Origin of the sequence: Chiayiivirga flava (assembly GCF_014202825.1) — a bacterium.
Lineage (GTDB): Bacteria > Pseudomonadota > Gammaproteobacteria > Xanthomonadales > Xanthomonadaceae > Chiayiivirga > Chiayiivirga flava.
This window is the reverse complement of record NZ_JACHHP010000005.1, coordinates 171,934-287,276: the sequence shown is the minus strand read 5'-3', so window position 1 is coordinate 287,276 and position 115,343 is coordinate 171,934. Positions and strand designations below refer to the sequence as shown.

The 115,343-nt window shown below is 68.5% G+C and carries 84 protein-coding genes, 1 tRNA gene and 5 pseudogenes (1 of these 90 running past the window's edge); 51 read left to right on the top strand and 39 right to left on the bottom strand.

What is annotated here, in order from left to right:
- Window positions 1-2,328: the 5' portion of a penicillin-binding protein 1A gene (locus HNQ52_RS14305; RefSeq protein ID WP_183961847.1), read on the bottom strand. It extends 141 nt beyond the left edge of the window; only the first 2,328 of its 2,469 coding nucleotides appear in the window; it begins with the start codon at window positions 2,326-2,328; its stop codon lies off the left edge, out of view.
- A 232-nt stretch (window positions 2,329-2,560) separates the two neighbouring features.
- On the opposite strand from HNQ52_RS14305, the gene HNQ52_RS14300 reads away from it, so the two are divergent.
- The 13 genes and pseudogenes from HNQ52_RS14300 (at window position 2,561) to HNQ52_RS14240 (ending at window position 19,112) form a co-directional block, all read left to right on the top strand.
- A complete protein-coding gene (locus HNQ52_RS14300; RefSeq protein WP_183961846.1) occupies window positions 2,561-3,619 on the top strand; it encodes a type IV pilus assembly protein PilM in 1,059 nt (352 codons plus the stop codon).
- Window positions 3,619-4,323: pseudogene (locus tag HNQ52_RS14295) on the top strand (PilN domain-containing protein). The gene HNQ52_RS14300 and the pseudogene HNQ52_RS14295 overlap by 1 nt, the downstream one beginning before the upstream one ends.
- Window positions 4,242-4,901: a type IV pilus inner membrane component PilO gene (locus HNQ52_RS14290; protein ID WP_221282107.1), complete on the top strand. Its 660-nt coding sequence runs from the start codon at window positions 4,242-4,244 to the stop codon at window positions 4,899-4,901. Before HNQ52_RS14295 ends, HNQ52_RS14290 begins: the two are co-directional and overlap by 82 nt.
- A 1-nt stretch (window position 4,902) precedes the next feature.
- Window positions 4,903-5,451, top strand: a complete 549-nt coding sequence (locus HNQ52_RS14285; RefSeq protein WP_246387852.1) for a pilus assembly protein PilP — start codon at window positions 4,903-4,905, stop codon at window positions 5,449-5,451.
- Window positions 5,452-5,470: 19 nt separating this feature from the next.
- On the top strand, window positions 5,471-7,732 hold the full coding sequence (locus HNQ52_RS14280) for a type IV pilus secretin PilQ (RefSeq protein ID WP_221282098.1): 2,262 nt from the start codon (window positions 5,471-5,473) through the stop codon (window positions 7,730-7,732).
- Window positions 7,733-7,802: 70 nt separating this feature from the next.
- Window positions 7,803-10,784, top strand: coding sequence for a hypothetical protein (locus HNQ52_RS14275; protein ID WP_183961842.1), 2,982 nt, complete (start codon window positions 7,803-7,805; stop codon window positions 10,782-10,784).
- Window positions 10,785-10,889: 105 nt separating this feature from the next.
- The gene (locus HNQ52_RS14270; RefSeq protein WP_183961841.1) at window positions 10,890-12,056 is read left to right on the top strand and encodes an EAL domain-containing protein; all 1,167 of its coding nucleotides are present in this window, start codon (window positions 10,890-10,892) and stop codon (window positions 12,054-12,056) included.
- A gap of 112 nt (window positions 12,057-12,168) precedes the next feature.
- A complete protein-coding gene (locus HNQ52_RS14265) occupies window positions 12,169-13,164 on the top strand; it encodes an AAA family ATPase (RefSeq protein WP_183961840.1) in 996 nt (331 codons plus the stop codon).
- 37 nt (window positions 13,165-13,201) lie between these two features.
- A complete protein-coding gene (locus HNQ52_RS14260; protein ID WP_183961839.1) occupies window positions 13,202-14,137 on the top strand; it encodes a DUF58 domain-containing protein in 936 nt (311 codons plus the stop codon).
- Window positions 14,134-14,607 (top strand): DUF4381 domain-containing protein, encoded by a 474-nt coding sequence (locus tag HNQ52_RS14255; protein WP_183961838.1) that lies wholly within the window; start codon window positions 14,134-14,136, stop codon window positions 14,605-14,607. Before HNQ52_RS14260 ends, HNQ52_RS14255 begins: the two co-directional genes overlap by 4 nt.
- The gene (locus HNQ52_RS14250) at window positions 14,546-15,601 is read left to right on the top strand and encodes a vWA domain-containing protein (protein ID WP_425486505.1); all 1,056 of its coding nucleotides are present in this window, start codon (window positions 14,546-14,548) and stop codon (window positions 15,599-15,601) included. The genes HNQ52_RS14255 and HNQ52_RS14250 overlap by 62 nt, the downstream gene beginning before the upstream one ends.
- A complete protein-coding gene (locus tag HNQ52_RS14245; protein ID WP_183961836.1) occupies window positions 15,598-17,418 on the top strand; it encodes a VWA domain-containing protein in 1,821 nt (606 codons plus the stop codon). Before HNQ52_RS14250 ends, HNQ52_RS14245 begins: the two co-directional genes overlap by 4 nt.
- On the top strand, window positions 17,415-19,112 hold the full coding sequence (locus HNQ52_RS14240) for a BatD family protein (RefSeq protein WP_183961835.1): 1,698 nt from the start codon (window positions 17,415-17,417) through the stop codon (window positions 19,110-19,112). The genes HNQ52_RS14245 and HNQ52_RS14240 overlap by 4 nt, the downstream gene beginning before the upstream one ends.
- Window positions 19,113-19,328: 216 nt before the next feature.
- On the opposite strand, the gene HNQ52_RS14235 is transcribed toward HNQ52_RS14240, so the two are convergent.
- Window positions 19,329-20,765, bottom strand: a complete 1,437-nt coding sequence (locus HNQ52_RS14235) for an amino acid permease (RefSeq protein ID WP_183961834.1) — start codon at window positions 20,763-20,765, stop codon at window positions 19,329-19,331.
- A gap of 578 nt (window positions 20,766-21,343) precedes the next feature.
- Here HNQ52_RS14235 and HNQ52_RS14230 point away from each other — a divergent pair.
- From HNQ52_RS14230 to HNQ52_RS14200, 7 genes are all read left to right on the top strand, one after another.
- Window positions 21,344-22,675, top strand: a complete 1,332-nt coding sequence (locus HNQ52_RS14230; RefSeq protein WP_183961833.1) for a dicarboxylate/amino acid:cation symporter — start codon at window positions 21,344-21,346, stop codon at window positions 22,673-22,675.
- 7 nt (window positions 22,676-22,682) lie between these two features.
- Window positions 22,683-23,246 carry an ECF-type sigma factor gene (locus HNQ52_RS14225; protein ID WP_183961832.1) on the top strand — a complete coding sequence of 188 codons (564 nt, stop codon included), beginning with the start codon at window positions 22,683-22,685 and terminating at the stop codon, window positions 23,244-23,246.
- The gene (locus tag HNQ52_RS14220; RefSeq protein WP_183961831.1) at window positions 23,243-26,005 is read left to right on the top strand and encodes a serine/threonine-protein kinase; all 2,763 of its coding nucleotides are present in this window, start codon (window positions 23,243-23,245) and stop codon (window positions 26,003-26,005) included. Before HNQ52_RS14225 ends, HNQ52_RS14220 begins: the two co-directional genes overlap by 4 nt.
- 342 nt (window positions 26,006-26,347) lie before the next feature.
- Window positions 26,348-28,348 carry a transketolase gene (gene tkt, locus HNQ52_RS14215; protein ID WP_183961830.1) on the top strand — a complete coding sequence of 667 codons (2,001 nt, stop codon included), beginning with the start codon at window positions 26,348-26,350 and terminating at the stop codon, window positions 28,346-28,348.
- Between the two features lie 340 nt (window positions 28,349-28,688).
- Window positions 28,689-29,393, top strand: a complete 705-nt coding sequence (locus tag HNQ52_RS14210; protein ID WP_183961829.1) for a TetR/AcrR family transcriptional regulator — start codon at window positions 28,689-28,691, stop codon at window positions 29,391-29,393.
- Window positions 29,390-30,625: an MFS transporter gene (locus HNQ52_RS14205; protein WP_183961828.1), complete on the top strand. Its 1,236-nt coding sequence runs from the start codon at window positions 29,390-29,392 to the stop codon at window positions 30,623-30,625. Before HNQ52_RS14210 ends, HNQ52_RS14205 begins: the two co-directional genes overlap by 4 nt.
- A 252-nt stretch (window positions 30,626-30,877) precedes the next feature.
- A complete protein-coding gene (locus HNQ52_RS14200; protein ID WP_183961827.1) occupies window positions 30,878-32,269 on the top strand; it encodes a hypothetical protein in 1,392 nt (463 codons plus the stop codon).
- A gap of 12 nt (window positions 32,270-32,281) precedes the next feature.
- Here the strand turns inward: HNQ52_RS14200 and HNQ52_RS14195 are convergent, their stop codons facing one another.
- Complete coding sequence (locus tag HNQ52_RS14195) at window positions 32,282-34,273, bottom strand: acetyl-CoA hydrolase/transferase C-terminal domain-containing protein (RefSeq protein WP_183961826.1); 1,992 nt, start codon at window positions 34,271-34,273, stop codon at window positions 32,282-32,284.
- Between the two features lie 115 nt (window positions 34,274-34,388).
- Here HNQ52_RS14195 and HNQ52_RS14190 point away from each other — a divergent pair, with 115 nt between their 5' ends.
- Both HNQ52_RS14190 and HNQ52_RS14185 read left to right on the top strand, forming a co-directional pair.
- The gene (locus tag HNQ52_RS14190; RefSeq protein WP_183961825.1) at window positions 34,389-34,757 is read left to right on the top strand and encodes a BlaI/MecI/CopY family transcriptional regulator; all 369 of its coding nucleotides are present in this window, start codon (window positions 34,389-34,391) and stop codon (window positions 34,755-34,757) included.
- Window positions 34,747-36,363 carry a M56 family metallopeptidase gene (locus tag HNQ52_RS14185; protein WP_183961824.1) on the top strand — a complete coding sequence of 539 codons (1,617 nt, stop codon included), beginning with the start codon at window positions 34,747-34,749 and terminating at the stop codon, window positions 36,361-36,363. The genes HNQ52_RS14190 and HNQ52_RS14185 overlap by 11 nt, the downstream gene beginning before the upstream one ends.
- Window positions 36,364-36,512: 149 nt before the next feature.
- Here HNQ52_RS14185 and HNQ52_RS14180 read toward each other — a convergent pair whose 3' ends face one another.
- From HNQ52_RS14180 to ilvD, 16 genes and pseudogenes are all read right to left on the bottom strand, one after another.
- Entirely contained in the window at window positions 36,513-37,307 is a 795-nt protein-coding gene (locus tag HNQ52_RS14180) for a nucleotidyltransferase domain-containing protein (RefSeq protein WP_183961823.1), read from the bottom strand.
- Between the two features lie 41 nt (window positions 37,308-37,348).
- On the bottom strand, window positions 37,349-37,981 hold the full coding sequence (gene modC / locus HNQ52_RS14175) for a molybdenum ABC transporter ATP-binding protein (protein ID WP_183961888.1): 633 nt from the start codon (window positions 37,979-37,981) through the stop codon (window positions 37,349-37,351).
- A 5-nt stretch (window positions 37,982-37,986) separates the two neighbouring features.
- Window positions 37,987-38,676 (bottom strand): molybdate ABC transporter permease subunit, encoded by a 690-nt coding sequence (gene modB / locus HNQ52_RS14170; RefSeq protein ID WP_183961822.1) that lies wholly within the window; start codon window positions 38,674-38,676, stop codon window positions 37,987-37,989.
- A complete protein-coding gene (modA, locus tag HNQ52_RS14165) occupies window positions 38,673-39,467 on the bottom strand; it encodes a molybdate ABC transporter substrate-binding protein (RefSeq protein ID WP_183961821.1) in 795 nt (264 codons plus the stop codon). The genes modB and modA overlap by 4 nt, the downstream gene beginning before the upstream one ends.
- Window positions 39,468-39,701: 234 nt before the next feature.
- A complete protein-coding gene (locus HNQ52_RS14160) occupies window positions 39,702-40,508 on the bottom strand; it encodes a S1/P1 nuclease (protein WP_183961820.1) in 807 nt (268 codons plus the stop codon).
- 468 nt (window positions 40,509-40,976) lie between these two features.
- Entirely contained in the window at window positions 40,977-42,542 is a 1,566-nt protein-coding gene (gene ilvA, locus HNQ52_RS14155; protein WP_183961819.1) for a threonine ammonia-lyase, biosynthetic, read from the bottom strand.
- A 252-nt stretch (window positions 42,543-42,794) separates the two neighbouring features.
- Window positions 42,795-43,853 (bottom strand): 3-isopropylmalate dehydrogenase, encoded by a 1,059-nt coding sequence (leuB, locus tag HNQ52_RS14150; RefSeq protein ID WP_183961818.1) that lies wholly within the window; start codon window positions 43,851-43,853, stop codon window positions 42,795-42,797.
- Window positions 43,854-43,905: 52 nt separating this feature from the next.
- Window positions 43,906-44,499, bottom strand: coding sequence for a 3-isopropylmalate dehydratase small subunit (gene leuD, locus HNQ52_RS14145; protein WP_183961817.1), 594 nt, complete (start codon window positions 44,497-44,499; stop codon window positions 43,906-43,908).
- Entirely contained in the window at window positions 44,499-45,932 is a 1,434-nt protein-coding gene (gene leuC / locus HNQ52_RS14140; RefSeq protein WP_183961816.1) for a 3-isopropylmalate dehydratase large subunit, read from the bottom strand. Before leuC ends, leuD begins: the two co-directional genes overlap by 1 nt.
- A 278-nt stretch (window positions 45,933-46,210) precedes the next feature.
- On the bottom strand, window positions 46,211-47,182 hold the full coding sequence (locus HNQ52_RS14135) for a branched-chain amino acid transaminase (RefSeq protein ID WP_183961815.1): 972 nt from the start codon (window positions 47,180-47,182) through the stop codon (window positions 46,211-46,213).
- Window positions 47,183-47,432: 250 nt separating this feature from the next.
- Window positions 47,433-48,992, bottom strand: coding sequence for a 2-isopropylmalate synthase (locus HNQ52_RS14130; protein WP_183961814.1), 1,560 nt, complete (start codon window positions 48,990-48,992; stop codon window positions 47,433-47,435).
- Window positions 48,989-49,309 (bottom strand): ACT domain-containing protein, encoded by a 321-nt coding sequence (locus HNQ52_RS14125; RefSeq protein ID WP_183961813.1) that lies wholly within the window; start codon window positions 49,307-49,309, stop codon window positions 48,989-48,991. Before HNQ52_RS14125 ends, HNQ52_RS14130 begins: the two co-directional genes overlap by 4 nt.
- A pseudogene (locus HNQ52_RS17270) lies at window positions 49,302-50,444 on the bottom strand (thiamine pyrophosphate-dependent enzyme); the annotation flags it as partial. The pseudogene HNQ52_RS17270 and the gene HNQ52_RS14125, both read right to left, overlap by 8 nt.
- A gap of 165 nt (window positions 50,445-50,609) precedes the next feature.
- Window positions 50,610-51,191, bottom strand: a pseudogene (locus tag HNQ52_RS17585) (thiamine pyrophosphate-binding protein); the annotation flags it as partial.
- Window positions 51,192-51,484: 293 nt separating this feature from the next.
- A complete protein-coding gene (gene ilvC / locus HNQ52_RS14115; RefSeq protein ID WP_183961812.1) occupies window positions 51,485-52,525 on the bottom strand; it encodes a ketol-acid reductoisomerase in 1,041 nt (346 codons plus the stop codon).
- A 109-nt stretch (window positions 52,526-52,634) separates the two neighbouring features.
- Window positions 52,635-54,296: a dihydroxy-acid dehydratase gene (gene ilvD / locus HNQ52_RS14110; protein ID WP_183961811.1), complete on the bottom strand. Its 1,662-nt coding sequence runs from the start codon at window positions 54,294-54,296 to the stop codon at window positions 52,635-52,637.
- 548 nt (window positions 54,297-54,844) lie between these two features.
- Between ilvD and HNQ52_RS14105 the strand changes: the two genes are divergently transcribed.
- From HNQ52_RS14105 to HNQ52_RS14075, 8 genes are all read left to right on the top strand, one after another.
- Complete coding sequence (locus HNQ52_RS14105) at window positions 54,845-55,291, top strand: DoxX family protein (protein ID WP_183961810.1); 447 nt, start codon at window positions 54,845-54,847, stop codon at window positions 55,289-55,291.
- Window positions 55,292-55,419: 128 nt separating this feature from the next.
- On the top strand, window positions 55,420-57,231 hold the full coding sequence (locus tag HNQ52_RS17265) for an amidohydrolase (RefSeq protein WP_246387850.1): 1,812 nt from the start codon (window positions 55,420-55,422) through the stop codon (window positions 57,229-57,231).
- Between the two features lie 4 nt (window positions 57,232-57,235).
- A complete protein-coding gene (locus HNQ52_RS14100; RefSeq protein WP_343059374.1) occupies window positions 57,236-58,861 on the top strand; it encodes an MFS transporter in 1,626 nt (541 codons plus the stop codon).
- 92 nt (window positions 58,862-58,953) lie between these two features.
- Entirely contained in the window at window positions 58,954-59,649 is a 696-nt protein-coding gene (locus HNQ52_RS14095) for a hydrolase (RefSeq protein ID WP_183961808.1), read from the top strand.
- Window positions 59,650-59,723: 74 nt separating this feature from the next.
- On the top strand, window positions 59,724-59,981 hold the full coding sequence (locus tag HNQ52_RS14090) for a DUF1427 family protein (RefSeq protein ID WP_183961807.1): 258 nt from the start codon (window positions 59,724-59,726) through the stop codon (window positions 59,979-59,981).
- Between the two features lie 953 nt (window positions 59,982-60,934).
- Window positions 60,935-65,272, top strand: coding sequence for an RHS repeat domain-containing protein (locus HNQ52_RS14085; protein ID WP_425486504.1), 4,338 nt, complete (start codon window positions 60,935-60,937; stop codon window positions 65,270-65,272).
- Window positions 65,269-65,796, top strand: coding sequence for an OmpA family protein (locus HNQ52_RS14080; protein WP_183961805.1), 528 nt, complete (start codon window positions 65,269-65,271; stop codon window positions 65,794-65,796). The genes HNQ52_RS14085 and HNQ52_RS14080 overlap by 4 nt, the downstream gene beginning before the upstream one ends.
- Window positions 65,797-66,009: 213 nt before the next feature.
- Window positions 66,010-66,744: a hypothetical protein gene (locus HNQ52_RS14075; RefSeq protein WP_183961804.1), complete on the top strand. Its 735-nt coding sequence runs from the start codon at window positions 66,010-66,012 to the stop codon at window positions 66,742-66,744.
- A 294-nt stretch (window positions 66,745-67,038) separates the two neighbouring features.
- On the opposite strand, the gene HNQ52_RS14070 is transcribed toward HNQ52_RS14075, so the two are convergent.
- From HNQ52_RS14070 to HNQ52_RS14055, 4 genes and pseudogenes are all read right to left on the bottom strand, one after another.
- Window positions 67,039-68,418 (bottom strand): SdrD B-like domain-containing protein, encoded by a 1,380-nt coding sequence (locus HNQ52_RS14070; protein ID WP_246387865.1) that lies wholly within the window; start codon window positions 68,416-68,418, stop codon window positions 67,039-67,041.
- A gap of 310 nt (window positions 68,419-68,728) precedes the next feature.
- Window positions 68,729-69,108 (bottom strand): annotated as a pseudogene (locus tag HNQ52_RS17260) (transposase); the annotation flags it as partial.
- The gene (locus HNQ52_RS17255) at window positions 69,098-70,414 is read right to left on the bottom strand and encodes an ATP-binding protein (protein ID WP_246387864.1); all 1,317 of its coding nucleotides are present in this window, start codon (window positions 70,412-70,414) and stop codon (window positions 69,098-69,100) included. The pseudogene HNQ52_RS17260 and the gene HNQ52_RS17255, both read right to left, overlap by 11 nt.
- A 1,754-nt stretch (window positions 70,415-72,168) precedes the next feature.
- Window positions 72,169-72,774 (bottom strand): response regulator transcription factor, encoded by a 606-nt coding sequence (locus HNQ52_RS14055; protein WP_343059375.1) that lies wholly within the window; start codon window positions 72,772-72,774, stop codon window positions 72,169-72,171.
- Between the two features lie 213 nt (window positions 72,775-72,987).
- On the opposite strand from HNQ52_RS14055, the gene HNQ52_RS14050 reads away from it, so the two are divergent.
- From HNQ52_RS14050 to HNQ52_RS14025, 6 genes are all read left to right on the top strand, one after another.
- The gene (locus HNQ52_RS14050; protein ID WP_183961799.1) at window positions 72,988-73,557 is read left to right on the top strand and encodes an AraC family transcriptional regulator; all 570 of its coding nucleotides are present in this window, start codon (window positions 72,988-72,990) and stop codon (window positions 73,555-73,557) included.
- A 102-nt stretch (window positions 73,558-73,659) separates the two neighbouring features.
- Window positions 73,660-74,235: a fasciclin domain-containing protein gene (locus tag HNQ52_RS14045; protein ID WP_221282096.1), complete on the top strand. Its 576-nt coding sequence runs from the start codon at window positions 73,660-73,662 to the stop codon at window positions 74,233-74,235.
- A 541-nt stretch (window positions 74,236-74,776) separates the two neighbouring features.
- Window positions 74,777-74,852, top strand: a tRNA-Ile gene (locus HNQ52_RS14040).
- Window positions 74,853-75,215: 363 nt separating this feature from the next.
- Window positions 75,216-75,494 carry a type II toxin-antitoxin system RelE/ParE family toxin gene (locus tag HNQ52_RS14035; RefSeq protein ID WP_183961798.1) on the top strand — a complete coding sequence of 93 codons (279 nt, stop codon included), beginning with the start codon at window positions 75,216-75,218 and terminating at the stop codon, window positions 75,492-75,494.
- The gene (locus HNQ52_RS14030) at window positions 75,494-75,787 is read left to right on the top strand and encodes a HigA family addiction module antitoxin (RefSeq protein WP_183961797.1); all 294 of its coding nucleotides are present in this window, start codon (window positions 75,494-75,496) and stop codon (window positions 75,785-75,787) included. Before HNQ52_RS14035 ends, HNQ52_RS14030 begins: the two co-directional genes overlap by 1 nt.
- 487 nt (window positions 75,788-76,274) lie before the next feature.
- On the top strand, window positions 76,275-76,883 hold the full coding sequence (locus HNQ52_RS14025; RefSeq protein WP_183961796.1) for a helix-turn-helix domain-containing protein: 609 nt from the start codon (window positions 76,275-76,277) through the stop codon (window positions 76,881-76,883).
- 283 nt (window positions 76,884-77,166) lie between these two features.
- Here the strand turns inward: HNQ52_RS14025 and HNQ52_RS14020 are convergent, their stop codons facing one another.
- From HNQ52_RS14020 to HNQ52_RS14010, 3 genes are all read right to left on the bottom strand, one after another.
- Window positions 77,167-77,835, bottom strand: a complete 669-nt coding sequence (locus HNQ52_RS14020) for a hypothetical protein (protein WP_183961795.1) — start codon at window positions 77,833-77,835, stop codon at window positions 77,167-77,169.
- Window positions 77,813-84,037 (bottom strand): hypothetical protein, encoded by a 6,225-nt coding sequence (locus HNQ52_RS14015; protein WP_183961794.1) that lies wholly within the window; start codon window positions 84,035-84,037, stop codon window positions 77,813-77,815. The genes HNQ52_RS14020 and HNQ52_RS14015 overlap by 23 nt, the downstream gene beginning before the upstream one ends.
- A 764-nt stretch (window positions 84,038-84,801) precedes the next feature.
- Window positions 84,802-85,479, bottom strand: coding sequence for a hypothetical protein (locus HNQ52_RS14010; protein WP_183961793.1), 678 nt, complete (start codon window positions 85,477-85,479; stop codon window positions 84,802-84,804).
- A 269-nt stretch (window positions 85,480-85,748) separates the two neighbouring features.
- Between HNQ52_RS14010 and HNQ52_RS14005 the strand changes: the two genes are divergently transcribed.
- Window positions 85,749-87,338, top strand: a complete 1,590-nt coding sequence (locus tag HNQ52_RS14005) for a choice-of-anchor Q domain-containing protein (protein WP_183961792.1) — start codon at window positions 85,749-85,751, stop codon at window positions 87,336-87,338.
- A gap of 67 nt (window positions 87,339-87,405) precedes the next feature.
- On the opposite strand, the gene HNQ52_RS14000 is transcribed toward HNQ52_RS14005, so the two are convergent.
- Complete coding sequence (locus tag HNQ52_RS14000; RefSeq protein ID WP_183961791.1) at window positions 87,406-88,695, bottom strand: sensor histidine kinase; 1,290 nt, start codon at window positions 88,693-88,695, stop codon at window positions 87,406-87,408.
- A gap of 34 nt (window positions 88,696-88,729) precedes the next feature.
- Complete coding sequence (locus tag HNQ52_RS13995; protein ID WP_183961885.1) at window positions 88,730-89,410, bottom strand: response regulator; 681 nt, start codon at window positions 89,408-89,410, stop codon at window positions 88,730-88,732.
- Window positions 89,411-89,676: 266 nt separating this feature from the next.
- Between HNQ52_RS13995 and HNQ52_RS13990 the strand changes: the two genes are divergently transcribed.
- The 3 genes and pseudogenes from HNQ52_RS13990 to HNQ52_RS13980 all read left to right on the top strand — a co-directional run.
- Window positions 89,677-91,212 carry a glycosyltransferase family 39 protein gene (locus HNQ52_RS13990; RefSeq protein WP_183961790.1) on the top strand — a complete coding sequence of 512 codons (1,536 nt, stop codon included), beginning with the start codon at window positions 89,677-89,679 and terminating at the stop codon, window positions 91,210-91,212.
- A gap of 282 nt (window positions 91,213-91,494) precedes the next feature.
- Window positions 91,495-92,295 carry a DODA-type extradiol aromatic ring-opening family dioxygenase gene (locus HNQ52_RS13985; protein WP_183961789.1) on the top strand — a complete coding sequence of 267 codons (801 nt, stop codon included), beginning with the start codon at window positions 91,495-91,497 and terminating at the stop codon, window positions 92,293-92,295.
- A 31-nt stretch (window positions 92,296-92,326) separates the two neighbouring features.
- Window positions 92,327-92,706 (top strand): annotated as a pseudogene (locus HNQ52_RS13980) (catalase/peroxidase HPI); the annotation flags it as partial.
- A gap of 54 nt (window positions 92,707-92,760) precedes the next feature.
- On the opposite strand, the gene HNQ52_RS13975 reads toward HNQ52_RS13980, so the two are convergent.
- Complete coding sequence (locus HNQ52_RS13975) at window positions 92,761-93,684, bottom strand: M14 family metallopeptidase (protein ID WP_183961788.1); 924 nt, start codon at window positions 93,682-93,684, stop codon at window positions 92,761-92,763.
- A gap of 119 nt (window positions 93,685-93,803) precedes the next feature.
- Here HNQ52_RS13975 and HNQ52_RS13970 point away from each other — a divergent pair, with 119 nt between their 5' ends.
- On the top strand, window positions 93,804-94,523 hold the full coding sequence (locus HNQ52_RS13970; protein ID WP_183961787.1) for a class I SAM-dependent methyltransferase: 720 nt from the start codon (window positions 93,804-93,806) through the stop codon (window positions 94,521-94,523).
- A gap of 18 nt (window positions 94,524-94,541) precedes the next feature.
- Here HNQ52_RS13970 and fabR read toward each other — a convergent pair whose 3' ends face one another.
- Window positions 94,542-95,171, bottom strand: a complete 630-nt coding sequence (gene fabR / locus HNQ52_RS13965) for an HTH-type transcriptional repressor FabR (RefSeq protein WP_183961786.1) — start codon at window positions 95,169-95,171, stop codon at window positions 94,542-94,544.
- 86 nt (window positions 95,172-95,257) lie between these two features.
- Between fabR and HNQ52_RS13960 the strand changes: the two genes are divergently transcribed.
- The 3 genes from HNQ52_RS13960 to HNQ52_RS13950 all read left to right on the top strand — a co-directional run bounded on the left by HNQ52_RS13960 (window position 95,258) and on the right by HNQ52_RS13950 (window position 97,978).
- Complete coding sequence (locus tag HNQ52_RS13960) at window positions 95,258-96,370, top strand: ferredoxin reductase (RefSeq protein WP_183961785.1); 1,113 nt, start codon at window positions 95,258-95,260, stop codon at window positions 96,368-96,370.
- A gap of 8 nt (window positions 96,371-96,378) precedes the next feature.
- Window positions 96,379-97,500, top strand: a complete 1,122-nt coding sequence (locus HNQ52_RS13955) for a fatty acid desaturase family protein (RefSeq protein ID WP_183961784.1) — start codon at window positions 96,379-96,381, stop codon at window positions 97,498-97,500.
- A 91-nt stretch (window positions 97,501-97,591) separates the two neighbouring features.
- Entirely contained in the window at window positions 97,592-97,978 is a 387-nt protein-coding gene (locus HNQ52_RS13950; RefSeq protein WP_183961783.1) for a lysozyme inhibitor LprI family protein, read from the top strand.
- 32 nt (window positions 97,979-98,010) lie between these two features.
- Here HNQ52_RS13950 and HNQ52_RS13945 read toward each other — a convergent pair whose 3' ends face one another.
- On the bottom strand, window positions 98,011-100,104 hold the full coding sequence (locus HNQ52_RS13945; protein WP_183961782.1) for a ferritin-like domain-containing protein: 2,094 nt from the start codon (window positions 100,102-100,104) through the stop codon (window positions 98,011-98,013).
- Window positions 100,105-100,202: 98 nt separating this feature from the next.
- Window positions 100,203-100,835: a YrbL family protein gene (locus tag HNQ52_RS13940; RefSeq protein WP_183961781.1), complete on the bottom strand. Its 633-nt coding sequence runs from the start codon at window positions 100,833-100,835 to the stop codon at window positions 100,203-100,205.
- Window positions 100,836-100,915: 80 nt separating this feature from the next.
- On the opposite strand from HNQ52_RS13940, the gene HNQ52_RS13935 reads away from it, so the two are divergent.
- Window positions 100,916-101,920, top strand: a complete 1,005-nt coding sequence (locus HNQ52_RS13935) for a hypothetical protein (protein WP_183961780.1) — start codon at window positions 100,916-100,918, stop codon at window positions 101,918-101,920.
- A gap of 40 nt (window positions 101,921-101,960) precedes the next feature.
- Here the strand turns inward: HNQ52_RS13935 and HNQ52_RS13930 are convergent, their stop codons facing one another.
- On the bottom strand, window positions 101,961-103,382 hold the full coding sequence (locus tag HNQ52_RS13930; RefSeq protein ID WP_183961779.1) for a hypothetical protein: 1,422 nt from the start codon (window positions 103,380-103,382) through the stop codon (window positions 101,961-101,963).
- Between the two features lie 186 nt (window positions 103,383-103,568).
- Between HNQ52_RS13930 and HNQ52_RS13925 the strand changes: the two genes are divergently transcribed.
- The 3 genes from HNQ52_RS13925 to HNQ52_RS13915 are packed head-to-tail and all read left to right on the top strand — an operon-like array spanning window position 103,569 to window position 106,317.
- The gene (locus HNQ52_RS13925; protein ID WP_183961778.1) at window positions 103,569-104,474 is read left to right on the top strand and encodes a DMT family transporter; all 906 of its coding nucleotides are present in this window, start codon (window positions 103,569-103,571) and stop codon (window positions 104,472-104,474) included.
- Window positions 104,475-104,510: 36 nt separating this feature from the next.
- Entirely contained in the window at window positions 104,511-105,569 is a 1,059-nt protein-coding gene (locus HNQ52_RS13920; protein WP_183961777.1) for a class I SAM-dependent methyltransferase, read from the top strand.
- A 55-nt stretch (window positions 105,570-105,624) separates the two neighbouring features.
- Window positions 105,625-106,317 (top strand): pseudouridine synthase, encoded by a 693-nt coding sequence (locus HNQ52_RS13915; protein ID WP_183961776.1) that lies wholly within the window; start codon window positions 105,625-105,627, stop codon window positions 106,315-106,317.
- A 144-nt stretch (window positions 106,318-106,461) separates the two neighbouring features.
- On the opposite strand, the gene HNQ52_RS13910 is transcribed toward HNQ52_RS13915, so the two are convergent.
- From HNQ52_RS13910 to HNQ52_RS13900, 3 genes are all read right to left on the bottom strand, one after another.
- The gene (locus tag HNQ52_RS13910; protein ID WP_183961775.1) at window positions 106,462-107,940 is read right to left on the bottom strand and encodes an NHL repeat-containing protein; all 1,479 of its coding nucleotides are present in this window, start codon (window positions 107,938-107,940) and stop codon (window positions 106,462-106,464) included.
- A 154-nt stretch (window positions 107,941-108,094) separates the two neighbouring features.
- The gene (locus HNQ52_RS13905; protein ID WP_183961774.1) at window positions 108,095-109,054 is read right to left on the bottom strand and encodes a 2-hydroxyacid dehydrogenase; all 960 of its coding nucleotides are present in this window, start codon (window positions 109,052-109,054) and stop codon (window positions 108,095-108,097) included.
- Window positions 109,051-110,229, bottom strand: coding sequence for a PQQ-dependent sugar dehydrogenase (locus tag HNQ52_RS13900; protein ID WP_183961773.1), 1,179 nt, complete (start codon window positions 110,227-110,229; stop codon window positions 109,051-109,053). Before HNQ52_RS13900 ends, HNQ52_RS13905 begins: the two co-directional genes overlap by 4 nt.
- Window positions 110,230-110,442: 213 nt before the next feature.
- On the opposite strand from HNQ52_RS13900, the gene HNQ52_RS17250 reads away from it, so the two are divergent.
- From HNQ52_RS17250 to HNQ52_RS13885, 3 genes are all read left to right on the top strand, one after another.
- Window positions 110,443-110,631: a CPXCG motif-containing cysteine-rich protein gene (locus HNQ52_RS17250; RefSeq protein WP_343059373.1), complete on the top strand. Its 189-nt coding sequence runs from the start codon at window positions 110,443-110,445 to the stop codon at window positions 110,629-110,631.
- 88 nt (window positions 110,632-110,719) lie between these two features.
- On the top strand, window positions 110,720-112,084 hold the full coding sequence (locus tag HNQ52_RS13890) for a glutamate--cysteine ligase (RefSeq protein ID WP_183961771.1): 1,365 nt from the start codon (window positions 110,720-110,722) through the stop codon (window positions 112,082-112,084).
- Window positions 112,085-112,088: 4 nt separating this feature from the next.
- Window positions 112,089-112,943 carry a UPF0149 family protein gene (locus HNQ52_RS13885; RefSeq protein WP_183961770.1) on the top strand — a complete coding sequence of 285 codons (855 nt, stop codon included), beginning with the start codon at window positions 112,089-112,091 and terminating at the stop codon, window positions 112,941-112,943.
- A gap of 51 nt (window positions 112,944-112,994) precedes the next feature.
- Here HNQ52_RS13885 and HNQ52_RS13880 read toward each other — a convergent pair whose 3' ends face one another.
- The 3 genes from HNQ52_RS13880 to HNQ52_RS13870 form a co-directional block, all read right to left on the bottom strand.
- On the bottom strand, window positions 112,995-113,303 hold the full coding sequence (locus HNQ52_RS13880) for a hypothetical protein (RefSeq protein ID WP_183961769.1): 309 nt from the start codon (window positions 113,301-113,303) through the stop codon (window positions 112,995-112,997).
- A gap of 262 nt (window positions 113,304-113,565) precedes the next feature.
- Entirely contained in the window at window positions 113,566-114,495 is a 930-nt protein-coding gene (grxD, locus tag HNQ52_RS13875) for a Grx4 family monothiol glutaredoxin (protein ID WP_183961768.1), read from the bottom strand.
- A 78-nt stretch (window positions 114,496-114,573) separates the two neighbouring features.
- The gene (locus tag HNQ52_RS13870) at window positions 114,574-115,215 is read right to left on the bottom strand and encodes an SGNH/GDSL hydrolase family protein (RefSeq protein WP_183961884.1); all 642 of its coding nucleotides are present in this window, start codon (window positions 115,213-115,215) and stop codon (window positions 114,574-114,576) included.
- Window positions 115,216-115,343 lie beyond the last annotated feature (128 nt).

Genomic DNA, 115,343 nt, shown 5'->3' with positions numbered 1-115,343 from the left:
CGGATGGATCAGCGCGGTCACGATGCCGTTGGGCATGTCGATCGCCGGCTCCGGCACGCCCTCGAGCGCCACCCGCATGAAGTCCACCCACATCGGCAAGGCCGCCTTGCCGCCGAACTCGCCGTTGCCGAGCGTGCTGAAGTCGTCCATGCCGACCCAGGCACTCACGGTGAGGTTGCCGCCGAAGCCCGAGAACCAGGCGTCGCGGTGATCGTTGGTACTGCCGGTCTTGCCGCCGAGATCGCCGCGTTCGAGCACCAGCGCGCCGCGGCCGGTGCCGCGCTTGACCACGTCGCGCAGCAGCGATTCGATCAGGAACGTGGTGCGTTCGTCGACGGCGCGCGGGGCGAGGAATACGTCGGACGGCCCCATCTCGTCGCTGTGGCGGGGCGCGGTGCCGCCACCGGAGCTCAGGTCGAATCCGCCGGACGAGGCGATGTTGCTCGCGGCTTCGCGCACCAGGCGTTCGGGGCAGTGGCGGCACGCGCGCAGCGGGTGCTCCTGCATCACGACCACGCCGTTGCGATCGACGATGCGCGCGATGAAATACGGATCGACGAGAAAGCCGCCGTTCGAGAACACCGTGTAGCCGCGCGCGAGCGCCAGCGGCGGAATCGAACTGGTGCCCAGCGCCAGCGACAGGTTCTCCGGCAGGCTCTCGGGCGTGAATCCGAAGCCCTGGATGTAGCGCCGTGCATAGCTCACCCCGATGGCATCGAGGATGCGCACCGAAACGAGGTTGCGCGAGGTGACCATGGCCTCGCGCAGCCGCATCGGGCCGATGAAGGTGTCGTTGTCGTTCGACGGACGCCACGACTTGCCGGTGCTGCGGTCGTGGAACACCACCGGGGCATCGAGCACGATCGACGCCGGATTGAAGCCGCGCTCGAACGCCGCCGCATAGACGAACGGCTTGAAGCTCGACCCCGGCTGGCGCAGCGACTGGGTGGCGCGGTTGAACTTGTTGAGCCCGAAGCTGAAGCCGCCGGCGAGCGCGACCAGTGCGCCGTCCTCGGGCGAAAGCGCGACCAGTGCGCCCTGCGCCTGCGGGATCTGCGCCAGCGTCCACTCGCCCTCGGCATCGCGCGTCAGGCGCACGATGTCGCCGGTCTTGAGCACGTCGGACACCTTGCGCGGCGCGGCGCCGCGACGATCCGCGCTGACGTACGCCGCGGCCCACTTCATGTGATCGAGCGTCTGCGTGGCGCTCTGGCCGTCGGCGAGGAACAGCGTCGCGGCGTCGTCGCCGACCTCGGTGACGAGGGCCGGCTGCAGCCCGGCGAGGGCGCGGTAGTCGCGCAGCGCCTGCTGCCAGTCGGCCGGCGTGGCGCCCTGCGCGAGATCGACGTGACCTTCGGCGCCGCGCCAGCCGTGGCGGCGGTCGTAGGCGAGCAGGGCGCCGCGGATCGCGCCGTTCGCGCCTTCCTGCGCGCGGCTGTCGAGCGTGGTGGTGACGCGGTAGCCGCCGGTCAGCGCGTCGGCGCCGTAGCGGTCGACGGCGGCCTGGCGCACCATCTCGGCGACGTAGCTCGCCTCCAGCTCCACCGGCGGCTCGTGCGGGAAGGCATGGTTGGGTTCGGCCTGCGCCGTGCGCAACGCGTCGGCGGGAATGAAGCCCACCTCCTGCATGCGCTGCAACACGTAGTTGCGCCGCACCAGGGCGCGCTCGGGATTGATGATGGGGTTGCCGCTGGACGGGAACTTCGGAATCGACGCCAGCATCGCCGCCTCGGCCAGGCTCAGTTCCTCCAGCGACTTGCCGTAGTAGAACTCCGCCGCCGCCACCACGCCGTAGGCGCGGTTGCCGAAAAAACTCTTGTTGAGGTAGAGCTCGAGGATCTCGTCCTTCGACAGCTCCCGCTCCATCTTCAGCGCCAGCAGCATCTCCGAGAACTTGCGCGAGTAGCTGTACTCGGAGCTCAGGAAGAACATCCGCGCCACCTGCTGGGTGATCGTCGAGCCGCCCGGCACGCGCCGGTCGCTGGTGGTGGCCAGCAGCCAGAAGGCACGCAGCACGCCGCGGTAGTCGACGCCCGGATGGTCGTAGAAGCGTGCGTCCTCGATCGCGATGAAGGCCTGCTTCACCGGCAGCGGCACGTCCTCGATGTCCACCGGGGTGCGACGCGTCTCGCCGAACTGCGCAATCAGCTTGCCATCGGCCGCGTACACACTGAGCGGCAGCTGGAACTGGACGTCGCGCAGCGACTGGACCGAGGGCAGGGACGGGGCGACCAGCCAGTACAGCACCCCGAGCGCGCCCGCAGCGAGCACAAACGCAAGGACACACAGCACCACGGCCAGTCTCAGGAGACGGCGGATCCGGGACATTTTCGGGGGAATCCCAAGGGTTTGCAGAAGTTGTTAAAGAGGAGTATAGAATGTTGCGACCGCCGGTGACAGGGAACGTCGGTCCATGGGGATGGATAGTGGCGCGGGAACATGGCGTTTTTCGGGCGTTCGGCGCGGCGGTTGAACCGCCTGTTGCCAAAACGTTAAAAATCGTTATTTAATGTGCCGGCGCAGTAAGTGCTCGTAAGAGCCTGTGGGAAGGGGAGAAACCGTGGGGCTGTTCGCTACCAACAACGCACCGGTGATCGGCGTGGACATCAGTTCCACGGCCGTCAAGCTGCTGCAGCTGAGCCACGCCGGCGGCAAGTACCGCGTCGAGCACTACGCGGTCGAGCCGCTGCCGCCCAATGCCGTGGTCGAAAAGAACATCGTCGAGGTCGAGGCGGTCGGGGAAGCCATCAAGCGCGCGCTGTCGCGCTCGGGCTCCCGCGTCCGGCAGGCGTCGGCGGCCGTCGCCGGCAGCGCGGTGATCACCAAGGTGATCCCCATGCAGGCCAACCTCACCGACGACGACATGGAAGACCAGATCCAGGTCGAGGCCGCGCAGTACATCCCGTATCCGATCGAGGAAGTCTCGCTCGATTTCGAGGTGCTCGGCCCGGTCAAGGACAATCCGGAAATGGTGCAGGTGCTGCTCGCCGCGTCGCGCAGCGAGAACGTCGAGGTGCGCCAGTCCGCGCTCGAACTCGGCGGCCTGCAGGCGAAGGTGATGGACGTCGAGGCCTTCGCGATGGAGAACGCCTTCCGCCTCATCGCCGACCAGCTGTCGGTGCCGAAGGATGCCCTCGTCGCGCTCGTCGACGTCGGCGCCACCATGACCACGCTCAACGTGCTGCGCAGCCAGCGCAGCATCTACACCCGCGAGCAGGTTTTCGGCGGCAAGCAGCTGACCGACGAAGTCATGCGCCGCTACGGGCTCTCGTACGAGGAAGCCGGTCTGGCCAAGCGCCAGGGCGGGCTGCCCGAAAGCTACGAGATCGAGGTGCTGGAGCCGTTCAAGGAAGCGATGGTCCAGCAGGTCAGCCGTCTGCTGCAGTTTTTCTACGCGGGCTCGGAATTCAACCGCGTCGACCAGATCGTGCTGGCCGGCGGTTGCGCATCGATCCCGGGCATCGCGGAAATGGTGGAGGAGCAGATCGGCGTGCTGACCATCGTCGCCAACCCGCTCGCCAACATGTCGTTGTCCTCGCGCGTGCAGGCCCAGGCGCTGGCGCAGGATGCCCCCGCGCTGATGATCGCGTGCGGTCTGGCGCTCCGGAGTTTCGACTGATGGCAAAGATCAATCTATTGCCGTGGCGCCTGGAGCGCCGCAAGCAGCGCCAGAAAGAGTTCTACACGATGCTCGGCGCCACCGCGTTCGCGGCGCTGCTCATCGCGTTCGGCGTGGTCAAGTACTTCGACTCGCTGATCGAGAACCAGAACGGCCGCAACAACTACCTCAAGAACGAGATCACCCAGCTCGATACCAAGATCAAGGAAATCGAGGAGCTCGATCGCAAGAAGGCCGCGCTGCTGTCGCGCAAGGCCGTGATCGAGCAACTGCAGGCGAGCCGTTCGCTGATGGTGCACCTGTTCGACGAGCTGGTGCGCACCATCCCTGACGGCGTGCGCCTGGCGTCGATCAAGCAGAACGGCGACGTGCTCACGCTCGAAGGCGTGACGCAGTCCAATGCACGCGTCTCCTCGTACATGCGCGCGCTGGAAGGGTCCGGATGGATGCGGTCGCCGGATCTTTCCATCATCGAGGCCAAGGGCACGGAAAAGGCGATGCCGTACGCGTTCACGCTCAGGGTCACCCTGATCCGTCCCAAGGGCGAGGGTGAAACCGAAGAGGGCGTCGAAGGCACCGATGCCGTGAGCCAGGCCGGAGGTGCGCCGTGAGCAAGTTCGATCTGCGCAATCTCGACACCAGCAATCCGGGCGGTTGGCCGGGCTCGGTCAAGGCCTTCTTCTGCGCGCTGCTCGCCATCGTGATTCTGTTCCTTGCGTGGTGGTTCTTCGTCAAGGACCAGCAGGACACGCTGGAGACCGCCAAGCGCACCGAGGCCACGCTCAAGGCCGACTTCGAACAGAAGCAGCAGCGCGCGGTGAACCTGGAGCCGCTCAAGCAGCAGCTCGCGGAAATGGAACTGATGCTGCAGCAGATGCTGCGCCAGCTGCCGAGCAAGACCGAGATGCCCGACCTCATCGTCGACATCTCGCAGACGGCACTCGCCAGCGGCATCGCGAACGAGCTGTTCCAGCCGCAGCCGGAAATCAAGAAGGAGTTCTACGCCGAGAAGCCGATCTCGCTGCGCATGGTGGGCACCTACCACCAGTTCGGCGCCTTCGTCAGCGGCGTGGCTTCGCTGCCGCGCGTGGTGATCATGACGATGCACGACATCTCGCTCAAACCGCGCCAGCAGGGCACGGGCGCCGACGCGGCCATCGTGCCGAACGGCGCGCTGGTGCTCGAAGGCACGGTCAAGACGTATCGCTACCTCGACGAGGAAGAGCAGGCCGCCGCCGCGGCCGCCGCCGAAGCGGCCGCCAAACCGGCAGGGAGGCGCTGACATGTCGGGCTCGGTGAAGCAGGAATCGACACGCGTGAAGACCCCCATGCGCAGCATCGCCACCGTTCTCGCGCTGCTGGTGCTCGCCGGATGCTCGTCCGGGCGCGCCGACCTCGAGCGCTGGGTGGCGGACAAGAAGGCCGAGCCGCCGTTGCCGCTCGAGCCGCTGCCGGTGATGAAGCAGTTCGAAACGTTCGAGTACGCCGCGCAGGACCTGCGCGACCCGTTCAGCATGCCGACGGAAGAGCAGGAAACGCAGGCCGGTTCGTCGCTGCGTCCGGACCCCGAGCGCCGCAAGGAACCGCTCGAAGCCTTCCCGCTCGACGGCCTGGACATGGTCGGCACGCTCGGCGAGGGCGACAGCCTGCTGGCGCTGGTGATGGATCCGGATCGCGTGATCCACCGCGTCACGGTCGGCAACTACATGGGGCAGAGCGATGGTCGGGTGACCGGCGTGTTCGAGGACCGGATCGAGCTCGTGGAGCTCGAATCGGACGGCGCAAGCGGATGGATCGAGCGCAGGGCCACCGTGGCCCTGGGCGATGAATAGGATTTTGGGGGATAGCACGATGACCTCGATGAAAGCCAAGTTGCCCACGTTCGGGCAGGGCCTGAAACGCCGCATGACCCGCGCGATCGGCCTGTTCGCCCTGGCGGTGTCGCTGCCGGCGGCGGCGCAGAACGTGCTGGAGGAGATCAGCTACGCGCCCGGCGCCGACGGCAGCGTGCAGATCACGCTGCACATGGCGCAGCCGGTGCAGGGCGCGCAGGCGTTCACCACGGACGAGCCGCCGCGCATCGCGATCGATCTTCCGGGCACCACCAACCGCGTCAGCGAGCGCCGCATCGCGATCGGCAACGGCGCCACCAGCGCGGTGAGCGCGGTGGAGGCCTCGGGCCGCACGCGCGTCATCGTCGACCTGTTCCGCAGTGCGTCGTACGAGACGCGCGGCGAAGGCAGCAACTTCATCATCACCGTGGCGCCGGGCGCGGGCATGGCGGCGCAGACCGGCGTGACGCCCGGTCTCGCGGCCGATCCGGCCAAGCGCATCGGCGGGGGGGCGGCGATTTCCAACGTCGATTTCCGCCGCACGGCCGAAGGCGCCGGGCGCGTGGTGCTCACCTTCGACGGCGAAGGTGCCGTCGCCGACATGCGCACCGAAGGCCAGGCCGTGGTGGTCGACCTGCCCGGCGTGCGCCTGCCCGAGTCGCTGCGCCAGAAGCTCGACGTGATCGACTTCGCGACGCCGGTGCAGACGGTGGAGTCGAACGTGCGCGGCGTCGACACACGCGTCACGTTGATGAACAGCGGCGCGTTCGAGACGCTTGCCTACCAGACCGGCAACGAATACGTCGTCGAAGTCTCGCCGATCGCCCCGGAAGACGCCGCGGTCGCGGGCAGCCTGACCGGAGACATCGAGAAAGGCTACGTCGGCAAGCCGGTGACCTTCAACTTCCAGGACATTCCGGTCCGCACCGTGCTGCAGCTGATCGCGGAAGAGTCCGAACTCAACATCGTCGCGGCCGACAGCGTGACCGGCAACGTGACGCTGCGCCTGATCAACGTGCCGTGGGACCAAGCGCTCGACATCGTGCTGCGCGCCAAGAGCCTGGACCAGCGCCGCGACGGCAGCGTGATCTGGATCGCGCCGCAGGCCGAGATTGCCGCGTACGAGCAGGCCAAGGCCGACGCACGCATCGCGAACGAGGAACGCGCGGAGCTCGTCGCCGAGTACATCGCGATCAACTACGGCAGCGCCGAGGACATCGCGAAGCTGCTGACCGACGAAAGCAAGACTGCCCAGCAGGGTGGCGGTGGCGGACAGGGCGGGACCGGGCAGCAAAGCCGCGGCTTCCTGTCGCCGCGCGGCAGCGTCAGCTTCGATCGCCGCACCAACACCCTGCTGGTCAACGACTCGATCGAGAAGATCAACGAAATCAAGGCGCTCATCGCATTGCTCGACCGCCCGGTCGACCAGGTGCTGATCGAGTCGCGCATCGTCATCGCCACCGAGGATTTCGCGCGCGAGCTCGGCGCCCAGTTCGGCATCAGCGGTGGCTACGAGGACAGCAACGGCAACATCATCACCACCGGCGGCGGGCTCAACGCCAACAATACGATGATCAACTCGGCACTGGTGAACCGCTTCAATGGTTCCAGCACCGGCTTGCCCGTCGGCCGTCCCGGTCCGGTCGGCGGCGGCGTGCTCGTGCCGTCGCTGACCGATCGCCTCAATGTCAGCATGCCCGTCGTCAACCCGGCCGGCCGTCTCGGCTTCGCGGTGCTCGGCGCCGACTATCTGCTCGACCTCGAACTGTCCGCGCTCGAGACCGAGGGCCGCGGCGAGGTGGTCTCCAGCCCGCGCGTCATCACCGCCAACCAGCGCGAAGCGGTCATCAGCCAGGGCGACGAAATCGGCTACATCACGGTCACGCCGAGCGCCGGTGCCACGCCGATCCCGACCGTGCAGTTCAAGGAAGCGCTGCTCGAACTGAAAGTCACGCCGACGATCACGCAGGACGGCCGCGTCTTCCTCGCGATGAACGTCAAGAAGGACGAAGTCTCGGGCATCCTGCAGAGCGAACTGGGCGACATCCCGACGCTCGCCAAGCGCCAGATCAGCACCGCGGTGCTGGTGGAGAACGGTCAGACGGTCGTCATCGGCGGCGTGTACGAGTTCACCAGCCGCGAGGACCTGCGCAAGGTGCCGTTCCTCGCCGACGTGCCGATCCTCGGCAACCTGTTCCGCAACAAGCAGCGCGAATCCTCCAAGGCCGAACTGCTGATCTTCGTCACCCCGAAAGTGCTGCCCGTGGCCGGTCGTCGCTGATACGCCCGCGCCGCACGCAACAACCCCCACACGTCATCGCAGGAAGCGACCTGGTTCGCGGAGAGACAGAATGAAATTTGCAGCTTCCCTCAAATCCCTTGTACTGCTCGCGGCGACCGCAGCGCTCGCCGCGTGCGGCGGCGGCGGCGGCAGCGACAGCGACTCCGGCTTCACGCCCCAGGGTCTGTCGCTGACGACATCCTCGTCCACGGTCTCGCTCAATCCGCGCAGCCTTACCACCATCACCGCTACGCTGCGGCAGGCAAGCGGCACGCCCGTTGCAGACGGCGCCACGATCACCGCGACGGTGAACGGCGCGGGGCTCGGCAATCTGTCCACCGGCAACGGCACGAATGGCGGAACGGCGACGGCGACCACCGTCGGCGGTGTCGCCAACTTCTACTTCCAGTCCGGTCCGAACCCGGGCACCGGCAGCATCACCTTCTCGGCGCAGGACACCACCACGCCGGGCCGCACCGTCACCCGCACCGTCAACGTGACCGTCGGCAACGGGCCGGGCAACGATCCGCGCATCTCGTTCCAACCCACCAAGACCGACATCGCGGTGAATACCGACGGCGTCCCGTTCTTCCTCGGCTCCCCGTACATCTCCGAGGTGATCGTCAACGTCCGCAGCGCGAGCGGGCAGGCCATCAACGATGACGGCGACGGCGATCAGGCCATCCAGTTCTCGGTCACGCCGGTCGAAAACGGCGCGGTCTCGGTGCCGGACGATCCGGACACCGACGACGTCAACGAAATGACGACCCCGTTCGTCTCCATCTTCACCGGCGTATCGGCCGGCGTGAGCCGTGCCTTCGTTTGGTCGGCCGAAAACGCGGGCACGATCCGCCTGCATGCCGCGTTCACCGATCCGGACACCGGACAGCGCGTCGAAGGCGTCTACGATTTCAACATCGTCACCAACGTGCCGCCGCTTCCCGGTGCCGTCGTCGTGCGCGCGCCGACCAGCCCGATCTACGCCAGCGACTCGGGCGGCACCTCGTCCGGCACGGTCTCGATCAGCGTGACCGACGGCGCCGGCTCGCCGGTCCCGAACCCCGTGGCGGGATCCACCGCGTTCAACAACGTCCGCCTCGAAATCATCCCGGGCGGCGGCAGCGGCGACGCGGTGCTCTCGGGCACCAACGCGGCCGGCCAGCTGCAGGAAGCCACCTCCATCGTGCTGCGCACCACCAACGGCACGGCCAATGCACTGGTCATTGCCGGTGTCGAGACCGGCGCGTACATCGTGCGTGCGACGTCCGACCGCGCCGACAACAACGTCGACAACGGCATCACCAGCCCGGTGGTCGGCGAGCGCACCATCGTGATCTCCGACGGTCGCCTGTTCAGCGTGCGGATCGTCAGTCCGGACATCGAGGCGATCCTCGCCAACCGCGTCGACACGGGTGTGGTCGACGAATCCGGCGAAGAAGTCCCGGGTGGCCTCGACGGCTCCTACAGCTTCACGGTCAGCGCGATCGCGACCGACCGCCAGGGCAATCCGGTGCTGGCCGGCACGCCGATCGAGTTCGGCCTCGTCGACGAACCGCTGGCCGGCTTCCCGGAAGAAGGCCCGGGCACGTTCGTGCTGAGCGGCGGCGATGGCAACCCGCGTGAAGGCGGCACGCTGTTCACCGCGCCGAGCGGCCACTTCACGACGACTTCGGGCGGCCCGAACGATGCGGCCGGCCCGGGCGACACCCTGCTGGTCTTTGGGCAGGAAGTGCCGGGCAACCGCGACCTGGAAAGTGCGCGCACGGTGGCGCAGGTGAACTCGGCGACGAGCCTGAACGTCACCCAGCCGTTCAACGACAATGACGACACCGGGGTCTCGGTGGACTTCGGCAACGTGCTTCCGTACATCGTCGGTCGCGCCACGACCGGCACCATCGGTGCCACGTCGTCGACCAACAGCCTCGGCATCGCAACGACCACGCTCAACTATCCGGTCTCGATCCTCGGCAAGGCCGTCGCCCTGTGGGCGCGCGGCGCGGCCAACGTGTCCGGCGGTGGCCAGAAGCTCGTGTCCGATGTCGTGACGGCCGTGTATCCCGGCATCGCTCCGGCGACGCTGATCGCGAGTCCGGCGGTCATCCCGGGTAACACCACCTCGTTCGTCACGGTGTGCATGCTCGACGCCAACAACAGCCCGATCCAGGGCGTGTTCATCGGCTTCGGCTTCTCGCTCGAGTCCGGTTCCGGCACGGTCGACGGCCAGTCCAGCGGCACGCTCGCCAACGCCACCGGGGCCTCGGGTTGCGCGCTCGCGGAAGTCACCACCATCGGCATGACCGAAGACGGCGAAGACACCGTGCAGTTCTCCGTCCCGGGCGTGGAGCCGGCCGAGGTGGAAATCACCGTGGCCGACAACCTGATCCTGCAGGCCAGCCCGACCGCGATCATCGGCAACGGCACGTACACGATCGATCTGCGCCTCATCGACGGCGCCGGCAACCCGGTGCAGGGCACGGCGATCTCGGGCACCTGCGAAGGCGATGGCGAAACCGCCACCGTCAACATCTCGCAGCAGCCGGACCTCACGGACGCCAACGGCGAAACCGAGGCCGTGATCGTTGCCTCGCAGATGGATCAGCCCGACGGCGGCGCCGAGTGGACGTGCACCTTCGCGGTGGGTGGCGGCGAGCCCTCGGCCGACGTGACGATCAAGGGCCGCGACAGCTGCGCGTTCTCCGGTGCAAGTCCGCCGCCTCCCTTGGGCGCGTGCGAGGACGAGACGGATCCGGAAGAGCAATTCACGCTGACAGTCCGGCTCACGACGCCCGGAGCAACGAGTGCCACCATTGCCGGCAGCCTTCTGTGCAGCGCCGCTGCCGGGACCAGTGCCGAGTGCGACGCACCGTTTGCGGATGGCACCACGGCCAACATGCAGGTAACCCCCGCCGAGGAGAACTTCGTTGCGACTGCGGCAGGTGACTGCGTGGTCAATGGGTCCGACGAAGACGTGGAAGGAAGAACGGTCACGTTCATCCGGTCGTCTCCTGTGACTTCGGACATTTCCTGTCAGATCACGGTGGTACCGGAGTAGCAGACGCGGCAAGATGGATGGCACGGGGTCGCAGATGCGACCCCGTTGTTTTTCGGCCGTCCGGCGCGCAGCATCGGCCCCGGACCCGTGAGGAGTGCGTCCGTCTTGGTTCCGCACCGCATCCAGCTGCAACCCGGCGAACGCCTGTTCCGCGAAGGCGACGCGCCCACCACCGCCTTCCTGCTGGAGTCCGGGGATCTGGCCATCAGCGCGTTGCGCGGCGACTCGAGCGTGCATCTGGCCCAGATCGGCGCAGGCGACATCGTCGGAGAAATGGCCGTCATCGACGACTCGCCACGCACCGCCACCGCCACCGCCGTCACCGAGTGCGTGCTGATTCCGATCGGCCGCGAACAGATCGCAGAGCGCCTCGCGCATGCCGATCCGGTCATCCGTTCGCTGCTCCAGGGCCAGCTCAAGCGCTACCGTGGCGCGCTGGCGGCCATGCACGGCCTTGCCCTGCCGGAAGGCCAGTTCGATGCCGACCCGCACGAGCTTGCAGGCCTGGGCAAGATCCGGCTCGAAAGCCAGCTGCGCGAAGCGATCGCAACGAACGGACTCGACCTGCGCCTGCAGCCGCTGTTCGACATCCGCGACAACCGGATTGCCGGTTACGAGGCGCTGGTGCGCTGGACCCATCCCGAACGCGGTCCGGTCTCGCCGATGGAGTTCATCGCCCTGGCGGAGGAAACCTCGCTCATCGTCCCGGTGGGCGACTACGTGCTCGACGCCGCCGTCGCCGCGCTCTGCGCATTGCGCGATATCGGCATCGCGCCGCTCCCGTTCATCGCCATCAACGTCTCGCCGCGACAACTGCGCGAAGCCGGCCTGATCGAACGCATCGTCGAGCGCACCCGGGCTGCCGGGCTCGAACCGGGCGCGATCAAGGTCGAGATCACCGAAAGCCAGGCGCTCGACTACGTCCAGGTGGCCGAAGCCATCGCCCACTGCCGGCGCGAAGGCATCCATGTCGCGCTCGACGACTTCGGCACCGGCTTCTCGAACCTTGCGCACCTGCACGAACTGGATTTCGACACGATCAAGATCGACCAGGCGTTTGCCCGCAACATGATGGGCAGCGCGCGCGCACGCGCGATGGTCGAGGCCATCGTCGACCTCGTGCACGCCATCGGCGCGCAGGCGCTGGTCGAAGGGATCGAGACCGAGGAACAGCTCGACGTGCTGCGGGCGCTGGGATGCCGCTATGCCCAGGGCTACCTGATCGGGCGGCCCCAACCTCTGGCCGATGTACTGCGCCGGAACGGCCACTAAACTGCACTGAACCTTCGCCACGCGGCAGGGGTCACAGCCGGCCGTCCGCGTGGCGCGCCGGCCGCGCCGCGGCGGCGGTCGCGCCCCTCCCGCACAACTTCGGAAATGCCACATGGACGGACAGTCCACGCCTCCCGCGTCCCCGCTGAGTCAGGCCTTCGCGCAATTGCGCGACGATCTCGCCGCCTGCGTGGTCGGTCAGCCCATCCTGGTCGAGCGTCTGCTGATCGCGCTGCTGGCCGACGGCCATCTGCTGGTGGAAGGCGCGCCGGGCCTGGCCAAGACCACGGCCATCAAGGAGCTCGCCGCGCGCATCGAGGGCGACTTCCACCGCATCCAGTTCACGCCCGACCTGCTGCCGTCCGACCTCACCGGTACCGAGATCTACCGGCCGCAGGACGCGAAATTCGAGTTCCAGCCCGGCCCCATCTTCCACAATCTGCTGCTGGCCGACGAAATCAACCGCGCTCCGGCGAAGGTGCAGTCGGCGTTGCTCGAAGCCATGGGCGAACGCCAGATCACGGTCGGCCGGGTCACGTACGCGTTGCCGCGGCTGTTCCTGGTGATGGCCACGCAGAACCCGATCGAGCAGGAAGGCACCTATCCGCTGCCCGAGGCGCAGCTCGATCGTTTCCTCATGCACGTGCGCATCGGCTATCCGGAGGCCGGCGCGGAAACCGACATCCTGCGTCTGGCGCGCGATCGTGCACGGGCCGACATCGTCGCGCAGCCGCCGCCCGCACGGCGCGTCACCGCGGCCGACATCTTCGCCGCGCGTGCGGCCTTGCTCGATCTGCACCTTGCGCCCAACCTGGAGCGCTATCTCGTGGAACTGGTGCTCGCCACGCGCGATGCCGGCGCCTACGGTGCGGAGATCAAGCGTCGCATCGCGTTCGGTGCCAGCCCGCGCGGCACGATCGCGCTGGAGCGCTGCGCCCGTGCCCACGCTTGGCTCGCCGGCCGCGACTACGTCGCTCCGCAGGACATCCACGCGGTGGCCTTCGACGTGCTGCGCCATCGCGTGCTGCTGTCGTTCGAAGCCGAGGCCGACGGCGTCGACAGCGACGCGGTGATCGCCTCGCTGCTCGACCGCGTGCCGTTGCCCTGAGCGCGCGCGCGATGCCATCCGCGGACCGTGCCGTCGCATGATCGTGTCCGGCGTGCATGCGGACCTGCGCGAACTGGTCGCGCTGCGCGCCCGCGCGCGCGAACTGGCGCAGGCCGGCCAGCGACGGAGCGAAAACCGCATGAGCGGCGGACAAAGTTCGCCGTTCCGCGGCCGCGGAATGGAATACGCCGAGTCGCGCCCGTACGCGGCCGGCGACGACGTGCGCCACATCGACTGGCGCGTCACCGCACGCACCGGCCGCACCCACACCAAGCTCTTCCAGCCCGAACGCGAACGCGTCACCGCGCTCGTGTACGACGCCGCGCCGGCGATGGCGTTCGGCACGCGCGCGTGCTTCAAGTCGGTGCAGGCGGCGCGCATCGGCAGCCTGTTGACGTGGCTCGCCTTGTCCGAAGGCGACCGCCTCGCGGCCGGCGAGTGCGGCGGGCGCGGCGAGGTGATCCAGCCGCTCGGCGGCCGGCGCGGCGCGTTGCGCGTACTCGACGGACTCGTGCGCTGGCAGCCGGAGTCGGGCGTGGCCTTGCCTTCGTCCTCGCCCGGCGTCCCGCTGGCGACCACGCTCGACGCGCTCTACCGCGTGTTGCGGCCCGGCAGCCACATCCTGCTGCTGCTCGACGCACGCAGCGTCGACGCGGCCGGCGAACGCTCGCTCGCGCGCCTGCGGGCGCACCACGACCTGGCCGCCTGCGTGCTCGTGGATCCGATCGAAACCACGGCGCCGCGACCGCAGCGCTACCGCGTCAGCGACGGCCGTGACCGCGGCACCCTGCTGCTCGACGCACAGCCCCAGCGCGACCGCTGGCGTGAACATTTCGATGCGCAGCACCGCGATGCGCTCGACCGCCTGCGCCGCGCCGGCGCGCGTGCCCGCCTCGTCGCGACCGACGAGGATCCGGTCGACGCGCTGCGCCAGCTGCTGCGCGGCGCGCCGACGCGCGAGGCGGCCGCATGAATCCGCAGCCCGGCCCGCAGCTGCGCGACATCCACCTGCCCGCCGAGCCCGGCTGGTGGCCGCCGGCGCCGGGCTGGTGGGTGTTCGCGCTGCTGGTGCTGATCGCGCTGGTGCTGCTGTGGCGCGTTTGGTCGCGCCGCCGCCGGCTGGCCCGCGCACGCGCGCGATTGCTGCACGAGCTCGACTCCCTGCTGCAGCGCCACCCGGACAACGCGGCGCGCCTGGCGGAACTGTCGCTGCTGCTGCGCCGCGCCGGCAAGCGTTACGCGCCGCCCGCGCACACGCTGCGCGACGAGGCCTGGCTGCGCTTCCTCGACGCCGACGATCCCGCGCGCCCGTTCAGCACCGGCCCCGGGCGCGTGCTGATCGACGGGCCGTACCGCGCACAGGTCGCGGCGGCCGATGTCGATGCGCTGGCCGGTCTGGTACGCGCGCGGCTGCCGCTTTTCGTGGATCGCGCCGATGTTTGAGTTCGCCTGGCCGCTGGTATTCCTCGCCGTGCCGTTGCCGTGGCTCGCACACAGCCTGCTGCCGCGCGCACCCGAGTCCGCCGGCGCCGCGCTGCGCGTACCGTTCTTCGGCGAGCTGGTCGCGCTCGCGGGCACGGCGGCGGCGCGCGGCGGCGCGCGCAACCTCGTGCTGCCGGCGCTCGCCTGGGTGCTGCTGTGCGTTGCGGCCGCGCGGCCGCAGTGGGTCGGCGAGGCCGAAGCGCTGCCGCAGTCCGGGCGCGATCTGATGCTGGCGGTCGACGTCTCGGGTTCGATGGCGGCCGAGGACATGGAGATCGGCGGGCGCGTCGTCGATCGCCTCAGCGCGGTGAAAGTCGTGGTCGGCGATTTCCTCGCGCGCCGCGTCGGCGATCGCGTCGGCCTGCTGCTGTTCGGGCAGCAGGCCTACCAGGTCACGCCGCTGACCTTCGATCGCCAGAGCGTGCGCTACCAGCTGGAAACCAGCGCCGTGGGCCTGGCCGGACGCGAAACCGCGATCGGCGACGCGATCGGCCTTGCGGTCAAGCGCCTGCGCGAACGTCCTGCGGGCGAGCGCGTGCTGATCCTGCTGACCGACGGCGTCAACACCGCCGGCGAACTGCCGCCGCTGAAGGCCGCCGAACTCGCCGCAAGCGACAGCGTGCGCGTCTACACCGTCGCCATCGGCAGCGAAGGCGGGCGGATGAACCTGCTCGGCCTGTCGATGCCCACGCCCGGCGCGGAGATCGACGAGGACACCCTCACCAAGATCGCCGACACCACCGGCGGCCGCTTCTTCCGCGCGCGCGACACGGGCGAGCTGGCCGGCATCTACGCCGAACTCGACCGGCTGGAACCGGCCGCGCAGGAGGGCGAAACACTGCGCCCGCGCACCGAACTGTTCATGCATCCACTCGCGCTGGTGCTGCTGCTCGCGCTGCTGCCGCTGCTGCCGCGCCCGCGCGGGCGCGACGACGCGGTCGAGGCCGCGCGATGAGCGCCGTGCTGGCCCAGTTCCATTTCCTGCGGCCCGGGTGGCTGCTCGCGCTTGCCGCGCTGCCGTTGCTGCTGTGGTTGTGGCGGCGGCGCCAGCATGCCGAGGATCCGTGGCGGCGCGTGTGCGACGCGCACCTGCTGCCGCACCTGCTCGAACGCGGTCGCGGCACGCGCGGCTGGCTCGCGCCGGCGCTGTTCTCGCTGGCGTTCGTCATCGCGGTTGCCGCGCTCGCGGGGCCGGCATACCGCCAGTTGCCGCAGCCGCTCAGTCGCGCGGATTCCGCGCTGATCGTCGCGATCGACCTGTCCGACACGATGCGCGCCACCGACCTCAAGCCCGACCGCGCCACGCGTGCGCGGTTCAAGCTCACCAGCCTGCTCGGCGCGCGGCGCGAAGGACAGACCGGCCTGATCGCGTTCGGCGGCGATGCCTTCACCGTCGCGCCGCTGACCGACGATGCCGGCTCGCTGCTCGATCTCGCCGGCGCGATGCAGGTCGACATCGTGCCGGTGCGCGGCAAGCGTGCCGACCGCGCCATCGCGCTCGCCACGCGCCTGCTGCGCGATGCCGGCTTCGAATCGGGCGATCTGCTGCTGATCACCGATGCGGTCGAGCCCCGCGCGATCGACGCCGCACGCACCGCGGCCGCGTCCGGGCTGCGCGTGTCCGTGCTCGGCGCCGGGACGGCGCAGGGCGCGCCGGCGCCGTTGCCGGACGGCGGTTTCGTGCCGGATGCCGACGGCGGCATCCTGCTCGCGAAACTCGACGACGCCAGCCTGCGCGCGCTCGCCGACGCCGGCGGCGGACGCTACGCCGCGCTGACCTCCGACGGCAGCGACCTCGCCGCGCTCGGGCTCGACGCCGTCGTCGGCAGCGGTGCGCGCCTGCGCGCGGACGAACGCACCGCGGCGGCGTATCGCGACGAGGGTCCGTGGCTGCTGCTGGCACTGCTGCCGCTGGCCGCGCTCGCATTCCGCCGCGGCTGGCTCGCCTGTCTGGCGCTGCTGTTTGCATTGCCCGCGCCGCAGGCTCAGGCGTTCGAATGGGATGCGCTCTGGAAACGCGACGATCAGCGCGCATGGGACGCCCTGCAGAACGACGATGCCGCCGCCGCGCAGCAACTGGCGCGCGACGCGGCGTTGCGCGGCAGCGCGGCCTACCGCGCCGAAGACTATGCCGCGGCCGAACGCGACTTCGCCCAGCGCAGCGATGCCGACGCGCACTACAACCGCGGCAACGCGCTGGCGAAGGCGGCACGTTACGAGGAGGCGATCGCCGCCTACGACGAAGCGCTCGCCGCGGCGCCCGGCATGGACGACGCCATCGCCAACCGCGCCGCGGTCGAAGCCTTCCTCAAGCAACAGCAACAGGACCAGCAGCAACAGCAGCAGGACGGCGACACATCGCAGCAGCAGGACGGCGAACCGCAGGACGGCCAGCAACCACAGGAGGGCGATCCGCAGCAGGGCGACCCGCAGCAGGACTCGTCCGATTCGAAGGATGGCCAGCAGCAGGAGCAACAAGGCGGCGAGCCGACCGACGACGGCGAGGCGCAGGACGGCGCCGCCCCCACCGACGAACAACAACGCGCCGCCGAAGAACAGTTCGCGCAGCAGATGGAAGACGCACTCAAGGACGGCGAGAAGGCCGACGAGCAGGCCACCGAAGCGCAGGATCCGCGCGAGGCCGAGCGCGACCAGGCCGCCGAGCAATGGCTCCGACGCGTGCCCGACGATCCGGGCGGCCTGCTGCGGCGCAAGTTCGCACTCGAATACCAGCGTCGCCTGCGCGACGGCGAAGGAAACGATCCGCCATGACCCGGCCCCACCCGACGATCGCCCGTTGCCTCCTGCTGTTCGGCCTGCTGCTGCCGCTCCTTGCGCTGGCCGCGCCGCGCGCTTGGCTCGACCGCGACAGCATGCGCATGGGCGAGACCGTCACGCTCAACGTCGAAACCGACATCCGCGGCGAGGAGCCGGATTTCTCCGTGCTCGATCAGAGTTTCCGTCGCCTCGGCACCTCGTCGCAGAGCCAGATCAGCATCGTCAACGGGCAGCAGAGCGCGAAGATGCTATGGGCCATCGCACTGGAACCGCTGCAGGAAGGCGTGATCGGCATTCCCGCGCTGCAGCTCGGCAACGAATCGACCGAACCGCTCACGCTGACCGTGCTGCCGGCGCCGTCCGGCGGCAGCGCGGCCCAGGGCGAAGACGTGTTCATGGAAACCACGGCCGAGCCCGCGGGCCCCTATGTGCAGCAGCAGGTGCGCTACGTGGTGCGGCTGTATTACGCGGTGACCCTGCTCGAAGGCCAGCTCGAGGAACCGAAGGCCGATGCTGGCCAGGTGCGCCGCCTCGGCCAGGACCTGACCTACCAGAAGACCGTCGGCGGGCGCCGCTACAACGTGGTGGAGCGCCGCTACGCGCTCATCCCCGAGGCCAGCGGACGCATCGAGATCGCCGGTCCGCAGTTCCGCGGGCGCGCGTTGCGACCGGGCCAGTACAACTCGATGTTCGGCGGCGGCGTCAACCTGAGCGCACGTGCCGACAAGGTGGCACTGGACGTGCGCGCCCGCCCCGCCGATGCGCCGACGCCGTGGCTGCCGGCGCAGCAGCTCACGCTCACCGACGAAAGCGGCGTGCCGCCGGACGAACTGCGTGTCGGCGAGCCGCTGACACTCACGCTGCGGATGAGCGCGCAGGGCCTGGCGGCCGAACAGCTGCCGGAACTGACGCTGCCGCGCATCGAGGGCGCCGAGGTCTACCCCGATCAGGAAACCACGCAGACGCGCGACGACGGCGAATGGCTGCGCGGCGAGCGCGTGCGCAAGTTCGCGGTGGTGCCGACGCGGGCGGGCCCGATCGAGATCGGCGAGATCGGCATCGACTGGTGGAACACCGCCACCGACCGGCGCGAACGCGCGGTGCTGCCGGCGCGATCGTGGATGGCCGTGGGCGGCAGCGTGTCGCCGGCGACCGCGCCGGACGCGGCGGCATCGCCGGGCATCGGCGACGTTGCGCGTCCGGCGGATGCGGGGCCTGCGACCGGGCCCGTGCCGGGCGATCGTCGCTGGCAGATCGCGACGGCCGTGTTTGCCGTGCTGTGGCTCGTGACGGCGGCGCTGCTGCTGCGTCGTCGCGAACCTCGTGCACCGATGCCGGCCACCCCCGCGCCGCCGCGCCCGATGCCGGACGCGTGGAAGCGCGACCTGCGCGCCGCCGTCGCGGCGTCCGACGCACGCGGCGCGGCGCAGGCGCTGTTGCGCGGCGCACGCAGCGAACGTCCCGATGTGCGCGAACTCGGCGCGCTGGCGGCGGCGTTGGCCGAGGGTGCGCAGCGCGATGCCGTGCTTGCGCTGGAGCGTTCGTTGTATCGGGACGGCGAGGGCGAGAATGTGCTCGCGTTGCTGGAGCGCGTGTTTGCAGCGCATTTCGCGTGGCGTGCGACGTCGGCGACTGCGACGGACACGGGCGTGCTGCCGCCGTTGTACCCGGAACGTCGCGCGAGCTGAGACTGCGGCGGAGCACCCCCTTCCGCCTGCCGGCACCTTCCCCCGCTCCGCGGGAGAAGGAGTCTTCGATGATTGCCAGGCACCAGCGTGACGCCGCAGATCTTCCGCGCAGACATCGAAGAGACCCTTCTCCCGCGTGCGGGGGAAGGTGCCGGCAGGCGGAAGGGGGTGGTCCGAGCCAACAGTCCCCCAATCACGCCATCCCTTCCGAAGAACCTAGCCCCTGCCCGCCAGCTTGCTGTGCCGCATCCCGTAACCGAAATACACCAGCAGCCCCACGCCCATCCACAGCAGGAAGCGCTCCCACGTCACCCACGGCAGGTGCGAGAGCAGCCAGATCGAGAACCCGATGCCGATCAGCGGCACCACCGGCACCCACGGCGTGCGGAAGCCGCGCGGAATCTCCGGGTGCCTGTACCGCAGCACCAGGATCGCGCCGCAGATCACCACGAACGCCGACAGCGCGCCGATGTTCACCAGCATCGCCAGCTCGCCGATCGGCAGCAGGCCCGCGACGACGGCGGTGATCACGCCGAGCGCGATCGTCGGCCGATGCGGCGTGCCGTTTTTCGGATGCACCACGGCAAACCAGCCCGGCAGCAAGCCGTCGCGCGCGAGCGAGAACCAGATCCGTGCCGCCGCCAGCATGAAGGCGAACACCACGCTGATGATGCTCGCCACCGCCGTAGCCGAGATCGCGATGCGCACCCAGGTGAGCCCGAGCGCGCCGAACGCATTCGCCACCGGCGCGTCGTTGTCGAGCGTGGAATAGTGCGCGACGCCCGTCAGCACCATCGAGATCGTCAGGTACAGCAGCATCGAGATGCCGAGCGAGAGCAGGATCGCGCGCGGCAGGTCGCGCTGCGGATTCTTCGCCTCTTCCGCAGCCGTTGTCAGCGTGTCGTAGCCGAACACCGCGAAGAACACCACCGCCGCGGCCGCCACCACGCCGCCGAACCCGTAGCGCGTGACGCCGTCCGGCCCGGTCACTTCGTCCGGAATGAACGGCACCCAGTTGTCCGGATCGATGAAGAACGCGCCCACAACGATGACCAGCGCCACGCCGAACACCTTCACGATCACCGCGATCGTGTTCAGCCGCGCGCCCCATTCGGTACGCTGCGTCAGCAGCCACGCGACGGCGAGCGCCACGCCGGCGGCGATGACGTTGAACACGCGGCCTTCGCCCGAACCCAGTGCGCCCTGCGCCCATACCGGCAGACTGATGCCGAGCGCGCCGAGCAGATTCTGCAGGTAGCCCGACCAGCCGCTCGCCACCGCCGCCACGATCAGCGCGTACTCGAGCAACAGGTCCCAGCCGATCAGCCACGCCACGAACTCGCCGAGCACGGCGTAGCTGTAGGTGTACGCCGATCCGGTCACCGGGATCATGCCGGCGAACTCGGCGTAGCACAGCGCCGCTGCGGCGCTCGCGATCCCGGCGATGATGAAGGCCAGCGCCACCGCCGGCCCCGCATTCACCGCCGCCTGCTGCCCGGCCAGCACGAAGATGCCGACACCGATGATGCCGCCGAGGCCGATGCCGGTGAGCTGCCACACGCCCAGCACGCGGCGCAGCTCGCGCCGCTGGCCCAGTTCGGCCTGAAGCTGCGGAATGGATTTGTGGCGCGTGAGCGTTTGCAGCAGGCCCATGTGATGTGTCCCCGTCGTGATCGACCGCGTGCGATCGATGGTCCGTGATCGATGCCCGGCAAACCGGGATCCCCGCGCGCATTGTGACGCGGATCGAAGGCGCGTGGATCCGGTGCGCGCGCTGCACCGCCCTCGATTCGGCGAATCGCGGGGCTGGTGTAACATCACGAACACTCACGTTCGCTCCGCGTTGCTGCCAATCGCGGCAGCGCCTGCCGTCCTTCTCCTCTCGGGAGAAGGTGCTGCGGCAGCAGCGGATGAGGGGCCGGGTGGAGCGTGGAGGTGGGAATCGTTGCGGGATCGGGCGGAGTACGAGCACGTCATGCAACCTCGCCGGTTCAGGCGGGATCGGGCGTCGAGGTTTCGCCGGACCCTCTCCCCAACCCCTCTCCCGGTGGGAGAGGGGCTTCATGGTCTTGCTCCGCCCGGCGTTGAGGCGGCGCCCCAACCACTCTCCCGGTGAAAGAGTGGCTTCATGGGTTTCGCTTCGCCGGGCATACCAGTGGCCGGATTGCCACATCGCAGCATCGTGTATCGCAACACCGCAACACACCGCCGCTTCGAAGGACAGCACCCGCATGAGCACAGGCACCGGCGGCATTCCGCTGCACATCAAGATGGCCATCGGCTTCGCCGCCGGCCTGCTCCTCGGCCTGGCCGTGCATGCGTTTGCCGGCGATGCGGGCTGGGTGAAGACCTTCACCGACTACGTCACCCAGCCCATCGGACAGGTGTTCCTGCGCCTGCTGTTCATGCTCGTGATCCCGCTGCTGTTCTCGGCGCTGGTGATGGGTGTGGCCGAGATGGGCGACATTCGCGCGCTCGGCCGCATCGGCTGGAAGACGCTGGCGTACACGATCGTCGTCTCGTCGATCGCGGTGGTGATCGGGCTTGCAATGGTGAACGTGTTCCAGCCCGGCGGCGGCGTCGATCCCGCGCTCGCGCAGCGCCTGCTCGCCGACGGCGCCGAGCGCGCGCAGGGCATCGTCGACAGCACCCGCACCACGGCCAGCGGCATGGGACTGCTGATCGGCATCGTGCCGGACAACGTGATCCGCGCCGCGGCCAACAACGACATCCTCGCGGTGATGTTCTTCGCGCTGATGTTCGGCATTGGCCTGGTGATGACGAAGACCAGGGGCGCCGAGCGCATGAAGGGCGTCATCGAAGGCCTGTTCGAGATCTCGATGACGCTGATCAACCTCGTGATCCGCTTCGCGCCGATCGCGGTGGCGTGCCTGGTGTTCAATCTCGCGGCACTGTTCGGCTGGGAACTGTTGCTGCGGCTCGGCGCGTTCGTCGGCGTGGTGGTGGCGGCGCTGGCGATCCATTTCTTCGTCGTCTACTCGGCCGCGCTGTACTTTGCCGGCGGCATGTCGCCGCTGTTTTTCTTCCGCAATTCGCAGGCCGCCATCGTGATGGCATTTTCCACCGCGTCGAGCAACGCCACGCTGCCCACCGCGCTCAAGGTGGCCGACGAAAAACTCGGCCTGCCGCGCCGCGTCGCGCGCTTCGTGCTGACGATCGGCGCCACCGCCAACCAGAACGGCACCGCGCTGTTCGAAGGCGTGACCGTGCTGTTCCTGGCGCAGTTCTTCGGTGTGGACCTCTCGCTCGGACAGCAGGTGGTGGTGATGCTGGTGTGCATCCTCGGCGGCATCGGCACCGCGGGTGTTCCTGCCGGTTCCCTGCCAGTCATCGCGCTGATCTGCGGCATGGTCGGCGTGCCGCCGGAAGGCATCGGCCTGATCCTGGGCGTGGACCGCTTCCTCGACATGTGCCGCACCACGCTCAACGTCACCGGCGACCTCGTGGCTGCGGTGGTGGTGTCGCGCGGCGAGAGCGACACGCCCGACGCGTCCGCCGGCGGCGACGCGACGGTGCCCGACCAGACCGTCGGCGTGGCTTGAGCCCGCGATGCAGCCGAAATCCGACGCCGACCTCACCGGCCTGCTGCACGCCTGGCGCGGCGGCGACAGCAGCGCGCGCGATCGCGTGGTCGAGCAGGTGTACGGCGCGCTGCGCCGCATGGCCGCCTCGCGCATGGGCGACGCCGAGCGTTCGCCCACGCTGCAACCGACCGCGCTCGTGCACGAGGCATTGATGCGCCTGCTCGGCAGCGACGTGGACTGGAACAACCGCTCGCACTTCCTCGCGGTGGCCGCGCTGCAGATGCGCAACATCCTCGTCGACCACGCGCGCGCGCGCCTGGCGGCCAAGCGCGGCGGCGGCGCGGTGATGGTGACGCTGGAGGGCGTCGATTCCGCCCAGCCGCAGCACGAGGCCGATCTGCTCGCGCTGGAACAGGCCCTCGGCCTGCTGGAACAGCGCGATCCGCGCCTGGCACGCGTGATCGAGATGACCTACTTCGGCGGCATGCAGCGCGACGAAATCGCCGACGTGCTGCAGGTGAGCATCGCCACCGTCGACCGCGACCTGCGCTTCGGCCGCGCCTTCCTCGGCAAGCAGCTGAGCGCATGAGCGCCGACGCGCGCTGGGAGCAGGTGCGCGATCTGTTCGACCGCGTCTGTGACCTGCCGCCGCCGCAGCAACGCGCGCGGCTCGAAGCGGACGGCGTGGCGCCGGATCTCGTCGACGAAGTGCTGGCGCTGTGCAACGCCGATACGGTCGGCGCGCGCGTGCTCGGCCCGGTGCTCGGCATGCTCGACACGCTCGCGCCGGAACTGCCGCCGGGATCGCGACTTGGCCCGTGGCGCATCGTCTCGACGCTCGCCGAAGGCGGCATGGGCCGCGTCTATCTCGCCGATCGCGACGACGGCCAGTACCGCCAGCGCGTCGCGATCAAGCTGCTGCGCACCACCACCGGTGCCGACGCCGAGCAGTATTTCCTGCGCGAACGGCAGATCCTCGCCGATCTGCAGCATCCGGGCATCGCGCGCCTGGTCGATGGCGGCGTCAGCGAGGACGGCACGCCGTACCTCGTGATGGAATACATCGACGGCCAGCGCATCGATGTCTGGTGCGAAAGTCACAGGCTCGACCTGCCCGCGCGCCTGCGCCTGTTCGCCGATGTCTGCCGCACCGTGCAGTTCGCCCACGCACACTTGGTGCTGCATTGCGACCTGAAGCCATCCAACATCCTGGTGCGCGACGGCGTGCCGGTGCTGCTGGATTTCGGCATCGCGCGCCTCATCGGCGACGTGCCCGAGGCGCACGGCGCCGGCTACATGACCCCGCGCTACGCCAGCCCCGAGCAGCGCGCGGGCCAGCCGATGAGCACGGCCAGCGACATCTACAGCCTGGGCCTGATCCTCGACGAGCTGCTCGCGCCGTCGCCGGCGACGCCCGAGCCGACCGCCGCCGTGCACGCCACGCGCCCCACCAGCGCGAGGGCGGCGCGCGACGGCGTGCGCTGGGCCGGGCGCCTGCGCGGCGACCTCGACGCCATCGTGCGCCACGCCACGGCCAGGGAACCGGCGCAGCGCTACGCCAGCGCCGGCCTCATCGCCGAGGACATCGAGCGCTGGTTCGGCCACTTCCCGCTGCGCGCGCGCGCGAAGGCCGGCGGCATGCTCTATCGCGGTTCGCGCCTGCTGCGCCGACGCTGGCCGGTGGCCGCGTTCGGCGTGCTGATGCTGCTGATGGCCGGCGTCTTCACCTGGCGCCTGGTCGAGCAGCGCGACCGCGCGCTCGCGGCCGAACGCATCGCCCTCGAACAGACTGCCGCGGCCGAACAGGTGATCGGGTTCCTCACCGGCATCTTCGAGGAAGCCGATCCCGAAGCCGGCGCCAATCCGGACATCACCGCGCGCGAACTGCTCGACCGCGGCCGCGCCCAGCTCGGCGACGCGCTCGCGCAGCAGCCGCAGCTGCGCCGCCGCATGCTGCTGGTGCTGGGCGACATCTACGACAACATCGGCCTGCCGGCGCTCGCGCTCGACCTGTTCCACGAAGCCGGCGCGCTCGGCGTCGGCAGCGGCGACGCCGTGCAGGCAGCCGCGCTGCAGGATCGCATTGCGCAGTCGCTGCTGTGGAACAACCGCGGCGCCGAGGCTGAAACCGCCGCGCGCGCCGCGCTGGCGTACGTGCAGGCGAACAGACTGCCGGCCCGCGTCGAAGGCAATGCATGGAACTCGCTCGGCATGATCCTGCAGGACATCGGTCGCCAGGACGAGGCCCGAGCCGCGCTCGAGCATGCGCTGGTGCTCCGCCGCAGCGCACCCGATGCGACGCCCGTGGAAATTTCGTCGACCCTGCACAACCTGGGCATGGTCGCGCGCGAGCAGGACCGCCTGTCCGACGCCGAGGCGCTTTTGCAGCAGTCGCTCGCCTCGAAGGACGCCAGCGTCGGCGAAACCCATCCGCGCACGCTCAACACGCTCACCCAGCTTGCGCGCGTGCAGCGCGAGCAGGGCAAGCTCGTCGATGCGGAAACCAATCTGCGTCGCGTCCTCGACCTGCGCAAGCAGGTGCACGGCTTCGATTCGCCGCGCGTGGCCGCGAGCGAAAACGACCTCGGCTCCGTGGTGCACGACCTCGGCCGCTTCGCGGAAGCCGCGCAGCACTACCAGCGAGCGATCGAGATCGACGAAAAACATCTGGGTCGCGATTCGGCCGAACTCGCCGCGCCGCTCAACAACCTCGCCTCGGCCTGGGACGACAGCGGCGACTACGCGCGCGCAGTGCCGCTGTTCGAGCGCTCGCTCGCCTTGCGCATCGCGAATGCGGCTGGCGCAGACTCGCCCGCAGTGGCCCGCGCGCATGCGAATTTCGCACGCGTGCTGTCGCGTCTGGGTCGACACGACGAAGCGCTGGCGCAATGGCGGCTCGGCAACGCGATGTGGGCGCGCGTGCACACCGCACCCAACAGCGCGCATCTCATCGTCGCGCTCAACGGCGGCAACATCGCGCTCGCGCGGGGCGACGTGGCGGAGGCGAAGCGCCTGCTGGCGCAGGCACGGACGCTCGATGCGACGCTGAAAGAAGTGTTCCCCCTGGTACGTGCCAACGTCGACCGCCTCGACGGCCGCATCGCGCAGGCCGAAGGGCGCAATGCCGACGCGGCGGCCGCGTTCGACCGGTTCATTGCGGTGATGCAGGAAACCTTTCCTGCCGATCATCCATTCCTTGCCGAAGCCCGGCTCGAACGCCTCGATGTGGATGCCCGCACGCCCACGCCCGCGCAACTCGACGCGCTGGCCGGGCCGCTGGAACGCGAACTGGTGGCCACGCATCCGGCGCGGGTGCGGCTGGGCGAGCTGCGCAGGAGTGCGGGGTAACCGCCCTCGGCAATACGCGTCCTGCGCGGGCTCCGGAACGACCCCCTTCCGCCTGCCGGCACCTTCCCCCGCAGGCGGGAGAAGGGATGCTCCGATGCGACATCCGACGGCCGACGGCCGACGGCCGAAGACGCCGTCGGCTCTCAACGCCTGTTGAGGAAGTCCTTCTACCGCTTGCGGGGGAAGGTGCCGGCAGGCGGAAGGGGGGCACGGCGACATCCCGCCACGCCCACGAATCCATCCGCATTCCGGCGCGACAACGCCGCCCCCGCGATGGGACAATACCCGTCCGCCCGCCGCTCCGCGCCGGACGCTCTTCCCCATCTCCAGACGACGCCCCCCATGACGACGCCGAGCCGCCGCGACCTCGCCAATGCCATCCGTTTCCTCGCCGCCGACGCCGTGGAAGCGGCAAAAAGCGGCCACCCCGGCATGCCGATGGGCATGGCCGACATCGCCGAAGTGCTGTGGAACGATTTCCTGCGCCACAACCCGCGCAATCCGCGCTGGGCCAACCGCGACCGTTTCGTGCTCTCCAACGGCCACGGCTCGATGCTGCTGTACGCGCTGCTGCACCTGTCCGGCTACGACCTGCCGATCGACGAACTCAAGCGCTTCCGCCAGCTGCACTCGAAAACCGCGGGTCATCCGGAGGCGTCCGAGACCCCCGGCGTCGAGACCACCACCGGCCCGCTCGGCCAGGGGCTGGCCAACGCGGTCGGGTTTGCGCTGGCAGAAAAAATGCTCGCGCGCCGCTTCAACCGCGACGGCTTCGAGATCGTCGACCACCACACCTGGGTCTTCCTCGGCGACGGCTGCCTGATGGAAGGCATCTCGCACGAGGCCTGCTCGCTGGCCGGCACGCTCAAGCTCGACAAGCTGATCGCGCTGTACGACGACAACGGCATCTCGATCGACGGCGATGTCAGCGGCTGGTTCACCGACGACACGCCCAGGCGCTTCGAAGCCTACGGCTGGCAGGTCATCCGCAACGTCAACGGCCACGATCCGGTCGAAATCGGACAGGCCATCAAGACCGCGCAGAAAGCCTCCGGCAAGCCGACGCTGATCTGCTGCAAGACGCAGATCGGCTACGGCTCGCCGAACAAGGCCGGCAAGGAGTCCTCGCACGGCGCGCCGCTGGGCAAGGACGAACTCGCGCTGACGCGCAGCGGGCTTGCGTGGACGCACGCACCGTTCGAGACGCCCGAGGCGATCGCACAGCGCTGGGACGCCACCGCGCGCGGCGCCGAGGCCGAGCGCGCGTGGACCTCGCTGTTCGACGCCTACGCCGCGCAGCATCCGGAGCTGGCCGACGAGTTCCACCGGCGCATGCGCGGCGAACTTCCCGCGTCGTGGGACGACGCGAGCTGGGCCTACGTGCGCAAGCTGCAGGTCGACGGCCTCACCGTGGCCTCGCGCAAGGCGTCGCAGATGGCGCTCGATGCGTTCGCGCCGCTGCTGCCGGAGCTCGTCGGCGGCTCGGCGGATCTGGCGCACTCCAACCTCACGCTGTGGAAAGGCTCCAGGAGCGTCGCGCAGGAAAGTCCAGACGCCAACTACATCCACTACGGCGTGCGCGAATTCGGCATGAGCGCCATCGCCAACGGTCTCGCGCTGCATGGTGGCTTTGTGCCGTACGACGCCACCTTCCTCGTCTTCAGCGACTACTCGCGCAACGCGCTGCGCATGAGCGCGCTGATCCCGGCGCATGCCATCCACGTCTTCACGCACGACTCGATCGGCCTGGGCGAGGACGGCCCCACGCACCAGCCGGTGGAACACCTGGCGAGCCTGCGCTACATCCCGAACAACTCGGTGTGGCGTCCCTGCGATGCGGTGGAAAGCGCCGTGGCGTGGAAGGTCGCCATCGAAACCCGCACCGGCCCGACGTGCCTGGTCTTCAGCCGCCAGAACCTGCAGCACCAGCACCGCACCGAGCAGCAGGTGCAGGACATCGCACGTGGCGGCTATGTGCTCATGGATCCGGCGGACGGCACGTTCGACCTCATCCTCATCGCCACCGGCTCGGAGGTGGAGCTCGCGATGCAGGCGGCACGCCAGCTGTCGGACGCCGGCACGAAGGTGCGCGTGGTCTCGATGCCCAACAGCAACATGTTCGATCGCCAGCCGCTGGAATGGCGCGAAGGCGTGCTGCCGTCGTGGTGCCGCAAACGCATCGCGATCGAAGCCGGCGTCACCGACTACTGGTGCAAGTACGTGGGACTCGATGGCGCGGTGGTCGGCATCGACACGTTCGGCGCGTCGGCGCCGGCCGAGGTGCTGTTCAAGCACTTCGGCATCACGGTGGAACGCGTGGTGGAGCTCGCGCGCGCACTCTGATTCGGCTGCCCGGCGGCACGCCCGCTCGTCTCGCCCGCGCTGAAGCCCCTCTCCCTCCGGGAGAGGGGATGGGGTGAGGGTCCGGTAGGCCTCGGTGCAGGACACCGAGAAACTCTCTTCGAAGCCATTGCCTGTTTTTCCCTGCGCAGCCGAGCAAACGCTCAAGCCTCAAATGGCCAAGGCACGGAAAGTCAGGCGACTTGCCATCTCTGCGCAATCCCCCACGCCTCAGCATCCCGAACCCTCTCCCCAACCCCTCTCCCGGAGGGAGAGGGGCTCAAGCGCAGTTGAGCATTGCAGGCCTTGCACCCGCGCTGATCCGAATTTAGTATCGATCGGTATGAAAATCACCGAGCCACCCGCCACCCGCGGTCGCCCGCGCAACGTCGCTCCCGACGCCGCGCTCGACGCCGCGCTCCAAGTCTTCTGGAAACACGGCTTCGAAGGCACCTCGCTGCCCGATCTCACCGCCGCCACCGGCATGCAGCGTCCCAGCCTGTACGCCACCTTCGGCAACAAGGAGTCCCTCTATCTGCGCGTGCTCGACCATTACGTCGACCGCCACATGGCCTTCACCCGCAACGCGCTGCTGCTGCCGACCGCGCACGACGTCATCGCCGCGCTGCTCGACGGCTACGCCCGCCTCGTCACCACGCCCGGTTGCCCGCGCGGGTGCTTTGCCGTCAACGGCGCGCTGGCCTGCAGCGACGGCGCCAGCGGCGTGCAGGAGGAGCTCGTGAAACGTCGCCGCGCCCGGCTTGCCACGCTGACCAAACGCTTCGAGCGTGCCGCCGCCGCAGGCGAGCTGCAGCGCGGGACCGCGCCTGCAGAGCTCGCACGCAGCATCATGGCGCTCGGCCAGGGCATGGCCGTGCAGGCCGCTGCCGGCGCATCGCGCGCCGAATTGCTGCGCCTGGCCGCCTTCACCACGAGACAACTGCACGGGGCGCTGCGCGAGCCTGCTTCCGGCGCGAGGGCGAAGGGCACGCGTGCCCGCCGTGCTGCTCCGTCGCGCGCCGCCACGCCGCGCGAGGGGATCGCATGAACGCGTCCGCGCAGCCCGGCGCCGCGCCGGCCGTTCCGGCACGCGTTTTCCTCGTCGTCGCCGCCGCCGCGGCCGTGCTGATGGTGACGATGGGTGCGCGCCAGTCGCTCGGCCTGTTCGTCGCGCCGATCCAGGACAGCAGCGGGCTCGGTCTTGCGGCGATCAGTCTCGCGCTCGCCGTCGGCCAGCTGATGTGGGGCGTGGCGCAGCCGATCGCGGGCGCCATCGCGGACCGGCACGGTCCCGCGCGTGTGCTCGCCGGGGGCATCGTCATCCTCGCGCTCGGCAGCGCGGTGACGCCGTTCATGGGCGGCACGTTCGGCTTCATCGTGTCGCTGGGGCTGCTGTCGGCCATCGGTTCCGGCGCCGGCAGCTTCGCCGTGCTGATCGGCGCGGCCGCGCAGCATCTGACGCCGCAGCAGCGCGGCCAGGCCGCGGGCGTGATCAATGCGGGCGGCTCGTTCGGGCAGTTCGTGTTCGCGCCGCTGCTGCAGAAGCTGATCGCACTGCTCGGCTGGGCCGGGGCGATGTGGTCGCTGGCGGCGATCACGCTGGCGTCGCTGCCGCTGGTGCGGCCGCTGCGCGGCATGCCGCGCGCGGCGCCCGCCGTCGGCGCGCCGGCCGAACTCACGCTGCGCCAGAGCGTCGCACAGGCAATGGGCGATCGCAGCTACCTGCTGCTGCATGCGGGGTTCTTCACCTGCGGCTTCCACATCGCGTTCCTGGTCACGCACCTGCCGGGCGAGGTGGCGCTGTGCGGGCTGTCCCCGCAGGTCGCGGGCTGGTCGCTGGCGATCATCGGGCTGTCGAATATCGTGGGCAGCCTTGCGGCCGGCTGGGCCACGGCGCGCGTCCGCAGCAAGTACATTCTGGCGTGGATGTACGCCTCGCGCGCGCTGCTGATCGTGCTCTACCTGCTCGCGCCGCCGACGCCACTGACGTTTTATCTTTTCGCCGCCGGTCTCGGCGCCACCTGGCTCGCGACGGTGCCGCCCACCGCCGGCATCGTCGGCAAGCTCTACGGTCCGCGCTACCTCGCCACGCTGTTCGGGCTCACGCTGCTGTCGCACCAGGTCGGCGGATTTTTCGGCGCCTTCCTCGGCGGGCTGGCGATGACGCGCTACGGCAACTACGACCTGATGTGGTACGCCGACATCGCGCTCGCGCTGTTCGCCGCGCTGTGCAATCTGCCGATCCGCGAGGCGCGCATGGTGCGGGTGCAGCCCGCGTGAGCTGAGCCGACCCTGCGCGCAAGCGCAGGGACTTCGCGTCGTCGACGCCGAGTGCCGCGTCGGCGGCCACCCCCGCGATCGCGGGGTGCCACGCGCGCGCCATCGAGGGCAGCATGCCGCTGCGGCCACGAAGCCGGAACAGGGGCGACACCTATGGATCGGAACACGCGCGCAGGCGCCATCGCACTGGCCGCATGCCTGGCCGCGTCCGGATCGGTCCAAGCCGGCGTCACGCCACGGCTCGAGGTGCAGATGGGGCCGCCGCCGACGCTCGACAGCGGCACCTTCGGTGCCAACGGCGAAAACGGGATCGGCTTCACCTTCACCCTGCTCAATGCGTCGGAGCTCGATGATCTCACCGCGCAGGGCCCTTTCACGCTGCGCGTCGAGCTGCCTCCGGGGGTGAGTTACGCCGGCATGAACGGCGGCCTCTGGACTTGCGTCGCCGCGGGCCAGTCGGTGGAATGCAGCTATCCCGCCGATCTCACCTACTGGAACTGGGGATCGAGCGGCATGTCCGTCCACATCGACACCGCGCCCGGCATTCCGATCCCCGGCGCCGGGCTTGTTCGCGCGACGCTCGAAAGCGCCGAAGTCCCGTTGCCCGATCCCGTGGTGTGCGAGGACGTGCCGGTCTACAACATGGCCACCTCCGACACCGGCTGCGTCGAGCGCAGCATCCCGCACCGGCGTTCGCAGGTGGAGTTCTCGCAGGCCTTCTGGAGCCACTGGACGCAGCCGTTCACCGCCGGCGGGCAGGGCTCGATCAACATGGGCTTCCGCAACACCGGCTACGGCCAGAACAACGGCCCGGTGGTCGTCGATGTGCAGCTGCCGCCCGGCATCACGCGCTACGGCGGTGGCGGTAGTCCGCCGTTCGACTGCGTGAACGAGGCGCCGGACGCACAGGGCCAGCGCGTGCGCTGCACCACCGCGTACTTCTACGACGGCCAGGACCAGCAGACGGCGGGCCTGCAGTTCCTTGTCGACATCGCCGACGACATCGCCATCCCCGGCCCGCATCCGGTGGTCGCCACCGTGCACAACGCGCAGCAGCCGGCGCGCGACCTGTCCACCTGCGTCGACACGCCGATGCCGGTGGGCTGCGGATACTACGGAGCGATCCAGACCCAGGCCATGCCGCAACCGAAGCTCGAATTCCTATCCGTGCAGCATCTACCCGGTGCGGCGGTGCACCGGCTCACCGAAACCACGGTGCAGCCGAGCTTCGCCAACGCCGGCGACGGCAGCGCGGGTGCGATGACGCTGCGCGTGTCGGCGCCGGCCGGTTTCGCCTACGACCGCGCCACCGCGTCGCCGCCCGCCACCTGCAGCGCCAGCGGCAGCGCGGCCGCTGGCCAGACCGTCATCTGCGAGTATCCGCAGGGGCTGCCGCCGAGCGTCACGGGCTACAGCGGCGTGGCCAACCTCGTGTTCGACGTGCTGGCCGACGCGCCGGCCGAAGGCCGCTTCGTGTTCGCGATCGGCGACACGCTGCAGCCGGGGCCGAGCCTCGCGGCCTGCGTGGCGAATGCGCAGCAGGACGGCTGCATCGAGTACTTCGTGCCGGTGTCGCCGTGGTTGTTCTGCGACGGCTTCGAGGACCTGCCGCACGCGTGCGGCGAACGCCAGCGCGTGCAGTGACGCGGAGCGCGCCTACGACCGTGCGCGATCGCGCGTCCGCGCCAGCGCAAGGCGCACGAGACCCGCGCTCAGGTGCTCGCGCCAGCCGGTCGGACGATCAAGCGCCATGCGCCGCATCGCTTCGTCGTCCGCATCGCGCGATGACGCACGCAGCGCGGCCCACAGGGTCGACAGCATCCCGCCCCGCGTCGCGGTGTTTCGCTTCAGCCAGCCGAGCGCACGCGCGAGGTGCTGTTCCACCGGGGTGAAGTCGCTGCCGAGCGGATAGTCCGGCAGCAGGCCTGCGGCGCGGAACGGAGCCAGCGTGGCGCGCAGTGCGGCGGCGGTGTTGCGGCCCGGGGTCGGCGTCGGCGTGTCGGTCGCCAGTTTCCCGGCCTGCAGCGCCTGCGCGCGCAGGCCCGGAGCGCAGGCGGAATCGGCGATGCGGAGCATGGCGGCGATGCAATCCTCGTCGCACATCCCGCGCAGGTCCGCGATGCCGTACTCGGTGATGCAGATGTCGCGCAGATGCCGCGGAATCGTGGTGTGTCCGTAGTTCCACACGATGTTCGAGCGCAGCGTGCCGCCGGAGGTGCGAGTCGCGCGCAGCATCAATACCGAGCGCGCATCGTCGAGCGCGTGCGCCATCGCCACGAAGTTGTACTGGCCGCCGACGCCCGACACCACCTGGCCGTCGTCGAGCGCATCGGACACCGCCGCGCCGAGCGCGGTGGCCATCATGCAGGTGTTAAAGAAACGCGCGTCGCGCCGCTGCAGCGCCTCGAGTTCCTGGTTGAGCCCATAGAGTTCGTTGATGTGCGAGATGCGCGTCATGCCGATGGCGCGCGCGGTGTCCGGCGGCAGGCCGCGCAGCCAGGCGTAGAAATCGTGCGAGCCGAGGAAGAAGCCGCCGTGCAGGAACTGCCCGTCACGCGCCAGCAGCGCATCGTCCTCGGCGGTCGTGGCGCCCGCGTTGGCGCGGCGCATGACGCCGATGTCGTCGACCACACGCCGTTTCACGATGCCGGCATCGACCAGGTGCGCGAATCCGTCCATCAGCATCTCGCTGGCGCCGTAAAGGCCGAGCACGAACGGATCGAGCCCGCCCTCGTCGCGTACCAGCGCCGAGGTTTCCACCTCGGGCCACAACGCCCGCAGCAGCGCGCGGTAGTCGGCGTTGCGCGTGTGGCGCAGCAGCAGGGCGTGGGTGAGCGCATCGGACAACGCGCCGATGCCGATCTGCAGCGTGCCGCCGTCGCGCACGAGGGTGCTCGCGTACAGGCCGATCGCGAATTCGGCGTCGGCCACCGGCTGCCGCGGCAGCGCGAACAGGCGCGGCGCGGGCACGGCTGGCTCGAGCACGATGTCGAAGAAGCCGCGCGCCACCAGCGCGGCACCGCCGAGGAACGGCAGGTCCGGGTGTACCTCGGCGAGCAGCAGCGGACGCGCGCCGCCGAGGCGTTCGATGTGGTCGAGCAGGTCCAGCGTCAGGTCCGGATTGCAGCTCAGGCTCAGCTGCGATCCGTCCGGCGACGCGGCCACCAGGTGCACGATCGCATGCGGCACGCGCTTGGCCACCGCGCGTGCCACGTGGGTGTAGTTGAGACTGTTGTAGCGGCGCTGCGCGTCCGGCTTGCCGAGCAGTCCGCCGGACTGCAGATAGAACTCCTCGATGGCCACGTGTGCCGGCAGCGTGCCGTTGCGCTGGGCGATCGCGTAGTCGAGCGCGGGAAAGTCCTCGCCGAAATGCCGATCGAGAAACGGCTGCAGAAACCGCCGTTCGAGGTCCGACGCAGGCGACGGCGGCGTCAGCGACAGCGCCGTCATCAGCGTCATCGGCCGCGAGGGATCCGCCGCGATGCGCGCATACAGCGCGTTGAGGATGCGATGCGATTTCCCGAGCCCGAGCGGCGCGGCAACGCGCAGCTCGCCGTGGCCGCCGCCACAGGCGAGCAGGCGGTCCACGGCATGGTCGAGCAGTGCGTCGATGCGGGCGGGGAGCGAGTGGAGGCGGTCGGCAGGCATGGCGCGAGTATCGCACCGGCGTCGCCGGTCTCGGCGGTCCGCCGCGAGAGGGCTTGCATTCCGGATGTTTACGCGCGTAATCTTATTTCGTCTACAAACGTAAACGGTGGCACCGGTGCAGATCAGCGAAGCCGAAAGCGCGGTGATGGAGGTGCTCTGGCGCAGGCGCAGCGCGTATGCCGACGACGTCGTTGCGGCGTTGTCGCAAACGCGCGACTGGCAGGAAGCGACGATCAAGACGCTGCTCAACCGCCTGCTGAAGAAGGGTGCCGTGGCCGCGGAAAAGGACGGACGCCGCTACCGCTACAGCGCAGTGCTGCAGCGCGACGACTGGCAGCAGCGCGAAGCCGACAGCCTGGTGGATCGCCTGTTTGGCGGTCGCATCGCGCCCCTCGTCGCCCAGTTCTCCGAACGCAACCGGCTGTCCAGGCGCGACATCGCCGAACTCAAGCGCCTGATCGAGGAGCTCGACAATGGCCGCTGACCTGCTGCAGATATTGTGGAACGCCACGCTCGCGCTGACGATCGCACTGGTGCTGGTCTTGCTGATGCGCGTGCCGCTGCGGCGGCTCGGCGGCGCAGCCGTGCTGCGCTGGCCCTGGGCCGCCGTGCCGCTCGCGCCGGCCGCGGCGCTGCTGCCGGCGCGAACGCTCGAACCGGCGGTGGTGCAGGCGCCGGCACTTCACGCGTCATTCGACGCGATGCCGTCGGTGGCGTCGGCTGCGGGCGGCGCAATCGAGGGGTGGAGCATCTGGTTGCTCGCAGCATGGGCGGTGGGGTCGGCCGCGTGCGCACTGCTCTGCGTGCGGCAGCAGCGGCGTTTCGAGCGCCTGCTCGGCGGCCTGCAGCACGCGGACGACGGCACCTGGCGCGCGCAGTCGTGCGTGGGCACGCCGGCGCTGCTCGGCGTGCTGTCGCCGCGCATCGTGTTGCCGGCCGACTTCGACGAACGCTTCACGCCGATCGAGCGCGAACTTGCGCTGGCGCACGAACGCGCGCATCGCGACGCTCGCGACACCCGAATCGCGGCCATCGCTGCGACGCTGCGCTGCGTGTTCTGGTTTCACCCGCTGGTGCACGTGGCCGCGCGCTGTCTGCGGCTCGATCTTGAATACGCTTGCGATGCGACGGTGCTCGCCGCGCATCCGCAGCATCGCCGCAGTTACGCCGAGGCACTGGTGAAGGCACAGCCTGGGCCACTGCTGCCTCTTGGCTGCCATTGGGATGCGGGGCGGCCGCTGCTGGCGCGTGTGCGGCAGCTGGCGGCGCCATTGCCCGGCGCGAAACGCCTGGGCGTGGCGCGCGCTGTCGCGGCATTGCTGGTACTGCTCGCGACAACGACGGCGTGGGCATTGCAGCCGGGCGTGCCGACCGATGGCGACGCGCGCTGGATTGAAGCGCACGTGAGCCTGAAACCGAGGGCGGACTTTGGCGTCTCGTCGCCGGCCGCCGCCGAGCCCGCGCGCGTCATCGTGCGCAGCGGCGGCACGTTCGCGGTGCGCATGGGCGAGGACGGCGCGATCTGGGAAGTGACGGGCGTGCCCAGGTTCGACGGCACGGGCCGCATTCACCTCGACGTGCAGTTGCTACGTGGCGGCGAACTGGAAATGTCCTCGTCGGACTCCATCGCGCCAGGACAGACGCTGGCGCTGCGCAGCGCGGCGGCCGACGACGGTGTCGGCGCCACCGCGACGATCACCGTCTGGCCTGCAAGGGACGCTGCCGTGCCGCGGGAGCAGGAGCCGGCCACGCGCGTCACCGGTCGCATGCGGATCGGTGTCGACGGGCGGGGCGACACCTCGTTCTTCGATCATGGCGTCGACGAGGAACGGGAAGCCCATGTTGCGGATGCAGGCGGGCTGCGCGTGTTCTATCGGGTCACGGCGCTGAGCGCGACGCAGGCGACGATCGCCTTCCGCATCGAGCAGCGACGTGACGATGGATCGACGTTCATCCTCTCCACGCCGACGCTGGTGGTGGAGCGTGGCACCGATGCCGGCCTCCGCATCGACGTCCCGGCCGACAGCCTGAAGGGAGCCGCGACGGCGGCACGGCAGCTCGATGCGCGGCTGACGATCGATCCGGCCTGATGCTCTGTCCGCGCAGCGACGCGTGACCTCAAGCACGGTGACTGCGGCGGCGTCTTGCTTCCGGTTCTTCTCCGTGACTGCGGTTGACGGAAGACTCGCCAGACGCAGAGAGGTTGGCACGAGACCGGCGTGGGCACCGGCTCCGAAGCTCACCCGATCTCGTCGAGATAGCCCATCACGGCACGTTCCGCGTCGTCGCGGAACACGAGCCGGGCGAGAGTGCCGCGCAGATCGAGATAACAGGCCACGCACTGCTGCAAGGCGTCGATGCACGAATCGCGCGAATGCGTCGCCAGCGTCGACTGCATCCAGGCCGCCATGTCCGGCGCCGCCTGCTCGATCCGTCGCACGCCCGAGGGACGGGCGCCAGCGTGCTGCAACGCAAGCGGGCCGAGGACCGTACTGCGCAGATACGCCAGCATCGCGATCGCGTCGAACAACTCGCCGCGCGCGATCTTCGTGCCGGCGTAGTGCACCCAGATCCAGAACCGGTCCTCGATCCACTGCGCGTCCGGCGCCGGATAGCGCGCTTCGCCGGTCGCGAGCGTGGCGGCGAGTCGACCCTCGCGGTCGAACAGCACCACCGGATCCTCGACCCGCTGCGCCGCATCCGGCAGCGCGACGAACTTGAGGTCGACATGCAGCAGCGGCGTCGTGTCGTACAGCGCGATCAGCAGGCGCGGCTCGCCGACATGTTCGCCGGTGAAGGCCGCGAGCAGCGGCCCGAGCGTGGCCGCGATGGCCTGCCGCTCGTGCATCACGGTCTCGGCCCGTGCCGGTTCGATCGCCACGACGAGGTCGAGATCGCTGTGCTCGTCCATCGTGTCGGTGATGTACGAGCCGCCCGCGGCGACGCCGACGATGCGCGCATCGTTCGCCAGCCGCGGCAGTGCCTGCGCCAGGAAGGCGGCGTGGACGGCGGGCAGCGTGGCGGGGGCGGACATGGCGACACCGGTCGACCGACGAGGGGTTGCCCAGTGTCGCCTCAGCGCAGCGCAGCGTCGAGCGCCAGCACGGTGTCGGCCATGCGTCGCACCTCGTCGGCGACATGGCTGACGTAGATCATCGGCAGTCCGCTGTCGTCGCGCACGCGCTGCAGGTACGGGATCAGCTCCTCGCGGCGCGCCTGGTCCAGGCTCGCGAGCGGTTCGTCGAGCAGCAGCAGGTCGGGTTGCGACAACAATGCGCGGCCGATGGCGACGCGCTGCGCCTCGCCGCCGGACAGGTTCACCGTGCGCCGCGCGAGCAACGGCGCGATGCCGAGCAGCGCCACCACGTCGTCGAAGGCGAAGCGCGGCGTGCGGTCCTTCGCGAAGCGCGCGCCGTAGCCGAGGTTGGCGCGCACGGCAAGATGCGGAAACAGGCGCGCATCCTGGAACACGAAGCCGATGTGGCGGCGGTGCGCGGGCAGGTCGATGCGTTCGGCGCTGTCGAACAGCGTGCGCCCGGCGACGGCGATGCGGCCTGCGCGCGGGCGCAGCAGGCCGGCGATGGCCTGCAGAAGCGAGGTTTTGCCCGCGCCCGAGACACCGGTGAGCGCGAGCACGCGCGCATCGCTTTGCACCTGCACCTGACGGCGGAAATCGCCGCGCGCGAGCGACACGTCGATGTCGAACACCGCGCTCATGCCTCGCGCCGCCCGCGCTGGCGCCGTGCCAGCCATTCCGACGCGAGGATCGCCGCGAACGAGATCGCGATCGCGACGATGGCGAGCCGCCAGATCGCATCCTCGCCGCCCGGCACCTGCATCAGGCCGTAGATCGCGGCCGACAGCGTCTGCGTTTCGCCGGGGATCGCGGAGACGAAGGTGATGGTCGCGCCGAATTCGCCGAGCGCCTTCGCGAACGCGAGCACGAGCCCCGCGACGATGCCCGGCCAGGCCAGCGGCAGCGACACGGTGACGAAGCGCCACGGCGCGTTCGCACCGAGCGTGGCGGCGGCCTGCTCGAGCTTCGGATCGATGGCCTCGAACGCGAGGCGGATCGCGCGCACCAGCAGCGGGAAGCCCATGATCGCGCTTGCGAGCGCCGCGCCGGTCCACTTGAACGCCAACGTGATGCCGAACGTCTGCTGCAGCCACATCCCGACGCTGCCGCGCGCGCCGAACGTCACCAGCAGCGCGTAGCCGATCACCACCGGCGGCAGCACCAGCGGCAGGTGCACGAGTGCATCGAGCACGCTCTTGCCCGGGAACCGCGCACGCGCCAGCAGCCAGCCCGCCGCGATGCCGAACGGCAGGCTCGCGAAGGCGGCGACCAGCGCGACCTTGAGGCTCAGCGCGATCGCTTCGAGTTCGCCGGGCGACAGCGTCATCGTGCGAGGTCGAAGCCTGCCTCGCGGAACACGGCGGCCGCGGCATCGCCCTGCAGGTAGGCGAGGAAGGCCGCCGTGTCGCGGTGCGCGTCGCTGCGCTTCACCGCGGCGACGGGGTAGACGATCGCCGCGTGGCTCGCGGCGGGGAACGCGGCGAGTTCGCGCACCTTCGGCTCGGCGAGGGCATCGGTTCGGTAGACGATGCCGAGCGGTGCTTCGCCGCGCGCGACGAACATCAGGGCCTGGCGCACGTCGTCGGTCTGCGCGAGTGATTCTTCGAGTGTCGACCACACGCCCAGGTGCAGCAGTGCGGCGCGTGCGTACCTGCCGGCGGGCACGCCGTCGACACGCGCCACCGCGAGGCGGCCGCCGGCGAGCGCGCCCGTCCACGCGCCGGCGTCGCCGAGCGCGAAGGCGGGCGTGCCCGCGTCCGCGGGCGCGACGAGCACGAGCGTGTTGCGCAACAGATCGTGGCGCGTGGCGGGCTCGACGAGGTTCGCGTTCTGCAGCGTGTCCATCCACGCGCTGTCGGCGGAGAGGAACACATCGGCGGGCGCACCCTGTTCGATCTGACGGGCCAGCGCGGAGGTTGCTGCGTACGCCACGCGCGGCGCGGCGCGGCCCGTTGCGGCGTAATCGGACGCGACGGTGTCGAGCGCACCCTTGAGGCTGGCGGCGGCGAACACGGTGAGCGGAGCCTCGTCGGCGGCCGGGGCGGCGAGCGGCAGCAGGGCGAGCACGATGACAGCGGCGCGCAGCAGGGCGCGGCGGAAACCGGTGGAAGCGCGCATGGGATGGGGCGATCCGGCATCGGGGACGGGCGGTGTGCACACCTTCGTGCGTGCGGCTGCGTGATGCAAGCGTCGGCGCAGACGTGGTCGGCGCGCTAGGCCGTGCGGTGGCGGTCTCGGGCCGGGTCGATCGGCAACGCCGGTCGCCGCGGAGCGCCGCTGCGGCGCGGCGCCGTTTCGTTCAACGCCGCTTGCCCTGCGGGCAGGTGAACCGCGGCGCGGCCAAGGCATGCTTCACGGCCCGGCACCGACGCCAAGCGCGCGCTCCAGCATCGCCGCGAGGCGTTCGGAGGCCTGCACCACGCGCTGCTCGACGTAACCGCGCTTGTCGACGAGATACGACGGATCGAGCTTGCCGGGCTTCGCCGGATACGCCGCCTGCGCCGCGAGCGCGGAGCACGATTCCATCGCCCACGCCGCGCTGTCGCCGTTCGCGAGACCGGGCGCGCGCCGGCGCTGCGCGTCGAGGCGGTCGGCGTAGGTCTGCAGGTCGAGCTGTGCACTGTGCAGGATGCGGTAGTCCCACACCGAATGCAGATTGGTGCCTTCGCCGTCGAGGTTCACCTGGAACTCGTTGCCGCCCTCGTCCGTGCGGTTGCCTGCATGCAGCGGCTGGTGCACGTCGCCGACGAAATGCACGACAAACTTCAGCGCCTGCGCGCGCTGCTCGCGCGGCAGCGTGGCATCGCGCAGTTCGGCGCCGTATCGGTCGATGGCGGCGACGATGCAGCTGCCGTCGGGGCAATCGCGTGCGGCGTCGTAGCGGCACGCATCGTCCTGGATGTACACGTAGTGGAACGGCGCCGTGAACTTCCACGCGGCCTGTTTGCGGACCGTGTCGGGCCACGTGGCGACCGACGCGAGCGTCTGCTCCGGCTCGTCGCGCAGCAGGTCGGCGATCTGCGCGCGCGCGCTTTCGGACAGCTGCCGCTCGGCCAGTTCGCCGACGAGTTGATGGCCGAATCCGCTCCATGCGAAGGCGGGTGCGCTGACGACGAACATCAGGGTGGCGAGAAGGGCGATCGGGTGGCGACGTTGCATTCGCGGGACACGCTCAAGGCAGAGGGGCGAGCGTAACGCGATCGCGTTGCGGTTGCAGTTCGGTCCGGCGCAGCAGTGCTCGCTTGTCATCGTGGCCTTCGCACACTGCCGTCAGAATGAAGCTGGCACGACACATCGAGTGGTCGGGCTCTGCGCGGATCGCAACCAGCGAAGCCCGCACCCAATTCGCCATCCGTCACCTCACCCGCCGTCGTCCCGGCGAAAGCCGGGACCCAGTGACGTTGCTTGGTGTCGCTGTCGTTCCAACCCGAAGAGACGCCGCTGGGTCCCGGCTTTCGCCGGGACGACGGGTTTTCTGGGGGCGACGCACGCGAGATGGTGGCCGTCTTTGCTGCGAGGACAACAGGCTACATCGGCAACCGACGATCGAAAGGAAGACGCGGCCGGACCCCGGTGCGGCATCTCCAAGGTGACGGAGCGGGTGCGAGCGACGTCGACTGTCGTCGATCAGCCCGCGCCGACGAACTGCCGCAGCGCCGGATTGCCGGTCTCTTCCGTAAACCAGAATCCCAACCGCGCCAGATCCGCCTCGAACGCCGCATCCTGCGCCGCATCGATCTCGAACCCCGCCAGCACGCGCCCGTTCGCCGCGCCGTGGCTGCGGTAGTGGAACAGGCTGATGTTCCAGTGCGTGCCGAGCGTTTCGAGGAACTGCAGCAACGCGCCGGGGCGCTCGGGGAATTCGAAGCGAAACAGCCGTTCGCGCGCGAGCGGCGACGGCCCGCCGACGAGATGCCGAACGTGCAGGCGCGCGACTTCGTTCTCGGTGTAGTCCGACACCGCGTAACCGCCGGCCTGCAGCGCCTGCCGGATCGTGCTGCGTTCCGCGGTGCCGCCCTTGAGCGCGACGCCCACGTACACCTGCGCGCCCTGCGCGGTGCCGTCGGCGGCGGTGCGGCCGTGGTAGCGGTAGTTGAATTCGGTGATGGCGCGGCGGCCGATGTTGCGGCAGAAGCCGAGGAAGGAGCCCGGCTGCTCGGGAATCGTCACGCCGAACAGCGCTTCGTGCTGTTCGCCGACGGCGGCGCGTTCGGCGACGTGGCCGAGGCGGTCGAAGTTCATGTTGGCGCCGCTGAGCACGGCGGCGAAGGTGCGCGCCTCGCCGGGGTTCGCCTCGATCCAGCGTTTCATGCCGGCGACGGCGAGTGCGCCGGCGGGTTCGACGATGGAGCGGGTGTCCTCGAACACGTCGCGGATCGCGGCGCAGACCTGGTCGGCGTCGACGGTGATCACTTCGTCGACCAGTTCACGCAGCAGCGCAAACGGCGCCTCGCCGATCTGCCGCACGGCGCAGCCGTCGACGAAGATGCCGACGTGGTCGAGGCGTGTCGGTGTGCCGTGTGCAAGTGCGGCGGCGAGGCAGGCAGCATCGTCGGGTTCGACGGCGACGATGCGGATCGAAGGATCGAGCGCCTTCAGGTACACCGCCATGCCGGCCGCGAGGCCGCCGCCGCCGACCGGGATGAAGACCGCGTCGAGCTTGCCCTGATGCTGCGCCATCAGCTCCATCGCAACCGTGCCCTGGCCGGCGATGACGGCGTCGTCGTCGTAGGGGTGGATCAGCGCGCGGCCCTGCTGCTCGGCGAGCATGCGGCCGTGGGCGGCGGCGTCGTCGTAGGAGTCGCCATGCAGCACGGTGGTTGCGCCGTGTGCGCGCACGGCGTCGATCTTGATCTGCGGTGTGGTGGCCGGCATCACGATGACGGCGTCGATGCCGAGTTGTTTCGCACCGAGTGCGACGCCCTGCGCGTGGTTGCCGGCGGAGACGGCGACGATACCGCGTGTGCGTTCGTCGGCGGTGAGCTGCGCGAGGCGGTTGTAGGCGCCGCGGAGTTTGAAGGAGAAGACGGGTTGCAGGTCTTCGCGCTTGAGCAGGATGGTGTTGGCGAGCCGCGTGCTCAGGCGCGGCGCGTGGTCGAGCGGGGTGCGGCGGGCGACGTCGTACACCGGTGCGGTGAGGATGGCGCGGAGCCAGGTGCTGCTGTCGATGGGCGGTAGCGCGGTCGAGGACATGCTCAAGGCGCTCGTTGTCCGGCACCCGTCGATCGATACGCTGCATCGATCCACGGCGCGTGTCGCCAGTGTCTCGCGGTGTTTCGCATGGCCGCAGACGTGCAACGCCACCACACTCCGTCGTCCCGGCGAACGCCGGGACCCAGCGACGTTGTTCTTGCGTGCGGAATCAACCGAGCAACGTCACTGGGTCCCGGCGTTCGCCGGGACGACGGGTGAGGGGTGGCGAGGTCGATGTCATCGGCGCGTAGGTCATTCGGCGAGGCGTCGCACGACCCAAGCGCCCGCCTCCGCCGTCGACACGGCATTCCGCCGCGTCAGATCACGCGTAAGCACCCGCGCATCCAGCGCATCCGACACCGCCGCCTCCACCGCCACCGCCTCCCGATCCAACCCGAGCGAATGCCGCAACAGCAACGCCACCGACAGCAAGGTCGCATACGGATTGGCGATCCCGCGCCCCGCGATGTCCGGCGCCGAGCCATGGATCGGCTCGTACAACCCCGCCTTGCCATCACCCAGCGACGCCGACGGCAGCAGCCCCATAGACCCCCCGAGCACGGAGGCTTCGTCGGTGAGGATGTCGCCGAACAGGTTCTCGGTGAGGATCACGTCGAACTCCGCCGGCTTGGTCAGCAGGTGCATCGCCATCGCATCCACCAGCACGTGTTCCAGCGCGATGTCCGGGAACTCGTCACGCAACACGCGCGTGACCGTGCTGCGCCACAGGCGCGAGGTTTCGAGCACGTTGGCCTTGTCGACATGCGTGATCTTTCCGCTGCGTCCGCGCGCCAGCAGCGCGGCCTTGCGTGTGACGCGTTCGACTTCCTGCACGCTGTAGCGGCAGGCGTCGAAGGCCACGTCGCCTTCGCGCCTTTTCTCGCCGAAGTAAACGCCGCCGGTGAGTTCGCGCACGAACAGCAGATCGACGCCGTTGAGGAGTTTCGGTTTCAGCGGCGAGTACTTCGCGGCCACGGGGTGCGGCTTCACGGGGCGCAGGTTGGCGAACACGCCGAGCGTGGCGCGCAGTTTCAGCAGGCCCTGTTCCGGACGCACGCGTGCGTTCGGGTCGGACCACTTCGGACCGCCGACCGCGCCGAGCAGCACCGCGTCGGCGCGCTCGCACACGGCGACGGTGGCCGGCGGCAGCGGATCGGCATGGGCGTCGATCGCGGCGCCACCGATCAGGGCTTCTTCGATGGCGAAGTCATGGTTGAAACGGGTTGCGACGGCGTCGATCAGCGCGCGGGCCTGCACGCAGACCTCGGGGCCGATGCCGTCGCCGGGCAGGAGTGCGATGGTTGATTTCATTTGTCGGGATTGGTGATTCGGGATTCGTGATTCGAAAAAGGCGGGGCGCGGATCAGGCTGCACGCGTCAGTGCGTCGTGTGTCTGCTCGAAGCGCGAGATCGCAGCATCCTCGGACAGCAGGTAACCTAGCTGATCGACGCCGCGCAGCAGGCACTGGCGCGCGAAGCCGTCGATGTCGAACGGGATCGCGCCGCCGTCCGGCAGCTCGATGCGTTGCGTGTCGAGGTCGATCGTCAGTTCGCGTGCTTCGAACGCGGCGAGTCGCTGCCATTCGTCCTCGCCGACGACGATTGGCAGCAGGCCGTTCTTCAGCGCGTTGTTGCGGAAGATGTCGGCGATGCGCGTCGAGATCACGGCGCGGATGCCCATGTCGAGCAGCGCCCACGGCGCGTGTTCGCGCGAGGAGCCGCAGCCGAAGTTGCGGCCGCCGAGCAGGATGCCGGCGCCGCGCAGGTCGGCACGGTGCAGCGGGAACTCGGCGCGTTCGCGGCCATCGGCGTCGTAGCGCCAGTCGGCGAAGGCGAACTTGCCGAGGCCGGCACGCTGCGTGGTGGTGAGGAAGCGCGCCGGGATGATCTGGTCGGTGTCGATGTTCTCGTTCGGCAGCACGGCCGCGACCGAGGTGAAGCGGGTGAAGGCGTCCATCAGGCGGCGGCCTCGTGTGTATCGGCGGGCAGGGGCGGATAGTTGCGTGGGTCGGCGATCACACCCGCGACCGCGGCGGCAGCGGCGGTTGCGGGGCTGGCAAGCACGGTGCGCGCACCCTTGCCCTGGCGGCCTTCGAAGTTGCGATTCGACGTGCTGACCGCGAGTTGCCCGGCCGCGACGCGATCGCCGTTCATGCCGATGCACATCGAACAGCCCGGTTCGCGCCACTCGGCGCCGGCGGCGCGCACGATGTGGTGCAGGCCTTCGGCTTCGGCCTGGCGTTTCACGGCGTCCGAGCCGGGCACCACGAGCATGCGCACGTGCGACGCGACGTGGCGGCCGCGCAGCACGCCGGCGGCTTCGCGCAGGTCGCTGATGCGGCCGTTGGTGCAGGAGCCGATGAAGACCACGTCGACGTGTTCGCCGAGCAGCGGTGCATCGCCGTGGAACTGCATGTAGTCGAGTGCGCGCTGCGTGAGTGCGTCGTCGGCGCGCGGCACGATGCCGTCGATGGCGACGACCTGGCCGGGGTTCGTGCCCCACGTGACCGTCGGTGCGACGTCGGCGGCATCGACGATCAGTTCGCGATCGAACGTGGCGCCGTCGTCGCTGGTGAAGGTCTTCCAGCGCTCGACGGCGGCATCGAACGCCGCGCCCTGCGGCGCATGCGGGCGGCCGCGCAGGTAGTCGAACGTGGCCAGGTCGGGCGCGACGAGGCCAGCGCGTGCGCCGGCTTCGATCGACATGTTGCACAGGGTCATGCGGCCTTCCATCGACAGCGCGCGGATCGCTTCGCCGCGGTACTCGATGACGTGGCCGGTGCCGCCGTCCATGCCGAGCCGGCCGATGATGTGCAGGATCAGGTCCTTCGCGCCGACGTTGGGCGGCAGCGTGCCGTTCACGGTGACCGCGAGCGTTTTCGGGCGCTGCTGCAGCAGGCATTGCGTGGCGAGCACGTGGCCGACTTCGGTGGTGCCGATGCCGAACGCCAACGCGCCGAACGCACCGTGCGTGGCGGTGTGCGAGTCGCCGCAGACGATGGTCATGCCCGGCTGCGTGGCGCCCAGTTCCGGGCCCATGACGTGCACCACGCCGCGCTGGCCGGAGCCGAAGCCGTGCAGGGTGATGCCGAAGTCGGCGCAGTTGCGCTCCATCGTGGCCACCTGTTCGGCGGTGGCGGCGTTGTCGTAGGGCAGCGAGCCGTCGGGGTTCGGTGGCAGCGTGGGTGTGGAGTGGTCGAGCGTGGCGAGGGTGCGGTCGGGGCGGCGCACGGGGAGGTTGCGCTCGCGCAGTTCGGCGAAGGCCTGCGGCGTGGTGACTTCGTGCACGAGGTGCAGGTCGATGTAGAGGATGGCCGGGGCGTCGGCGGTTTCCTCTCGCACTGCATGCGCGTCCCAGATTTTTTCGATGATGGTGCGGGGTGTGGTCATGGCGGCGTCTTGCTGGCGGCGGCTCGTGTTTTGGTTCGTATGTCGGGTGTGACGGATGACGCCATACCCCACCACGCTCGTCATTCCCGCGAATGCGGGAATCCAGTGACCTTGCTCGGTTTTGACGTTGACTCTTCCCCGCAGAGCAAAGAAAGGTCAATGGATTCCCGCATTCGCGGGAATGACGGTTGGGAGGGGTGCGGCGTCGTGTGCGGTAGGGTCAGTGGATTCGAGTGGATTTGACAAGCGATCTGCGGACTGGGCGACTGGCGCGCGCGTCAAGCCACTTCCGCAAACGTTGCGCCGGTCTTGGTCTGCTCAGCGTTCTTCGCATTCACCTGATCCAGCCAGCCCCACTCGTCCGCCGTGCGCCCGTCGAACAACCCGAAGAACGCATCCTGCAACGCCTCCGTGATCGGCCCGCGCGAGCCCTTGCCGACGGTGATGCCATCCACCGAGCGCACCGGCGTGATTTCCGCCGCCGTGCCGGTGAGGAACACCTCGTCCGCGACATACAGCATCTCGCGCGGCAGCACCTGTTCCACCACCTCGAAGCCGAGCATCTTCGCAAGCTGGAAGATCGTGTCGCGCGTGATGCCGACGAGGATCGACGCGGCCGCGGGCGGGGTGTAGATCCTGCCCTTGCGGATCACGAACAGGTTCTCGCCCGCGCCCTCGCTGAGCTGGCCGTCGACCGACAGCGCCAGGCCTTCGCCGAAGCCGAGGCGGCGCGCTTCCATCGCGATCAGCTGGCTGGAGAGGTAGTTGCCGCCGGCCTTGGCGCCGGTGGGGAAGGTGTTCGGCGCAGCGCGGTTCCAGCTGGTGATGCAGGCGTCGATGCCGTTCTTCAGGCCTTCTTCGCCCAGGTACGCGCCGAATTCGGCGGCAATCACCAGCACGTCGATCGGGCCGTCGGCCGGCGGTGCGACGCCGAAGCCGGTGTTGCCGCGGAAGGCGATGGGGCGCAGGTAGGCGGAGGAGAGGTTGTTTTCGGTGATCGAGGTGCGGCACGCGGCGATGAGCTCGTCCTGCGTGTAGGGCAACTGCATGCGGTAGATCTTGGCCGATTCGAACAGGCGCTCGATGTGGTCGCCGATGCGGAAGAGGGCGGGGCCGTCCGGTGTCGAGTAGCAGCGCACGCCTTCGAAGACCGAGGAGCCGTAGTGCAGGGCGTGGGTCATGACGTGCACGTTGGCGTCGGCCCAGGGGACGAGCTTGCCGTTGAACCAGATGTAGGGGGAGGTTTTCATTGCGGCTCCGGTGTTGCGGTTGTCTGCTTGTCCTTCTCCCCGTGGGAGAAGGTGGCGCGTAGCGCCGGATGAGGGTTCGGGCGGAGTGGTGCGGTGGGTTTGCCCGAGCGGTCGTGACGTATGAGGTTGGTGTTTGATTTGCAGTAATACGGTTGATCAGGTCGAGGTGCGTTTGGCGTGGCTGGCATCCCGGACCCTCTCCCCAACCCCTCTCCCACGGGGAGAGGGGCTTTACGGGGAGGGTGAGGGGTCAGGCGGCGACCTCCGTCTGTGCGATCAGGGTACGACGGCGTTCGATGCGGTTGACGACTTCGATCAGTGCCAGCGCGCTGGCTTCCAGCACATCGGTCGAGACCGCGCGGCCATGGTAATCGCGTCCCTCGGCGTGGATCTTCACGCGCGCTTCGCCCTGCGCGTCTTCGCCTTCGGTGAGCGATCGCACCTGGTACTCGCGCAGTTCGTGGCGGAAATCGGTGACGCGCTCGATCGCCGAGAACATTGCATGCACCGGACCATCGCCGACGGCGCTTTCCTGCACCACGCGTCCATCCGCGTGCGACAGCTTCACCGTAGCCTTCGGCGACGCGCCGTGGCCGATCTCGCCGGCGATCTGCATCGACAGCAACCGCCACGGACCGGTCTCGTCGCCGCGCGCACCCATCGCGATCGATTCCAGGTCCGCGTCGAACACTTCCTTCTTACGGTCGGCCAGCGTCTTGAAGGCGGCGAAGGCCTGGTTGAGCGAGGCTTCGTCGAGCTCGAACCCGAGTTGCTTCAGACGATCCGACAAGGCCGCACGCCCGCTGTGCTTGCCCAGCACCAGAGACGACCGCGACACGCCCACGTCCTCCGGCGACATGATTTCGTACGTGGCGCGGTTGCGCAGCATGCCGTGCTGGTGGATGCCGCTTTCGTGCGCGAAGGCGTTCTCGCCGACGATGGCCTTGTTGCGCGCGATCACGCTGCCGGTCACCGCGATCAGCTGGCGCGAGGCCGGATACAGCTTCTGCGTGCGGATGCGCGTCTGCGTGCCGAAATGCTGCGGCCGCGTGCGCAGCGCCATGACGATTTCTTCCATCGAGGCGTTGCCGGCGCGTTCGCCGATGCCGTTGATGGTGCACTCGACCTGGCGCGCGCCGTTCTCGATCGCGGCCAGCGAGTTGGCGACGGCGAGGCCGAGGTCGTCGTGGCAGTGGCTGGACAGTACGGCGCGTTCGATGCCGCGCACGTTGGCCTTCAGGTGCGCGAACAGTGCGCCGTACTCCGCCGGCACGGCGTAGCCAACGGTGTCCGGGATGTTGAGCGTGGTGGCGCCGTGTTCGATCGCCAGTTCCAGCGCCTGCACGAGGAAGCCGAGGTCCGAGCGCGAGGCGTCTTCGGCGGAGAACTCGACGTCGGCGCACAGCGAGCGCGCCAGCGTCACGTGTTCGACGATCGAATCGAGCACCTGCTGCCGCGTCATGCGCAGCTTGTGTTCGAGATGCAGGTCGGAGGTGGCGATGAAGATGTGGATGCGCGGCGCCTGCGCATGTTCGAGCGCGGCGGCGGCGCGTTCGATGTCGTTGCGCTGGCAGCGCGCGAGCGCGGCGACGCTGCTGCCGCGCACCTGCTTCGCGATCGACGACACGGCGTGGAAGTCGTCGGGGCTCGCGGCGGCGAAGCCGGCTTCGATCACGTCGACGCCGAGGTCGGCGAGCATCGAGGCCATCAGCAGTTTCTGCGGCGTGGTCATCGAGCAGCCGGGGGACTGCTCGCCGTCGCGCAGCGTGGTGTCGAAGATGCGGACGTGGTCGGTGGCGGTTGCGCTCATACGGGCACGGCCTCCGCGCCGGATTCGATGGCGTGTTCGATGCCGCGGCGTGCCGGCACCGGAACGTTCGGGCGCGCTGCGGGATACGCGCTGCGTGCGATGTCGAGCGAGGCCGCGCGCACGTCGTGCAGGCGCTGCACCTGGCGCAGCAGCACGTCGCCGGGGCGGTCGGCGGGCAGTTGCAGGAAGACGTCGAGACCGCGCGGCGAGGGTTCGCTGCGGATCGCGCCGAGGCGGAAGCCGCGCCGTTCGATGAGCCCGAGCACGCGCACCAGCGCGCCTTCGGCGGGGGCGAGGGTCAGTGTGAGCTCAAGCATGGGTGGTCTCCGGGCGGGCGGTGCGGGTGGGTGACGCGGTGTCGTCGAGCATGCGGTCGTTGGCCGTGTTCGGCGGCACGAACGGCCAGACGTTGGTGTGCGGGTCGATGCTGACGTGCAGCAGGCAGGGGCCGTCGCTGTCGAGCAGGGCGCGCAGCGCGGCGTCGATGCCGGCGCGCGTGTCCAGGCTCAGCGCCTTGATGCCGAAGGCGCGTGCGACCTGCGCGAAATCGGGGTTGTCGGACAGGTCGATCTCGGAATAACGCTCGCCGTACAGCAGTTCCTGCTGCTGCCGCACCATGCCGAGCACGCCGTTGTCGAGCAGCAGGATCTTCACCGGCACGCCGTAGCGGCGCAGCGTGGCGAGTTCCTGGATGTTCATCATGATCGAGCCGTCGCCGCTGACGCACACCACCGGCGTGCCGGGGCGAGCGAGCGCAACGCCCATCGCCGCGGGCAGGCCGAAGCCCATCGTGCCGAGGCCGCCGCTGGTGAGGTGCTGGTGGATCTGGCGGTGCACGCAGTGCTGCGCGACCCACATCTGGTGCTGGCCGACGTCGCAGGCGATGACGGTGTCGTCGCTCGCGAGTTCGCTGAGGCGGCGCAGCAGGGCGGGGGCGTAGATTTTTTCGCCGGGGGCGTCGTAGCGCGGCAGCGAACCGGCGCGTGCGGTTTCGCAGTGCACCTGCCAGTCGGTGATGTCGGGTGCGACGTGCAGTTGCGGCAGCAACGCGTTGAGGTCGCCGACGAGGTGGACGTTGGCGTAGCGCAGCTTGGAGACTTCCGCGGCGTCGACATCCATGTGGATGACTTTTGCGTGCGGTGCGAACTCGGCGAGTTTGCCGGTGGCGCGGTCGTCGAAGCGGGCGCCGATGCAGATCAGCAGGTCGGAGGCCTGCACGGCCATGTTGGCGGCGCGGGTGCCGTGCATGCCGAGCATGCCGAGGAACTGGGTGTCGTCGGTGGGGAGGGCGCCGAGGCCTTTCAGCGTGCTGACGACGGGGATGCCGGTGGCGCGGGCCATGGCGCGGAAGGCGTCGGTGGCGCGGGCGAGGCCGATGCCGTAGCCGGTGTAGAGCACCGAGCGTTTGGCGTTGGCGATGAGGTTGCGGGCGCGCTGGAGCGCGGCGGGGTCGATGGTGATGCCGACCGCCGTCGTGTTCGACGACGCCTGTGGTGGCGCTGCTCGACACGCACGCTCGGCGTCATCCCGGCGAACGCCGGGATCCAGTGCCCTGTTGCCTTGCTCGTTGGCTGGAAATCCAGGGGCGCTGGATCCCGGCGTTCGCCGGGATGACAGCGGGGAGGATTGGGGTGCTGCGGCAAGCGCATGCGTCGAGGCTGCTGGCGACAGCGTTGTTGTCGCCACGTCCTTGGGGATGTCGATCAACACCGGCCCCGGCCGCCCCTCGCGCGCAATCGCGAACGCTTCGCGCACCGTGTCGAACAACGTATTCGCATCGCGGATCACGTAGCTGTGCTTGACGATCGGCAGGGTGATGCCGAGCACGTCGACTTCCTGGAAGGCATCGGTGCCCATCAACGACTGCGGCACCTGGCCGGTGATCGCGACCATCGGCACCGAATCGAGGAAGGCGTCGGCGATGCCGGTGACGAGGTTGGTGGCGCCCGGGCCGCTGGTGGCCATGCAGACGCCGACTTCGCCGGTATGACGCGCGTGGCCGTTCGCGGCGAGTGCGGCGGCCTGTTCGTGGCGCACGAGGATGTGGCGGATCGGGGAATCCACGAGGGCGTCGTAGACCGGCATGATCGCGCCGCCGGGGTAGCCGAAGACCAGCGCGACGCCTTCCGCCTCGAGCGCGAGCAGCAGCGCGTCGGCGCCGCGGAGCTGCTTCGGGGTGGCGGGGGTGGACGTGGTCATGGTGGTCTGGTCTGTTCTCGGTCGGGCGTGATGCATTGATCGTTTGGGTTTGCGATGCGTCCGGTTCGAAGCGGAGCGTCGCTTGCCCTTCTCCCCATGGGAGAAGGTGGCGCGAAGCGCCGGATGAGGGTTCGGTTGGAACGCAGGGTTGGAGTCTTGCTTCAGTGGGTGGTGACGTATGAGGTAGTACGGTCGACGAGGTCGAGTTGGGAAGCTGCGTCGAGGCGTCCCGGACCCTCTCCCCAACCCCTCTCCCACGGGGAGAGGGGGCTTCGAGCGGAGTGAGGTGAGGATCAGGCCGCCGGCGCGGTCTGCTTCTCGGTGGCTTCCTTCTTCGCCGACGCCGAATCACGCAGCCAGCTCATGCTCGCGCGCAGCCGCTGGCCCACCGTTTCGATCTGGTGATCCAGATCGCGCTGCTTGAGTTCCATGTACTTGCCGCGCCCGCTCTTGTGCTCGTTCACCCATTCACGCGCGAATTGCCCGTCCTGGATCTCGCGCAGCACCGCGCGCATCTGCGTGCGGGTGTGCTCGTCGACCACGCGCGGGCCGCGCGTGAGGTCGCCGTACTGCGCGGTTTCGGAGATGAACTGGTGCATCTTCGCCATGCCGCCTTCGTGCAGTAGGTCGACGATGAGTTTGAGTTCGTGTAGGCATTCGAAGTACGCCACTTCCGGCTGGTAACCGGCTTCCACCAGCGTCTCGAAGCCCATCACGACGAGTTCCGTCGCGCCGCCGCACAGCACGGCCTGCTCGCCGAACAGATCGGTCTCGGTCTCCTCGGCGAACGAGGTTTCGATGACGCCGCCGCGCGTGCCGCCGATGCCGTCGGCATAGGCCAGCGCGAGTTCCTTGGCCTTGCCGGTGGCGTCCTGGTGGATCGCCATCAGGCTGGGCACGCCGCGGCCTTCCTCGTACTGGCGGCGCACCAGCGCGCCCGGGCCTTTGGGTGCAACGAGAATGACGTCGAGATCCGTGCGCGGCGCGATCTGGCCGAAATGCACGTTGAACCCGTGCGCGAACAGCAGCGCGGCACCCGGCTTGGCGTGCGGCGCGATCACGTCGCGGTAGACGTCGGCCTGCTGCATGTCCGGCGTGAGTAGCGCGATCAGATCGCCCTTCGGCACGGCATTTTCCGGCGTGTCGACGTCGAGGCCGTCGGCTTGCGCCTGCGCGAAGCTCGGGCCGCCGGCGCGCGCCGCCACCAACACCCTGAAGCCGGAGTCGTGCAGGTTGCGCGCGTGCGCGCGCCCCTGGCTGCCGTAGCCGTAGATGACGGTGGTCTTGTCGCGGAGGGCGGCGGGGTTGGCGTCGGCGGTGGAGTACGTCTTCATTGCGGTGAGTCCTTGCGAGCGTGTGTTGGAGAGCGGTGGGAAGGGCGCGGATCTGGAACGAGGTGGAGGAGAAGCGATGTGGATTTGCGCTGGCGCGATGCAGTGATGCTCAGAAGCGAGGCGGCGGGAACGCGGTCACCGCACCGGTCGATGCGGAGCTGACCTGCGCGGCGTATTTGGCAAGCGCGCCGGTGTAGACGCGTTCGTTGATCGCGGTCCATTCGGTGTCGCGTGACGCGAGATCGGCGTCGGTGGAGAGCGTGCGGTTCTCGACGTCGATGACGATGCGGTCGCCGTCGCGCAATTTGCCGATCGGGCCGCCCAGCGCGGCTTCCGGGCAGATGTGCCCGCACATGAAGCCGTAGGTGGCGCCGGAGAAGCGGCCGTCGGTGATCAGCGCGATCTCGCCGCCGAGACCCTGGCCCACGAGCGCCGCCGTCACCGCGAGCATCTCGCGCATGCCGGGGCCGCCGACCGGGCCTTCGCCGCGGATCACGACCACATCACCCGCCACGATCCTGCGCGCCTGCACCGCGGCGAAACACGCGTCCTCGCTGTCGAACACACGCGCCGTGCCTTCGAATCGCAGCTGCGCGTGGCCGGCGAGTTTCACCACGCAGCCGTCCGGCGCGATGTTGCCGTAGATTACGCCGTAGCCGCCGCGCGCTTTCACCGGGTTGTCGAGCGGGCGGATCACCTGCTGGCCTTCGCGCTCCTCGAACGTCGCGACTTCCTCGAACAGCGATTTTCCGCTGACCGTGGGTTCGTCGCTGAGCAGACCGGCGTCCTTCAGGCGCGCGCCGAGCAGGCGCGAACCGCCGGCGAGGTACATGTCCGGCGCCATGTAGCGGCCGCCGGGCTTGAGGTCGCCGATCACCGGCGTGCGTTCGCTGATCGCGTGGAACTCGTCGATGGAGAAATCGATGCCGGCCTCGCGCGCGATGGCGACGAGGTGCAGCACGGTGTTGGTCGAGCCTGCGGTCGCGGTGCACGCGACCGCCGCATTGCGCAGCGACGTCGCGGTGACGAACGAACGCGCGCTGGTGTTGCTGCGGAACAGCTCCATCACGCGTTCGCCGCAGGCGTAGGCCGCATCGGTCTTGCTCGGATCGACGGCGGGGATATCGTTGAGCCCCATCGGCGCGAGGCCGAGGAAGGTCGTCGCCAGCGCCATCGTGTTGGCGGTGAACTGGCCGCCGCAGGCGCCGGCGCCAGGGCAGGCCGAGGTTTCGATCGCGGTCAGTTCGGCATCGTCGATCTTGCCCGCGGCGTGTGCGCCGACGGCTTCGAACACTTCCTGGATCGTGATGTCGCGGTTCTTGTGGCAGCCGGGCAGGATGCTGCCGCCGTAGAGCATCAGGCCGGGCAGGTCGAGCCGCGCCAGCGCCATTGCGGCGGCGGGGATGGTCTTGTCGCAGCCGCACAGCACCACCACGCCGTCGAGGCAGTGGCCACGCACCGCCAGTTCGATCGAATCGGCGATCAGCTCGCGCGAGGCCAGCGACGCACGCATGCCCGCCGTGCCCATCGCGATGCCGTCGGTGACGGCGATGGTGTTGAACTCGATCGGCGTGCCGCCCGCGGCCAGGATGCCGCGCCGCACGTGCTGCGCCAGGTCACGCAGGTTGATGTTGCACGGCGACACATCCGACCAACTGTGCACCACCGCGATCAGCGGTTTCGCGATGGCCGCGGCGTCGAGCCCCGTCGCATGCAGCATGGCGCGTGCGGCGGCGCGGGACGGTCCGGTCTTGATGGCGTCGCTTTGCATGGAGTGTCTGGCGTCTGCTCGAGGTGGGATGGGGAAAACTGCGGATTCGGATTCACTTTTTCGGACCCCAGAAACTCGAAACCCCGCACGGGTTGCCCGGTGCGGGGTTTCGGTGGTCTGGGGGTGGTGCGTTGGATCAGTCCCAGGTCGCCGCTCCGCACGGATGTCCGGTAATAAGTACGAGCGGAAGTACGAGCGCGACGCGGCCGGCCAGCGCGGTGGCGCGGCAGGGCAGGGTGGCGGCGATGGCGCTGGACGGCTGCATGGGAGGTCGATGCTGTACCGCAGCAATACGGCGTGTCAAGCGTTTTCTCGGGCTGCGCCGATGGTGCCGAATCCGGCACGTGCAGCCGCAAAGCAGTGAATTCAGGTTCACCGCAGAGCGCCATCCACGTTGGCCGCCGACGCGAGATTACGCATCCGAACATCCGGACGACAACGTCAACGACCGGGGCGCGGTCGCCGTCCGCGCACGCCGATGCAATCCGTCGCGCCGGATGCACCGGCATGCTGCAGGCGCTGCCCTTCGCAGTTGCCGGGATCGCACGATGCACGCTGCCTCGCTTCCACTGCGCTTCGCCCCCGCTTCGCATTCGCTCGCGCTGCTGATCCTGCGCGTCGCCGCCGGCGGGTTTCTGCTGCCGCATGGATTCGGAAAGCTGTTCGGCTGGTTCGGCGGCCCCGGGCTCACCGGGTTTGCGGCCGAGCTGCAGCAGTTCGGGCTTCCCGCCGCCGCGCCGTTGCCGCTGCTGCTGGCGCTGGTGCAGGCCGGCGTCGGCGTGCTGCTGGTGCTCGGACTGTTCACGCGGCCGGCGGCAGCGCTCGGCGTGGCGTTTCTCGCCACCACCGTGCCGATCGCCCGCCCCGCCGGCTGGTTCTGGATGCACGGCGGCATGGAATATCCGGTGTTCTGGACCTGCATGCTGCTCGCCGTGGCGCTGATCGGGGCAGGCGCGTGGTCGATCGACGGCCGTCGCCAGGTGGCGCTGCGATGACCGCGCCCGACGAGACCCGTCGCCGCCTGTCGCAAGGCATCATTGCGGCCGGCGCTCTCGCGCTCGGCGGCTGCGCCCCGACCCGGCGCGGCTCGGGACCGCGCGACCATTCGACCAGGGACAGCCCGATGCCCGATCTGATCGTGCGCAACGCGCGCATCCACACGCTCGACCCCGCACGCCCGCGCGCCACGGCGCTGGCGGTGCGCGACGGACGCATCGCCGCCATCGGCAGCGACGCCGACGTGATGCCGCTGCAAGATCCCGCCACACGCGTCATCGATGCGCACGGCGCCTGCCTGATCCCCGGCCTCAACGACAGCCACACGCATCTCATCCGCGGCGGCCTCAACTACAATCTGGAGCTGCGCTGGGACGGCGTGCGGTCGCTGGCCGACGCGATGGCGATGCTGCGCGCGCAGGTCGCGATCACGCCGGCGCCGCAGTGGGTGCGCGTGGTCGGCGGCTTCACCGCGCACCAGTTCGACGAGAAGCGTCTGCCCACGCTCGACGAACTCAACGCCCTCGCACCCGACACGCCGGTCTTCCTGCTGCACCTGTACGACCGCGCGCTGCTCAATCGCGCCGCGCTGCGCGCCGTGGGCTACACCCGCGACACGCCCGATCCGCCCGGCGGCAGGATCGAACGCGACAAGGCCGGCAACCCGATCGGGCTGCTGCTGGCCAAACCGAACGCGCTGATCCTCTACGCCACGCTCGCCAAGGGCCCGCGCCTGCCGCCCGAGTACCAGCACAATTCCACGCGCCACTTCATGCGCGAGCTCAACCGCCTCGGCATCACCTCGGTGATCGACGCCGGCGGCGGCTTCCAGAACTATCCCGAGGATTACGCGATCATCGAGCAGCTGCATCGCGAGGATGCGCTGACCGTGCGCATCGCCTACAACCTGTTCACCCAGAACCCGGGCGGCGAACTCGAGGACTTTCGGCGCTGGACGACGCTGCTTTCGCCCGGCCAGGGCGACGCCATGCTGCGCCACAACGGCGCGGGCGAGATGCTGGTGTTCTCCGCAGCGGACTTCGAGCTGTTCAACGAACCCCGGCCGGATCTGCCGGCCTCGATGGAGGACGGCCTCGACGCCGTGGTGCGCTTCCTCGTGCAGCAGCGCTGGCCGTTCCGCATCCACGCGACCTACGACGAATCGATCGCACGCATCCTCGACGTGTACGAGCGGGTGAACCGCGAGGTGCCGTTCGACGGTCTGCACTGGATCGTCGACCATGCCGAAACCATCTCGCCGCGCAATATCGACCGGGTGCGCGCGCTCGGCGGCGGCATCGCGGTGCAGCACCGCATGGCCTTCCAGGGCGAGGCCTTCGTCGAACGTTACGGCGCGGCCGCCGCCGCGCACACGCCGCCGATCCGTCGCATGCTTAATGCCGGCGTGCCGGTCGGCGCCGGCACCGACGCCACGCGCGTGGCGAGCTACAACCCGTGGATCGCGCTGTACTGGCTGGTCAGCGGGCGCACGCTCGGCGGAACCGCGCTGTACGGCGACGACAATCGGCTCGAACGCGACGAAGCCCTGCGGCTGTGGACGCACGGCAGCGCGTGGTTCTCGAACGAGCAGGCGCGCAAGGGCGCGCTCGCGGTCGGGCAGTACGCCGACTTCGCGGTGCTGTCGGCGGATTTCTTCGCGGTGGACGAGGCCGACATTCCGGCCATCGAGAGCGAGCTCACCGTGGTCGGCGGGCGCATCGTGCACGGCGCCGGTCGGCACCGCGCACTGGCGCCGCTGCTGCCGGCGCCGATGCCGGACTGGTCGCCGGTGCGCCACGCCATCGCGCCGGCCGCGCGCGTCGCCGCCGCGCCGGCCTGCCGGGTGCACGCGCACACCCACGCCGCCGCGCACGACGTGCCCGGCGCCGCCGACGGCGCGTTCTGGGGCGCGCTCGGCTGCGCCTGCTTCGCGTTCTGAGCCGGTGAACGAATCGCAGCACGTCGCACCCGGCGCGTGGTCGCCGCTGGCCGTGCCGATGTTCCGCGCGATGTGGCTCGCCATTCTCGGCAGCAACATCGGCACCTGGATGCACGATGTCGCCGCCGCGTGGATGATGGCCGAAGCCACCGATTCGCCGCTGTGGGTGGCGGCGGTGCAGTCGGCGACCACGCTGCCGGTGGTGTTCCTCGCGCTGCTTGCGGGCGCCTTGGCCGACATCGTCGACCGCCGCCGCTATCTGCTGTGGACGCAGGCCTGGATGTGCGGCATCGCGGCGCTGCTGGCGGCGCTGGCATGGTCCGGGATGCTGCAACCCTGGTCGCTGCTCGCATTGACGTTTGCGCTGGGCTGCGGCGCCGCGATGGCGATGCCGGCGCAGGCCGCCACCACGTCCGAACTGGTGTCGCGCGACCTGCTGCCGCCGGCCGTGGCGCTGTCGTCGATCAGCATGAACATCGCGCGTTCGGTCGGTCCGGCACTCGGCGGCGTCGTCGTCGCGCAGGCCGGGCCCCCGTGGGCCTTTGCCTTTAACGCCGTCAGCTTCGCCGGCATGCTGGCCGTGCTGTGGGTCTGGAAACGGCCTCCGGACGCCGGCCGCCTGCCGCGCGAACACGTCGGCGACGCGCTGCGCGCGGGCCTGCGCTACGCCGCGCAGGCCACCGTGTTCCGCGCGGTGCTGGCCCGTGCCGCGAGTTTCTTTTTCTTCGCCAGCGCACTGCCCGCGCTGCTGCCGACGCTGGTGCGGCGCGACCTCGGCGGCGAGGCCGCCACCTATGGCGCGCTGCTCGGCTGCATCGGCGTCGGCGCGCTGGCCGGCGCGCTGCTGCTGCCGCGGCTGCGCGCGCGGATGGATCGCGACCGCATGGTGTTGTTCGCATGCCTGCTGCAGGCCGCGTGCATCGCGGCAACGGCGGCGCTGACGGACCCGACCCTGCTCGGCGCGGTGATGCTGCTCAACGGCGCGAGCTGGATCACGGTGCTGTCGTCGTTCCAGATCGCGGCGCAGACCTCGGTGCCGCAGTGGGTGCGCGCACGCGCGCTGTCGCTGTACATCGTGATCTTCGCGCTCGGCATGGGCGCGGGCAGCCTGGGCTGGGGCGCGCTCGCGCAGCATGCGAGCCTGCGGGTCGCGCTGCTGGCGGCGGCCGTCGCGACCGCGCTGGCGGCCGTGTGGGCACTGCGCTTCCGTCTGGCCGCGGTGGAGTCGCTCGATGTCGCGGCATCGGCGCACTGGCCGCAGCCGGTGGTGGCGGAAGAGCCGGAGGGCGAACGCGGGCCGGTGCTCGTGACCGTCGAATACCGCGTGGACGCGAGCGATCGGGACGCCTTCCTCGACCTCATGGCGCAGCTCGGCCGCAGCCGCCGGCGCGACGGTGCGGTCCAGTGGAACGTGCTGGAAGATGTTGCGTCGCCCGGCACGCATCTGGAGTACTTCGTCGTCGCCTCGTGGCTCGAACACCTGCGCCAGCACGATCGCGTGACCGGCGACGAGCGACGCCTGCAGGAGGGCATCCGTGCGCTGCAGGCCGCCGGACACGTGCCCGTGGTTCGGCATTTCGTGGGCGGTCCAGCCGTGGCGGCCGCGACGCGGGCGCACCGCGACATCTGACGCACGCAAATGCAATCGTGCCGGCGCGCGCACGCACACACTGTCGCGAGCCGGCGCCAGCGCCGCCCGCCGACCCATCCGAGGACACAGCGATGCCGCAACCGACCCGTCCCAAGCTCAGCGAAAAAGGCCTGCTCACGCCCGACAACTGCGTGGTGGCGATGATCGACCTGCAGCCGCAGATGCTGTTCGGCGTGAGCAATTTCGACCGCCAGAGCGTGATCAACAACAACCTGCTGCTGGCCAAGGCCGCGCAGGTGTTCGGCGTGCCGACCGTGCTGTCGTCGGTCGAAAGCAAGGCGTTCAGCGGCCACACCTGGCCGCAGATCCTCGCCGCACTGCCGGACAGTACGCCGATCGAGCGCAGCACGATGAACGCGTGGGACGATGCCAACTTCCTCGCCGCCATCGAACGCAGCGGCCGCCGCAAGATCGTGCTGTCGGGGCTGTGGACCGAAACCTGCGTCGCGCTGCCGACGGTGCAGGCACTGCACGACGGCTACGAGGTGTACGTGGTGGAGGACTGCTGCGGCGACGTCAGCGCGCTGGCGCACGACAACGCGATGCGGCGCGTGGTCCAGGCCGGCGCGGTGCCCGTGACCGCGTTGTCGGTGATGCTCGAATGGCAGCGCGACTGGGGCCACCGCGGCACCTACGACGCCGTGATGGACATCGTGAAGACCCACTGCGGCGCCTACGGCGTCGGCGTCGAATACGCCTACACGATGGTGCACGGCGCCGCCGCCACGCAGCTGCCGCCGTACCGGGTGCCGACCGCACACGACTGAGTGCCGTTGTGCCGGACGCCGCCGCGGGATGTCGCGGCGGCGCAAGTCCATGCCACGCACCGGAGCGCGCCACGATGAAACTCTACCTGCTGTCGTTCGCCGCCGGCCTGCTTGTCGGCGCCATCTACGGCCTCCTGCACGTGCGCTCGCCCGCGCCGCCGGTGGTGGCGCTCGTCGGCCTGCTCGGCATCCTGCTCGGCGAACAGGCCGTGCCGCTGGTCAAGCGCCTCGTCGCGCGCGAACCTGTCACGGTAACCTGGGTGAAGGAGCACTGCGGCGAGCACGTCTTCGGCGAGCTGCCGAGAGCCGGACCGCGAAACGACGTGGTCTGACGGTCCGCCCCCGCAATCGCGATCCGTCGCTTCCCACGCATTCCACTCTCTTCGACGCCTCGCATGCAGCGACGAACCACGTGTTGAGATGCGCCGCGCGACGGACGAACGTGCACATACGCGAAGTCGCATGCACACGGCGCACGCTGCCTTGCGACGACAACCGCCAGTCGGAGAATCCAGCCCGGCGGCATTGCACGCATTGAATCGCGATTGAATCCGCGCCTATCGTGCCCGTCCCGCATGGATGCGGGCCATTGCCGCCGGGGTCCTCGTGATGGAAGGACCGACCACCCATGTCTTGCAAGGAAGCACAGCCGTGCGCTTACGCACGTCGCCCCGATCGGCTGCTGGGCGCCTGCGTCTTGCTCGCCGCACTCGTCGCAGTGACGCCGGTCACGGCAGACGTATCGCCCTCGGCCATCGTCGACATCACCGACCTGACCGCGCCGCAGCCGGTGCCCAACGGCCTGCCGGACGTGGTCGCAGACGGCGCGCTGACCGCGGTCGACGCGGCGGTCAATCGCCTCAACGCCAGCCGCGCGATCGCCCCACTGGGCGACGATGCCTTCGGTGAATCGATCGACCCGCTCACCGGTAACCTGCGCTTCGTCCAGACCGACGTGCTGCTGCGCGGCAGCGGACCTGACATCGCGATCGTGCGCAGCCTGGATGTCGGCGCCAGTCGGTCGCCCTGGTGGCAGCGCGAACGCGGCTTCGGCGACTGGACGCTGGAACTGCCACGTTTGAGCACGCTCACGCCGCATCCGGCGCTGCAGGCGCCGTGGTCGGTGAGCGGCGGCAGCCCAGCCAAACGCTGTTCGGCGTTCGGACTTGCGCGCGATGTCGCGATCGAGGGCAGCAATTTCGCCGCATCCGAGTGGTGGCAAGGCGTGCAGCTGGTCCTGCCCGGACAGGGCGCGCAGGAGGTGCTGCGACGCGCTCCGGAGAACATGCTGCAGCCCTCGATGATCCTCGACGGTAATGCCCTCGCATTCCCGCTGGTGACCAACGCCCACTGGATGCTGTCGTGCCTGCCGGCCACCAGCAACGGTGCCGGCGGCGAAGGCTTCCTCGCAGTCTCGCCCGATGGCGGGAAATACTGGTTCGATCGACTGGTCACCGGTGGCTGGGACTGGTTCGCGCCGCCGTTCATGAGTGGGTCGGCGCTGTACCGCTACGAAGCGATGCTGCTGCCGAGCCGCATCGAGGACCGCCACGGCAATGCGCTGACGTTCACGTACGACGGCGCGCGACTGACCGGCATCCAGGCCAGCGACGGACGCGCGGTGAGCCTGTCATGGCAGTCGGTCAACGGCATTTCCTTCGTCACGGGCGTCACCGAACAGCCCGGCGACGCCAAGGCGCGCACGTGGACCTACGCTTACACCACGCCCGCTCTCGGCCGCACGCTCCGCAAAGTCACTCTGCCCGATGCCACTGCGTGGTCGTTCGATTTCAACGCGCTCACCAAATACTGCGCGTTCTGGTCGCCGGATCCGCAGCAGGAGCCGTACTGCGATTCCAACCCGGGCGCGTGGGGAAGCAACGTCGGCACCGCCACCGCGCCGTCGGGCCTGGTCGGCACGTTCACCGTTGCGGGCGTGCTGCGCTATCGCTGGCTGGAGCAGCAGCACCTCACCCCGCAATGCTTCCACGAGCACGACGGTATCGAGGAATACCAGTCGATCGCCACGCTCTCGCGCCGCTACACCGGCCCTGGCGTTGATTCCACGTGGACCTACGGCTACTGCGACGACTACAACGCCAGCTGCGCGCCAGACGTGCCGAGCGCATCCACGTTTCGCATCACGGCACCGGACGGATCCAAGACACGGCAGCTCGTCGGACATGCGTGGTGCTCCGCGACGCTGGGCGAGGTGCTGCGCACCGAGTTCGGCGCCACGTTCAACGGCAACACATTCGTCTCCGCTGCGCGTACGATCCGACCGCAGCTCGCATCGCCGAACGCCGGCCCGTTCCCGGCGCGCATCGGCACGGTGCCGCAAACCTATGCCAATCGCGCCCAGCTCGAACACCTGCGTCCGCTTCGGCAACGCGACATCGTGCAGGACGGCGTCACCTTCACCTGGAAGGCGGACAGCCTCGACGGCTTCGGCCGGCCGCGCACCGTCACGCGCAGCAGCACCCTCGGCGCCTCTACGACCCGCACCGAAACCATCACGTACCACGACAACTTCGCACGCTGGGTGCTAGGCCAGATCGCCGGTCTCAAGGAGGCGAACACCGCCGCGCCGATGCTGGCGCAGACCTTCGATGCCGCCACCGGCAACGTCCTCACCTCGTCGCGCTTCGGCGCGCTGCAGCACACGCTTTCGTACTACCCCAGTGGCCTCGTGCGGACCATCGCGGATGGCGCCGGCAACGTCACCACGCTGTCCAACTACAAACGTGGCATCCCGCAGACGGTGGTGCATCCGGACGGCACGTCGAGCAAGGTTGCAGTCGACAACGTCGGCCAGGTCACCGGCAGCACGGACGAACTGGGCCACACCACGGGTTATCTCCACGACGCGCTCGGCCGCCTGATCAAGACCACCTGGCCGAGCGGCGACAGCGTGGCCTGGAATGCCACCGAGCGCACGTTCGAGGCAGTGAACGTGGCCGAATACGGACTGCCCGCCGGTCACTGGCGCCTCACCGAACGCACCGGCAACGCACGCGCAATCACGTACTACGACGCCCTCTGGCGCCCGGTGCTCCAGCGCAGCTTCGACAACGCCGACGAGGCCGGCACCCGCCGCATGGTGCTGCGCCGCTACGACGGCAATCAGCGCGAGACGTTTGTCTCGTACCCGCAGCGCAGCATCGCATCGGTGTTGTCGACACCTGCCGGCGTCGCCACCACCTACGATGGCCTCGGCCGACCGCGCACGCACACGGCCACGAGTGAGCTCGGTCCGCTGACGACCACCATCGACTACCTCGCCGGCTTCAAGCGTCGCACCACCAACCCGCGCGGCATCCAGCGCACCGAAACCTTCCACGCCCTCGATAGCCCCGACACCGCCGCACTCGCCGGCCTGCAGGTGCCCGATGCCGTCACCGGCATCGCGCGCGACGTCTTCGGCAAACCACGCACCATGACCCGCTCGGGCCAGTGGAACGGCAACGCGCTCACCCTCACGCGCCGCTACGTCTACGACGCCCAGCAGCGCCTGTGCAAACGCATCGAACCCGAGTCGGGTGCCACGGTGCTCGACTACGATGCAGCCGGAAACATCGCCTGGCAGGCCACCGGCCAGAACCTGCCCAGCCATACCGACTGCCAGCGCGGCAGCGTGCCCGTGGCGCAGCGCAGCGCGTACAGCCACGACACACGCGGCCGGCTTCTCGCCGTCGACCACCCGTCGGACGCCGCCGATCTCGCCTTCAGCTACTTCGCCAACGGTCTGCTGCAGACCGCCGGCACGGCCGCCACCGCCAACGCCCCGGCCAGCCTCTGGACCTACGCCTACACCAAACGCGGACTGCCGCTCACCGAAACGCTCGCCTTCGACGGCAAAAACAGCGTCATCGCCCACGGCCACGACGCCAACGGCGCCCGCGCAAGCCTCACCTGGCCAAGCGGCCTTGCGCTCGCCTACGCACCGAACGCCCTCGGCGAACCCACCCGCGTCGGCACCTACGCCACCGGCGCCGGCTACCACCCCGGCGGTGCACTCGCCACCTGGACCTACGGCAACGGCGTCGTGCGCGAACACCTGCTCAACGCCCGCCAGCTGCCCGACCGCCTGCGCGACACCCGCAACGGCGTCGCCCTGCTCGACCACGGCTTCGACTACGACCCCAACGGCAACCTCGTCGCCCGCACCGACGGCGTCGGCGACGGCCTCGAATCGAGCGACCTCACCTACGACGATCTCGACCGGCTGCGCACCGCCGTGGTGCCGAACAAGTTCGGCCTCGAATCGTTCGAGTACGACCCGCTCGACAACATCCGCCGCGCCGTCGTCGGCCCACTCGACCTGCGCTACGACATCGATACGAACAACCGCCTGCAACGCATCACCCAGGCCGGCGACACCGTGCACGCCTACACCTGGAACGCGCGCGGCGCCCTCGCCACCCGCAGCCGCCCCGGCGAACCGGACCCGCACGGCCTCTTCCGCGACGGCTTCGAAACCGGCGGTGACCTCCTTCCCGCCACCGTGCAGACCCTCGTTTTCGACAGCGCCAATCGCCTCGCCCGCATCGACGGCCTCGAGCGCTACGCCTACGACGCCCACGGCCACCGCCTGCGCACCCGGCGCGACACCGGCACCGTGCGGCACGAAATCCGCGACCGCAGCGGCCGCCTGCTCTACACCGAAGACACGCGCGACCAGCAGCGCACCGACTACATCGCGCTCGGCACCACCCTCGTCGCCAAACGCACCCGCCCGCTCAACGGCAACACCGCCACCACCACCTACCTGCACGGCGACGCCCGCGGCACTCCCAGCGTCGAAAGCAACGCCGTCGGTCAGATGCTCCTGCGCACCCGCCTCACCTCGTACGGCGCCCCCTACGACGGCCTCTGGCGCGATGGCCCGGGCTTCACCGGCCACACCGCGGACGCAGCATCGCAACTGGTCTACATGCAGCAACGCTACTTCGACCCGCTCGCGCTGCGCTTCCTCAGCCCCGACCCGGTCGCGCCGACGCCGGAAAGCTTCAATCGCTATTGGTATGCCAACAACAACCCCTACAAATTCCTTGATCCAGATGGACGCTGGGCTTGCACGGGAGTGCATTGTGCGACATTCGAAGCATCCCTTAGGCTCGCATCGCAGGCATCGGCGAGCGACCAACTTTCTTCATCGCAACAGACCCAGCTTAGACGGGCAGTTGACTTCTACGGGGCAAAAGGTGATCAGCAGATAAAGGTCACCTTCGCTAATCTCGGCGGAGAACTTGCGCAGAATCTTACCGATGAATCTGGTCGTGGAGAAATAAGGTTCGATGTTGAGGGCATCGCCCAGAGAAACCCAGGTCAAGCAGGCGTACAGAACGGGCTTGCGATGAGGCTTCTTCACGAGGCCGACCATGGCGCACAAATCGTCAAAGATGGATTTCCCACATCCAAAGAAGAGCGCTTGAATCGCGAACATTCCGCATACCGCGCCGAAGGCTACTATCAAAAGGCAATGAATTTTTTGCAGAACAGCAACAACATATGGGCGCCGTGGCATCCGGGCGATGGCATAGATCAGGGAAGAGTCGATGCACGCGCCCAATTCTCGGTCATGAACTCGTGTTCGCATTCAAACGAGTGGAGTTGCAAATGAAAAACCTGCCTGCAATCTTAGTAATCCCACTTGTGCTTGGAATAACCCTGTGCGCATCCTGCGCCAATCATCCGACTATTGGCGAAAGACCATCGCTCGATCATGCAGAGAATTTCGATGCGGGTGGATATAGCTCGGAGCCAGGCGATTTCGTTGGCGTGACATTCAAGAGTGCCGAGCCATCTGGCGGCCAGCAATTGGTTACCGCCTTGTCGGAGCCGGCTGAAACTGCTCTCTCCGCCCTGCGTTATGATCTAAAGCTGCTCGAACAATTCCCCAAAAACATTGCAGTTCGGGTCGTCGGATTCACCGATACAGCTGAGTGCTCAGGACGCGCATGCATAGATTTATCCGAGGTTCGTGCGAGAGCAGTGCACGATTGGTTGATCAGCAATGGGATTTCAGCGGCGAGACTGGAAAAACCCCACGGATTTGGCGCGGCGCGGCCCGTTGGTGACAATACGAGCGAGGAAGGTCGGGCAAGAAACCGGCGCGCCTATATCAGCTACGGACCGATCCCTTGATCTTTTCTGGCAGTTAGTTGCGCAAACGGGTCAGATTCACTCGCTAGCGCCGGTAGGTGGGCGTGACCCCGTTTTCGGAAGGACATCGACCCGACTGCCTCCAGTTCGATACTGCCTGAAGATCAATTCCCCAATTTTCCATGCCAAACCTGCGAAGTCAACGCGCCCTGCGGCATTTGGCTGAAAAATCCAGAAAGGTGCGAAATGATGCGAATGAGATTGCTGGTTTTACTGGCGATAGTTCCGACCGCCGTAGCGCAGCCTTTGTCAAAGAACGAGCTTGAGACGCTGCCGCTGGAGGAGCTTTCGGGTCGACTCCTGGGTGAGGTAGGTGCTTTCGCAATCGGTGTCGATCGGTCCAATTTCCCGTATGAGATCAGATTTTTCAGCCGTGCCTATGCGCCCCCCAGCCAATATGGCCTTTGCGAGTCCGATTGGATTACATTGCGACTTGATTTTTCTCCGGGCCGCGGGACCAGTGTTGAATCCATCAAGACGCAGCCGCGATTCGGTGCGGTCGACTCCATCTACCATTTTCCTGCCAGGATATCTGAAGAGAGGAATCGGCGTGTGTGCTCGGAGTTGACCGATGTCAGCCAATTCTTTCCGGCTCCGGACTGGGGCTCTGCACGACAAGTCCTGTACTATCTAGACTACGTCAAGGGTGTCGGAATTTTCAAGGGGAAATTGCACTCGTTTGAATGCACGGGCGCCTGCAGCGGTATTGATGCGCAGTCATACATAAAAACCATTGATCCTGCCAACATCACCGCAGTCGAGGCCATTGACTGCCCTGGTGACTTGCGCCGCGGCAGCTGCTATCGAATCACATTGACCGGCTCGCCTCCGGGTTTGTTTCCGAGAGAGCTGCGCGTCTACGGAAAAGGATACGGAAACAATACGGAAGTTTCTCATGTCGCTCTTTGGGTGGGTGTTACTTTTTTTTAGGAGACCTGCATCCTCGTTACCGTAGCGACGGAAGCGGGATCAGGTTCGCTTACCGTCGCTTGCAAGTGGACCTCACCCGTTTTCGAAGCTAACCCCAGTTTCCGCCTCGCAGCACCTAGCGATTCAGGGCTTGCACGCGCTGGCGCGCATGCCGTCGGAACGAGCGCACAAGCAGCGGCTCGATCAGCCATGCAAGCCAAGCGGGATCGGCAACGACGTGGTACTTGAACGACACGCGTGAATGCGTGTCGCCGGCTGGCTCGAACAGCCAGGTGCCCGCGAAGCGCGCAATGCTCACTCGAAGCCGTTCGCGAACACGCGGTTGCCGGCGATGCCCGCGTCGACCGTCGTGTCGAACGCGCCCGGCACGCCGACGGCGAGCGGGTCGGTGAAGCCGAAATACGTGCCGGACGCATGGATGTCGCTGTCGATCGCGTCGCCGGCCTGATCGCGCGGGCTGAAGGAATAGCGCGGTCCGGGTAGCAGCACGCGCACACGGTAACTGTCCGGTCCGGGCGCGAGCAGGGTGTAGTTGCCGGCGGCATCGGTGAAGGTGGCATCGATCAGGTCGTTGCGCTCCGCGTTCCACAGTTGCACCTGCACGCCGCCGATGCCCGGTTCGCCGTCCTGCACGCCGTCGCCGTCAACATCGTCCCACACGCGGTCGCCGATCGGCTGGAACGGCACCAGGCCCGCGTCGATCGAGGTGATCGAGACCACCGAAGTGCCGAACGCGTAAATGTCGGTGAAGCCGAAGTCCGTGCCCGTGGGATTGATGTCGCTGTCCCGGGTGTCGTCGGCGCCCTCGTCCTTTGGCGAAAACCGCACGGTATCGAACAGTGGCTGCAGCACCCGCACGCAATAGTTGCCCGGGCCCGGGGCCGTGAGCGTGTATCTGCCGTTGCTGTTGGTGATCGCAGTGTCGAGCAGGCTGGTCTTGGTGCTGTTCCACAACTGCACCGACACGTTGGCGAGGCCCGGCTCGCCGAAATCCTGCGCGCCGTCCGCGTCGAGGTCTTGCCAGACGGAGTTTCCGACGGTGATCGGTTCGGGGATGAAGATGCCGGCGTCGATCGTGTTGATCGAAGTCACGTTCGACGCGAAGGTGTAGATGTCGGTGAAGCCGAGGTGGGTGCCGCTGGGATTGATATCGCTGTCGGTCAGGTCGCTGCCGCCCTGGTCCTTCGGCGCGAACCCGGCGCCCGGATCGGACGGCAACAGCACGCGCACGCGGTGCTCGCCCGGGCCCGGCGCGATTAGCGTGTAGCCCCCGCTGGCATTGGTGATCGCGACGTCGAGCAGCGCTGTCTTGGCGCCGTTCCATAGCTGCACGGTGACGCCGGCCATGCCGGATTCGCTGGCATCCTGGAGCCCATCGCCGTCGCGGTCGCGCCACACGAAATTGCCGACATCGATGGGAGCCGCGATCGCGGGGGCCGCGGCAGAAAGGAGCAGCGCGAGGCATGTCGCGCTTGCGACACCTGCACCGCGCGCGTGCAACAGAGGATGCGCGCGGCTGTGCGGACGGGATGCGCCATGGCTGCCGCTCCAGGATGAACTTGCGCGGACTTTGCGCGCGCGGGGCGAAGGGGTCAACGCTTTTCGAAATCCGGGGCCGTCTTCTGATTCCTGCAGCTGCCGGCGGATCGTCTGAGGGATGGACCGAACCCGCATGTCGCCGGCTCCCATGCCTGGCGATACCCTCGAGCTCCCTAAAACGCGAAGACCACCAGCACCCGGGAGACGTCGATAAGCCTCTATGCCGCGATCAAACTGTATTCCAGCAACAGGCTTCATCTGTCCGCGCGAGCTGCATGGGTGCGTGATCTGTCTTCGTCGCGGCTGCTGGTGCACCAGGTCGTACAACTGATGCTGAGCATCGAATCAATGTTCGTGCGTCGCACCGGACGCACGGCCTCGGTTGGAGTCGTTCGCGTGCTCGACGCGTCCATTCCGAGCATCGCCGGCCATGGAAGGCCATACCGAAACCAAACTGCTGCTTCACCACCCGGAACGGGTGCTCCAAGAGCGCGCGCAGGCTCGCCTTCGTGTGTCCCCGGCGCTCGGCACGTTTGCGATCAAGCTTGTTCCTGATCGCCTTCACTGTCGAGTGCTTCTCCGCGATCAGCAAGCGCGCCTTCACCGCCTCCATCTGCGCGCGCTCCTCCACGCCCGCGTAGCCGCTGCGCCCGTTCACCGTGTCGTTGCCGCCGTGCAGTAGCGCGTGCACCTGCGCCGCGCCCGCTGCCGTGCATTCGGCGTGATGTACCAGGCCCGAACCCTCATCCACGCCAGTGTGCCCTTCATCACGACGTGCCACTGCTTGCCCTTCTTCGTCTGGTGCATCTCGGGGTCACGTTCGCCGCAGCCGACGCCGCAACGCCTGCCACCACGATCCCGATCCCGCATCGGCAAACGCCAGCGCGCGCGGCATGCGCAGCAGCACGTCGGTGCCGACGCCCGGTTTGCTCAGCACCTCGACGCTCGCGCCGACGCGCTGCGCGCGTTCGCGCATGCCGGGCAGGCCCCAGTGGCCGGGCTTGCGTCCGGCGCCGAGAACGTCGGCATCGATGCCGCGGCCGTCGTCGCGCACGCTCACGCGCAGCTCGCTGCGGGCATAGCTGATCTCGACCTCCACCAGCCGCGCGTCGGCATGCTGGAACGCGTTGAAGATCGCTTCGCGCACGATGCAGTAGATCTCCTCGCGCACCAGCGGTGTGAGCGGTTCGGCGCGCCCGACCACGGCGACGCGGAAGCGGGTGGGGCTGTCGGCTTCCAGGTCCTGTCCGAGGCGCAGCAGCGCCGCGCGCAGGTCGGAGGTTTCGCCGTCGGCGGCGCGCAGTTCGCGCACGCGGTCGCGGCCCTCCACGAGCACGCCTTCGGCACGGTCGAGCGCGCGTTCCATCGTTTCGCGCAGCGGATCGTCCGCCGGCAGGCGGTCGGCCACGCCCTGGAAACGCAGGATGAGTCCCTGGAAGCCCTGCAGCAGCGTGTCGTGCAGTTCGCGTGCGATGCGCTCGCGTTCGTCGTGGCGTTCCTGCATGCGCGCGCGCATGGCGGCGGCGAGCGTCGCCATGCGGCGGCGATGGAACAGCCGCAACAGCACGATCACCGCCAGCGCGCATAGCAGCGCGAACCACGTGCTCTGGTAGAAATGCGGCGCCACCGACAGCGCCAGCGTGGCGCCGGTGTCGTTCCAGACGCCGTCGTTATTGGCCGCCTGCACGCGGAACACGTACTCGCCCGGGCCGGGGTTGGTGTAGAACGCGCGGCGGCGGTCGCCGACGTCCTGCCAGGCGGTGTCGATGCCGTCGAGCCGGTAGCGGAAGCGCACGCGTTCCGGCACGGAGAGGCTGAGCGCGGTGTAGTCGATTTCCAGCCGCGCGGTGTCGGCCGGCAGCCGCAGCGCGCGCGGATCGTGCCGGTGGCCGTCGGCGAACACGGCGCGGATGGCCACCGGCGGCGGCAGTGGGTTGCGCAGGATCGTGCGCGGGTCGATCCACACCACGCCGCTGGTGGTGGCGAACCACAGCCGCCCGTCGCTGCCCTGGACCGCCGTCGGCAGTGGCCGGTACTGCGCCGGCGTGCCCGGCAAGCCGTCGAGGAAATCGAAGCGCTCGCGCAGCGACGGCGCCGGCACCGGCTGCGCGCGGCGCGCCGCGTCGAGCATGCGCGCAACGTCGCGCGCGACGATGCGCACCACGCCGCGCGCGCCGTTGAGCCAGAGTTCGCCGTCCGTTTCCACGATGCCGGACACGCCGCGCAGCGGATCGTCGTCGGCCGTGGGCACGGCATGGATCCGGGTGCCGTCGTGGAACGCGAGGCCGCGCTCGCCGCCGATCCACAGCACCTGCGCGCCTCGGGCGAGCGCGCTGACGTTGCCGACGGCCAGCCCATCCTCCGCGTCGAACGGCGTCGCGTCCGTGCCGCGCATCCGCACCAAGCGGTTGCGCGCGAAGCCGAGCCACATCGCACCGTCGCGGTCGGCGAGCAGGGTCAGCGGCGAGGAGCCGGTGGGAAAGGCCGGAACGTTGCGCAGATGGGTCCATGCGTCGTCGCGCCACTGGAACACGCCGGGCTGGTTGAGCGACACCCACACCGTGCCGTCGACGGCCCGGGCCATCGCCTGCACGCCGGAATAGCGCACCTGCGACGGCAGTGGCGCCAGCGGCACGATGCCGTCGCGCAGCTGCCACAGACCGTCGGGCCCACCGAACAGCAGCGTGCCGCCGTCCGTGCGCAGCGCGGCGCTGATGCCCACCGGCGCGCTGCCCATGTGCACCGCATTATCCTGCAGCTGCATCAGCGGGCGGTTCTTCGTGCCCACCCACAGGCTGCCGCCATCGCCGGCGGCGATCGCGAAGTCGTAGGCACCGTCCGGCACCGTGGCCTGCACCACGTTGCTGCGGCGGAAGCGGTCGAGTCCGCGACTGGTGCCGAACCACAGATTGCCCTCGCGGTCTTCCAGCGCCGGCCACAGGTAGTCGGACGTGAGCCCGTCGTTTTCGCGGAAGCGCTGCACGGCGGGTGCGCCCGCACGTTCCGGATGCGCGATGCGGTGGATGCCTTCGCCCAGGCTCGTTGCCCAGAGACTGCCGTGGCGGTCGAACAGCAGTCCGGCGGACGGCGTAGACAGCTGCGGGCGGTCGACCACCACGCTGCCGTCGCGCCACACCGCGCGCACGCCGCCGTCGGCCTCGGCGATCCAGATCGCGCCGTCCGGCGCCTGCGCGATCTGGCTGATGCGGCCGACATCCACGTCCAGCCGCACGAAGGCGCGCGCGCCGGCGGGCCGGTAGGCGAGCGCCGCGTCGGTGGCCACCCACAACCTGTCGTCGCGATCGACGAACACGCTGCGCGCCTGCCGGCCCGGCAGCGCCCAGCTCGCGTCGAGGGCGTACCAGCGTTGGCCGTCGAAGCGCGCCAGGCCCTGGAACGTCGCCGCCCACACCGTGCCGTCGCCGTCCTGCGCGAAGCCGTAGACCGATCCGGTCGGCACGCCATCGTCGCGGTCGAAATGCCGCACCGCATCGGGCCCGACGAAACTCACCACGCCGTAACGCAGGCCCACCCACACGCCGCCGGTGCGCGGCGCGAACAGCGCCGCGACGCTGTCGGTGGGAAACGCGTCCTCGCCGTCCGGCGCAATGCGCTCGAACGTGACGCCGTCGAAACGGAACAGCCCGGTCTGCGTCGCGAGCCAGAGAAATCCGCCCGTGTCCTGCGCCAGTGCGGTGATCTGTCCCGGTGCGCCCTGCCGCACCGTCCACGCGGTGTGGTGGTACTGGTGGATGGCGAGACTGCGGTAAGCCTCGGACACGTCCGTGCGCGCGGGCTCCGCGGCCGCAGTGCCCGCCGCCGCGGCAAGCAACGTCGCGGCCGCCGCCAGCGCGCGCGCGGTGCGCGCAATCACATGTCCAGGGATCACGCGTCGAGGATGCCGCGCCGCAGCGCGATCGTCACCGCGTGCGTGCGATCGCGCGCATGCAGCTTGGCCAGCACGTTCTTCATGTGCGCCTTCACCGTGTCTTCGGCAATGCCGAGCGCCTGCCCGATCTCGCGGTTCGAATTGCCGCCACCGGCGAGGCGCAGCACGTCGATCTCGCGCAACGACAGCGTTTCGTCGGTCACGTGCTCGGCCATCGCCATCGCGATGTCGGCCGGAATCACGCGGCGCCCGGCGTGCAGGCTGCGCACGGTATCCGCCAGCTCGCGCCGCAGCATGCTCTTGAGCAGGTAACCGGCTGCGCCGGCCTTGATCGCACGCAACGCCTGCGCGTCGCCGCGGTAGGTGGTGAGCACGGCGATGCGCGCGTCGGGAAACTCGCGACGCAGCGCGGCAATGGCTTCGATCCCGCCCATGCCGGGCATCTGCAGATCCATCAGCGTGACGTCCGGACGCAGCGCGCGGAACTGCGCGATGGCATCGATGCCGTTGGCCGCCTCGCCGACGAGCTGCATGTCCGCCTGCCCCTGCAGCACGGCGGCGATGCCTTCGCGCAGCAGCGGATGGTCGTCGACGACGAGGATGCGGATGGCGGCGTCTGCGGTCACGGCGCGAAGTCTGGCACGGACGCGCGGCAACGCAACGTGTTCGCGCCGCGTGGCGGCGGGCGGCAAACTGCGCTCACCCGTCCGGGTGCATCGGCACCGCCGCGTTCCGGGGTGGCGCAGACCTCCGCAGGCGCGGAGCCTAGCCGGCCTGGACGTCGCAGCACCGCACACCGGCACGAGGACACGACCATGGCAGACGGCGGGCACGTCACCGATGCGATCGCCTGCCCCGGCGCGCCCGCGCCGGGCCACGCGTTGCCGCCGGCGTCACTTCCGGGCGTGCCCGCATCGGCCGCGACGCCGCACGGGCGCGGCCTGCCGCCGCGCGCGCTGCAGCGCGCGCTGGCCTACATCGACGCGCACCTGGGCGACACCTTCACGCTCGACGATCTGGCCCGCACGGTGGCGATCAGCCGCTTCCACTTCGCGCGGCTGTTCCGGCAGAGCACCGGGTTCAGCCCGATGGCCTACCTGCTGCACGCACGCGTGGAGCGCGCCTGCACGCTGCTGCGTCGCCAGCGCGTGGGCATCGCCGATGCGGCCGCGTTGCTCGGATTCTTCGACCAGAGCCACTTCACCCGCACCTTCCGCCGCATCACGGGAACCACGCCACGCGCCTACGCCGTGGCGATGGCGCCCGCGCCCAACGTGCGCAACAGCAGGCAACGCGTCGCGGTTTCTACGCAACAAACGCACACGGCGGACGCAGCCGAACGCGCGCGGCAGGTCGCGACACAGTCGCCGCTGACGAATGGATGAACGATTGCGACGGATCGACGCGATGCGACGCATCCGCCGCGAACCCCGACGCGTAACTCCAGTGTCTCCGCAAACGCGGAGCCAACCCACTGGAGGTACACCATGCATCCGATCCGCAATCGTCTCGTCCTCGCACTCGCCGCCGCGTCGTTCGCGTTTGCCGCCACACCGCTGATGGCCGCGGGCATGGCCGACGGCAAAACCCCCACGGCCGGCGGCGCAGCCCTGTCGGCAAGCAAGAACATCGTCGAGAACGCATCCGCGTCGAGCGACCACACCACGCTGGTGGCGGCGGTGAAGGCCGCGGGCCTGGTCGACACGCTGTCCGGCGCAGGTCCGTTCACCGTGTTCGCACCCACCAACGCCGCGTTCGACGCGCTGCCCGCCGGCACCGTGGACACGCTGCTCAAGCCCGAAAGCAAGGACACCCTGACGTCCGTGCTGACCTACCACGTCGTCGCCGGCAACATGATGGCGGCCGATCTCGCCGCCGCCGCCGAGAAGAACGGCGGCGTCGCGACCCTGACCACCGTCCAGGGCGGCACGCTCACCGTCAGCGGCATGGACGGCACGTGGTACGTGACCGATGCCAAGGGCAACAAGGCGACGATCACCGCGGCCGACATGAAACAGTCCAACGGCGTCATCCACGTCATCGACACGGTCCTGATGCCGTAAGCACCACGCGCGACGGCGGCCTCCGCCGTCGCGCAACCGGCACGGTGTGCGTCGTCGTCGCGGAAGACTCCGGTTTCTTCCCGAAAGCGCCGCTTGCGGTCTACCCGAAATACGTCGCCTCCGTGGCGTGGTGCAGACCAAAGTGACGCAAGTCGGGTAGCGTTGCCGACCAACCGGTCACAGTCCTCGCGCCGCGGGTATGGCAAGGACCAAAACGCAACAAGATCGGGGTGCAGCAAAGCGCGATCCATCCCCACAGGCGGTCGGCTTCTGCAACGGGCATGCCGCCGACCTCCCTCGCCCCAGTTGGTGCGCCTCGCCGAAGACATGCTTCCGGCACTGGCTCCCGCTTCATGCAGGAGCCCATGATCTGTTCTTCCGAGTACCACTTCTTCATTTCCAACCTCCGGTCATTTGCGCGGGTTGGACTCCAAGCGTCGTACAGCTCAGGATTGGGGGTCGGCCCGGATCACAGCCGAATCGGCACGGCGTCGCCTGCCGCACCCCCACCCGCCACGCTAAACTGCGCCTCCCGCGCGCCGGGCCTATAGCTCAACGGTTAGAGCAGAGGACTCATAATCCTTTGGTTCAAGGTTCGAATCCTTGTGGGCCCACCATCGTCAGGGGCTTAAACCGTCCCGCCTGTGGATGCAAGCAAAGTGTAGCCGCTGTGGCCCGTTGCCTCCAGGCACGGGCCTTCCAAGTATCGAAATGCTTGGAATCGAATCATGAAATCGCGACCGATTCGCTCGCTCGCTCTGCTCTGCGTTGTCGAACCAGTTGGTCACGAAAGGCTCCGGTCAGTCAGGATGTGTTCCCTATCGTGTCGCCAGGTGCTCTTGTCCAGCCCCGTCCGCCGCTCCATCGAGCAGGTGCACTCGCTGCGGTTTCCGTTGGGACTGATCACCGGATCCGGCCCAGTCTGATCGCGACGCTTGTGCTCATCGTTGCGTGATGCGCAACATGATACACTTCCACGCATGATCAAGTCGTTCCGGCACAAAGGCCTTCGCCGGCTCTTCGAGACGGGCAGCACTTCGGGAGTCCAAGCCAGCCACGCCAAACGACTGCGAATGCAGCTGGCTGCCCTCGATACAGCTCACAGCATCGAGGACATGGACATCGCCGGCTTTCGTCTGCATCCACTGAAATGCGAGATGCGAGGGCGCTGGTCGATTACGGTCAATGGCAACTGGCGCGTGACGTTCGAGTTCCGGGATGGGAACGCCTACGTCCTGGACTACGAGGACTACCACTGATGGCCATGCACAACCCTCCCCACCCGGGGGAGTTCATCACCGACGTCTACCTGGAACCCAACGGCATCAGCGGCCGCGAACTGGCGGAAAAGCTCGATGTGGCGGCTTCCACGCTCAGCCGGGTCCTGAAGGGAAGCAGCCGCGTCACGCCCGAGATGGCGCTGCGCCTGTCGAAGGCGATCGGTCGATCGCCAGAGAGCTGGCTGGCGATGCAGGACGCGCATGATCTCTGGGTAGCGCGTCAGCACGTCAACCTTCAACGGGTAGCCAAGTTGAAGCTTGCAGCGGCCTGACCGGCAAGGCATCGCAGGCCGTTTTGACCCATCGATCGCCGAGTAAAGCCAAGGTCCGAAGCGAGTCTACAGCGGAAGTGTTCAGCACCAGTGCGCTGATCAACGCTTGCCGGAACAGCGATCAGCGACCACCAGCACCTGAACTCGCCCGACCGCGAGAGGCGCTAGCCCCGGCGACGGTGCGCCGACCTGCGGGTTTCGGTCTAGAGAGAGTCTAGATTGAAGAAGGAGCGACGTATGAAGTCGCCGTTTTCATCAACTGCTGCGGTCGCCTCTGCAGGGAGTTTTGAGCTTTTCGGCTTGGTGATGCCGTTCTGTTTGCATTGCCAGAAAGGGCACGCAAGCGATTGTTGCGGACGGTAGGAGAGTTGCGCCTGTAAGGCGGGGTTGATGTCTGCGTGCCGCGGTCAGTGCGTTCGGCGCTTGATTTTTGACTTATACGTTCAACAATTGGCGTCAGAGTTCATTTGTTAGGCGTACACGTCAAATGCAGACCGTCCGGGAGCTGGGTGAGGCCGTCGCCAGGTATCGACGTGCATTCGGCCTCAAGCAAGGCGACGTGGCGGCGCAGGCCGGCATCGCGCAAGAGACGCTGTCGCGCTTCGAGTTTGGCAAGGTGTCGGAGTTCGGCTCGCGCAAGCTGCTCGCCGTGCTGGCTGTCCTTGGCATGGAGCTGCAGTTTGGCGCGATCGGCGCGGCGGCTCGCTGGATGAGCTTCGCCGCGAACGGGCCGGGCAGCCGTGACCCTCGCTGTCCACGCAAGACCTGGGATCCCGGCAAGACGACCCAGACCTTCGTCGCCATCACCTTCGGCCTTCCCCCGCGCGAGCAGGCAAGCATCGTCGAACGCATCGGCGCCGCGATGGCGCACGTTGCACCGCGCGTGCACGAAGCCATGCGCGCGCATCCGGGCGTCGAAGACATCGGCAAACGCATGCTGTTCGCCTGGAACGAGGGGCTGTCCGGCCTTTGCGAGCCGCGCACTTACTCGCTGTGCCATCCGGGCTTGGGGAACGCACTGGCCGTCCTGGCGGAGCCAGCGAACGTGCAGCCAGCGAGAACCGTCATTGGCCGCTCTGAACTGATGGGCGAGTGAGCCATGCGGGAGTGAGAGGGCCCCGAGGCGTGGCCCGGAAACGCATGGCCTCTCGAGGGCCAACCATGCTTACCAAAACCGCTGCGGCCAAACTATGATTATCTTGCAAGCGTAGTGGTGGCCGCGGTTAGCCCAGTTCAGTGCTCAGCCAGACGCGTCGTGCGCGCTGCACGTCGATTCCCTGCCAGTCAGTTTCTACTTCGATGGGCTCAGGTGCGGTAGGCACTCTTGCCTGAGTCGCCTCCGTCATGGCACCAACCAACCTGCAAGCGCTCCTCTCAGCTCACTTATTAGGAGGCAGCCGGGTGCGAAGGTCAGCCGCCATCACCGCCACTACCCGAACAAACCCCTCGAGGCGTTCAACCTGCTCTCGCAACTGTTCAAGCTGCCCGTCGCTGCCTGTTGTCTCCGCATCTCGTGCATCCAACACAAATTGAATAAGCTGCTCTTCGGGGAAGATGTCGAGTGCAGCTTTTTTCGCCAACTCAACCCACGGCCGCGCGTTGAGTGCCGCCTCCTCGCAAGCGAGCCGGAAGATGTGCCTAATTGTCGCTCGGGCGGCGAAGTCTAGCTGCGGGACTAGCTCCAGCCACGCTCTCATCTCTTGAGGTGCGTCGCTCAATGCATCTTCCGGAATGCTCGCACTTAGGTAGCGGGAGTTTGCGCTCTCAATGTCTAGCGAGGTTATGACCTGCATTAGCGGTTCAAGACCGGCGAACGGGCGTAAGCGTCGGGGAAAGACGCTCCGGCGCTCCCACAGCGCGAGGATGCTACGAACACACCTTTCGCGGGCACTTGCGCGCGCCTCGCCCTCTGCAGTGTCAACCGCTGCAACGTGTGTTGCTAGATCGTGCGCTAACCATTGCGAGAGCACGTCGTCGCCGAGTTCGAGTTGGGCGACGAGTCGCTTGCCAAGCTCGATGGCTGCGTCAGAGTGTTCGTGCGATGTCATCAGAGTCCAAGAGGTAATAGCGCACGTAGGGCGCTCCGTGTGCCGGCGTGGCATCGTTGTCCTGTGAGTAACGTGACGGTCGTCGACGGACTGAGATGCTCAGGATGAGGCAAGCGTCTGGCTTCGCCGCGAGAAGTTGGCGCACCGCTCCTGCGTTCGCGGCCAATCGGCTGCCGACAAGTTGCTCGCGCTCGCGACCGTATCCTACTTCGTGTGCCCAGGATTCGGATCGCATGAGTACGCCAGACGCGGTCCAACAGCGCCCATCCGCCGATGGAGTAAGCGCAAGGGCATTGATCGTTGCCTTGCCAGGCGATGGTCCAGGATCATGGATGCCCGCAGCCCAAGGATCATCAGCGTCAGCTCCGCGAACTTCGGACTCGTGTTCGACCCAGCCTGATATTCGGAATTGGCGGAAGTCGATGTTCCCCTGGCCGTCAATTGCAGGCAGCCATGCATGGTTGAGGTCCGGAGACGTTTGAAGCGCGGAGAGCAGGGCAGACGCACAGCCGCGTGATACATAAGCGCTTTGCACACGAATCAATTCACGACCGTTCTCACTTTCGACAGCCCAATGGCCCCACAAAACTCGAAGACCGTCGTCGGTGCGTGCATTCTCGTCGATGCCATGTGGAGAAACTTGCCAACGCCAGTCAGGCACATACCCCTTCTGTGTCGGATCAGAGGGCACGAGATACGGATCGCGACGGTCGGCGCACCAGCGCCCATCAGTTCTAGCCACGAGGAACCGGCTGATCCACTCGCTGAACTGATCGACATCCATATCATCTCGCTTGCCGACGGCGTGACTATCCAGCAACTGGGCGGCGACAGACATCAATAGATGATAAGCCTGATAGCTGCGGAGCTCGTCCGTAGCGGGCAGCTCGCCATGCGAATGATGGGTCTCACTACTACCAAAAATATGAAGTTTATGGCGCGCATCATCGCCGGCACGGGCGCCGAGTACGCCGAAAATGGCTGGAAGTAGCTTTCGTGCGCGACGCGACACAGCGCGTTCGCCTACTCCGAAAACCATACCGAGCGGAGCAAACCAGTACGGACCTATGTCGATACCGAAGACGTAGTCGTGACTGGAATCACCATGCTCGTCATCTGAATCGGCGTCGACCTGCTGCCAGTCATGCTCAACGGCCCATGGAAGTAGCGATGCGTTTACCCCATCGAGCACATCGAGCGTAGGTGTTCCAGGAATTCCCGCCTCATGCAGGAATCGAAGTGTCTTCGCGGCGAATGCGCGGAGCAAGACGTGCGATTCGGTGATGGCGTTCGTGAGATAGGGGATCCAAGATGACAAAGTGGCAGGCCGTTCGAGCGCGCCTCGCGCCAAGCCGATCAGCAGCCACTGCCTTGCGTGCAATGCATAGAAGACAAGCCGACCGTCGACGAAGGGTGCAGCCGCTCCGGTAGTTGCATAGCTGCGAAGCGCTTCTAGCGCGTCCCGCCAATCCAGCTCGACCCAAGACCGAATCACGTGGGAAAACTCCCAGCGTTCCTCGCGCCGCGGCGAAGCGAGGCCTGCCCACACATAGCCGGCAAGAGCGTTTATTACCGAATCTGATGGCTGCAAGGAAGGCGTCCACGGACCGTCACCGTCGTCGTCACGGGTTGATGTCTCTAGAAGATCTATGCCGAAATTCAGGGTTTCGTCCGACTGCTGCGGTGACAAACGCGTGGCTAGTAGAGCGGCAATATGGAAAAGGGAACGTGCGCCAAGTGCGGTGACGTCGGTCGAATACCCCGTCAGCGCTGCCTGCACAAGATCTGTGCGGGACAGGATCTGCAACGATTGAAGTCGCGCAAATATCGAATCCCCCTCCCAAGAATCCAACCGCACGCGATTTGGAAGGCGACGAGCGACATCGAGCGCAGCTTGCCTGACTGCCGTGCGCAGTGAAAGCTGTTGCGGCAAAACACTCGACAGCGCATCGACGAGACATGCCAGGTCGTACGTATCGAGATCGGGCCATGCGGCAACGGCATCGACAAGATCCGCTAGCCGCCCCAGACCCGCGCGATCAGCTGCTTCTGCGAAGAAAGACGTCCTGCGAGGCAAAGGGTCAACTTCATTGAAGCGATCATATGCATCTCGAAGCGATGTGGGATCGAGCATAACAACGTCATGGAACACTAGGCCCCAAGGTACTTCGCACGTTAACTGTGTTTCGGCGGGTGCTTGGGTGTCGTCCGCACGGCTAGCCGTGTCGGTCAGACCGCGAGCCACAACGAGACGATCAAGGTCGGGAAGTGCGATTCCCAGCTCTTGTACAGTCTTACTCAGTGCCTCCCACGTTGACCTCGGGTGCGATTCCACGCACATGTATCGATATGCAACATTTACGTGTAATCGCCGCGACGAAGCATCGCTCAGTGATCGTAGTGCACATCGAAGGTCCTCAAGGCGATTCCAGTCTGCCCGCAGGCCCGCAAGAGAGACCGCTGTCGTCGCAGGCAAGCTCCCTTTCGTCACGAGGCGCTGCACAGCAATAGGTAACAGCTCATCCGATCGACCAAATCGGCGATCTCGCCAGCGACTTAATATTGCGAGGGAGGACGCAGGACAAAGATCTGAAATCGCCTCGACGGTGCCCTCCCAGTCGAAATGCTTGTCACGTACGATATATTTGTATGTCAGTTCGGCAGCGCGGGACAATCTGTACGCGCTTTGCGGGCGGGGCTCTCGCCGTTCAGCTGCTGTCCGCGCAACAGAAAGGAGCGCGGACCAGCGATCAAGGTTTTCGTCGCCGATACAGCTTGCGATGCCAAAAGCTTTTGCGAAGTAGGCCGCCGCCTCTCGCGAGCTAGCTGGCAGCACCGCACGCGCAAGGTTCAAGTACGCTTCGGCCTGTTCCTGCGCGTCCTCGGCCTGGCTCTCAAGCAACGCGTGAGCTGCGGCGCCCCACGCAAGCGACTGCCCCTCAAGCCCCGGCGTACGTGCCACGACGTAGGCCATCGTTGTTAGTGTGGTGCTCGTCAACGGTCGGTCTTTGTGCTCGCCCCAGGAAACCAACCCTTTGAGCGCGACGCCGCTGACACGAGGGGCAAGCCCAAGAATCCGAGACCACTCGATGGCAGCGATTTGCCGATACTGTAGGCGCGCGTGATAGTCCCGAGCTTCGGCGTGCTCAGAACTCGACGCTGCAGAGGCAATGCGCGTTTCGAGATCGACAGGTTGACGTCCGAGCGCCAGTTCGGCCCATAGGTTGAACCAAGGAAGCATTCCGCCGACTGCTAGAAGAAAGTGATCGCCATCCTGGCTACGAATGCGCCTTCCCTGCGGTGACACTTGTTCGCGCAATCGTTCGGGTGCGATGTCGGCCGGCACAAGCGGTTGTCCACGCAATGCCGCCTCGACTGCGTACGCGCGGAGTAGAGGTTCACGTCCCGAGCCATAACGCTCGACGAAGCCGTGAGGCAGCTCTGCTGGCAGATATCGTTCCAATATCGCTGCATGAAAGGCATCGTGGGCGGGATCCAAACGGGCCGCCTGCACGACGGCTGCCTGGACCGCAGACAGTGTTGGATACTCCGCCGACCAGCCTGTATCAGGCGGGAGTTGTACCCGACGATCGCCGAGTATCCGCATGGTGCGACGCAGCGGTTCGGGTGGTAGAGTCCTTCCGACTTTCGCCACTGCCTCTGCTAAACCGAGAACCAGATAGATGTTGTTTCCTGCTGCGTGTGCGAGCTGATCGATGAGTTCGTATTGGCCGAGATCGACAAGCCTCGAGCCGACCATCCTGCCTGCCGAAAGCGACAAATCGAGCGCGGTCCAACCGCGTAAGAACTCCGCGGCGGCATCGGCACCCCGCAAGCGCAGCATTGCAACTACAAACTCGCAACGGTCGTCATCGTCGACTGCAGCCTCGTCGTCCACAGGCTGGCGCGCCCACGCGCTTAGCCAAGCGAGCGCCATGCGAAGGCGGTTCTGCGCATCCGCGGCGAGTTCTGCACGGGCACAGAAAAGTCCGGCATCGTAGACGTGGTGGGAGCCGGTCCAAGAGGACGAGAACGTTCGCCGCGCTACCAACTCCTCCAACCGATCAGCGGCAAGTAAAGCGCCTGCGAGATGTGTGTTCTGCTGCAGGATCTGCACTTGTCGCGACTCGGCTGCAACCTCGCCGCCGGCTTTCAGCGCAAGCTTTGCCGCTTCCAGCCATCGCTGATTCTTCAAACAGGACTTGAGAGCAAAAAGAAGCCTCTGCAATTCCACGTCGCGGCGTTCGATCGGATTGTTCATCGGCAGATCGCGATCGGATAGCGCGAGGCAAACCAGCTCATCTATCCGGCCCGCCGAAAGGAGCAGCTGCGGTAGCGTAGAGGCGACATAGGCGCTCTCAGCGGCAAGCGGACGCAAGCGATCAATAAATGGTGCAAGGGCGTCAGCCTCTGGCTGGAACCGCTCGCGAAACCATGTCTCCGTCGGTTCGTCGAGGAAATGGAGGCCATCCCCTTTGAGAAGAAGCGGACGTTCGAGTTCGAGCGCGAAGGTGCGGACGGCGCCCTCCGGCACGCCGGACATGCGTGCGAGGATCGAGATGGGCACCAGGGGGCGCAACACAGCGAGACCGCGGCAGATGAGTTCGATCTGCGCGGACTCGGTCCGTGCTGCCTTGTCTTTGGCGGCGGCTACTGCACGCTCAAGCAATTCGCCGATGGTACGTTCGACCGTCGATGGAGTAGGGCCGAGTGCCTGCAACGTCTCTTGCAGTGTGCCTCGCGTCTTGAGCGCCAGTGCCTGCACGCGCGGATTCGCGCTGCTCAGATAATGGAATTCAGATACTTCGACATCCGTGGCGTCATCAAAGATGCCTCGCAGATGCTTAGCTGTCTCTTCCTGCGTGAATGGTTCAAGCGCGACGAGATTGGCATCGAGAGGTGCGCGCAGCAAGTCGATGCGGTGTGTGCGACAGGTGAAAACAAAATGCACGCCATCCGGAACAGACGCGCGAATCAGGTCACGTACGAAACTGCCGTCACCGAGCTCCTCCGCGGCGATCTCCGCGTTGTCAGCGGCGTCGATGATGATGCATAGACAAGCGTCCGGCCTGCCGGAACGTAGCAGATTTATTGCCTGGTTCATGCGCCCCATGAACGCGCGCAAATACTGCTTGGCGTCGGCACGTGTCGTGGGAATTAGCGGGTCGCACAGCGCGCGACTAGCCAGCTCGTTTGCGATCTGAACAAGTGCGTCCTGGGGGCGATGCCGGTAGTTCAGTGCGTGTCGGTATAGACCGTCTCCGTAACAGTCATACACAACAGCGTGGGAGCCAGCGGGAACAGCTGCCGCCAGACGAAGCGACAGTGTCGACTTCCCTACGCCACCATCTGCATGGATGACGAGGATTTTCCCCCCAGCGAGCATTTCGGCAATAAGAGATGCTTCTTGCGCACGTGACAGCAACACCGTCGGTGCGCTGATACTGCATGGGGCGGGCAAAAGCTGATCTTCGTCGACTTTGATCGCACGGAGTAGATCGAGCCGCCGTATTGCGCGATCGGATTCGAACTCCGAAGATGCTTTGCGTGTCACCAGCTCCTTGATCTGAAGCGGCGTATCTGCGTCAGCATCGGCAAGGTACGTGGATAGGTCCCTTGCCAGCAGATTGCGCTGGGCCCACAGGTCGGGTGTACGTGCCTCGACTTGAAATAGAGCGAAGAACTCGGCAGCGCTCGCATCGTCGAGTTTTGAATAACTGACTAGCCGCTGCGCGATCGAGAAATGTCTCGGTGGCACACCTTGTGCCAAATCGTAGAGCGCCTCGCTGACATCTTGCGCTAGCGGTCGGTTGGTTGTACATGCGAACTGGACCTTGGGCCGAACCGCCTCAATCCCATGCTCGTCAGCTAGTCGCTTGAAGCGGGCCGCGAAGCCAGCGATCGTCTTCTTCAGATCGCTAGCTGTCCAGTGCTCCTGCGCTTGTCGCGTGGAGTGCTTAAGCTGCACGTAACGCAGAAGTCGCAAGTGCGCGAACGCCTCATCTCCGAAGTAAAGGCCGACATCGACGACTTCTTCACCGTCCGCCAGATAGTTCGGATTCTCGTTCGCGGAAACGCCTTCGATGGTGACAGCGACAAGGTCGTTGGAGCCAGGCAATAGTTGCAGGCATTGCCGCGCCGCCCAGTGATAGTGGAATTGATCGCCATCACGGCTTGGACCAATCAGAGTTGCACGTGTCATGGATAGTGTCTTTGCTTATAAGCAACAAGGACTAGGCTAGCAAGCGTCGGGGCGGTATGTTCTCAAGCAGGCTGACCGAACAGGCGCAACTTAAAAAAAAGCCTCCACTAACGCCAAAGCGTTTCAGCGTGCGCCCTTAGCCTAGGTTGGACTAGCAAGCCGAGTTCTCTTTAAGGAGGCATAGACTGAGCCGCTAGGCGCGCTATTGTGGATGGCTCGAAGGTGTCTACAAAAGGTTGGGTGATTCACCGCGGCAGCGAACCCGTGCCTGATGCCTTCCTTGAGACTTTTCGGCCGGGAGAAACCGGGAGGGCGGAAACCGACATCGCACTGCTCCCTACCGGTCCTGGCTGCTACGCACTACGCGTTCGGATCTTGACAAAGGAACTTGCAGTCCCTGTGATCAAGGAGCATGCCATCTCGATTGAGGGCGAGATTGAGCAGATCGGACCGAATAGACGCAGCTACTGCTCCGCAGGCGGGACGATGATGCGACGTAACTGATGGTCTGGTCTCCCGCGAGGATGTTGACATGCTGACCTAATCAGCCGCTCTCCGCGCAGGAATGCAGTATGTGGTCACGAGCGGATAGGTCGAGCTACGAGGCAACGAGAATGTGGTTTGTGACGGACAAGTGGCTTTGCCACGCGTCCCCCACTTTGACTAGCGCCATGCATTAGAGTAGACCGTGCCCGCAATCGTGACGGCTTAACGACTCAAACCTGGGAAAACCACGTGAAGACCCTGACCCAAGCGCAGGGCCGTCAGGTGTGCCCCAGCCGCGGGTCATCGTAGTAGTCGTTGACCTGGTTCGGGTTCTCGAAGCCGCCGGTGGTGCCGAGCATCTGATCGTCCGGCGTAGTCTGGAATGCGGCGTCCTCGACGTACACCTGGCGGTACACGGCGATGCCGGTCTGTGCGTCGGTGCTGAAGCGGGCGGTTTCGCCGTCGTGCTGGGTGCGCTCGTGGCAGAGGGTGTCGGCGAGGCTGGTCGAGGTGTGCACGATGGTGTTGGTGGCGTTGTCGATCTGCACGTTGTGGCGGCCGTCGTAGATCGATGTCAGCACCACCACGCCGTGCGGCCCGGACGCTTCGAGCGTGATGCGGGTGTCGTCGCCGAGCAGAAGTGTGCGCTGCGCGCCGTTCCAGTCCTTGATGTGTTTGCCGTTGAGGTTCTCGTGCGGGTCGCCCCAGTGCTGGATGGTGTTCCTGCCGAGGGGGTCGGTGATGGTGACGGTGTGCCGATCGAGCTTGACGGTGTAGTTGCCGTGCGTGACGAACTGGATCGGTGCACCGGCACCGCCGGTGAGTGTGCCGACGGGGACGATCTCCAGCCCATCGAGGAAGTTCGGACAGGCGGGCAGGGCGGCCGCGCTCGCCGGCGCGGACAGGGCGCACGACAGTGCGAGCAGGGCAAGCAGGCAGGGCGATCGCGTGTGCATGGACGGGGCTCCCGAAAGACGATGCGTGCCTGACCATGCGTGGAATGTCGCGGAACCGGCTCAGCGCCTCGGCCAGCGTTTCCCTGGCGCGGCGCGGGGCGGCGATGTCCGGAGGGTGGCCGCGCGGCCGGCGCAGGAGGGTGTCGCGGGTGCAGGTGGCCCCGGGCTGTCTGCGATCCGGATCGGGCATGTCCGGAATCGTGCCGGTTTGCTGTTGACGTGAGGGTGGCATCGCCGCGCTGCATCGTCGACATCAACAGGAACCCACCATGACAACACCCCGACGCGTTTTTCCTCTGGCCTTCCGCTCCCTCGCCGCCGCTGCCCTGGTCGGCATTGTGCCCGCGCACGCCGGCACGCCCGTCGTTCGCGTGGACGCGTCCGCGTCCGGCGCGAACGACGGCACCTCGTGGAGCGATGCGTACACGCGCCTGGACGTGGCACTGGCCGCGGCGCCGGGCGCGGAAATCTGGGTGGCGCGGGGGGTCTACGTGCCGCCGCCGAACAGCCCCGGCGATGTGCGCAACACCGCGTTCATGATCCGGCCCGGCACGCGCATCTACGGCGGTTTCGCCGGCAACGAGCTGGTCCGCGAGGCGCGCGATCCGGGCGTGAACCGCACCGTGCTCAGCGGCGATCTCGACGGCAACGACGGCGTCGATGCCGACGGCATCGTGCAACACGCCGACGACATCGTTGGCGACAACGCGTTTCACGTGGTGCTGTTCGATACCACGGCCGATGACGTGCCGTTCGGCCCGGACACGCGCCTCGACGGTGTCGTCGTGACCGCGGGCAAGGCCGATGGCGTCGGCCTGCCGCAGACCTGGGGCGGTGGCGGCCGCTGCGTGGCCAGCGCCATCGCCGCATGCAGTCCCACGCTCGCCAACGTCGAGTTCCGCGGCAACTACGCAAGCGAGCGTGCCGGCGGTTTCGCGATCCACGGCGGCGAGGCGCCGTCCGACATGCGCTTCGAGAACGTGCTGTTCCGCAACAACCTCAGCGACGGCGAAGGCGGTGCGCTGCACGTCGATGGCCTGCAGGGACCGCGCACGGTGCATCTGGAGGATGTGCGGTTCGATGGCAACGCGGGCGGTACCGGCGGTGCGCTGTATGTGCGCTCCGACGCGGACGTGGTGGTCGATCGCGGCCAGTTCGTCGGCAACCGCGCCGAGGCGACGGACCCGTTCTTCGCCGACGGCGGCGCGATCCGTCAGTACGGCGACTTCAGCGGTTCTTCGGTGGTGCGGGTCTACAACAGCACCTTCAGCGGCAATGTGGCGAACGGCGAGGGCGGCGTCGCGTACAACGGGTCCGACGGCGGCGACGCCGTCATCGAATTCATCAACGTCACGGCCTCCGGAAACCGTGCTCGCCTCGGCGGCGTGCTGTTCAGCACCGGCGACACACCGGTGATTGCGCGCATCCGCAACAGCCTGTTCTGGGGCAATACGGCCACCGAGGAAGACTTCCCCGGCGGCAACACGATCTACGGCGATTACTACGGCTACCAGGTGCCGACGGGGCACCGTGTCGAAATCGCCGACAGCCTGCTCGAAGGCGGGCTGGCGCAGCCCGGTGTCGTCTACGACGAAGGCAATCCGTTTCCGGCGGGCTTTCTCGTCGACGGGGGCGGCAACCTGAGCGCAAACCCGCGCTTCGCATCCGGTGGCGCGCTGCGCGTTCGGGACGGTTCGCCCGCGATCGATGCCGGCGACAACGCCTGGAACGCGACCGAGTTCGATGTGGCCGGTCTCGTGCGCCGCTTCGATGGCGACGGCAACGGCAGCGTGCGCATCGACATCGGCGCGCACGAGTTCGGTGCCGATGGGTTGTTCGCCGACGGCTTCGAGGATTGAGAGCGCGGAAAAGACGCCTTCGGGCGACGCGGGGGTGAGCCCGCGCTGACGACGCGTTGGCCGCTCGTCAGGGAGCCGGCACGCGCGAGTCGCCGAGGTCCAGCACCGCGCGCGTGCCGGCGTCCTGCGCCTGCAGGTCGAGCGTCCAGCCCAGGTGCTCGCAGATGCGTGCGATCAGTTCAAGCCCGATGCCGTGCGCGGTGACGTCGTCGCCGCGCCGTGCGAGCGCGGTGAACAGGCGGCTGACGTCGTCGGCCGCCATGCCGTGGCCGGGGTCCTGGATCGACACCACGCCCGCCTCGCTCAGTCCGACGCGGACCGTGCCCAGGTCGCTGTGTTCGATCGCGTTGCGCACGAGGTTCGAGATGGCGATCTGCGCGATGCGTTCGGCGGTGTGGACCCACGTCGGCGGTAGCGCGTCCACCGCCAGCTCCAGCGAGCGCGAGCGCGTGAGGTGCGCGTGATCCGACACCACGTCGCGCACCAGCTCGTCGAGGCGGAAGGTGGTGGCGCTTTCGAGCAGGCGCTCCGGCGATTTCGCCAGCAGCAGGAGCGTGGTGATGAGGTGATCGATGTCGCGCGTCGCGCGGCGGATACGCTGCAGCGGTTTCATCGCCGCCGGCGGCAGGTCGGCCTGGGAGGCAGCCACGTCCGCGGCGCCGGCGATCACCGCGATCGGTGTGCGCAGTTCGTGGCTCACGGTGCCGATGAATCGGCGTTCGCGGTTGACGAAACCGTTGATGCGGTCGAGCAGGCGGTTGATCGCACCGCCGATCACGGCGACTTCGTCGGCGGGCGCCGACGGCAGCGGAAGGCGCAGCATGCCGGCGCCCGGGTCGAGTGCGTCCACCGCGCGCGCGAGTTGCGACACGGGCCGCACCAGCCGGCCGGCGAGCCAGTGCACCGTCCACACCAGCAGCAGCGCTGCCACGAGCGCACCGCCGAGCAGCAGCGCCGCGAACGAGCGTTCCGCGCTCTCAAGGTCGGTGATGTCGACCACGACGAAATCGCGCCAGCCGGCCCCGTCGCGCACCAGCACCGCCGCTTCGCGTCCGGCCATCCGGATCTCGTCGTGGAAGCCCGGTTCGAGCGTGCGCAGATCGCCCGGCACGTCGGTGGGCCACGGTGCCGCAGTGCGCACCGAAAACGTGCCGATGCGACCGGACACGCGCGGCGTCTCCAGCCGCCCTTCGGCCGCGAGGTGCCGTTCCATCGCAGGTTCGAGGACCGCGGCCCAGATCACGGCTTCCACGTCTTCATTGACCAGGTAGCCGAGCGACAGCACCGCCGCGGCCAGCACCAGCGAGTACACGAACAGGCTCGCCGCGATGCGGGAGCGCAAGGTGCTGCGGATCATGCGCAGGCCTCCGGTTGCAGCGTGCCGTCGCGCACTACGTCGGCGCGACCATGCGGTAGCCGACGCGCGGCACGGTCTGGATCAGCTTGTGCTCGAACGGCCCGTCGACCGCGCGCCGCAGTTCGTAGACGTGCGAGCGCAGCAGGTCGGAATCGGGCGCCGCGTCGCCCCACAGCGCCTCCTGCAGGGTTTCGCGCGTCACCACCGCGGGGCAGGCACGCAGCAGCACTTCCAGCACCTTGCGGCAGGCCGGGTAGAGCTTGATCGCGCGGCCTGCGCGCGTGACTTCGAGCGTCGACAGATCGAGCGCGAGGTCGGCGACCGACAGGGCGCGCGTGCGGCGGCGCGACCCGTTGGCGCGTGCGATCAGCGCTTCCAGCCGCACTTCGAGCTCGGGCAGCTCGAACGGCTTGGTGAGGTAATCGTCGGCGCCGGCGCGGAAGCCGGCGATCTTGTCGGGCAGTTCGTCGCGCGCGGTGAGCATGATCACGGGCGTGCCGCGCTGCGCCTCGTGCCGGAGCTTGCGCACCAGCGTCGGGCCGTCCAGCCGCGGCAGGCCCCAGTCGAGCACGATGGCGTCGTAGTCGTGCGTGACGGCGAGGTGCAGGCCGGTGAGGCCGTCGGGCGCTGCGTCCAGCACGTGGCCGCGGCCTTCGAAATACTGGAACAGGTTCGCCACGAGGCTGTGGTTGTCTTCGATGATCAGCAGCTTCACGTCGGCGGCCTGCAGGGTCGGCACCACGGTCGCCTGCGCTGCCGGGGCATCCGCCCGGCGCGGGCGTGCCGGTGCGGCCGACGCTAGACCTGCGGCCGCCCGGCGTCAATTCGCGATCGCGCCGCCCACGCCGGAACGCGCGGTTTAACGCCGGGGCGACAGGTTTCCGACGCGGTTCCGACACGCGGCAGGACAACGTGCGCTGCCGGCGGCGCACGCGTTCGCGCACCGCCCATCCGACGACTTCCGACCGACGAGGCAAACGCGTGACGCTCCGCTGGCGCAATCCCGCCGCCCTGGTGGCCCTCGTGGCGCTGCTGCTTGGCCTCGGCTTCCTCGGTACGCGCGCCATCTGGGATCCGGACGAAGGCCGTTACACCAACGTCGCACTCAACATGCTCGACAGTGGCGACTGGTTGCATCCGCGCCGCAACGTCGATGTCGGCCACTGGACCAAGCCGCCGGTCACGTACTGGGCCATCGCCGCGAGCATGGGCCTGTTCGGGCGCAACCCGTGGGCGGCACGGTTGCCGATCGCGTGCGCATACCTTGCCTGCGTGTATCTGGCCTGGCGCGTCGGGCGCCGGCTCGCGCCGGGAGCGCACGGCATGGCCGCGCTCGCCTACGCGACGATGTTCGTGCCGGCATTTTCGTCGCAGATCATCACCACCGATTTCATCCTCGCCGCGGCACAGACGCTGGCGATGGCTGCCTACGTGGAGGCGCGCTTCGGGCCGGTCGGCGCCGCGCGCCGGTGGATCGCGCTGATGTGGTTCGCGTTCGCCGTGGCGTTCATGACCAAGGGCCCGCCGGCGCTGCTGCCGCTGCTCGCGGTCGCCGCATTCGAAGTCCTTTCGCCACCACCGCCGCGGCCGGGTCGCCTGGCGTTCGCGTCGGGGGCACTCATTTTTCTCGCGGTCGCTTTGCCGTGGTACCTCGTCGTCGTCATCGGCCAGCCCGGCCTGCTGGAGTATTTCGTCGGCGCGGAAGTGGTCGGACGCTTCGCCAGCGATCGGTTCGACCGCCACGGCGAGTGGTACGGCTGGCTCACGGTCTACGGTGCCACCGTGCTGCTGGGCACGCTGCCGTGGACGCGGCTGCTGCTGCGCTGGGTGCGCGGGCTGCCGGCGCAGGTGCGTGCGTGGCGCACACCCGCGGCGCGGATCGAAGGGGCGCCGGATCTGCTGCTCGCACTGTGGGTGATGCTGCCCCTGCTGGTGTTCTGCCTCGCACAGTCGCGCATGCCGCTCTACATCCTGCCGCTGTTCGTACCGATGGCGGTGATCGTCGCGCGCCAGTGGCGGGCCGCCTCGTTGCCCTGGCCGCGGACGCGCTGGCTCGTGCTCGTCGTGCTGCTCTACACCGCGATACGCCTCGCCGCAGCCGCATGGCCCACGCACAAGGACGCCGGCGCCTGGGCCGATGCGATCCGCGAACGCGCGGTTCGCCCGGTGACGGTGGTGCTGTTCGTCGAAGACATGGCGCGCTATGGCCTCAACCTGCACCTCGATGCCGAGATCGAGAAGATCTCGCTCGAACCGCTCGCGCAGAGCCGCTTCAATCCGCGCTTCGACGAGGACCTCGCGCTCGAACTCTCGGAAGAGGATCCCGGTGCGATCTGGATCGCCAGGCAGGAGCGCTGGGACGACATCCGCCAGCGCATCGCGGCGCGCGGGTACCGTGCGGTGGCGCGGGGAACGCCGTTCCAGGGGCGCGTGGTGTTCGACGTGGAGCCGCGGCCGGGGCGCACGCCGTTATCGTGCACCGATGCGTCGGTCGGAGACTGCGGCACATTGCCATGACCGGATGCGTCCGCCTGCACTATCCGGGCGAGCGCGCGTGGCCGTGATGCAGCTCCCGGTGCGGCCCGGCCGAGGGCTTCGGATGTTGCGGATGATCCCGCATCGGACTGTGTCGGGTTAGAGTCCGGCCGGGCACTTTGATCGCAGCGGATCGGCACCATATCGTCGACACGAGCGGCCAGCCCGGCCCCCTGAACGTGCCGTTGTGCCGACGCCGCGGCCGCAGCCATCGATCCGATGTCCAGCATGCTGCGGCCTTCAGGCGCGCAGCGAGGAGCCGAAATGCAACGCGCCCCCGCCCTGTTCGTGTCCCACGGATCGCCGATGTTCGCTCTCGAGCCGGGCCGGCTCGGTCCGCGGCTGCAGCAGTTGGGCATGCGCCTGCCGGACCTGGCTGCGATCGTGGTGGTGTCGCCGCACTGGCAGACGCATGGTGTCCGCGTGACGGGCGCCGCGATGCCGGCCACGCTCCACGACTTCGGCGGCTTCCCCGCGCCGCTCTACGCGCTGCAGTACCCGGCGCGAGGCGATGCGGCGATCGCGCGGGACATCGTCGATCTCCTGCGCGCCGCCGGTTTCGACGCCGGCGTGGATCCGGCGCGCGGCCTCGACCACGGCACCTGGGTGCCATTGCGTTATCTCAGGCCGGCCGCCGACATCCCCGTGCTGCAGGTCTCGTTGCCTCACGACATCGAAACCGCCGGTGCGCTGCGCCTCGGGCGGGCGCTGTCGCCGCTGCGCGACAGGCGCATCCTGGTCATCGGTTCGGGCAGTCTCACCCACAACCTGCACGAGTTCAGGCAGCACGTCGAGGATCCCGACTACGCGCAGGCGTTCGCCGACTGGATCGGCGACGCGGTCGCGCGTGGCGACACGGATGCGCTGCTGGACTACCGCGCCCGCGCGCCGTTTGCCCGACGTGCGCACCCGACGCAGGAACATTACCTGCCCTTGCTCGTGGCGGTGGGCGCAAGCGCGGGCGATGCCTCGCGCCAGCGCCTCGACGGCGGCATGACCGATGGCGTGCTGTCGATGGATTCCTTCGTCTTCGGTCTTGCGCCAGCCGAACCGCGGCCGGGATAGCGGGCCGACGGCGGCCCCCGGAACGCGTTCGCTGCTGACGCTGTCGGCGCCGGAGATGACGGTGTCCGTCGGCGGTCTGCGCGTGCTCGGCGCCAACACGGGCGGATCGACACACGGCGTGTTCCCGATCGTGTCGATACGCTGAGCAACGAGTTTTTCGTCCACCTGCTCGACATGGGCACGCAGCGGGTCGACACCGCGGACGACGAGTTCACCGTCGAAGGACGCAACCGCCGCACCGGTGCGAAACGCTGGACGGCGACGCGCGTCGATCTGGTGTTCGGCTCCAATGCACAGCTGCATGCGCTGGCCGAGGTCTACGCAAGCGCGGACGGGCAGGGCAAGCCGGTCGAGGACTTCGTCGCGGCCTGGGCGCGGGTGATGGATCTGGACCGCTTCGATCTGCGCTGAGGAGCGCGTGCGTTTTGCCGCAGAGCCGCCGCAGCGGCACTGCGGCATCCGATGCTACGCGTGCTGCAAAGCGAACCCGATGCCGGCGCGCACCGCCGCCACCTGCGCCGCGTTGCATTGCTCGGGCGTGGCGCGCGGGCTGTCCGGGTAGACCTCGGTGGTGGTGGTGTAGCGCGCGCCGGTGATGCCGGCACACAGGCCGAGCGGCACGAAGGCGTATTCGATGACACCCGGCGCCACCACCGGCGAGCCGATGATCTCGCCGCGCGCGTCCGCCGGCGCGATATGCGTCACCTTTTGCACGGCGGCGATGATCGCCTGCTGGAACGCGGGCTGCGGATTGTCGGCATCGTCCACCAGATAGAACCCGTCCGGGATGCCGTCCGGTTGGAACGGTTTGCCGTCGCGCGCCGCGAGCGCGGGGCGGAATTCGGTTTCGTCGGTGTCGGTGGTTTCGTGCAGGTCGACGTGCACGAGGAAGCGCCCGCGCAACGGTGCGATCAGCTGCAGCAGCGCCGCCGACTCCGCCGCCGGGCTGTCGGCGCGGAACGACCGGTTCGGATCGATGGCATGCGGGTTCCAGCGGTGGATCCGTTCGTACGCCCACGGGCTCACGCACGGCGCCACGAGCAGGTTGATGCGGCCGTCGAAGTCGCCGCCGTGGCGCTCGGCGAACTGCAGCGCGCCGAACACGCCGCTGGTCTCGTAGCCGTGTACGCCGCCGGTCACGAGCGCGCACGGCAGATCGTCGCGCCAGGCGCGCGTGCGCAGCGCGAACAGCGGAAAGCGGCCGTCGGGCGGATAGTCGAGTTCGCCGTACTGCAGCACGTCGAAATCCGTGCGCAGCCGGTCGATGGCCGCGACCACGTCGTCGGCGTAGCTGCGCTGCCGGCGCTGGCGCGCGCGCCACTGTGCTTTTTCCGGCTCGCCCCACGCGGTGCCGGGGATGCCGATCGGATAGGTTGCGGAGGCTGTCATCGATGTGTTCGCTGGCGTGGAGGGCGGTTGCGTGGGCGCGGCGACGTCCGTCGCGGCTGCGCGTGGCAAGATGCGGATCTTAGCGCGGTGGCCCGCTCGTCATCGCCGGAGAGAGCAGGATGTCGCACGGGTGGGATGCGTCGGCGCAGGCGTGGATCGATGTCATCGGTAGCGATGGCGACTGGGGCCGTCGCCACGTGCTCGATGCGCCGATGCTCGCGCGCGTGGCCGGGCGCGGATTCCGCGATGCGGTCGACATCGGCTGCGGCGAGGGACGCTTCTGCCGGATGCTGCAGACGCTGGGGGTCGCGACCGTCGGCATCGATCCGACCGCGGCGCTGGTCGCGCGTGCCCGGCAGCGCGATCCGGCCGGCGACTATCGCGTCGAACGCGCCGAATGCCTGTCGCTGGACGACGGCGCGGTCGATCTGGCGGTGGCGTACCTGTCGCTGATCGACATTCCCGACCTCACGCGCGCGTTCGCGCAGGCGCACCGCGTCCTGCGCCCCGGCGGCAGCTTCCTGATCGCGAACCTGCAGAGCTTCAACACCGCCTCGGTCGACCAGGGCTGGTCGCGCGAGCCCGACGGTTCGCGCCGCTTCTGCATCGACCACTATCTCGACGAGCGCCCGATTCCTGCGCAATGGCGCGGCATCCGGATCGAGAACTGGCACCGTCCGATGCAGGCCTATCTCGGCGGCCTGCTCGACGCGGGCTTCGAATTGCGGCACTTCTCCGAGCCCGCGCCCGTGGGCGTGGACGACGACAAGGCGCGGCGGTATCGCCGCGTGCCGAACTTCCTGATCATGGAGTGGCGCAAGGCCGCCGGCGCGGCCTGAGCGCACGGAACGACCGCGTCAGGCCGCCGCGCTCCTGCGTGCGCCGGCGATGATCATGCGCACCATCTTCGCGAGCTCGGTGACCAGTTCGGGGTCCCGCTCGGGCGGCAGGTCCAGCGCCGTGGCGCCCATCGCGAACACCAGGCGGGTGATCGCGCGCGCGACGAGGTCGGGGTCGTCGAGGGTTTCGTCGTGGCGCGCGGCCAGGCGGATGAGGTCGGCGCGCAGTTCGTCCTCGAAAAAGGTCAGTTCGCGATCGACGGCACGCTTGAAGGCGTCCGAACCCACCGTGCCTTCGCGCAGCAGCACGTGCAGCAGGCGGTCGTCGGCGCGGACCTGTTCCATGAAGGTCTCGACCGAGCTGCGCACGATGCCTTCGTTCGACGCCCGCTGGCGCGCGGCGCCGACGATCTTGCGCAGCGATTGCCCGGCGAGGTCGATCAGCGCGACCGCGAGTTCGTCGATGTCGCGGAACTGGCGGTAGAAGCTGTTGGGCGCGATGCCGGCCTCGCGCGCGACCTCGCGCAGGCTCAGGCTGGAGACGCTGCGGTGCGGACCGAGCAGGCGCAGCGCGGCGGCGAGCAGGTCGCTGCGCGAGATCGCGGCCTTGCGGGCCGGCACGGAGGAGGCGGAGGGCTTCGGGCTCAAGGGCGGGTGCTCGTTTCCCGGATCATACCGCGCAGGCGAATATACACTTGTATAGACGTTCGTCCTCTCATGTGTATACTGGCGCCATGAAGCCGCAGCACCAGCCCGTTTCCGCTCCCGCTCCGAGACCCGCACATTCGCCGCGGAGCGCGCTGCGCGAGGTGATCGGGAGCGTCGCCAGTCCCGCGCTGTTCGATTTCTGGGCCGCGCGCGTGTCGCGCACGTGGACGTGGGACCGGCCGCTGGCGCGCATCGAACGTATCGTTTCGGCCGCAGCCGGCGCCGCGACACTGGTGCTGCGCCCCAATCGCCACTGGCGCGGCTGCGCGCCGGGGCAGCATGTGAACGTAACCGTCGAGATCGACGGACGCCGCTTCGTGCGTCCGTACAGCCCGAGCGCCATCGGCGCGGGGCAGCTGGAGCTGACGGTCAAGGCGGTCGATGGCGGACGCGTCAGCACGCACCTGTGCCGCAACGCGCGGGTGGGTGACGTGGTCGAACTCGGCCCCGCCTTCGGCGCGATGTGCCTGCCGCCGGACTCCGCGCCCGTGCTGCTGCTTGCCGCCGGCAGTGGCATCACGCCGCTGATGGCGATGCTGCGTGCGCACGCCGCGCAGCGGTACGCCGGGCCCGCGACACTGGTGTACTGGGCACGTCGGCGCGAGGAATTCTGCTTTGCGGACGAACTGCGCGCGCTTGCGCGGCAGCACGCGACGATCGAGGTGCGCTTCGTGCTGACCGGCGAGCCTGCGTCGCTGCCGGACGAGGCCGAAGGCCGGCTCGACGACCACCACGTGGCCGCGCACTGCACCACGGCCACGCACGTGTTCGCCTGCGGCCCGGACGGCTTCGTGGAGCGTGCGCGGGCGATGCTTGCGCCGCGTGCCGCGGGCTTCGTCGCCGACGCCTTCACCGCGCCGGCCGTCGCGTTCGCGGCGTCGGGCACCGTCGCCGTCACGCTCGCGCGCAGCGGACGCACGCTGGCGCTAGCGCGCGGCACGAGCCTGCTCGCCGCGCTCGAGGCCAACGGACTACAGCCGCCCTCGGGCTGCCGCATGGGCATCTGCAACACCTGCGCCTGCGGCAAGGCCGCCGGTACCACGCGCCACCTGCGTACCGGCGAACACGACAGCGAACCTGCGTCCGCGCTGCGCCTGTGCGTGAACGCCGCGAGCACCGACCTCGTCTTGGATCTCTGATGCCCGCCATGTCCCGCAGCCGCCCGCTGTCCGCCGCCGAACTCCACGGCTTCGCCACCGAACTCGACGCCCTGCGCGACAGCACGCTGGCCGATCTCGGCCAGCGCGACGCCGACTACATTCGCGCCGTCGTCGCCGCGGTGCGCTACACCGGCGCGGCCGGACGCGCGCTGCTCTGGCTCGCGGCCGTGGTCGGTGCGTTCCATCCCGTGGTGCTGTTCGCGTGGGTGCCCGGCGTGCTGCTGCTGGCGCTGTCGAAGATCCTGGAGAACATGGAGCTCGGCCACAACGTCATGCACGGCCAGTACGACTGGATGCGCGATCCCGCACTCGACGGCCGCACCTACGAATGGGACATCGCCGGCACCAGCGACAACTGGCGCAAGACGCACAACTACAGCCACCACACCTGGACCAACGTGCGCGGCATGGACGACGACATCGGTTACGGCCTGCTGCGGCTGTTCCCCGAGCAGCGCTGGAAGCCGTTCTACCTGTTCCAGCCGCTCGTGGCGGTGGTGTTCGCGATCCTGTTCGAATGGGGCATCGCGATCCAGGAATTGCGGCTCGGGCGCTGGTTTGCCGGCAAGACAAAAACCGCCGTGCTGCGCGAACAGTTCCGCCCGGTGGGCCGCAAGATGGCACGCCAGATCGGCAAGGATTACGTGCTGTTTCCGCTGCTGGCCGGGCCGTTCTTCCTGCCGGTGCTGCTCGGCAATCTCACCGCCAACGTGCTGCGCAACCTGTGGACCTGGCTCATCATCTTCTGCGGCCACTTCACCGCCGATGCCGAAACCTTTCCGAAGGACTCGGTGAAGGGCGAGTCGCGCGGCGCCTGGTACGTGCGCCAGCTGCGCGGCTCGTCGAATCTCGCCGGCGGCCGGCTGCTGAACCTGCTGTCGGGCAACCTCAGCCACCAGATCGAGCACCACTTCTTCCCCGACGTGCCGGCCAACCGCTACGCCGGTCTGGCGGTGCACGTGCGCGCCATCTGCGCGCGCTACGGGCAGCACTACAACACCGGCTCGCTGCCGCGGCAGTTCGGGCAGGTGGTGTGGCGCATCCTGCGGCACGCGTTTCCGAGCCGCGCGCCGCGGCCGCGGCTGCAGCTACAGGAAACGACGCAGTAGCAGTACCCGCATGCCGCGGCGGCGCACCGTCTTGTTGCCGTCGCGCGCAAAAGCTTCGAAGCTGCAGGCCCCAACGCGTCGGAGTGCTGCGATGAAACTGGCCTGGCTTGTCGTCGCGGCCCTGTCGGCCGCGTCCGTGCAGGCGCGCGACACCGACTATTCGGCCGCGTACTCCGCGTGCATGGACGCGTCCGGCGGCGTCACCGCGTCGATGATCGACTGCATCGGCAACGAGCACGCGCTGCAGGACGCGGCGCTCAACGCGGCCTATGCAGCGCTGCGTGCCGCGCTGCCGGCCGAGCGGCGGACGCAGCTTCAGGCCGTGCAGCGTGCGTGGATCGCCTATCGCGATGCCAACTGCGGCTTCTACGCCGACCCCGACGGCGGCACGCTCGCACGGGTGTCCGCGACCGAGTGCATGCTGCGCGAAACCGCCGCGCGGGCGCTGGAACTGCGCACCCTGTTGCCGGTGGACTGACGCGGCGCCGCGCGGTCGAGGACGATCGCGCGTTATTCGCCGTCCGCGACGAAACCCACGCGTGCGTGCGAGCCGTCGCAGAACGGCTTGTCGCCCGAGTGGCCGCAGCGGCACAGCTTGGCGGCCACGGTGCGCAGTACGGTGCGGCCGGTGCCGGTGCAGATTTCCAGGTTGCCGCGCACGTCGAGCGGGCCGTTGCGCGTGGGGCGCACGTCGAGCGTGCCGTCGCGCTGCGGCAGCGGATCGGCCGAGATCGTGGGCCGTTCGCCGCTGGCGCGGAAGCCGGCGGTGGCGTGCGAGCCGTCGCAGAACGGCTTGTTCGCCGATTGTCCGCAGCGGCACAGCGTGGCGCGCAGGCGCGGCGCTTCGCCGGCGATGCGCAGGGCCGCGAGCAGCGCGAGCGGGCCGTCCTCGCGCACGCGCAGCGTGTTCACCTCGGGCGCCGACTCCTCGGCGCCGCCGTCGTGCCGGGTGTAGGTGATCGCGCCGGACGGGCACGCGCGCGCCACCGCCACGAGTTCCTCCGCCGGCATCGCATCGGGCACGATCCACTCGCCCGGCGTGTTGGCGAGGAACACGCGCGGCGCGCCGAGCACGCAATGCCGCGCATGGATGCAGCGGCGGCTCTCGAAGTGGATGTCGACGCCGCTGCCGCGCGCGCTCTGCACCAGCGGCGCGGACGGCGCGTCCTGCGCCGTCGCGTCCGCACGGTGGGCGCCGCCGCAGAAGCCTTCGGCCTGTTTCGGCGCGGGTGCAGCGCGCGGCTGCGCCGCGTTCAACGTCGCCGCCTTCACGGAGGCGAGGGTGGCCGACGCGTTGTCCGTCGGCGCGCGCGGCGCAGTGCGCGGCGGCTGCGCGAGGGCATGCAGGCTCTCGCAGTGGCCCCGCATCGCGGCGCCGAGGCCCGGCAGCACGCCGGGCGCGGCGTCGGCGAGCGAGCGTGCGCGATCGGCGATGAGGTCGCAGGCCTCCGCCAGGCCCAGCAGCGCGGCGTCGCGGTCGGGCACCATGCGCAGCGAGCGCGACATCGTGAAGGTCATGCCGGCGTGCACGCCCGGGTGTGCGTCGTTGGCCGGCAACTCGGCCAGCCGTTCGGCCAGCGGCGAGAGCCAGCGCATGCTGTCGGCGGTGAGCCGCGCCAGCGCGGCGCGCGGGGCCGGGTCGACGCCGTGCGGCGACATCAGCGCCGCCAGCGTGCGCAGCGACAGCGCGTAGAGCGCGTTGGCAAGATCCAGCAGCGACGCGGCCGGCTCCAGCACCACGTGCACCCGCTCGCGCGGGTTGCCGGGCGCACGCATCACCGGGTTGACCGCGCACGGCCATGCCGCGACGAAGCGCGGATCCTCACCGCTGCAGCGGACGAACTCGTCGCGCACCGAGACGAAGCGCCGGTAGTGCGAGTGCCCGTCGCACTGCTGCAGGCCTTCGCCCTGGGTGACGATGATGTCCAGCGCAGCCCGCGCGCTGGACAGATCCACCACGCGTACCACGTCGGCAAGACCGAGGTCGCGTGCGTCGAGCTGCAGCGCCGGGTCTCCGATGAACAGCGCCTGCGGCCCGAGCTTCGCGCACAGTGCCGCCAGGCCGTCGGCAATGCCGCGGTACAGGTGGCCGACGGTGGCGAAATCCTGCGCCGTCGGCACCAGCCGCCCGGCCGGCAGCGGACGCGGAAAAAACGCGCCGGGATCGAAACCGTCGCCGTCGGCATCGGTGGCGTTTTCGGGCCGTTCGAGGAAGACGAAATGGTCCATCGTGGCGCGGTCGAACGGCGTCAGCTTGAGCGTGACGCCGGTCGGGTGGTAGCCCTCCCACACCGGAAAATTCGGTCGCGTCAGGTGCGCCGCGCCGCCGATGGCGTTGAGCAGGTTCGAGACCAGCGCCAGGTGCACCATCTCCTCGCGCGCGACGCCGACCAGTTCGCCGCGCCAGCGCGCGACGGCCGCGTGCTGGGCTTCGCTCCATTCCGGCGCCTCGCGCCGCAGGCTCCACGCGGCGTAGAGATAGCAGCACATCAGTCCGTGCTCGATCTCCGCCGCTTCCGACAGCAGATAGACGAGCGCTTCGCGGTTGTCGACGATGACCGGGCCGTCCTGCATGCGTTCGGATCTCGCGAGGGCAGCGTGCATCGTCGCGCGATCGGCGCGGCACGACAATGGCCGCACGCAGGTGCAAGACGCCCCCGCGCATTCCCGCCAGTGGTGCGCCGTGGCAGGTCGGCGCGCGCTCAGGCCGGCGCCAGTCGCCGACGCAGCTGCAGTTGCAGCCGCGCAAAGCGCCGCCGCGTGTTGGCGGCGTTGAAGCGGCCGCTGATCGAGCAGCGCGGGATCAGGTTCTTCTCGCCGAAGCCTTCGGTCAGCACCAGGCGTTGCGCCGTGCTGCCGGCGTCGACCAGCACGATGCCCGACAATTTCGGATTGCCGACGATCACGCCGTACCGCAGCAGCGCATCGCGCAGCCGGTCGAGCGCCGCCGGCAGGTCCAGGCGTGCGGCGTCGGGGCGGTGCAGCGCCTGTGCCAGCGTCGGCGACAGCGCGCCGTCGGCATCGCGCTGGGCGCGCAGCAGCAGGCCCATGCCGAGGTTGGTCGAGACGCAGCCGAGCACCTGCGCCAGGGGCAGCTCGTCCTGCGGATGGCGCGAGCGCACCGCGAGCGATTCGCGCAGCTCGCGCAGCAGCACGCCGTAGGGGCCGATGCGCCGCAGCCGCTTGCGCCACGGCACGTCGCCGCGGCGGTAGTCGGCGAGGACGTCGGGGCGTACCACCTTGACCTGCAGATCGGGATTGTCCGGGTGGGCGTAGACGAACCGGCTGTAATCGGTGGCCACCGGCATCGGCGGCAGCTGAACGACGGCGTGCATGGCGAGTTCCCTTCGCGTGGCGGTGACTGAGCCGGACGCGCGACGGGGCGCCAGCGTCGCAGCAGCGCTACGATGCCCGCATGCCTGCGTTGCCGGACCTGCTGCGATCGCTGTTGTCGCGCACACGCGTGGACCGCGTCGGGGCGGCGCGCCTGCTGTGGGACGCGCGCGGCGTGCCGATCCAGATCCGCGAATACACCCGCTACTGCGCCGACCTGCTGCGGGAGGCGCTGCACGGGATCGATACGGAAGTCGAGGTGGCGCTCGATGCGGCGCTCGACGGCGCCGTCCTGCAGTCGGCCCGCGGCCAGCGTCCGCTTCGCGTCGGATTGCAGATCGAGCACACCCTGGTGAAACCCGGCGGGCGCGACAGCGCGGGGGCGCCGGAGGGCGCCGTGCCGCTACCCGACGGGCGCGGCCGGTATCTGGCGCGCGTGGCCGATCTCGACCGGCTGACGGCCTGCGATGTCGTGATCGACTACAGCCAGGCGAACATCGAACACCTGCGCCGCAGCGGCCATTTCGAGGACTATCTGCGCCGCGTCGTGCACGTCGCGCCGTTGCTGTATCCGTTCGAACCGCCGCAGTCGCCGCGCCCGCGCACCGCGATCACGCTGTTCGCCGACACGGCCCAGCCGCGCCGCGCGCGTTTCCTGCGCGAGGCTAACGCGGCCGACCTGCCGCTGCGCAACGTGCGCCGCACGTTCGATGCGGCGCGCCTGCGCGCGCTGTACCGCGACACCCGCGTGCTGGTGAACGTGCATCAGACCGACCACCACGACACGCTCGAGGAATTGCGCGTGCTGCCCGCATTGCTGTGCGGCGTGGTCGTGGTGAGCGAGGACGTGCCGCTGCGCGAGACCGTGCCGTACGCACCCTTCATCGTGTGGGCACCGTATGGCCGGCTGGTGGAAACGGTGCGTGACGTGCTCGCGCACTACGACGAATACCGCCGCGCGATCTTCGACGGCGATGCGTTGCGCGAGACCATTGCGCGGATGCGTCGCGACAATGCCGCGGGCATTGTCGCGACGCTCGCGGCTGCTGTTGCGCGGCGGGAGCCACCGCGCATGCAGAAGGAATGAAAATCGCGCCGGGCGAACCGTTGCCCGGCGCGGCCCTGCATCAATCGAGCGTGTCGCAGTCCACCACCTCCACAGGCCCGGACGACACGTTGGACACCGGGAACGTCGCGATGCGGCCTTCCTGCGCGTTGTCGTTGTCGTACGACTGCACCGCCATCACCCATGCCGGCAGGCCGACGACGCACTTGCCGTTCTTGTCCCCGAAGAAGGCGCGGGTGCGCTCGTCGACCTTGCTGAAGTCCAGGCGCGCCGAACCGATGGGTGTCGGTACGTCGATCACCGCGTCGCCGTCCAGTGCGAGCTGTGCACTGACCGGCGTGCCGTCGAGGCCGAACTGGACGACGTCGACCGCGCCACAGATATCGACCGATGTGGCCGTGTCGAGCTTGACGCCGTGTTCGTTCCAGGCGACGAGCGCAGTGCTTTCGCAGACATCGCGTGTGAACGGTGCGGCGAGCAAGGCGCCCGGGGGAGGCGTGCCCGGCCAGAAGAAGGCACGATGCAGCGCGTGGCGGGTCGGGAAGCTCACCACCCATTCGGTGCGCGCACGGACGCCCGGGTAGACCGTGTAGTCATTGGTCGTGTTTGTGGTCGCAAGCAGCGCGCTGATGGCATAGAACCCCTCGTCGGCGCCGTACTGCAACGTGGTCGGTACGCCGTCCGGGTTGTGTACCGTGACGTCGATCGTCTCGTCCGACGCCACGACGATGTCGGTCAGAGCAGGTCGCGTGTCGATGTAGGCGATGCCCTGCTCGGATACCGCAAGACCGGTGTGCCGCGCGGCGGACGCCAGTCCGCCGAACGCAGGCGCGGCGTACGAAAACGCCGTGCCTGCCGCAACGTCCAGCACCGTCGCGCTGCCGCGCAGGCGGCCGGCCGGTGCGCCGATATCGGCATTCGGTTCCGTGCTCCAGATGCCGTCCTGCACGGTGCGCTGGGTGAAGACGTTGCAGTTGGCCTGCGTGGGATCGCGCGCAAGCTGCGCCAGCTCGGCGCTGAGCGTGCCCATCTCGACGACTTCGACATACCCCTCGCGCGTGCGCAGGTTGGCCGCCGGCTGCGCGTCATCGAGGGAGTAGGGCCGCAGTTCGAAGCCGCCGGCCGGCATCGCCGGCGTCGTACAACCGACCGCCGGGCTGCTCGGCAATAGCGAAGCCGGCGCGTCGGGCGCACCGTCCGCCTGCGTCAGCGCGCCGCTCCATTTGGCGAAGCCGGGAAGGTAGAGGTTGAACGTGAGGGTTTCGAACCCGTCCTTCGATTCGAGCACGCGCACCTTCAGCGCCTTGCCCTGCGCAGTGGTGTTCTGCACCGTCAGCAGCGTGCTGTGGCCGTTGTGGGTGGTGAAATACGGAAACAGCAGACCCTGGCCGAGGCCGTGCGGGTCGAGCGTGACGGTGGCCGCGCCGGCATGGCCGGCGGCCAGCGCCAGTGCGACGGTGACACTCAGTTTCAAGAGATGCATGTCGTTGTCCTTTTTTATGGAGTTGTGGGTGAATCGGCGCGGTCTGGCTGCACGGCGCAAGCGCGTGCGTGACAGGAATTCCCGCCGGTTCGCACGGGCGTACGCAGCGCCGCTTACTCGCGGCGCATCGACGCCGCTACGGCGGTTGTCTACAGTTGCCTGCGTTCATCCCTCGGTGTGTCATCCATGCCCAGCCCATCCCGTGTCGCCGCTACATGGGCCGGCATCGCCGCCATCGTGCTGTGGTCGTCGCTGGCGTTGCTGACCACGCTCACCGCGTCGCTGCCGCCGTTCCAGGTGCTGGCCACGTGCTTCGGCATTGCCGGCCTGGCCGGCGTGGTCTGGCTGCGGGTGCGCGGCGGGCCGGATGGTCTTCGCGTGCTGCGCCAGCCGTGGCCGGCGTTCGCGCTGGCGCTGGTGGCGCTGTTCGGCTACCACGCGCTGTATCTGGTGGCGTTCCGGCACGCGCCGGCCATCGAGGTGAACCTGATCAACTATCTGTGGCCGTCGCTGATCGTGCTGTTCGCCGCGCTGCTGTTGCGCGCGCGGTTGCGTGCGGGGCAGCTCGCGGGCACGGCGCTTGCGTTTGCCGGCGTGCTGTTGCTGGTGACGCGCGGGCAGGGGCTGGCGCTGCGCTGGGAGTTCGTCGGCGGCTACGCAGCGGCGCTGACGGCGGCGGTGTTGTGGGCGCTGTACTCGGTGCTGAACCGGCGGTACGCGCAGGTGCCGAGCGCGGCCATCGTCGGCGTGTGCCTGGCGGTCGCGGCGATCGCCTGGGCGACGCACCACGCGATCGAGAGGCCGGCGCTGCCGACACCGGGCCAGTGGCTCGCGCTCGTGGCGATGGGGCTCGGACCGACGGGCGCCGCGTTCCTGCTGTGGGATCGGGGCACCAAATCCGGCGATCTCGCGCTGCTCGGCACGCTGTCGTATGCCGCGCCGCTGCTGTCGACGCTGTCCTTGCTGCTCGTCGGCCGCGGCGATCCGCACTGGAGCCAGGCGGCGGCGATTGCATTGCTGCTCGCGGGCGTGGCGTGGAGCGCACACGCGGGACGCGATGCGTCTGCCAGCGGCGACGCCTCCGTGCGCTGACGCCGGCGCCCTGCGTCCGGCTTCTATACTCGCACGATGCCTTCCGCCTCCGATCCCGTGCTCGAAACGCTGCTGCTGCCCTTCGCCGAGGGCAATCTCGCGTGGCCGCCGGGCCGCATTCGATTCCTCGGCGCGCGCGACGGCTGGCCGCTGCGGCGGTTTGCGCTGCATGCGCTGACCTGCGAACAACCGTTCAGGCCGCTGGCCGAGGTGCTGGAACGCGGCGGCCTGCATGTCGTGCCGCCGCAGGACGATGCCGTCGCCGACCGCGCCGCCGGCGATGCCCTGGTGCTCGTGCTGCCGCCGCGCCAGCGCGAACAGGCGCGCACGCTGCTGGCGCGTGCGGTGGCGCGTGCGACGCCGGGCGGGCGCGTGGTGGTCTGCGTGGCCAACAGCGAAGGCGCCAGGGCGGCGCAGGGCGATCTTGCGCAGCTCGCGGGCACGGTGGACGTGCGCACCAAGCACCATGCCCGCGTGCTGTGGACCGCGCCGCTGCCGGCCGACGCGCACGCCCCGGCGTTGCTCGAGGCCTGGCTGCAGCTCGACGCACCGCAGCCGATCCTCGACGGCCGCTTCGTCAGCCGGCCGGGGGTGTTCGCGTGGGATCGTGTCGATGCCGCGTCCGCGCTGCTTGCCGAGCATCTGCCGACCGACCTGGCCGGCCACGTCGCCGACCTCGGCGCGGGCTGGGGCTTTCTTGCCGACGCCGTGCTGCGCCGCAATCGCGCCGTCACCGCGCTCGACCTGTTCGAGGGCGACGCGCGCGCACTCGCACTCGCGCAGCGCAACCTTGCGGCCAGGCACGCCGCAGCGCTCGCGTACCACTGGCACGACGTGACGGCCGGTCTGCCGTCGCGTTACGACGCCATCGTCAGCAACCCGCCGTTCCACGCCAGCGCACGCGACGCACGGCCGGACATCGGACGCGACTTCATCGCCGCGGCCGCCGATGCGTTGCGTCCGGGCGGTCGTTTCTGGCTTGTCGCCAACCGCCACCTGCCGTACGAACAGACGCTCGCCGCCCGCTTTGCGCGCGTGACCACGCATGCGCAACGCGACGGCTTCAAGGTGATCGAGGCGGTGGCGGCAGCATGAGAACGACGCCGCACATCCCGACACCCGCGCGTGCAACGCATCAGCCGAGGCCGCAGTGAAACTCGTCAAGCACATCGCCAACCTCGGCTACGGCAGCCGCAAGCAGGTCGCCGCGCTGTTCCGCGAAGGCCGCATCACCGATGCGGCGGGCGAGGTGCTGTACGCAGACGATTCGCTCGACCACGACAGCATCCGCATCGACGGCGAGCCGCTCGATCCCGCGCCCGGGCTCCTGCTGATGCTGCACAAGCCGGTCGGCTACACCTGCTCGACGAAAGACCCCGGCCGCATCGTCTACGACCTGCTGCCGTCGCGCTTCCGCCTGCGGAACCCGTTGCTCTCGCCGGTCGGCCGCCTCGACCGCGACACCAGCGGCCTGCTGCTGTTCACCGACGACGGCGCGCTGCTGCACCGGATCATCTCGCCGAAGGCGCGGATTGAAAAAGACTACGAGGTGACGCTCGCGCAGGATCTGCGCGGCGACGAGGCCGATCTCTTCGCCAGCGGCACCCTGCAGCTCGAATCGGACACCACGCCGCTCGCGCCCGCACGCCTGCAGGTCCATGACGCCCGTCACGCGACCCTGACGCTGACCGAAGGCCGCTACCACCAGGTGCGGCGCATGTTTGCGGCCACAGGCAATCATGTGCAAGCGCTGCACCGATCGCGTATCGGCGGGGTGGCGCTGGGGAACCTTCCTGCCGGTCATTGGCAGACGATCGATGGCGCCGCACCATTTGCGACGTAAAGCGGATTCCAGCCTCGGTCCTCCCAACGACATCCCCGTGACGGCGATCGGCGCGCCTCGAAGACATCTTCAGGTCGCAGCGTGTGCGGGCGGGGCCGTCGCCGGCGGCCGAACGGCCGCCGGCTTCATTCCAACGCGTCGATCCTATTCTTCGAAGCCGTCGGCGAAGATCAGCCCGCCGTTGCCCAGGCGCGCGAACGCAAACCGATAGTCTTCGAACCCGTCGTCGTTGGCGTCCGGCGCTGCGGCAAAGCCGCCCAGGACCACACGATCTGCCTGCAGGACGAGACTGGAAGCGACATCCTGCGATTGGCCATCGACCAGATCGAACGGCACCGTGGCAAGGCCCGGCACGTCGGACCCGTCGGAGCGGAAGCTCGCATCCGGCGAACCGTCCGGCTTGAGACGGAGCGCAAACATGTCGGACTTGCGCGCAAGATCGAGATTGGTGTCGCCCGCGACGCCTTCGGCGATCGAACCGGCGAGGAGGATTCGGCCGTTCGGCAGCACCGCGAGATCGCGTACCTGCATCTCGCAGGTGTCGCCGCAGACATCGTAGGACACCTGACCCACCCCGTCCGGCACGCCATCCCCCCCGCCCGCAAACAGACCATCGCCGATACCCGCGGCGTCCAGCTTGAGAATGGCTGCGCGATGGGTCAACAGTCCGGTCTGGGCTTGACCGGCCAGCAGCATGGACCCATCGTCGAACAGATGCACGGCGTGCGCCTCGTCGACCTTTTGAACGTTGTCGAGGTCGAACGAGGCCGTCCTTACGCCATCGCCACTGAAAGAGGATTCGGCCACGCCATCGGGATCCAGCCGAAACGCGAGAAAGTCCCGGTCGGCGTTCGCAAGTTCGACGTAGCCCACCGCCACCAGTTCTCCGGCCGCGTTGGTTGCCACGTCGAAAAAACGGGTCGGCTGGGAGATTACGTTGCTCGGGATGAAGTTGATCCCCCCAACACCGAAGTTCGAATCGATGACGGTTCCGTCCGACTCCAGTGCGACCAACAGCCCCAGCGACTTTCCGTTGAGGGAAGCAGCGCCTGCCAGCACCAGGCGTTGATCGTCCACGCATTGCTGCGCGGGCGCACATGCCTGGACCACCACGGCTTCGGCGGTGGCTCCCTGTCCGACGAATGTCCTGACGCAACCCGGCGTGTTCGCAACGCCGAAGGTGTTGTCCGCGGTTCCGTCCGCATTGAATCGGCACGCGAAGAAGTTGTTCACTCCGTTGACGGAGGTCTCTCCGACCACGATCAGCCGGCCCTGCGGATCGAAGACGGCATCGTGCGCGATCGCGGGCGCGGTGCCCACGGTGCGGGTCACGACGCCGTTGGTGCCGAACCCCGTGTCGACGTCGCCGTCCTGCGTCAGGCGCGTGATTGCGATCGAGTAGGCTTGCGGCGACAGGAAGGTTCCGACCGAATACAGCCGTCCCAGCGGGTCCGCCACGGTCGCAATGGCGTTGGGCGCAGTGACATCGAGAACGACCGGCACCGTGCGGCGGCCGTCGGCACCGAACACCGGATCCAGGTGGCCGGGCGGGAAAGTGTCCGCCGCAGCGACACACGGCAGTCCGGCCAAAAGGATGGCTGCAAGACAATGGCTTCTTTTCATGGGGTTTCCTGCTGCGTTCGGGCAAATGGCGTGCAGGAATGCGCGCCATGCCTTGGCGTACGCGGTGTCTATCGGCAGAGGATCATTTGTTCCAGCCGCTGGGCGCGGCACGGCATCAAGGTGCCCGAAGCGCGCTCCATGGGCCCTGACTGGCTCAGGGAACGCGGCGCGTCGGTGCTCCAGCGAGAAACGCACGCAGGTTTTCGACGGTCTGGTCCAGCAGCCGCTGCCGCGCCTGCCGGCTCGCCCAGGCGTTGTGCGGGGTGACGATGAGGTTCGGGATGTCGGCTGCGAGCAGCGGGTTGCCGTCGCGTGGCGGTTCCGTCGAAAGCACGTCGACTCCGGCGCCGCCGAGACGACCGGCGCGCAGCGCGTCGGCAAGCGCCTGTTCGTCGACGAGGCCGCCGCGCGCGGTGTTGATCAGCAGCGCCGTCGGTTTCATGCGCGCGAGCGCGGCGGCATCGATCAGGTGGCGGGTGCCGTCGGTCAGCGGGCAGTGCAGGCTCACGATGTCGGCGGTGCCGAGCAGGTCGTCGAACGGCAGCGAGTCCGGATGCGGCGGCCGGCCGGGAAGCTGACCGATGCGCACCGTCATGCCGAAGGCTTCGCCCAGCCGCGCGACGGCGCGGCCGAGCGTGCCGTAGCCGAGGATGCCGAGCGTCTGCCCGGCCAACTCGCCGATCGGCCGCTGCATCAGGCAGAACATGTCCGCGCGCTGCCATGCGCCGTCGCGCACGTCCTGCTGGTAGGCGAGGAAGCGGGTGCGCAGCGCGAGCATGAGCAGCAGCGCGTGCTGCGCCACGGACGCGGTGCCGTAGCCGCGGCAGTTGCACACGACAATGCCGCACGCACGCGCCGCATCGAGGTCGACATTGTTGGTGCCGGTGGCGGTGACCAGGATCAGCTTCAGATCCGGCGCCGTGGCGATCGCCGCGGCATCGAGCACCACCTTGTTGGTCAGCACCACGTCCGCGCCGGCGATGCGCGCGATGGTGTCGCGCGCATCGGTGTGCGGATGCAGGGTCAGGTCGCCGGCCGCCTCGCGCAGCCCGGCGAGGTCCAGATCGCCGAGGTCGAGCGAGGCATGGTCGAGGAAGACGGCGCGCAGCGTCATGCGGCGGGCGCGGCGGCCTTCGGTTCGAGCTTGAGCAGGCGTCCGCCGCTGCCCTTGGTGCCGTCTTCCAGCAGCCACAGGCCGCCGTCCGGCGACTGCTCGACTTCGCGGATGCGCTGGCCCATGTCGTAGCGCGCCGCCTCGCGTGCGTTGTCGCCGTCGAATTCGATCCGCACCAGCGCCTTCGACGACAGGCCGCCGATGAAGGCATCGCCCTTCCACTCGGGGAACACGTCGCCGGAATAGATCACCAGGCCCGCGGGCGAGATTACGGGTGTCCACCAGGCCTTCGGCGCCTCGAATTCGGGCCGGGTGTCGTGGTCGGGAATGTCGCGGTTGTCGTAGTGGCTGCCGTTGGAGACGATGGGGTAGCCGTAATTCCTGCCGCGCGCGATGAGATTCAGTTCGTCGCCGCCCTGCGGGCCCATCTCGTGTTCCCAGAGCCGGCCCTGCGCGTCGAAGGCAAGGCCCAGCACGTTGCGGTGGCCGATGCTCCAGAACGTCTTCGCAAGCTCGCCGTCGTCCTGGTAGGGATTGTCGGCCGGCACGCTGCCGTCGTCGTTGAGTCGGATGATCTTGCCGAGGTTCATCTGCATGTCCTGCGCGGGATCGAACTTCTGCCGCTCGCCGGAGCTGATGAACAGGTGGCCGTCGGGTGCGAACGCGATGCGATGGCTGTAGTGGCCGGCGCCGTCGACCTTCGGCGTCTGGCGCCAGATCACCTCGATGTCGGACAGCGCGCCGCCACCGGCGTCGTCGAGCACCAGGTGCGCGCGCGCCACCGCTGCGCCGCGCTTGCCGTCGTCGTCGCGTTCGCCGCTGGCGTCGAGTTCCGCGTAGCTGAGGTACACCAGGCCGTTGTCGGCGAACTTCGGATGCAGGACCACATCGCCGAGGCCGCCCTGGCCGCGATACGCCACCCGCGGCACGCCGCTCACCTCGCCGATGCGGCCGTCCTTGCCGTAGCGCTTGAGTTTGCCGGCCTTCTCGGTGACCAGCAGGCTGCCGTCGGGCAGGAAGGTCATCGCCCACGGTTCGGCGAACTGCGCAAGCTCGGTGGCCACGAACGGCGCGGGAGTGGCCGGCGGTGCGGTCTTGTCCGATTCGTCGGCGGCGGAGGCGAGCGGGCTTGCGCCTGCGGCGAGCAGGGCAAGCAGGAGCGGGGTGCGTGTCATCGGTTTTCTCCCGTGGGGTGGATGGCGTGGAACCGGTGGCGTGCTGCGGACGCGGCGCGGGTGCGGCGGCGCGGGCGATGCCGGCAGCGCCACTGCGTTTTACACCAGCCACGCGCCGATGCGCCGGCCACGGCGCGCTGCCGTTCATGCGGCGCCCGGCCTGCGCGCGCCGACCGACTATTCTGGCGGCCCCCCCGTCCCGCGGAGCGGCCCGTGCTCACCTTCCACGCTATCCAGTGCCCGTACTGCGGCGAGTCGATCGACATCGCGCTCGACGGCTCGGTCGACCACCAGCGCTACATCGAGGATTGCCAGGTGTGCTGCCGGCCGATCGTGTTGACGGTGAGCGTGGACGCCGACGCGCAGGTGCAGGTGAGCGCGCGCGCCGAGAACGAGACCTGAGCCCAAGCCGCGCGCCGGGACGCGTCGCGCGCGACTTGCGAAGCACCCGCCCGTCCCCACATGCTGCATCTTCCACGACGAGGTGCGCATGTCCGGTCCCAGCCCCGCGAAACAGGTTCCGATCGAAAATCGCGCCGCGCTCGTCGAAGCGCTGTCGTCGGGCAACAAGCCGCGCGAGGCGTGGCGCATCGGCACCGAGCACGAGAAGTTCGGCTTCCGCCTCGATGATCTGCGGCCGCTGACGTACGACGGCCCGCAGGGCATCGAGGCGATGCTCAACGGCCTCACGCGGTTCGGCTGGGCGCCGGTGCTGGAGCAGGGCCGGGTGATCGCACTCACGCGCGACAACGCGTCCGTGTCGCTGGAGCCCGCCGGCCAGCTGGAACTGTCCGGCGCACCGCTCCAGACCATCCACGATACGTGCTGCGAAACCACCTCGCACCTGCGCGAGGTCAAGACGGTCTCGGACGAACTGGGCATCGGCTTCCTCGGCATGGGCTTCCAGCCCAAGTGGGCACGTGCCGACATGCCGTGGATGCCGAAGGGCCGCTACCGGATCATGCGCGACTACATGCCGAAGGTCGGCGGACTCGGGCTCGACATGATGACGCGCACCTGCACCGTGCAGGTCAATCTCGACTTCGCCTCCGAAGCCGACATGGTGAAGAAGTTCCGCGTGTCGCTCGCGCTGCAGCCGATCGCCACCGCGCTGTTCGCCGATTCGCCGTTCACCGAGGGCAAGCCGAACGGCTATCTGAGCTACCGCTCGCACATCTGGACCGACACCGATGCCGATCGCACCGGCATGCTCGATTTCGTCTTCGAGGACGGCTTCTCGTTCGAGCGCTACGTCGACTACCTGCTCGATGTGCCGATGTACTTCGTCTACCGCGACGGCAACTACATCGACGCGGCCGGCCACAGCTTCCGCGACTTCCTCGCGGGCAAGCTCGCCGTGCTGCCGGGCGAGACACCCACGCTCGCGGACTGGAACGACCACATGACCACCGCGTTCCCGGAAGTGCGGCTCAAGAAATTCCTCGAAATGCGCGGCGCCGACGGTGGTCCGTGGAACCGGCTCTGCGCGCTGCCGGCGCTGTGGGTCGGCCTGCTCTACGACGACGCCGCGCTCGACGCGGCCTGGGATCTGGTGAAGGATTTTTCGCTCGCCGAACGCCATGCGCTGCGCGACGGCGTGCCGAAGCACGGCTTCAAGCTGCCGTTCCGCGACGCCACGCTGCGCGAGCTTGCGATCGAGGCGCTGAAGATCGCCGGCGCCGGACTGAAGCGGCGCGCGCGTCTCAACGCCAGCGGCGTGGACGAAGCGGTGTTCCTCGAACCGCTGATCGAGTTCGCGCTCGCGAACGAAACGCCGGCGGAACGCAAGCTGGACTTGTATCGGACGGCATGGGGCGGTAGCGTCGATCCGGTGTTCCGCGACTTTGCCTATTGATCCGATGCCCGCGATCCAGCCTCCCACGCCCAAGCCCGCCACGTTCGACGACGCCGCCATCGAGCGCCTGGAAATGCTGCTGATCCAGCAGGCATTGCCGGCGGGCGGCCTGCCGCTCGAAGCCGTGCACGGCCTGTTCAGCGCCGCCATCGTCGGCCCGGGCGAGACCGTGATGCCGGGCGAGCTGCTGCCCTACGTCTGGGGCCAGGACCACGAGTGGGAAAGCGTCGAGGCCGCGCAGGACGCGCTCGATCTGCTGATGGGGCTGTGGAACGACATCGCGCGCCGCGTCGTCAACGATCCGGAGACCGAGCGCGACGTCGCCGTGCCGCTGGTCGCGCTGCCCACGGATATCGACGAATCCGATCCCGACAGCTGGAACGACGACCACGATTTTCCCGTCGGCGCGGCGTGGGCGGTGGGATTCATGATCGCATTCGGCCTGCGCGAGGACGAATGGGAAGCGCGCATCGCGCAGAACGAGCAGATCAGCGAGGACATCAACGACATCTTCGCGCTGCTGCCCGAACCCGAAGAGGACGACGAGCACACGCACGCCGACAGCCTCGACGCCGCCGCCACCGTGCAGCTCGCGCCCGACGACGAGCCGGAGGATCCGGACAGCGTCGACGAGGCGCTGTTCGATGCCGCCGACGCCGAACCGCTGACCTTCCGCGAGCGCATGGAGATCGTCGGCGAGCTGCCGTACATCCTGCACGACCTCAACCTGCAACGCCTGCACGAGGCCACGCCGCGCACGCCGGCGCGGCGCGAGGAAACGCCCGGACGCAACGAGCTGTGCCCCTGCGGCAGCGGCAAGAAATTCAAGCGCTGCCACGGGGCGCCGACGCTGCACTGACCCGGTCCGCGCGTTCGCGGCCCCGCTGCCGTCGGTGCGGTCGGTGTCGGGTCAGTAGACGAACGCCAGCGCGATCACGGCCGGCGCATCGCCGCCGAAACGCACCTTGCATTCGAGCTGCTGCCGGTACTCGCCGGGCAGGCCGGGCTTGAACACGATGCCCGACTTCAGCAGGAGGACGTCCTCCTCCTCTTCGCGCGCCGAGGCTACCAGCGCGGGGCGATCCACCGCGTACTGTTCGCCCGGCAGGCGCTCCGCGACCGCCGCCTCGCAGGCCGTCGCGGCCTGGTCGGCGCGTCCGCCGCAACCGGCAAGCACGCCGGCACACATCATTGCCGCAAGAAACCGTCCGCTCTTCATCCGATGAGCCCTCCCTGTGGACCGTCGTCCGCCGGGCCGGCGTTCTGCGCACCGTGTCACCGCGAACGAAAAACCGATCAGCTCATGCAACCAACCACACCATGAAACGCCTGCCTCCGGCACGCGTTCCGCCGTGCGAGCGGGAGGTTTCCCCACACTCGCTCCGCGCGCATCGCCCGTCAAGCCGGCGGTGCATCTTCGCCGCGTCCGTGCGGGGAATTGGCACAAGATGTTTCAATCGAACGGCCCGCGCCGCGCGCGCTCAGTAGCGCGGCACGCGCGGGTCGACGTGCAGCGACCATGCATCGATGCCGCCTTCCACATTCGAAATGTCGTGGAATCCCAGCTGGCGGAAATGCTCGGCCGCCTGCCGGCTGGAATTGCCGTGATGGCACAGGAACGCGATCGGAAGGTCCTTGGGCAGTGCTTCGAGCCGCTCGCGCGAGTCTTCGTCGAGCACATCGTGCGGCTGCGGAAACGGCGCGATGGCGCGCGCGTCCGCCGGACGCACGTCGATCACATCGATGGTGCCGGCAATGATCCTGTCGTGCAGGTCCTGCACCGACAGCGATTTCACCGCCGGCGGCGCGTTCGGATTGCGGATGGTGAGGCCGGCGCCGCGCACGTCGTCGACCCAGTCGATCTCGATGCCCTTGGCGCGCGGTGCGCTGGCCAGATCGAACAGCACGCGGATGCCGGCGGCCTCGGCGACGATCTCGTTGCCCTGCGCGGGCTTGAGCGCAAACTGCGCGTTGAAGCGGCTGTCGACCGACAGGTGCAGCGCGAGCGACGGATCGGCATCGGCCATGGCGCTGCGGATCGCGTCGGCGGCGGCGGGCGTGATGCCGATCTGCGGCACGCTGCGGTCCGGCGGGGCCAGGTCGAGCAGGCCATGCAGCTCGCCGGAATTGAGCAGGCCCTCGATGATGTCGCTGCCGCCGATCAGCTCGCCGGCCACGTACAGCTGCGGGATCGTCGGCCAGTTGCCGTAGGCCTTGATGCCTTCGCGGATGTCCTGGTCGGCCAGCACGTTGACGCCGTGGAACGGCACGCCCAGACCGTCGAGAATGCCCGTGGCCTTGGCCGAAAAGCCGCATTGCGGCGCGCCGGGGACGCCCTTCATGAACAGCACCACGCGATGCTGCTGCAGCAGCGCATCGATGCGGGAACGCAGGGCGGGATCGAGCGACATGGGCATCTCCTGGAAAACAGGACGCCATTGTAAGCGCCTGCGTTGCACGGCCGCCGCCGTGGGCAGGGCGGTTGGCCGCTATTCAGCTTGTTCGAGCATTTGCCTCACGATGGGCAGCGCGGCGTTTTTCCACTCGGCGTACAGGGCGCCGGACGGATGCAGACCGTCCTCGGCGAGCATCGCCGGTTCGGCCCCGCGGCGGCGGCTGACGGGCGCGGTATCGACGAACGCCACGTCGTGTCGCGCACAGATGTCGGCGGCGGTGGCGTTGTAGGCGTCGAGTTCATGCGCGATCCGCGCTGCGTCGCGCCCCTGCGCGGCGGCGAACGGCGTCACGCCCCAGTCCGGAATCGCAAGCACGAAGACCCGGTCCGAACGCCCGCGTGCGAGGCCGATCGCGCGCTGCAGCAGAGCCTCGAATTCGGCGCGGTAGTCGTCGACGCTGCGGCCGCGGTACTGGTTGTTGACGCCGATCAGCAGCGACACGAGATCCCACTGCCCGAGCGGCTCGGCCGCGTCCATCGCGGATGCGAGTTCGTCGGTGGTCCAGCCGGTGGTGGCGACGATGTGCGGCTCGTCGAGCGCAATGCCGGTGGCGCGCAGATCGCGCGTCAGCTGCACCGGCCAGCGCTGCGCGGGGGCGACGCCTTCGCCGATGGTGTAGCTGTCGCCGAGGGCGAGGAAGGTGAGCGCCGCGGTGTGCTCTGCGTCAGTGTTCAGTCGATTCACTCCGGTCAAGCGGCGCTTGGCTTCCTTCTCCCCGCGGGAGAAGGTGCCGAAGGCGGATGAGGGCGTCACCTTGCGGCCGAACCGGACGTTTCGCAGGAACCGGCGTAAGCAACACAACC

Coding starts and splice junctions, on each gene's coding strand:
- HNQ52_RS14020 (WP_183961795.1), bottom strand. CDS start 77,835: ATGACATCGCACGAACACTCTGACGCAGCCATCGAGCTTGGCAAGCGA.
- HNQ52_RS13945 (WP_183961782.1), bottom strand. CDS start 100,104: ATGCACGCTGCCCTCGCGAGATCCGAACGCATGCAGGACGGCCCGGTC.
- HNQ52_RS13930 (WP_183961779.1), bottom strand. CDS start 103,382: ATGCATCTCTTGAAACTGAGTGTCACCGTCGCACTGGCGCTGGCCGCC.
- HNQ52_RS14080 (WP_183961805.1), top strand. CDS start 65,269: ATGAAAAACCTGCCTGCAATCTTAGTAATCCCACTTGTGCTTGGAATA.
- HNQ52_RS13950 (WP_183961783.1), top strand. CDS start 97,592: ATGAAACTGGCCTGGCTTGTCGTCGCGGCCCTGTCGGCCGCGTCCGTG.
- HNQ52_RS14265 (WP_183961840.1), top strand. CDS start 12,169: ATGGACGGACAGTCCACGCCTCCCGCGTCCCCGCTGAGTCAGGCCTTC.
- HNQ52_RS14245 (WP_183961836.1), top strand. CDS start 15,598: ATGAGCGCCGTGCTGGCCCAGTTCCATTTCCTGCGGCCCGGGTGGCTG.
- HNQ52_RS14000 (WP_183961791.1), bottom strand. CDS start 88,695: ATGATCCGCAGCACCTTGCGCTCCCGCATCGCGGCGAGCCTGTTCGTG.
- HNQ52_RS14045 (WP_221282096.1), top strand. CDS start 73,660: ATGCATCCGATCCGCAATCGTCTCGTCCTCGCACTCGCCGCCGCGTCG.
- HNQ52_RS14160 (WP_183961820.1), bottom strand. CDS start 40,508: ATGCAACGTCGCCACCCGATCGCCCTTCTCGCCACCCTGATGTTCGTC.
- HNQ52_RS14075 (WP_183961804.1), top strand. CDS start 66,010: ATGAGATTGCTGGTTTTACTGGCGATAGTTCCGACCGCCGTAGCGCAG.
- HNQ52_RS13920 (WP_183961777.1), top strand. CDS start 104,511: ATGCCTTCCGCCTCCGATCCCGTGCTCGAAACGCTGCTGCTGCCCTTC.
- HNQ52_RS13940 (WP_183961781.1), bottom strand. CDS start 100,835: ATGCACGCCGTCGTTCAGCTGCCGCCGATGCCGGTGGCCACCGATTAC.
- HNQ52_RS14230 (WP_183961833.1), top strand. CDS start 21,344: ATGAGCACAGGCACCGGCGGCATTCCGCTGCACATCAAGATGGCCATC.
- HNQ52_RS14085 (WP_425486504.1), top strand. CDS start 60,935: ATGCTGCAGCCCTCGATGATCCTCGACGGTAATGCCCTCGCATTCCCG.
- HNQ52_RS13935 (WP_183961780.1), top strand. CDS start 100,916: ATGCCTGCGTTGCCGGACCTGCTGCGATCGCTGTTGTCGCGCACACGC.
- HNQ52_RS14275 (WP_183961842.1), top strand. CDS start 7,803: ATGAAATTTGCAGCTTCCCTCAAATCCCTTGTACTGCTCGCGGCGACC.
- HNQ52_RS14200 (WP_183961827.1), top strand. CDS start 30,878: ATGGGGCCGCCGCCGACGCTCGACAGCGGCACCTTCGGTGCCAACGGC.
- ilvD (WP_183961811.1), bottom strand. CDS start 54,296: ATGCAAAGCGACGCCATCAAGACCGGACCGTCCCGCGCCGCCGCACGC.
- HNQ52_RS13890 (WP_183961771.1), top strand. CDS start 110,720: ATGTCCGGTCCCAGCCCCGCGAAACAGGTTCCGATCGAAAATCGCGCC.
- HNQ52_RS14005 (WP_183961792.1), top strand. CDS start 85,749: ATGACAACACCCCGACGCGTTTTTCCTCTGGCCTTCCGCTCCCTCGCC.
- HNQ52_RS13910 (WP_183961775.1), bottom strand. CDS start 107,940: ATGAAAAGAAGCCATTGTCTTGCAGCCATCCTTTTGGCCGGACTGCCG.
- HNQ52_RS17265 (WP_246387850.1), top strand. CDS start 55,420: ATGCCCGATCTGATCGTGCGCAACGCGCGCATCCACACGCTCGACCCC.
- HNQ52_RS14280 (WP_221282098.1), top strand. CDS start 5,471: ATGACCTCGATGAAAGCCAAGTTGCCCACGTTCGGGCAGGGCCTGAAA.
- HNQ52_RS14030 (WP_183961797.1), top strand. CDS start 75,494: ATGGCCATGCACAACCCTCCCCACCCGGGGGAGTTCATCACCGACGTC.
- HNQ52_RS14035 (WP_183961798.1), top strand. CDS start 75,216: ATGATCAAGTCGTTCCGGCACAAAGGCCTTCGCCGGCTCTTCGAGACG.
- HNQ52_RS14240 (WP_183961835.1), top strand. CDS start 17,415: ATGACCCGGCCCCACCCGACGATCGCCCGTTGCCTCCTGCTGTTCGGC.
- grxD (WP_183961768.1), bottom strand. CDS start 114,495: ATGTCGCTCGATCCCGCCCTGCGTTCCCGCATCGATGCGCTGCTGCAG.
- HNQ52_RS14010 (WP_183961793.1), bottom strand. CDS start 85,479: ATGCACACGCGATCGCCCTGCCTGCTTGCCCTGCTCGCACTGTCGTGC.
- HNQ52_RS14180 (WP_183961823.1), bottom strand. CDS start 37,307: ATGTCCGCCCCCGCCACGCTGCCCGCCGTCCACGCCGCCTTCCTGGCG.
- HNQ52_RS14025 (WP_183961796.1), top strand. CDS start 76,275: ATGCAGACCGTCCGGGAGCTGGGTGAGGCCGTCGCCAGGTATCGACGT.
- HNQ52_RS17255 (WP_246387864.1), bottom strand. CDS start 70,414: ATGCTCGACGCGGCGCGCCGCGCGCAGCCGGTGCCGGCGCCGTCGCTG.
- ilvC (WP_183961812.1), bottom strand. CDS start 52,525: ATGAAGACGTACTCCACCGCCGACGCCAACCCCGCCGCCCTCCGCGAC.
- HNQ52_RS14250 (WP_425486505.1), top strand. CDS start 14,546: ATGCGCTGGCCGGTCTGGTACGCGCGCGGCTGCCGCTTTTCGTGGATC.
- HNQ52_RS13925 (WP_183961778.1), top strand. CDS start 103,569: ATGCCCAGCCCATCCCGTGTCGCCGCTACATGGGCCGGCATCGCCGCC.
- HNQ52_RS14195 (WP_183961826.1), bottom strand. CDS start 34,273: ATGCCTGCCGACCGCCTCCACTCGCTCCCCGCCCGCATCGACGCACTG.
- HNQ52_RS13900 (WP_183961773.1), bottom strand. CDS start 110,229: ATGACACGCACCCCGCTCCTGCTTGCCCTGCTCGCCGCAGGCGCAAGC.
- HNQ52_RS13985 (WP_183961789.1), top strand. CDS start 91,495: ATGCAACGCGCCCCCGCCCTGTTCGTGTCCCACGGATCGCCGATGTTC.
- HNQ52_RS14235 (WP_183961834.1), bottom strand. CDS start 20,765: ATGGGCCTGCTGCAAACGCTCACGCGCCACAAATCCATTCCGCAGCTT.
- HNQ52_RS14135 (WP_183961815.1), bottom strand. CDS start 47,182: ATGAAAACCTCCCCCTACATCTGGTTCAACGGCAAGCTCGTCCCCTGG.
- HNQ52_RS14210 (WP_183961829.1), top strand. CDS start 28,689: ATGAAAATCACCGAGCCACCCGCCACCCGCGGTCGCCCGCGCAACGTC.
- ilvA (WP_183961819.1), bottom strand. CDS start 42,542: ATGTCCTCGACCGCGCTACCGCCCATCGACAGCAGCACCTGGCTCCGC.
- HNQ52_RS13905 (WP_183961774.1), bottom strand. CDS start 109,054: ATGACGCTGCGCGCCGTCTTCCTCGACCATGCCTCGCTCGACCTCGGC.
- HNQ52_RS14015 (WP_183961794.1), bottom strand. CDS start 84,037: ATGACACGTGCAACTCTGATTGGTCCAAGCCGTGATGGCGATCAATTC.
- HNQ52_RS14205 (WP_183961828.1), top strand. CDS start 29,390: ATGAACGCGTCCGCGCAGCCCGGCGCCGCGCCGGCCGTTCCGGCACGC.
- HNQ52_RS13975 (WP_183961788.1), bottom strand. CDS start 93,684: ATGACAGCCTCCGCAACCTATCCGATCGGCATCCCCGGCACCGCGTGG.
- leuD (WP_183961817.1), bottom strand. CDS start 44,499: ATGGACGCCTTCACCCGCTTCACCTCGGTCGCGGCCGTGCTGCCGAAC.
- HNQ52_RS13880 (WP_183961769.1), bottom strand. CDS start 113,303: ATGAAGAGCGGACGGTTTCTTGCGGCAATGATGTGTGCCGGCGTGCTT.
- HNQ52_RS14185 (WP_183961824.1), top strand. CDS start 34,747: ATGGCCGCTGACCTGCTGCAGATATTGTGGAACGCCACGCTCGCGCTG.
- HNQ52_RS13960 (WP_183961785.1), top strand. CDS start 95,258: ATGAAGCCGCAGCACCAGCCCGTTTCCGCTCCCGCTCCGAGACCCGCA.
- HNQ52_RS14130 (WP_183961814.1), bottom strand. CDS start 48,992: ATGAGCGCAACCGCCACCGACCACGTCCGCATCTTCGACACCACGCTG.
- HNQ52_RS13970 (WP_183961787.1), top strand. CDS start 93,804: ATGTCGCACGGGTGGGATGCGTCGGCGCAGGCGTGGATCGATGTCATC.
- HNQ52_RS13955 (WP_183961784.1), top strand. CDS start 96,379: ATGTCCCGCAGCCGCCCGCTGTCCGCCGCCGAACTCCACGGCTTCGCC.
- HNQ52_RS14125 (WP_183961813.1), bottom strand. CDS start 49,309: ATGCTTGAGCTCACACTGACCCTCGCCCCCGCCGAAGGCGCGCTGGTG.
- tkt (WP_183961830.1), top strand. CDS start 26,348: ATGACGACGCCGAGCCGCCGCGACCTCGCCAATGCCATCCGTTTCCTC.
- leuB (WP_183961818.1), bottom strand. CDS start 43,853: ATGAAATCAACCATCGCACTCCTGCCCGGCGACGGCATCGGCCCCGAG.
- HNQ52_RS14105 (WP_183961810.1), top strand. CDS start 54,845: ATGCACGCTGCCTCGCTTCCACTGCGCTTCGCCCCCGCTTCGCATTCG.
- HNQ52_RS14070 (WP_246387865.1), bottom strand. CDS start 68,418: ATGCGGGTTCGGTCCATCCCTCAGACGATCCGCCGGCAGCTGCAGGAA.
- leuC (WP_183961816.1), bottom strand. CDS start 45,932: ATGACCACACCCCGCACCATCATCGAAAAAATCTGGGACGCGCATGCA.
- modB (WP_183961822.1), bottom strand. CDS start 38,676: ATGACGCTGTCGCCCGGCGAACTCGAAGCGATCGCGCTGAGCCTCAAG.
- HNQ52_RS14285 (WP_246387852.1), top strand. CDS start 4,903: ATGTCGGGCTCGGTGAAGCAGGAATCGACACGCGTGAAGACCCCCATG.
- HNQ52_RS13885 (WP_183961770.1), top strand. CDS start 112,089: ATGCCCGCGATCCAGCCTCCCACGCCCAAGCCCGCCACGTTCGACGAC.
- HNQ52_RS14220 (WP_183961831.1), top strand. CDS start 23,243: ATGAGCGCCGACGCGCGCTGGGAGCAGGTGCGCGATCTGTTCGACCGC.
- HNQ52_RS14255 (WP_183961838.1), top strand. CDS start 14,134: ATGAATCCGCAGCCCGGCCCGCAGCTGCGCGACATCCACCTGCCCGCC.
- HNQ52_RS14095 (WP_183961808.1), top strand. CDS start 58,954: ATGCCGCAACCGACCCGTCCCAAGCTCAGCGAAAAAGGCCTGCTCACG.
- HNQ52_RS14050 (WP_183961799.1), top strand. CDS start 72,988: ATGGCAGACGGCGGGCACGTCACCGATGCGATCGCCTGCCCCGGCGCG.
- modA (WP_183961821.1), bottom strand. CDS start 39,467: ATGCGCGCTTCCACCGGTTTCCGCCGCGCCCTGCTGCGCGCCGCTGTC.
- HNQ52_RS14260 (WP_183961839.1), top strand. CDS start 13,202: ATGATCGTGTCCGGCGTGCATGCGGACCTGCGCGAACTGGTCGCGCTG.
- HNQ52_RS14225 (WP_183961832.1), top strand. CDS start 22,683: ATGCAGCCGAAATCCGACGCCGACCTCACCGGCCTGCTGCACGCCTGG.
- HNQ52_RS14090 (WP_183961807.1), top strand. CDS start 59,724: ATGAAACTCTACCTGCTGTCGTTCGCCGCCGGCCTGCTTGTCGGCGCC.